Origin of the sequence: Rhodococcus sp. 06-1474-1B, assembly GCF_002258885.1 — a bacterium.
In the GTDB taxonomy this organism is placed as follows: Bacteria; Actinomycetota; Actinomycetes; order Mycobacteriales; family Mycobacteriaceae; genus Rhodococcoides; species Rhodococcoides fascians.
This window is the reverse complement of record NZ_NOYR01000014.1, coordinates 57,378-171,138: the sequence shown is the minus strand read 5'-3', so window position 1 is coordinate 171,138 and position 113,761 is coordinate 57,378. Positions and strand designations below refer to the sequence as shown.

The following is a 113,761-nucleotide window of genomic DNA, read 5'->3' as shown; positions in this document are numbered from 1 at the left end:
ACAGAGCACTGCGAGCTCGGCTACGCCGCCAGCATCCACCGCTCCCAAGGGATGACCGTCGACCAGGTCCACGTCCTCGTCGACGACACCATGAACCGGCAAGCCCTCTACGTCGCACTCACCCGCGGCCGGGACGGAAACCAGCTGTACGTGCCCATCGACCGGATCGTCGACCCGCACCTGATCCACGTGCATCCGGACAAAAAGATCGCCGACGAAGTCGTGCGGACCATCATCGGCCGCGACGGCTCGGACGTCTCGGCGACCGAACAGCAACGCGACGCCGCCGTCGCGCACCGCAAGCTCGACTACAACGTCGGCGGATACGAGTACGCGGGCGAACTCATCGATGCGCACCGCATCGAAGCTATCGTCCGCGAGAACATGGGTCCGGAGTTGGCGAACACGATGATCGCCGAAGCCCAATGGGACACCTTCGTCCACCAGTACCGCCGCGCCGAGCAGCTCGGCCTCGACGCCGCCCCCACCCTCGCCGCCGCACGCTCGGAGCGCGAACTCGCCAGCGCCGACTCCGTCTCCGCCGTCATGCACTGGCGACTCGAAAAGCACATCGAGAACGGCGCGGACGAGATGCACGCGTGGACGCAGAGCATCGAACCGACGCTGCGCACCCAGTTCGGTGAGCACGCCGAGACCATCCTCGGCGACGGCGGGGCGTGGCCCGACCTCGCCGCCCATCTACGCAATGCCGAACGCGCCGGCAAAGACCCCCACGCCGCGATCGTGGAACTGCGACGCGGTGTCACCGAACCCGACCCGAGTGCAGCGGATCTGCTCGACGACGCCGAACGACGCTGGCCCCTCGGCCGAGAGGCACGCGACCACAGTGCCCCGAGTTGGGTCCTGCCGCCGATGCAGGACCGCGAGGGAATCGACCCCGAACTCGTCGCCTGGAGCCGCCGCCGATACACCGAGATCGCCGAACGCACCCGCGAGCTCGGACAGCACGCCGTCGACGAACAACCCGCCTGGACCCGCCACCTCGGAGAGATTCCCGACTCCGGCGGTGCCCGACTGCGCTGGCAGATCACCGCCGGCCAAATCGGGGCCTACCGAGAAGAATTCGGCATCGACACCGACCGCACGCTCATCGGAGACCGCCCCGAACACGGCGAAGCGGCCCGCGCGTGGGACCAGGTCAACGCCCGCATCAAGACAGTCACCGCACCCGCTCAGCTACCCAACCATGCAGTGCCCGGACAGCAGCCGGCACCGACCCCGCAACCCGCGACGCCAGATCCGATCATCGACACGGACCGGGCGCGACGAGAGGCCGCGGAGCAACGCGCCGCCGAGCAACGCCGCCTCGCCGAGCAACGTAAAGCCGAACGTCGCGAACAACTACGCCAACAGCAAGCTCGACAACCCGGACCGACCCGCGAACCACGCATCTAAGACCTGCCACCCATACCTCTTGCCGCCAGTAGTGCCACCGCGCCGCAAGCATCACCACGACAGCAGCACCGGCCGGTGCGCCCGAACATCGCCTTCATAGGAGCACTTTCGACATAGCCCGACACCTTTCCGGCAAATTATCCCTACAGACTTAGAAACGCTACCGACATCGTCGAGATCGAAGCAGCACGACTTCCACCCCGCACCGTCGACCTGCCCGACGGGCGCACCCTGCGCCTGTTCACCACCCGAGTGCAACTGGGCCGCGAACTGTTCAATCGCCTCGACATCGATACCGAACTCGGCATCACGCCAGACGCCCCGAGCAACCGACGTTCGAGAGCTGATCCGCCAAGCTTCCATGCAGCCCCTGGGCTTACACGATGACGACCTGGCCCGATAGCCCGATCCAATGCGCACGAAGAACGAACGGCACTGTTATGACCACCACACCGCCTCGCACCACATACGAGGTAACACCCCGTGATCTCCACCGGGTCCTGATCGCGCTCGCTCTGTCCGCTCTCATCGTGTGGCTCGCGTGGGCTGTCCCGATAGCCGATTGGGTATTGGCCACGGCTAACGGTGCCTCCGCCGAGATCGGTCGCGTCGCTGCCGCGCAGGACGTCGTCACGCAGGGATGGTGGGCCGTCATCGTCATCGTCATCGTCATCACCTTCGCCATGACAGTCGGCAGCCTCACCGCTGTCGCCATGGACTACTCACACGAGCGGAACTGGAGCTTGACGACACTGAAGAAAGCCACTGGTCTCGCGGCCGTCACGATCGCCATGTGGGCGATCTGGACGGTCAGCGTCCTCGCTGCGGCCGGAGTCCCGACCATCGGTTAGAGCTGCACCGGCCGACACCGCTGTGTCGGTACCTATTGCGAGACTGACCATCACCGAATCGAAGGAGCACCGACATGGCACACATCCTCGACCGCACCAACTCACGAGGACCGGTCACCGGCTGGATCGAAGTCATCGCCAAAGCCGCTGCGCTGGACCAGATCTCCGACACCGACCCCACCGATACACACGGTTCGCAGGAACGTACAAGATGACCCACAGAGCCAACATTGTTCTCGCGTGCTGCGGCATCGCCGGTGCCGTAGTGATCGCGGCCGTGACCGTGTTCCTCGCCCGTGGTTCGGACACACCCCCACCGGCAAGCACAGACGCCGGAATCGCCATCGACCCCTCGGCCACGAACCCCGCCGGGGTCGCAACGGCGGTCATGTCCGGTGTGTACACATGGCAACCAGCAGTACAAGATTCACCGTGGGAAGCCCTGCACGCCCAGCGCGACAACCTGACCGGGTCGATGGCCACCGCCGCCGCGACACCCCCCGATCCAGCGCCGCAGCCCATCCCGGAATGGTCGGCATGGGCACGCAGCGGCGACATCGTCACCGCCCTCGCCGCACCCGACACCAGTATCTACACCAACGGCACTGCCACCGAGATAGACGGCGACAACCAGGCCACCGTCGCCATCACCATCGACCGCGTCGTCCAGCACCGCAGCGGTGCGATCACCCCGTTCACCGGGTACACCGGGGCCGTCGATCTCGAACGCACCGACGACGGCTGGAAAGTCTCGAACTACCGCCTCAGCGCCACCGACTGCTGAACGACTTCAGCACAGAACCGGGATCGAGCGGAGACGATACCGCCGGGCTGACGCTGTCGTCACACTGAACGAAAAACACTGTGCCCGTGCACCGACCGTGGTCAAAAGAGGAGGCGACAGGGGTGTCTCCCGGATAGACACGCAGCATCGATAGCCAGGATCACTGGCTCTTTGCGCCGAAAGAGCAAAACATGAACCACGATAGACGTTTTCAGAAAAACGTCAGCTGAGCCTCGTCGACACGGACACGACCGACCCGTCGTCCGCGCATCGGTGATGCCACCTGTGTGGGCAGTGACGGCGGGGGAGTGAGGCCGACCATCCCGAGGCCGGCACCTGCGCGGCGCACCAATTCTGATCGAACCCGGGACCGCTCGACGGCGCGAGCTCGCCCGGTATCTGATTCGCGGTCGCTCCATTCCGATTCCCAGACAGCCGACCCCGGTGTCGGCGCGGCCAACGCCCGGTCGGTCAACCGATCGAGAAGTTGATCGAGCCTGTCGATCAGCACCTCTGCGAGGTCGTCCAGCACACGATCGGGCACCATGGCCACGCCGACGTCCTCGTTCCCACTCACACGCGACACTGTAGAACCATGCACCGACGGGGCCGGCGCGCCGCCGTTCTCATGCCTACGACCACCGCTGTCGGGCCGACCGAACTTGCCGACCGCATCGACCGTGGCGGTGCCCGCGCAGTAGTGGCCAACGGCATCGACGCCCAACAAGTTCGTCGACGCTTCGGAGACTTCTGGCAAATCAGCGGCGACGGGACTCCCGGCTGGCCTACCGCGACACTTACTCGATCGCTGATCCCGTTCCGTTCGGGACCGTCACGACTCCATACGATCCGCTGCTGTTGTACTTCACCTCCGGCACAACAAGCCGTCCGAAACTGGTGCAGCACAACCAGGTTTCCTACCCCTCTGGCAAGTCGCATTTCTCGCGGCCAGCGCGATCGAGAAGCTCGACCCGATGATACCGAAGCTCTTCGCGCAGTACTGTCTGACAGTACTGCGCGGATGGTCCACAGTACTGATACCCGCTCACTCGGAGGTTGTTGTGCGCGTCGAACGCTTGTTGCTCACCGGAGAAGCGCGTGAGCTGATTCAGCTCACGCGGGCCATTGCCGACAAAGTGCTCGACCCGATCGCCGACAAGCACGAACGAGAAGAGACCTACCCGACGGGGTCTTCGCTACCCTCGGAGAAGCCGGGCTTCTCAGCCTCCCGTACCTGGAGGAGTGGGGCGGCGGAGCGCAGCCCTACGAGGTCTACCTGCGGCATTGTCTACCTGGCCGACATGCCGGTCGGTCTCAGCACGGGCAGTCCCGTTCAGGAGCAATCGAATCCGCGGTCACGATTCCCGCGCAACAAGACTCTCCGCGCCATGCGCTGATGCCCTCCTTGACCGCGAGGATCGCGATGGCCAGAGCCGCAACCGGGTCTGCCCACGTCCACCCGAAGAGGCTGTTCAAGAGCAACCCGACCAACAACACAGCCGAGAGGTAAGTGCACAACAAGGTCTGCCTGGAATCGGCGACGGCAGTCAAGGAACCAAGCTCCCTGCCTGCCCGTCGTTGCGCCCACGACAGCGGAGGCATAATCGCCAAACTCACTGCGGCCAAAACAATACCGACAGCCGAGTGGTCAGTCTGGCCGGTGACGAGGAGGGATCGAACCGCTTCGGCCGACACATACAGAGCTAGGGCGAAGAACGAGAACGCAATGACGCGCAAGGTCACCTTCTCGCGTGACGCGGGATCACCCGCGGCGAACTGCCAGGCCACCGCAGCAGCCGAGGACACTTCGATGATCGAATCCAACCCGAAGCCGATCAACGCCGTCGACGAGACGTGAACCCCCTCGGTGATCGCAATGACGGCTTCGACCCCGTTGTATGCGATCGTCGCAGCTACGAACCAACGAATTCGTCGAGACAGCACAGCTCGCCGGTCGATGAGAATGGCGTATGGAGCAACCGCCGGCATGCCCAGCTCGTCGGCCATCAGCAGCATCCTCCGTCTACCGACGCGGCGCAGCAGGCCGGGTCCACAGCGAGGACCACAGTTAGTAGGTCATCGAGCGCGTGCCCGATGCTGCTGTCCGCCAACTCATACCGCGTTCGTCTGCCATCGGGCACCGCGACCGCCAACCCACATCCGCGGAGGCACGCGAGATGATTGGACAGCTTTTGGCGGGTCACACCCAAATCATCGGCAAGCTCCGCCGGATACCGCGGCCCGTCCTTCAGTGCCATCAGCACCCGGGTACGGGTCTCATCCGACAGCGCATGCCCGAAACGCGACAACACCGACACATCACTCACGACGTTCACGAAATGATAGTACATCTAAATCTGAATTCACGAATAAGTGAACCGTCGCGAGCGGCTCGTGCGCCTACTCCAGAGCATGAGCAGGGCAAGAACCGCCCCGCACCCGAAAGGGCGGCGCGCGGGTGTCCACGTATTCCCGGGACGACCTGGGATGAGTCGTACCAAGTTGGAGCAAACCGCGTAGATCGTGTTCTACCCCTGAGGGGTGAGGACCATAGCGTTTCCGATCATTTTCGCGAAGGCAGTATCGGCGGTCGTGTCCGGTGCCGTCGGCGTCGTTGCCTACAACGGCACGAAGAAGCTCAGGACAAGACCCCACTTCGCAAGGCTGCTGTTTACGCCACCGAGGTCAGCCTCAGGGAGCACGAAAAGTCGAAGTCCACGCAGAATCCGCCCGTTTGGCAGTATCCGATGTCGTCGCCGAATCCCGGGATCGCCTCGGCGAAGAGGTCCCGCCGCCAGTGATATCCGAGACCGGCCACGGACACTCGCACTCTGCTTCGACGATCGCACCGACATGCCGACGCTGACAGAAGCACACCCGTACGCCCGCATCTACCTCTCCCTGCCAGGACTCGGTGTCATCCTCGGCACGCGGGTGCTCGGTGAATTCGATGATGACGCCAACCGATAGACACTGCCAAGTCAAGAATCCCGCCGGTACGTCACCCCTGACGATCGCATACGGCCAAAGACGCGCCGTCCTGGCCCGTCACGTGCGTAACCGGCTGCTCTACGACGCGGTCGACCAATTGGGCTGTCTGCGCCCTCAACCAAGGCCCCGGCGCTCGCGCGTTCTACGACCAACACCGAGCTGCCGGGGACCTTCACCGCTGAGCGCTCCGCGCACTCGGCAATCGCCTCGTCGGACTCCTGCATGGTTGCGTGCGCCACCACACCGAGTACGACGAACACACCGCCTGGGCACACCGAACATCGCAGCAACCCACCGCCGCTAGACAAGTTACGGCCCTGGGATGTCTAGCCGAATGGGCAGTTTTTCGGGCATTACGCGTTTCCCGAACGACTGCATCGAATAGCTTCGTAGTAGTGCAGACGCCCCTACGAAAGGTTGATTTAATATGCCCAGTTTTCCAGGCTTGGCCCACGTCGCGATAACGGTATCGGATCTCGAGCGGAGCGTCGAATGGTATTCGCGGTTGTTCGATTCCCGCCCGGTTCTGGACGAAGACGAAGAGTCGGGAGGCTTCCATCATTCGGTTTTCGCGCTCGCCGACGGCATGCTGTTCGGGCTACATACACACCACGGTTCGACGGCTGAAGCACCGTTCGACGAACGGCGAACAGGGCTGGATCATATCGCGTTCGGGTGCTCCCAGGAAGAACTGATCCAGTGGCGAGAAAGGTTGACCGAGCTCCAGATCGAACATTCCGGCATCAAGCACGCCCATTACGGTTCGGGTATCTCATTCCGAGACCAGGACAACGTCGCACTCGAGTTCTTCGCGCCACCCGCGTAAACGCGACTACCTCGAGCCGTGGCCCCTGCCGGATCGGCATCACGGGTTGCCTTCGTCTTCTAAGTCCTCGATCGCGACCCCCGTCTACAAGGCAAAGGCGCGGATAGCATTGCGCAGCGGAAGCAAAGTTGCAACGTCGAGCGCTTCGGGCAGGCTCCAGGACTGTGCGGCCGTAGCCACTCGGAACAGTGTCGGGCACGAAGCCGCCCGCGCGAAAGATCTGGTGTACCGCACACTTCGAGCCGTCGGCATCGAAAGTGCTGTGGTTGCCGACTTCTTATGTCCGCACGATGGCGGGTTGAGTGTACGTCGCGTTTGTCATCGACGGCCAACCTCTCTTAGGGTGCAACGCCCCGAACCACATGACAGCACCGTAGTTCTCGACGCGATCAACCGAGCGATCCGAGTTCCGCGCAGCGGAGGCGTGGCTAATCTGGCGGGCTCACTCGTCACAAAGACTGGGGAAGACAGTATCGTCAATAGCTTCGCTGGACGTCTCGACGAAATGGATTACCGATGCGTCCATCGGGACCGTCGGGGACGCCAAAGTCGACTCCCTCCCAGAGTGCGTCGGCGGCCTTTGCGAAACCGAGCTGAATAGACCACTCAGGCGGTGACGCGACGGCCCGCCAATGAAGTGCCACCGCGGACTACCTCCGCGGATCCAGCCACGACCCCCCGGCAACATGTCGCCGGTGAGGATGGAACAAATCCACTCAACGCGAGTTCTTCACCTTCAAGCAGCCGATCGATCTCACTCAATCCGAAGTCTCTGGACTCGCCGGCGCAGTTCCGTTCACCAACCGAGAACGATTGGTGCTTCAGGTTCGGGTGCGAAACTGGCGATCGCGATCGGCAAGTCGTTCTATTTCTGTGTCCGATACCACTGGTAACAGGTAGCAAAATCCGTCGATGTCCGTTGTGATAGGTATGTCGCTTTTAGGAACGATGCGAGCAGGTCTTACCACCGAGCACCAAGCTGAAATCAGCTGCTTATGTTCGCTCGCAATGTGATCGGACGCTGCAACGAGCGCCTGCCATTGCTCGATCTCCACGCCGTGATGGGATCGATCGATCAACCCGACCGCGCGAACGATATCCACGAAGGGCGTAGCACTCGGTGGTCCCAGAGTGCGGACGATACCCACGTCAACGGATGAGTCCTTCACCTGAGCCACGATTGCCGCCGCAACGTCGTCGACGCAACTGAGCGGTTCGGCGACGTCGACCACAGGATAGGAGCCGATGGCCGCACATGCCCGCAGGACGGTCCACAAGGTGTCCTCGGCATTGACGGCATCAGTTCTTCGCGAACCGATCACTCGCCCAAGCCGGATAATCGAGACCGGCAAACCAGCGAGTTCCGCTGCGCGGACGATTTCCTCCGCGATGGCCTTGCTGGCCAAATATCCCGGCAGGTTCTTGGTTTCGATGAACTCGTGAACTGGCTGGTCGGACGCGACCCCTACGGTAGATAGCTGATGAAATGTGGCCCCGCCGCTGTCACGGCACAGTGCGAGCAGTTCTGACACTGCAACAGTATTGACCGGTCGAACACTCGTATAGGGCCGTAGCGGGCTTACCACTGCAGCGCAATTAATCACGTCGGTGATGTTTTCGGCCAACGCACCCCATTGTTCGTCACTCAATGCCAAACGAGGGGCTGCGAGGTCGCCAGGAATGATGTGCACATCTTGCATCAATCGTCGAATCTCGTTCGCGGACAGCGGTTCGCACTGCCGGAGAATGCGATTGCGCTGCGAATCTCGTGGATTTTCCCCTCCTAACCCTCGGATTAGGACCGTGACTGTCACGTCCGGGTGCGCCAGTAGTTCTCGGAGTACGTGGATTCCTACGAATCCGGTCGCACCAGTCAGCAGTACGTGTCGACCAAGGCCTCTGGCGTGGAGTCGGTGCACCTTGGACCACGACTTGATGCGCGTCAAAGTTCGGAAATCGTCCATCATCGCTGTTCGCTGTCGCCTGGACGAGGTCCCCGACGGCATCAGGGTGTCGAGTTCGCGGGCAAGCCCTCGGGCGGTCGGGTTTGTGAAAATCAATTCGGGTCGAACATCGAGACCTAGCGCACCACTGAGTCGGTTGGCAGCGGCAATGGTGTGCATCGAGTGCCCGCCAAGAAGAAAGAAGTCGGAATCGGCTGTGATCTCGGCGGTGCCGGTCACCTCGGCCCACACAGCGACGATCGCGGCTTCGGTGTCGTGTGTGGCCGAAGTCGACGGGAGTTCGGTCGGTGTGCGGTCGACCATCGCCACGAGCGCTGCGCGATTCAGTTTTCCGTTCCCGGTGAGTGGCAGGCTGTCTACTATCGTAATCGAATTCGGCCTGGAGCTTGTGGGTAGAAGCCCGTTGAGCCCAATCCCGATGTCCGCGGAGTTCAGTACGCAATCCGAGGCTACAACGAAGCTGTGAATGGTCGGCATGATGCCACCGCGACGTGCGATCACGGTTGCCGAATTCGCGACGCCGGGAAGAGTGGCGATCGCCTTGTCGATTCCAGTGGGCTCGACCCTGTGACCACTGATCTTCACTTGGTCGTCGGTCCGTCCGATGAACCTCAGCAGTCCGTCGTCCGAGGCGCTGACCAAATCTCCGGTCCGGTATGCATGGACCGAGCGTTCATCGCCGGTGCCGCGGCCGAGAACCACTGTGCCGAAGTTGTTTCCGTTCTCACTGTCCGTTGCGGTGTATGCCCGTGCGACGGTAGGGCCGTACAGGCACAACTCGCCGATCCGACGAGAGCCGTCGTCCGGCGTGACGTTGTCGACGAGAAGAAATGCACCGACTGTCGAGATAGGACCCCCGATCGGGACACCGTCGTTTGGGTTGTCCTGGGGCCGAAGTTCAGCGGTCGTGGCTACTACTGTCGCCTCGCTCGGCCCATAGGTGTTGATCAATCGAACTGTCCAGTGCCGGTCAGCGGCCAATTCGTGCCACCGCGCAATATGTGTAGCAGATGCCGCCTCGCCGCCTATGATTACCATCCGAACCGATTCGGGTAGATCCAGGGCTTGTCGCTCGAGGCCGACCACGAGTTCATGCCACAGGGCAGTGGGCAGATCGAGGACAGTGATGCGTTCGTTACGTACCAGTGTTATCAGCGAGCCCAACGATCGCTTGTCGTCATTGCTGGCCACAACCAGCGTTGCACCTGCGGTCAGCGTGAGGAACACTTCCTCGACGCTGGTATCTGCATGCAACGGCGCGAACTGCAGCACTCGGTCGAGGTGGTCGATACAGTATTGTGCGGAGACTCCGGCAATGAAGGCGTTCAGATTGCGCCTCGAGACGGCAATGGCCTTTGGGGTTCCAGTCGACCCTGAGGTAAAGATTGTGTACGCATCACCGGTGGAAGCGTGCGACAGGACTCGATCTTCCGAATCCGGTTGTTCTGCGGGGTATTGCACGGGCGTTGCGTCAGCGACGGTGTTGGTGGTGGCTGCCCGTGTCGAGCTGTCGTACACAGCCGCTGGGTGGAGGTGCCTGACGGTGGCCATTCGACGAGCGAAGTCTGCAGCATTCGCGTCGAGCGCCATATAGGGCGTGCCGAGCAGAAGCGCCGCGAGCATCACCACAATGTCGCGCCCATTTCCCATCGGATAGAACACAATCAGTTTCGAGGTCGGTGCCGTAGTGCGAACTGCATCGGCGACGGTGTTGGCTGCTTGCATCAACTGACGCCTGGTGAGGTTGAAGGATGTCGATCCGGTGGTGCCTGCCAGTGCTGGCGCAGCCGGGTTTTCCATGACCAGGTCCGCGATCGACTCCATCACATCGGCAGATTCGGTGTCTGACGGCACTGGACCAACAGGTACGATTATGCGGCTCAGATCGTCCGTTCGTGAGTGTGGATCTGCGATTGCGGCGGTGATCATGGTGGTCAGGAGTTGGTGGATCCGGGCAAGGTGGACGTCGTCGTAGCGCCGGGGGTTGACGTCGATGCATACTGTCAAACCGCTCCCGGTAGAGCGGCGGTAGATGTCGATCGTGATGTCCTCGACGGGTCCTGGCGTCAGGTTGTGGGCTGTCGCACTGATGCCCGGAAGGTTCAGGTCGTAGTCGAAGGCCATTATGTTCACGACCGGACCGAATAGTCGGCGGTCGCCGCCGAGGGTCTGAGTTTCTGCTCTGAGGTCCTCGTACCGATAGCGTGCATGTTTGCGCGACTGGCGTAGTTGTTCGAAGACCGTGCGCGCGATCGCAGCTACGGAGTGGGCGGGTTCGACTCGCACGGGCACGGCGATGGCACCGAGGATCATGCACGGGGTCTCGGCTGCGCACGAACCCAGTCGATTGCTGACCGGGACCCCGAGCGAGATGTCCGCGGCGCCGGTCTCGCACGCAGTCATCGCGGCGACGACTGCCAGCAGTAGATCCGACCATACAACTCGTGCGGTGCGTGAGGCTTGGGCCAGGGCGACGAACTGCTCTTCGGGAAAATCGATGACAGAGCGGCGAAATGTGCTCGACGGCAGTCTGTTTCGATCCGACAACGTCGGTGCAGAGGAGGAGCCCGAGAGTAGTGATGTCCAGTAGACGCGGTCGGTGAGCCGCTGTGCGCTATGGACGTAGCTCTGGTCCTCGGCTATCACATCGGCCAGTGATCGGGTGGACGCGCCAGGTGCTATACGCCCAGCCGAAGCTGCACGGTACAACACCGACACGCGAGCGCCGATCAGCGCGAACGAGTATCCGTCGAGTGCGAAGTGATGCGCGCGGTGATACCAGAAGAAGCGAGCGGATCCGATGCGGAACACGATGTGCCGGCACAGTGTGTCCACCGCTGGGTTCAGGGGAGTCGAGACGTCGCCCTGCATGATTTCCAACGCGTCATGTTCCGGATCAGGACGATCGGTGAGGTCGACTACGTCCACCGGTACGTCTGCGCGGTTCCCTACTCGTTGATGTAGGCGTTCCTTGTCGGTAACTGCAGTCAGTCGCGTCGCGTCGGTTTCCGCAATCATTGTGCGCAGAGCTGCGACGAAGCGATCGACGTTCAGTGCCCCGAGAAAATCGACGTACTCGGCGATGTTGAACGCCGGGTTCTGTGGATCGAGCTGTTGAGCCTTCAGTATGCCTCGTTGTGCACCGGTCAGTTCGAGTCGCATATCACGAACTCTCGTCGGTCAAGACCCGGTACCAATGCGCCAAGTGCAGATCCTCGGCCAGCTCGGCGAATGTGACGTCTGCTCCCGCAGATCGAAAGTGCTCGATCAGCAAGTGCAGACGTATCGACTCGAGACCGAGGTCAGCGAGGTCGGTCGATGACGTCAGCTCGGTCGGGTCGACGAATAATACGTCGGCTATTGCTGCGTTCACGTCGGCTCGACATGGTGGGGTTTCCATCGATCGATTGTCGCCTCGTTCTGAGTTGCGGTTCGGGCCTGCAGCGAGAATTCGGGTTGCTCTCCAGCAGATCGGTCAATTCACTTGACGTTCGTTCTCGGTCCAGTACCGCTCCCGTAGAGAGCGCCGGAGTATTTTTCCGCTGGCATTGCGCGGAATGGACTCGATGAACTCGTACCGGGCGGGCATCTTGTACGGAGCTATCCGGCCGTTCAGATGGTTGGCTACCTCTCGGATGGACAGGCGCGATTTCGGTTCGCGCTGAACGAAAGCGAGCACCGATTCACCCCAGCGATCGTCGGGGATGCCGATCACTGCGGCATCGCGCACGTGATCGTGTTCGGTCAACGCGCGTTCGATTTCCGCTGGGTACACGTTTTCTCCGGCGACGATCACGATGTCCTTGACTCGATCACGGATGAACAGGAACCCCTCGGAATCGATGTATCCGGCGTCCCCGGTTCGAATCCATCCATCGACCAGCGTGTCGGCGGTAGCGTCTGGGCGATCGAAGTACTCGATCATCCGGGCCGGGCTGCTGACCAGGATTTCGCCGATGTCTCCCTCCGGGGCCGGCAAGCCGTCGGAATCGACGATTGCAATCTCGATGCCGGGGTAGGGGCGGCCTGCAGCCTCGATTCGGGTCATCGAGACACCGTGCTCGGCGGGTGGCAAGCACAGTGCGGTGTTGCCGGTCTCGGTGAGTCCGTAGATCTGTGCAAAGTGGCAGTCGAACATCGTCTGCGCGCGTGTGAGCAGCGCTCGCCCGATCGGTGATCCGCCGTATACGACTTTACGTAGAGAGCGGAAATCAGTTTTACTGCAACTGATTTCGGAAATGATCATATGCATCATTGCGGGTACCAGGCAGGTGGTTGTGATGTGTCTGCTGCGGATCGCGGCAAGCGCAGCTGCGGCGGAGAACGACGGAATTATCACGTTGACGACGCCGGCATTCAGTCCCTGTGTGGCCCACCAGAGTCCGCCGATGTGGAACGAAGGCAACGCTATGAGATTGATATCGTTGTGTTTCCAGTCGATCCAGTCCAGGCCGGCGGCGTCGAGAAGTTCGCGGACGGCAAAGAATGTTCGGTGTGCCAGAACGACACCCTTGGGGTGGCCTGTGGTTCCGCTGGTATAAATCTGGACGACGGGATCATCGCGTGTCCATACGGCACCGGCCGGTAGGAACGGTCGCTGCGCATCGCGCCATTGTGCAAACGGTGCCCCGCTCGTGTCGATCGAGTGCAGAACGGTGGCCGCGTGATCCGCGGTGGGCTGATCGGTGAACAGCACTCGCGCGCCGGAATCTTTCACCACGAAATTCACTTCGACTGCGGCAAGTCGACAATTCACCGGAACCAGCACGGCCCCCACGTGCGCGCACGCGTAAAGAATTTCGTAGAAGGCGATGCTGTCACGGCCGAGGTACGCAACTCGGTCGTGCGGGCCGACACCGAGCTCGTCGAGGGCGCCTGCGACTCGCAGACTTCGTCCGAGGAGTTCTTCGTAGGTGACCGATTCGTCCTCGCATGTCAGCGACACTCGATCTGGGTAGCGCTGTGCCCAAGATGTAAGTCCGACATGCAGCGTGTCGGGCGTAGAGATCCTGTTCATGCTTGGTGACCAGCCGGTGGGTCGATGATAGCCACGGAGACATCTCCTGTCGCCCGGCCGCCTTTGTCGTCACTGAACTCGATGTGCGTTTCGACGGTCACTACAGCGCGGGAACGGTGACGGAATCCGATGTCGGTAATCGTCATCTCGGCTCGATACGATCGCGGGTCGATGGGCCGCGAATAGTTAGTGCTCATGCGGTGGATGAGTATGTTGGGCAGCTGGCGGGGCCAGTAGTCCTCGAGTGTCCACCCCGAGAACTGGGGGAGGACGTTGTCCTGAATGCACGCGGCCAGCGTGTAGTAGAAGAGCTGGTTGTAAGAAATGTTGAACTCGACGGCATTGAAGTGGCCGGTGTCGTCGATGTAACAAGACTCCGCAATCGAGAATTGTCCGGACCCCACTGCGAGGCCGTCGTGCACGTCGACCGATGCTCGCTCGAGATAGATACATCCTTTACCTGCGTACGGGCGCATGGCGCGCTCGAGAAGAGCGGCGGAGTGGTTCGCTGTATCGGCCGCCGCGCCAGTTGTGGATGTCATTTCACTGCCGCCTCTCCGCGATCAACACCCGCGTGCCGGACCCGGTTGAGCGGATGCCCGTCGTGCACCGTTATTCGATGAGACTCGACCGGTTCGTTCGAGGAGGTGTGAAGTGCTCGATGTACCAGAGATCGGTTGTCCCACAGGAGAATATCCCCCGGTTCGTAGGTCTGCAGGAAGATATTTGGGTGGGTGAACGTCGAATCGAGTTGGCCTGATGTCCCGAAAAGCTCGGTGAGCAGTTCGGCGGGGAGAGCTTCTCCGTCACGGTCTTCGATCGCGTAGGTGAAAGCCTCGCTGATGTAGAGCACTGCTTCCCCGGTTACCGGGTGCTCGATCACGGTCGGCCGCATCTGCGGTGGTGTATTCGCTTCGACTTCCGCGACGATCTCGCCCAGCGGGCGATACACGTCCGACGGCCGGATCTTGACATATCTGCGTGAGCTGTGCCACGAATTAGACAGAACAACAACGTCTTTGATCCGAGGATCCAGATCCTGGAAGGCTTCTCCCATGTCGATGAAATATGTGCCGCGGTTTCGTTCGGGCAGTATTTGCGGATAGATCAGGGTGATCGCGAACGGATCCGGCATGAATTGGTAGTCGGAATGCCAGAACTTTCCGGTCTTCGGAACCCCGATTCGGCTGCCACCCGATGGGTGATTCGACGAGACAAAGATCTTCGGATGACCAGGTAGGTGATACATGGACTCGTAGTACACAGCGGGGGTTCCGAGCAACGCACCGAGAGCGACGAATTCGTCGTGGTCGAGCTCCTGCTCTTTCAGGAGCACAATTTTGTCCCGATAGATGTGCTCGAGGATCGTCGACACCTCAGACTCGGTAGCTGTGCTGGGGTGGAATCCGTGTACTTGGACCCCTCGCGTCACGTTCGGCTGTGGCGAGACGAGCATGGGGACCTCGAGCTTTCGGTGAACGGAACAAGGATTGAGCGGCCTCTGCGGCAAACGCACGACGTGGAAGAGCAGTTACCGGAGTAGTCGGGCACTTCGGCTGGTTAGTTCCGCAGAATCGGGTACGGATCGATCACAGGTGATCGAGGGACGTGTGCGCGATCGATCAGGTGTGGCGACTGCTGGGCGGCAGAGCCATCGCGACATGGGGACGTCCGGTAATCGGATGGTCGATGACGAGGGCATCGACACCGAATACCTCCAGCAACAGCGCTGGTGTGAGGGTCGCGCGTGGCTCCCCGACAGCAACGATCCTTCCGCGATCGAGGACGGCGATCGTATCTGCATGTGCAAGTGCATGGTCGAGGTCGTGCATAGCCAACAGAACAGTCGTTTCGAGGTTCTCCAGTAAGTCCAGGAGCTCGAATTGAGCTCGGACGTCGAGGTGGTTGGTGGGTTCGTCCAGGATGATGACGGGTGCTTGTTGGGCGAGCGCCCGGGCGAGTAGTACGCGCTGGCGCTCTCCTCCGGAGAGTGTGGAGAAGGGTCGCTGAGCGAATTCGCACACGTGAACGGTCGACATCGCATTGTCGATGAGGCGGCGGTCGGTGTCGTTGTCCGTCTCGAAGTATCCCTTGTGGGGCGAGCGGCCCATCGCGACGATCTCGCGGACGGTGAAGTCCGTGCCTTCACCTTGATGTTGTGTGACCACTGCGCGTTGTCTGGCGACGGCCTTCGCCGGTGTCTGCCAGATATCGCTGTCACCGATCAGTACGGTCCCCATGGTCGGCTTCGCTGCTCGGTAGACGGCGCGAAGCAGAGTCGACTTTCCAGACCCGTTCGGACCGATCAGGGCCGTCGTTCGGTTCGACTGGGCCTCGAACGAGATGGAGTCCAGGATTTTGTGCGCGTCGATATCGATATCGACGGCAGACACGATGACTCTCAAGTTCAAGCCTCCGTTTTGCTTTGTTTGAGCAACCACAGAAAGAACGGGCCACCCAACGCCGCAGTGAAGATCGTCAGTGGATACTCGTTCGGCGGATCTATGGCCCTTGCGGCAAGGTCGATGAGTACGAGGAACGCTGCACCGGAAATGGCCGCTACCGGCAGCAACCTTCGGTAGTCGGCACCAATGACGAATCGCGCAATATGCGGAATCATCAGACCCACGAAGCCGACACCACCGGCCATGCTCACCGATACTCCGGTCAACAGCGCGACAACTACGATCAAGAGCAGTCGCAACCGATCGACGTTGACTCCCAATGCGATTGCGTCGTCGTCGCCCATTGCCAACGCATTGAGGTTTCGACCCTGAAAGACGAGCCAGAGCGCAGACAGCAGGATGGCGGCGGTCGGTAGCATCAGATTTTCGAACTGGGCTCCAGCGACACTACCCATGATCCAGAACAGCATGCCGCGGATTTCGGCGGGCTCCGAATGTAGTTGCACGAGGGTGGTTCCCGCCATTGCCACTTGCCCCACTGCAACACCTGCCAGCACAATCCTGCCCCCGGTGAAACGCCCACCCCGTTGCGCGAAGAACAGGACGATGACCAGTGTCGCGATGGCCCCGATGAACGCTGCCACGGGCACGCCGAGTGAGCGCAAGGCCAATGACGTACCGGAGGACATCACGGCCACTGCGGCGAGTGATGCGCCGGACGAGACGCCGATCACGAACGGATCAGCGAGGGGATTTCGCACCAATCCTTGCAGCACCGCACCAGCAAGCGACAGTGCTGCGCCGACCAAGGCCGCGTAGGCGATTCGTGGTACTCGAAGGTTCCACACGATCATTTCGTACAACGGATCGGGCACCGGTCCGACGTGCAGAAGCTTGTATCGAACTACGGACCATACCTGGGCGGGTGGGACCGGTATGGATCCGATGCAAATTGCCGAAATGGCCGCTGACAGCAACAAGGCCACACATAGCGCCAGCACCAACGTCAGCGGCCGATTTCGTAGCGTGTGTTGCAGAGCCGACGTCACTCCTGAAACGCGTCAGGGTGGGCAACCTTGGCGATTTTTTCTATCGCATCGGCGTTGGCCGGTCCGAGGTAGATGCCGTCGGATACCTTGACGTAGGAATTGTTCTGCGCCGCTGTCCATTGTGGATATGCAGCGAAGAGCTTCGCGGCCTCTGCATCGAGATCCTCGTTGGGTTTGTAGGCACCGATAACGAGTGTGTCGACGTCGGCCGCGGCGAGTTGTTCGGCGCTCAGGCTGGAGGTCAATCCCCAGCCTCCGTCCCGGAACACCGGTTCTCCGCCGGCGGATTCGACGACCGAGTCGTAGATGTTGCCGGAGAACACCGCGGGAAGGCCGTTGGCGTTCATCATCGCCATATCCGGGAATGCGATGAGCATGTTCTTCTTCGGTTCGTCGGCCACAGCGGACCGGACTGCGTCGATGCGCTCGCGCAGTTCACTGCTGACGGTCGCGGCGCGCTCCTCGACGTCGAAGATCTGTCCGATCAGTTCGATGAATTCGAGCGAGGACTCGACGGAGCCGTTTCTATACGCTTCTTCTTCCTCGGGCGTAACGTTGTCGGGCTTCGCATAACCACAGTTGACCGGGTTGACGATGGAATTGATTCCGGCGTCGGCGAGCGTCTCGCGTGATGCGAAGCCGAACTTGCTGTCGAAACCGCCGGAGTAGGTGGAGATGATCAGGTCCGGCTTAGCCGCCAACGCTTGTTCGGCAGGAACGTCGAGCATTGCGTTCAGTTCGATGTCTCCGGTGGGAAGCGCATCGACTTTCTCGACCATTCCCGGGGTATCGGAAACGCCGTAATGCTGAGTGTTGGCCAGCACCGAATCTTCCAGACCTAGATGAATCAGTGTCTCCACCTCCCCGACGGATGCACCCTGCATCAGCAACACTCGCTTCGGAGGTTCGGTGAAAGTTTGCTCGTAACCGCAGTTGTCAATGGTCAACGGGTACGTCACCGTCCCCTCGGCTGCGGCGGGAGTGCCTGTGGCGGTCTCGGTCGCCGTGGTATTCGTTGAGCCGCAACTAATTCCGACCAGGGATACGACGGCCGCGAGTGCGGTCCATCCGAGTGAGCGATTGTATGAGCGCAAAGCAAACTTCTTTCATCGGGCGACCTGTTCTATATGCATCCAGGTAGTCGGGTCGGCCGGTCAAAAAGTTCCGTGACATGGCTCATTCTTGTGAGTGATTCTTTATGCCGGCGGACCGCCGACGATGTCGAATGTGCCTCCCTCGTGCAACGCTGCTTGTACCACTGCGTCTGCGATGTGTTCGGTTGCGTCCACTACAACAACGGAGGATTCTCCGGATTTGAGTTCCACAGTGACCGAACGGACCCCGGGGATCTCGGAAATCTCGTCGATGACAGTGTCGACACAACTTCGACAGTGCAGACCATCGACTCGAAGCGACCATGAGGGCATAGGGGAGTGTTCCAATTCTTCGGCGGAGAGGTATCGCAGCAGTGACCGACTGAACTCACACGCCCGCTGCGGCGATCGACAGATGACTTCGAGTTCGGATGTTCGGTACTCGGTTCTTCGTCACAGGTCGTTGCGAGTGACGGTCGAGTTCCCGGTGGCTGCCGACTCCTTGTCAGCTGCGCTCCCCAGCGTCTTTCTGTGCTGCCCGCGACTGCTCATACCCCGAGGTCAGACAACCATTGCTGCACACTGCGCGGACTGATGCCGAGCAGTTTCTGGGCGGACCTGTCGTGCGATATAACCTCGTCGGGCTGGGCCGCGCGGTGACGGTAGGACTCGATGACCGGGCCCGCTGCGCCTTCGCCGAAAAGCGGAGTGATCATGTCGCCGTAGTGATCGGGGGTGATGGCGTCGAAGGCCACCGGGCGGGCAAAGTATGCGGCGAACCCCTTTGCCAGATCGTCACCCACTAGACCTGGTAGCGCGCCGACCGACACGATGCCCGAGACCGAGTGATCCGACAGGAGGCGAACCGCCACATCAGCGATATCGAGATGAGAACTCCAAGACGCGGCGTAGTCGTCGCGGATCGGGTACATCAGTCGGCCGTCCTCACGCACCGGCCCCAGCGAGACCGGTAGTAGCAAGTTTTCGAGAAAGAGTCTTGGCTCGATCACGGCATACGAAACTCCGCTCTCGGCCAGCTGGTGTGCAAAGATTTCGGCTGCCGAAGACGGAGAGGCCGATTCATCGATGGTGGCCCCACTGGTAGAGAACACCACACGCTCCGGCCGAGCACGGCGCACGGCATCGGCGATCGCGTGTGCGAACGCCATTTGATCCTCGACTGGGCCGATGGGGATGTGTACGAAGATGCCGTCGGTCCCGGTGTAGGCGTTCACAAGAGAGTCGACGGAGGTGTAGTCCACTGCTACTGAGGAGCCCCCGATCGCCGACGTGTTGCGCACTGCGGCGGTGGCGTGGTGGCCGGCGGCGGCCAGGGCGGACAGTACGGGTGAGCCTTGGGCACCGGAAGCGCCATGCACTATGTAGGTCATGTTCCCATTAATGCATATGATGCATCGGTTACATCAAGTGCACCAACAGTAGAGTGGTGCACTATGCGACCTATCAAGTTCGAGGACTGCACGGCGGAAACCTGCGGTATCACCCGCTTCCTCACCCTGCTGGACGGCCCATGGGCTACGCTGGTTGTCCGCGATTTACTCACCGGCCCCAAACGTTTCGGTGAGCTCCTCACGGCGCTCGATGGCATCAGTGCGCATACACTGACCAACCGATTGCGAAAGTTCGAGACGCATGGCCTCGTGACTCGCACGGCGTACCCCGAGATTCCGCCGAAAGTGATCTACGAACTCACCCCGCTCGGTCACGAACTCAGCCCTGTCCTCGATGCCATGAACGCGTGGGCTTTGACAGTCCCCATGGGAGTATCGGACCGACCTTGAGGAGAGGGGCGCTACCCGGTGTTTTCTCCGTCTGCCCGGGCGGCTGCGACCAATTGCTCGCGTGCCCGCGCGACTCTGGATCGGACGGTGCCTATCGGGCATCCGAGAACGTGCGCAGCTTCGTCGTAAGACAGGCCGAGAACTTGCGTCAGAATCAGCGCCTCGCGCCTTTCTGTAGGAAGTCCGGCGAGCAACATACGGACCTCTACGAGATCCTCGGAATGATTGATCGACGTCGAGGACTCCGAATGGGCGGTGTCGGCTGCTGCGATCCAGTCATCGCTGCCGACAAGTCGCGGTCGTGACATCGCGGATCTCACTTGATCGACCACCACGCGTCGGGCAATCGACAAGAGCCAAGTACGCGCTGAGGACTGCGCGGCAAAGCGCGGCAACGACTTCATCGCACGCAGATACGTCTCTTGGGTGAGATCGTCCGCCGCCGCAACAGAACTCAAATGAGCGATGAATCGCCATACATCGCGCTGAGTTTCGCGGATGAACGACTCCAGAGCGCGGTGGTCCCCCCGGCCGGCAGCAAGGGCCAGCTCAGTGGTGCGTGCATCCCTGTCGGCCCTCGAGTTCACGTTCGTCAGAGTAGGGGACGGGCAGCGGGAACTTTACGGCAGCCCTGCGCGACAATGTAGATGTGGATTGCACATTGGCCAGGGAAGCACTGTCGGCGCGTATCGACGGGGAGCGAGAGCCGGTGCCCTCCGTACGTACGGACGAACACCTCGACAGCTGTGTGCAATGCCAAGCGTGGTACGCAGCGGCGTCGGAGGCCACCCGCGGTCTGCGGATCGGTGCGGCAGTCCGTACCCCGGATCTGACGTCCGAAATTCTCGCCGCGGTAGGCGTACCGATACCGCGCGGCCGCCCACAACGTGCCGTGCGGTGGGTCGTCACAGATCATCCATGGCGGGCAGTGCTGGCCGTCGTTGCCATAGCCCAGCTCGCGCTCGGTGCCACCCAAATCTTCGGCATCGGCCACGACCACAGCGGTGAGGCAATGGTCATGGGCCCAGATGCGATGGCGGGCCACCTGTTCAACGAGAGCACAGCATGGAACGTCGCTGTCGGTGTCGGGTTCCTGGTAGCAGCCTGGCGGCCGAGAACCACTGCTGGGCTGATGCCGGTACTCGCTACCTTCACCGTCTTGCTGGCCGCATTCGTGATCACCGACACGATTTCGGGAGCTGTCACCGCCGAACGGGTTGCATCGCACGCCATTATTGCTATCGGTGTCTTGGTTACCGCGATGGTTCGCCGCAGCGAAGTCGACGGTTCACCGTCGCCGCATCGCCGGGTGGAAGACACCGACGATTTCGAGCTTCCCGAGGGCACAAGGTATGGGCGTCGACGCGGTCATTTACGTGATTCGAACGATCCCGCGGCCTAGTACGCAGGGTGCAAATTTCACTTGCGCATTTTCGATACCGAGGAAAGAACCGATCGCATGTCAGTCACAACACCCCCCAGCGATGTAGTCGACGATGGACGAGTTTCGGAACCCGTTGACTCCGATACACCGCGAATCGCACTTGCCGTGTCCGGAATGACTTGTGGTGCTTGCGCCAACCGAATCGAACGCAAACTCAACAAGATCGACGGAGTTCGAGCCTCGGTCAACTACGCGACTGCGGTGGCCACCATCGAGGCACCGCCCTCGATGACGCCCCAGCAACTCTGCGACGTAGTCGACGCCGCGGGTTTTGGGGCGGAGGAATTCGTCGACCATGCCAGCACTGATACTTCGGCAGGCGACGAACATACTCGAAGCATCTTTCGACGTCTCGTGGTTGCGCTCGTGTTGTTCATTCCGTTGGCAGATCTGTCGATCATGTTTGCAGTCGTCCCCAGCACCCGTATCGCCGGTTGGCAGTTCATCCTCCTCTGTCTCGCCCTCCCGGTAGTCGGATGGGCAGCGCTCCCGTTCCATCGAGCCGCGATTGCAGGGCTACGGCACCGTACGACCACCATGGACACGTTGGTGTCATCGGGGATCACCGCAGCGACCGGATGGTCGATCTACTCGATGTTCGTCCGAGACTCGACAGCTGACGAAACACGCGGCGTATGGGCCGCCGTCGTCTCGAGCGACTCGATCTACCTGGAGGTGGCTGTCGGAGTCACTGTCTTCGTCCTAGCAGGCCGCTATTTCGAGGCCAAAGCGAAACGCCGGGCCGGCGGAGCCCTACGGGCACTGGCCCAATTGGGTGCTCGCGACGTGTCGGTTCTCTTGCGCAGCGGGGAAGAACTCAGAATCCCTGTCGCGGAGCTGAAAGAGGGCCAGAAGTTCGTCGTGCGCCCCGGCGAAGTCATCGCTGCCGACGGCCTCGTCGTCGACGGCGCGTGCAGCGTCGACACCAGCGCAATGACCGGCGAATCGCTCCCCGTCGACAAGTACGCCGGAGTCGCAGTGACCGGCGGAACCGTGGTCCTGGACGGCCGTCTGATTGTCGAAGCTGCAGCAGTCGGGTCCGATACTGCGCTCGCAGGAATGATCAGGCTCGTCGACGCTGCACAATCGGGGAAGGCCGATCTTCAGCGTCTCGCCGACCGCATCTCGGGTGTGTTCGTCCCTGTCGTATTCGCCCTGGCCATTTGCACTTTCGTTGCCTGGGCCGTCAGCAGCGAAGATGTCGATGCGGCAGTGAGCGCCGCCCTCGCCGTCCTGATCATCGCGTGTCCCTGCGCACTCGGATTGGCGACGCCGACTGCCCTGATGGTTGCCTCTGGACGTGGAGCACAACTCGGAATCTTCATCAAAGGTCACCAGGCCCTGGAAGCCACGCGGACTGTGGACACCGTTGTATTCGACAAGACCGGAACCATCACGACCGGCGCACTGACTTTCGAGTCGATCGTGGCACTGCCCGACGAAAACGAGGATGAGCTGTTGCTCCTTGCTGGAGCGGTAGAGCACGCGTCCGAACACGCCATCGCGGCGGCCATCGTCGGCGCAGCCCGCGCGCGCGCCGACGTGCTGCCAGTGGTTGATGATTTCGCCGCGATGCCAGGAATGGGTGCACGAGGTTTCGTGGCCGGGCGTTCCGTCGAAATCGGTCGGCGCCGGTTGTTCGAGAACCGCGGTTGGGTCATTGCCGACACACTGCGTCACGCGCAGAACAACAGTGAAAGAATCGGGGCCACAGCGGTATACCTCGCGGTGGACGAGACGGTGCGTGCAGTTCTGATCGTCTCCGATACGGTCAAAGCTTCCGCTGCGGACGCGATCGCGCAACTGCGAGCTCTCGGGCTGCGGACTCTGATGGTGACCGGGGACAACGCATTTGCCGCACAGGTCGTCGCCGACGCCGTCGGGATCGATGAGGTGATAGCAGAGGTTCTGCCGGCAGGAAAGGTCGAGATCGTCGTATCGCTTCAGGAAGCCGGGCGAACGGTGGCAATGGTCGGCGATGGCATCAACGACGGACCAGCCTTGGCCACCGCCGATCTCGGATTGGCAATCGGTGCAGGAACCGACGTCGCCATCGGTGCTGCAGACATCATCGTTGTGCGCGATGATCTCGGTGCGGTTGTCGACTCGTTGGGTTTGGCCAAGGCCACCCTCGCTACCATCAAGGGCAACATGGTGTGGGCTTTCGGCTACAACATCGCTGCCATTCCCATAGCTGCTGCGGGTCTGCTGAACCCACTTCTTGCCGGTGCTGCCATGGCCTTCTCCTCATTCTTCGTTGTCTCCAACAGTCTCCGCCTCCGCCGTTACCGCCGAGCGCAGTAGCAATCGACGAACAAGGCAACACGGGGTCTGCACTGAGCCGCGGATCCCCGTGTCGCATTGGGTACATTCCGCATCCAGGCTCGATCGGAGCTTTCCGAGACGAATTCTGAGAAAGTGGAATACTATTATCCGAATTCAGTTTGTTGTCCAGCGTCCCATTTCGTATGCGAAAAAAGCCGTAACCGTGATTATCCCGAGAACTCCAACCCAGTGTGGATCGCGCCAGCTGGTGGCGCGAGAGGCCAGTAGTGCTGCGGCCCCGATCAGAGTGATGAGGACGAGGAGGTAGATTGCTCGAGCCATTGCTTGCCCCTTATTTCCGGGTTCTAGCCAATTCGGCCAACATGGCGTTGTAGGCGGTGAGTTCGTCGTCGTTGTTGTTGTCGGCAGCTCGATCTTCGCGAGTCTCCGTTTTTCTGTCCTGGCGTCCCCATTGAGTGACCAGCGCGACTACAACGAGTACCAGTGGCACCTCACTCGACGCCCAGGCCAGTCCACCTCCGAAACGTTGGTCACTTGCCAAATCCTGCACCCACGGTAGGTCCAGGTAGCGATAGAAGGCTCCGCCGATCAGTCGATCCATGGTCATCACGGCTATGCCGAAGAATGCGTGAAACGGCATGACCGCGAAGAGTAGTGCCAGGCGAACGAGGTGGGGCAATCGTTTCGGGCCCGGATCGATTCCGATGATGACCCAATAATAGAGATAACCGGTGATGATGAAATGGATGTTCATCAGTTCATGACCCCAGTGATAGCGCACCAGTTCATCGAAGATCGGACTGAAATAGACCGCGTAGAGCGAGAGAACGAACAATCCGACAGCAACGCCGGGATTGGCGAGAACACGTGTGAGCGCCGAATGTACGAACAGAACGATCCATTCTCGCGGCCCAGGCATACCACCGTCATGCACTGGCGACAGAGCCCTTAGTGCGAGAGTGATCGGTCCGCCGAGGACGAGCAGCACCGGAACGAACATGTTCAACGTCATGTGCACCCCCATGTGCACGCTGAACATCGCCGATCCGTATGCGCCCACACCCGAACTGGTCGCTATCAACAGCGCTAGGCACCCTGCCATCCAGGCGACGACGCGCCCAACCGGCCACTTGTCTCCGCGTCTCTTCAAGCACATCACTGCCCACGCGTAGAGCCCCGCAAATACCAACGCCGCCCCGCCGGTGACGAAATCGAAACGCCAGAAAGAAAGGAACTGACCAACGGACGGGGGACCTTCCGGTTCGAATCCGAGAAAGATGTCATAGACCGTGGACGGAGCCGACAAAAATGCCGGGGCCGGCTGTACAGCCATCAAGACGATCACGGCCCAGGCGACGACGAGGGACACAGAGACCATGTCAGACAGCAGATAAGGTGGCCCGCTCTCTTTCGACCGGCGTCTGCGACGGCCTGAGAGAGTGACCGAGATGAATGCACCGAGGAGCAACACCGCGACGCTGATGGCAAGCCGTCCGTACGAAGACGTGAGAACTGAATCGAGTGGCAGCACAATGATCATCACCACTAAGAGAAGGCTCAGCGTAAGAATCGCAGCACTGATCGCGATCGCGCCGTATCGGGTGACGGCCACTACGGAATCGGTTGCTTGCTCGCCGACATTGCGGTGAAGCCGAGACCTCAGGCTGATCGTCGAACCAGTCCATACCGACAATGCCAGAATCGCGACAATGATTGCGCTGGTGGCGATGTCATGATTTGGGCCCTGACCAGCATTGCCAATGACCCATGCAGGGAGAACTCCGATTGCCGTTATGGCAGCAGCGATAGCCATCGGCACCCAGTTCAAAGTGAAACGGGTCACGATCGAGACGATCGCCGCAGCGATCGCCGTGACCATCCACGCCTTGGGAGCCTCGTTCGGAGGGATCAGATCGGCAATGACACCACGCTGCACAGCCTCTCCGATTCCGATTCCGGTTGCGTCGGCAGCAGACAAGGGAATCAGTGCAACAGCGGAAACCAGCCAGACCACCCCTGCGCGGCCCGCCGTCGACAGGGCCGCGTACCCATCCGGTCCGACCCGACCAGCGCGGGTGAAACGTGTGCACGTCAGGGCAAAGAACAGCGACCCCAGCGCCCACGCACCGGAGAGCGCAGCAACGAAGCGCAGCAGGACATATGCCACGGACGTGAACATTCCGGGATACGAGTCCCCGGTTGCCGTATATCTGCTCTCGCCCGATATAGCGGTAACCGATACGACCAGCGCAACGGCGACCGCTAAGACAACGCCAGTCGCCCATCTCGACCGAGTTGCGTGCTGGTGAGTGCGGAATGCAGTTGTCACAGATCCTCGTTCGACGTCGGGACGAATTCTGCCGGGCGGGCGTGTGTTGGTCTGGCGTTCACATCACACCGAACATGATGGCCATGCCGGCAGCCATCGCCACCTCGCTCGACGCCGAGACCGTCTCCAGACTTGAACCGGGTAGCGTCGTGGCTCCCGTGCGTCTTCCAGCCGGAGCCATCGCTACTTGTTGATCGACGACGAACATTCGATGCAACCATATGATTGCAGCAGCCCCGAAGGCCAAAGCCGCTGCGAGCGAGACGGCCGAAACCCAGGCAGGTTCGGGCGCAGCATTCGCATGCGCGCCCGCGCTCATTCCTGTTGTATGCGAATGGAGTTCGGTCTGCACTGAGTCCACTGTGTGATGATGGGCAACGGTGCCCGGTACCCCTCCCGCCATAACGGCAAGCATCCATACCATTGCGGCCATCATGACCGCGTGATAAATATTCGTCATCGATCCATGAGCGGATGCACCGGCAATCGAATTCTTGGTGGCACTGCGTATACCGAACGCGCTCACTGTGAACCACACAGTCGCTGCACTGAAGAACACACCCTGCGGTAGTAGTGGCACGCTATCTCCCCACGGCCATGCCATCGCAATCATTGCAGTACACATCGACAGATGTAGCCCGTGACCGATGCGAACACTCGACGCGCTGGCGGAGACGACGCGAAACAGGCACCATCCTGCGGCGAACGTGAACAGTGCAGTGCAGATCCATCGCAGCGAAGCATCGGCGATCATGCGCGCAGCCGACTTTCAAGCATGCGGTTACGCATACCGAGCACGGTGTCCACGCCCACAAAAACCGCTAGAGGCAGTCCGAACAAGGGTAGATACCACCCGATAGCGACCGCAACAACGACAAGAACGGTCGCCGCGAGCGGAGGCATTCGCCGCAGACTCCCGCGCGGCACAGGTGTCCCGAAGCGCACCCCCACTGCGCGGGCCGGGCGACGCATCCACCACATGCGGTAGCCGCGAAGAATGACGGCGATCAGCCCGATGGCAGTAAGCGCCAACGCAATCTGATTCACGACGCCGAACAGAATGCCCATATGGGCGTCGATCGTCCAATTCGTCATCTTGGCCATCAGTGGCCAGTCGGCGAAATCGACTTTGTCGGTCACATGACCCGACACGGCATCGACCGCTACCGAGTCGTAGCGTGTCGGCCAATCACGCTTTGCCTCTTGCACTTTCCATGCCTGACCAGCGACTGTCGGAGGAACGAACTCCATCGGACTGCGCAAGCCTGCAGCTCGGGCGGCGACGTCGACTCCATCGATACCGATACCGCTGTCGATGACCGAGTCGGATCCCTGCGTTGCCTCGGACGCGTGGTGCACGCTGTCACCGGCCGAGCTGTCGGGTGCAGTCGCGACAGAGGGGGTCGTCCAGGACAACGCAGCTCGCACATCCCCGATCGTCTCTCCCGCATACCGAGACCACGTCAGCCCCGTGACAGACAACAACAGCAGAGCCGCGATGATCCACACCCCTACAGTTCCGTGCCACGACAGTGCACGTGCCCGGCCCTTCTTCTTCAACTCAGGAATGAGCGCGGCCTTTGCGGCAGCTGCAGTGGAGTTCGAGCGTCGTCGCACCCTGTCCACCCAGAGCACGAGTCCCCCGAGCGCTACCACCCACAGCCAACTTGCGGCCAGTTCACTGTAGTTGCGACCGAGCTCTCCCAGATGCAGATTTCGGTGCAGTTCGTCGATCCACGCACGCACAGGCAACCACTCACCATAAGTAGTGAGCTCTCCGCGCACCTCCGCTGTGTAAGGGTCGACGAACACCGTCCGGCCGTATCCGGCGGGCACATCATCGACGGCCAACACGACGCGCGTCGTCCCCTCGGCATCGACCGGCGGCCGAATTTGTGCGATCGAGCCTTCCGGATACGCGGCGCGTGCCGCGTCGACTTGCTCCCCGAGTGGCACAGTTTTCGCCCCGACTCGATCTACTGTCAGTTCATGACGGTGCACATAGTCCGAGAGTTGAGGGGCGATGGTGTACAACAGGCCTGTAACTGCCGCGAGCAGCAAGAATGGTCCGACCAGAATTCCGGCGTAGAAGTGGAGTCTGAGTACTACCGGACGCATCTGCGACAGCACAGAAGGTTTCGGTGTCGCAGACGACTCAGTGCCGAAACCCGACGTTCGCAAGGTCTCTCCGGTAGGCATCGGGTAACTGCCCCTTCTGTGCGCATCGAGATCCGGTGTTTCGCTCAGTAGTCGGATGCGCCTGGGTGAAAGTTCCCGTCGCATGTTGGCGCACACGCGGCGTGCGACGCTGATCAGACCAGCGTGCTCCAATAGCTCCAGAATCGCTCGGCGCAGAGTAGAACGACCACGGTGAACCACAGCACGACGAAAGTCCACTTCCACCGCCTCAGAAACACCGGTTCAGTGCTGAACGAATGCGAAGCGGCAACGACCCACAACGGAACACTCACTGCCCAGACCGTCATGCAGTACGGGCACAAGGCGCCGATGCGATAAAGGCTTTGAAAGATGAGCCAATGGACGAAGACCACACCCGCAGTCATGCCGATCGCAAGGCCTTGCCAAAACCACTGGGGTAGCGGCACTTCTGCAACCAGAAGAATGCCGGCTACCAGCACCACAGTAAACGACGGTATGCCCAGTACCGGGTTCGGAAACCCGAACACGGCTGCTTGCGTCGATGTCATGACTGATCCACACGACAGGACGGGATTGAGGCTGCACGACGGAACGTAGGTTGGATCCATCAGCAACTCGAAGCGTTCGATTACCAGTATCAGCGACGCAACCAGCCCAATCGCTCCGCCCAAGACGAGAGCCATACTCGATGCGCGCCCAGCAGATCTCCGCCTTTGACGGGCGATCTCCGCAATACCCTCTCCGATACTCACGGGATGGCGCGTACCGCTGCAGACAGCGCCTCGGGAGTGGTCAAATCGAGTGCTTCGCCGTTGAGTAGGACAGTCGGTGTCGCGTTGATGTCCCGATCGAGAACTGATTGCGTCGAAGACGTCACCCAGTCTTCGTGCTGGCCATCCTCGATGCACCCACGGACCGAGTCGGGCGCACCTGCTGCTGTAGCTATGTCACCGAGAGCTTCGTCGGAGAGACCCTCCCCACCCTCGGCAGGTTGTTGCGCGTACGCCGAGGAATGAAACGTCAGCCAGGTATCGACCGATGAATCAGCCACGCAGACTGAGGCATTGGCGGCTCTCGTCGAGTAGTTGGTCGAGGACATACGATCGAGGATCGCGATCGGATGGTAGTCGATTGCCGCCACGCCCGATGTACGAAGCTCATCGAGTGTGCCTCCAAAAGCAGCTTCGAAGCTCTTGCAGACCGGGCATTGAAAGTCCTCGAAGATAGTCAGGACCCTCTTCGGCGTTTCGCTTCCTTCTGTGAGTTCGACGTCCGGCGAAACTGCGCGAATAGCGCCGCTGTCCGTGACGGATCTAGGTGCCGCGGCGTCAGCTGAGCCGTCTCGTCCCTGGATTACAAAAAACCCGACTGCAAGAGCGAAGATGACCAGGACTGCAGTGAGAATAATTCTCACCTGGACATCTCGCTTGTGCTCTGCAGCGGCCATCTGGTTCTTGTACTGTTTGTTTGCTTTCGACACGCTGTTACATCTTTCTTTCGTGGTGAGCATTCTGCGAGCGGAGCCATTTTCGAAGGAACTGAAACTGGGAATGTGCTGCTGCGCGCATCCACAGTCCGGCCAGAACGGCGGCACCGATGGTTGCGGCAATCAGGCCTGGACCCGGACCGGATAGGCCCGACGGCTCCGTGTGTGACATGTGAGAGGACACGGTCGCCGACAACAGGCACGTCGCCCCTGCGCAACCGGTAGCTGTGAGGACGGTAATTGGGAGTGCGCAGCAGTACAGGGCTGCGGCCGAACACAGCACGCAGAATACGACCGATGCGTGCACCGCCAGCGACGCTATGATATTTGGCGATTCTTCCTGCGCAGCCGACGAATTGACCAAAATGGACCACCCTCGGGTAGTCCCGACATACGGCAGAAACAGTCCGACGATGGAGACGCAGACTCCGAGCGTGAGTCCGATACGCTCGAGAGCGGTCACGCTTTCCCCGCGAAGTACGCGCCGTTCTATCGACTCGAACATCGTGTGGTAGTCACGGAGATCGTCATACACAGATGTGTCCCTCCTCCGTCGCGCCAATGCTGAGTCTGGATCCGGCCCAGCACTCACTTGTCGTTCAACGGCGCAAAAAGTTCCCAGTTACTCACCGGTTAGACGAGGAGACCTTCGATTCGGGTGGCCGGGAACTACTGTGCGGTCGAGAACGACTGTTTGGTTGCAGGTTGCGGAACAGTAGCGATGTGCATCCGCCCGATTGGCTGACCGGGCGCGAACGACTGCGGGGTCGATCCGGTCGTGCGGCTCGACCCCGCAGTCGGCGACGAACTAGATGCAAGGCCGTCATTGTCACAAAGCTGAGGTGGCATTCAGGATCAAGGGCAGCGTCGCCATCGACAGCACCGTTTGAATACTTGCGATGGACGCCATCAATCGAGTGTCTCCACCCATGAGTGCGGCCAGGACATAGGCCGACGGTGCCGTAGGAACAGCGCAGATGAGCACGACAGCGACCAGTCCAATCGGCGACACACCGACCGCAGTGGCCAGTGCACCGGCCGCGAGCGGAAGCACGATCAATTTGATGGTGGACGAGAGAGCTATGTCGACGCTGTCTCGTATCGACAATCGCAGTGTCACGGCAGCACCGGCTACCAGGGTTCCGGCGACCAAAGCGGGTTGAGCAAGCATCGTCAGCGGTCCCGCGATCGATTCCGGTAGACCCACGCCGCTGATGTTGAGCATCAAACCGAGCGCACATGCCTGGATCAGCGGGTTTCCGGCGATGTGTCGCCACAGGCGTGAGCGGGGTCGGTCGCCGGCCCTGCGTCCGTGCACCGACAGGACGGTGACAGAAATGACATTGACCAGCGGAACCATCACGGCGGCCGCGAGGGCGAAGGTGGCGACGCCCTCGGTACCGTTCAACGCCGATGCGAAAATAAGGCCGATGTAAGTGTTGATGCGGATGCTGCCTTGTACTAGCGACGTCAGCTGTGGTCCGTTCGCGCGCAGGAGTCGCCGGCTCGCGACGAGAGCGATTGATACCACGACCACAGGGATCGCAATGCTGAAAACCAGCGGCCCTGTAGAGATTTCTTCGAGCGACGTTGTTGCTATGGACACCACGAAGAGAGAGGGTGTGAATACGCGATAGCTGAGCCACTCGAGTCCACGCCACAGCCCGTCATCGGTCAGTACACGATGTCTGAGCACCGCGCCGAGCGCGAGGATGGCAATAATCGGGACAACTGCGGTGAGAACTAGATGCACTCCTGGAACTGTGGTGCAATGCCGTTGTGCAGTTCAACCATGACAACATGACCGGTGTTCAACTTGCGTCCGAGCTCGTGAATCTTCTTGCCGATGGCGACTGGAAGGCCTCCCGCGTCGAAGAGGTCTTGAACAAGCACGCGATCCGCTGGTCTGCTGTGGACGACGGAACCACTGGGGCGCTGCGGCGTTGGACGATTCGATTGCGAGCAGTGTTTGTTGCCGAGAATGCTGAGATCCGTTGCGGTGCAGTCAATTCATTGCTCGTTGACGGAGTGAACGGCGTGTACTTGACCACCCACGACGGATTGAGGCCGCATCTGCATTTCGCGCCGGACGAGAACGACATCGTAGGACGGGTGATGGCGGTGACGGCGGGAGGACTTGCACTGTTCACCGTAGAAGCGGGTGGACTACGCCTGGGGGAATGTTCGGCGCACCGGTGCAATCGAGTTTTCGTGGACACAAGCCGAAACGGTCGACGGGCCTATTGCCGCACCCGATGCGCAAACGGAGACGCAGTTGCAAGACATAGACGGCGACCGCGCATCTGAACCGACGTTCTCGCGGTTGTTCCCTTCGGGTTCCACTGAAAGGTACGGGTCAACAGACACGAGACGCCGCTGCCCTTGCTGACTCAACTCGAACAGTGGATCGCTATGCCACGGCCTCCGTGCCCGGCAACTCGATTGCCTGTCGTGGACGAGCGTACGGAACTAGTGATCACGCGGGCCGGCCATGAGCTTGTAGTGATGTCGGCACTTGGCGACGAACGTTGAAGGGGACTGATGTCCGTGCTCAAGAGTCCGGAGAAGGCATGCCGACTGCTCAATTCGATCGATCGGCTCGAGCACGGTTATCGGTGTGAACTCACACTGCTCGAATGAAGGTGGTGTGGGAAGGACGCAGTGGTGGGGCTTCCCTTTTGATCTGTTGTCACCGAACCGCTACTCACCACACGAGGTCACACTTCACGGCCGATCCGGTTCCGCTGGTCGATGACGTGACCATTCCCGCACAGATTGTGCGACCGCGTTAATAGTTGTCCGGATCGGTAGCGCGGACGGCCCGCCCCGCATCCGATCGTCGTTCCGGCCGTCGTGGTTGCACCGAGGCAGCCTGGTACGGTCGTGCCCCTGTTCGCCGAGTTCATCACTGCTAGCTGTTCGGTCGTTGACATTCGAGTATCGACCGACCGGAAGGCATGTCAGTTACGTTCGAGAGGATCGGTCATGTCGGCACCGACCAGCGGCGGATACCAACCGCAGGCTCCGAAACCAGAGTCACCGAAACCGTTGCATTCACCTAGGTTCGACGTTGCGCGGCTCAGATTCATCAGCATCATCGGTGCCACCACTGCGCTGCTGCTTTCCGCCGTGACGTACGTGTGGGCCTTTGCCAAAGGTGTCGACTTCGTGCGGTTGTTGTTCGTCGAAGGGTTGTCGTCCGATCCAGCGTTGGTCAAGTTGTTCGAGAGCATCGACTCGATTCTCATCGCAACCGTGTTGTTGATCGTGGGGTTCGGACTGTGGGAATTGTTCGTTCACGATCTCGATCTGCCACAGTCGTTGACGACGACGTCCTTCGGGCAGTTGAAGAGGCAAACTGCGGGGACGTTGTTTCTCGTGCTTGTCGTGCGATTTCTCGAAGTTTCCATCACCAGGCCACAGCCGGACGAGCTCATTGCTCAGAGCATCTCCACCGCGCTGGTCGGAGGTTTGCTGATCGTCTTCTCGACTTGGCCTCGCACGCCCTGACGCGTGCAATGCGTATGTCCATGCGCAGGTGAAGAGGCGAGCAGCCTGAGCGAATCGCACGAGTTAGGACTGTCCATCGGCACGGAATCCTCGTTATCGGCACTGCCGACCGCTGGCCTGAATCATGATGTGTTCCCGCTCGATCCGAACAGTCGTGAGCGATTTCGGAGCGGGGCCGCTGCCGGCAGAGTGATCACCACGATCAGTCCTCCGCTCGGGTTTGGTTCGAGCACAATATATCCCCGGTTCTCGCGGGCGAGCTGATCGACGATCGACAGCCCCAGTCCGGATCCGCCGGGGCGTCGGGTCCAGAAACGGTCGAGCGCACGGCGCCGGTCCTCTGCAGTAAGTCCTGGCCCTGAATCAGCGATCGTCAGGCGAACCGTCTCGCCGATCACGGCCGCGTCGACGACGATGTCGGTACCCGGCGGGGCGACGTCGACGGCGTTGGCGAGAACGTTGTCGAGAATCTGTTCGAGGTGACCGTCGGCTGCGATCAGCTGCGCGCCCGGTGCAATGCGAGAGGTCAAGGTGACGTTCTGAGACCGCGCTGCGGCGGACCAAGTGGCGAATCGAGTGTCCACGACTGCTGCGGTATCGACCTGTATCGAGTTGTCGATGGGCTTTTGCGCGCGGGCGAGGGTCAACAGGTCGTGCACCAGACGGGTCATACGTACCGTGTCCGCGATCGACCGGTCGACGGCCGCACGTGCGTGGGGGTCGCTCATCTCGTCGTGGAGATTGTCGAGACTCAGGCGCAGCGCGGTCAGGGGCGTGCGGAGTTGGTGGGAGGCGTCGGCGACGAACCGCCTCTTGACGGCGATGAGCTCGCTGATTTGTTCTGCGGCGTCGTTCATCGACTCGGCGACCCGTCGTGTCTCGGCCGGTCCGGCGTCGGTTGGGTCGGTGCGGGCGGTGAAGTCGCCCTGTGACAGGGACCGGGCCATGGAGTCGAGGAGGCGCAACGGTCGCGTCATCGATCGGGCCAGCCACCACGCTGCGGCCGCGGCGATGCCCAGCGTCGCCAGCGCCACGACCAGCTGCAGTCCGAACAACTCGCGGATCTGAGCGGTGACGGGAGCAGACGGGTAGGTCAAACGCACCGCTCCGACCGTCGTACCGTCCGGAGCCTTCGAGGGCACGGTGACCTGCAGTCCCGGCTCGCCGAGCACAGATTGCTCGGCGCGCGTGACGGCTTCCCGCCCCTGCAGCGCCGCGCTGATATCGGTTCCGAGGGGGTCGGATACCGGACGGCCCAGTGCAGGTTGCCCGTCCGCGGAGAGCAACTCCACTCGGCCGCCCGTCTGCTCCTCCAGGTTGCTGCGCAGAGTGAGCAGCGCCAGTTCCGCTCCCGCCGCAGAGTCGGGATCGGCGGCATCGGCGGTTGCGAGAAGGATCGCGACTGTGCGCGCCTCACGCAGTCCCACCTCCGCCTGGTTGTTTCGCAAGGCGCTCACTAGTCCGATGCCCTCGGGAACGGTGAACAGCGCCAACGCGAGTGCCACCAACGCGAGGTACGACGCGACGAGACGGCGGACCATCAGACCTCCAACCGGAAGCCGACGCCGCGCACCGTCGTCAGGACGAGCGCGTTACCGAACTTTTGTCGCAGGGCGGCAACGTGCACGTCCAGCGTTCTTGTGGGGCCGAACCAGTGTTCGTCCCATACCGCCTCCATCAATTGCTCACGGGTGAACACCGCGCCGGGTGACTCGGCGAGGTGAGCGAGGAGGTCGAACTCTTTCGGCGCGAGTGCGACCTCGACGCCGTGTGCACTCACCCGTCGAGCGACCCGGTCGAGCGTGATCGGGCCGAGCTGCTGCGGAGGCGGAGTCGATGCCTCCGCCCCCGTACTCGAACCCGCCCGCCGCATCACTGCTCGGATCCGGGCGATGATCTCGCGCACCCCGAACGGCTTGCTGACGTAGTCGTCCGCGCCCACCTCCAGACCGGCCACGGTGTCGATCTCGTCGTCTCGGGCTGTGATGACGACGATGGGCACCGACGAGCTCCTGCGGATTTCACGGCAGACGTCGAGCCCATCCATGTCGGGCAAGCCGAGATCGAGCAGGATCACGTCGGGCAGCGGAGCCGCGAGTGCGTCAGCCCCCGTCGTCACCAACTGCACCTCGTAGCCGTACCGCCGCAGACCCGCGGTCAGTGGGTCGGAGATCGACGGGTCGTCTTCGACCAGGAGTACTCGCACGGGTCATGGTCCCATCCCGGCGGTGTGCGCCGTGGTCGGTGGATCAGTCGGGCAGCTTCGAGGAGTGGTGGTCGACGATCACGACGTCCCCGTCGTCCTCGAGTTCGAACACGAAGGTGAAGCGTGCCGGTACATTCTGCCCGGACTCGCCCATGGTGAACGTGTACAGACCCGACAGCGATCCCGACGTGGGACTGAGCAACTGCGGCACGGACTCGTCTATCGCTCCCGTCGGCTTCTTGCTGACGAAGTCGGTGAAGTAGGCCAGACGTTCGTCCGGGCTGTCGAACACACCGGCCCACAGTGTCGGAAGAAGCACTGCGTCCTCTCGGTAGAGAGCGTTGATCGCTTGCGGGTCGCCCTGCGCGACGGTGTCGAGCCAGGTGTCGAATTGCTTCTCGATGCGGTCGAGGGTGAGTTCGCCGCCCGCGTCGACGGAGGCGTTGGCACCTGCGGCGGTGTCGGTGTCGGCTGCGACGGGGGTGGATGCCTGTCCGGTGCTGCATGCCGACAGTGCGACGGCGGCTGCGGCGACTGCAGCGACGGAGGTGGCGCGGACGACGGTCTTGGTGCGCATGGTCTTACCTCTCGATCTATTGTCACCGAACCACTTTCGGTGACAGATCAAGCATCGCGATTCGATTGCCAGTGCAGTGCCAGGGAATTGTCAACGGACGGACAACTTTTCGCTCGGAACGGTGTGGGCTGTGCACTCGATCCGATTCTGTGTGACCGTCCCCACCTCGCACGTACCGTGCCGGGTGGTCGGTACCGTCCCTGCCCTCACCCGGCACGGTGCGTGCGAGGTGGAGCGCGACGACCAATGACCGGATGGCCGGCAGGGTTAGTATTATTCGAGGTATCAGGTGTGGTGCGAAGATGAGCGCCCGCCTCGGGCGAAGCGGAGCGCGGTCGAGGAAAGGCTATCGCTGTGGCGATCATGTCGATGGATCGTGTGCGGGCTGCGGTGGACGGAGTTGTGCCGCTGGTGAACCGGACCCGCTCGCTGAACGCCCGCCCGTTCGACGCCGAGACGCCGGTGCGTCCCCTCCCTCGGGTCGCGGGCGGAGTTGGGTGCACTGCGGGGTGATGGTTCCCGACCTCCCTGATCCGCATCGCTCGTTCGGTGTGATGTCGATCGTCGGCACACCGGGCGTGACGATGTTCGCCAACGACCAGGCCATCGCGACCACACCGTGCGACACCGTGTACACCGCCTCGGCCACGGCGATGACCTCCCGGCAGTTCTTCGTCCAGTCCTCAACATCGACGACACGACCCAGGTTCTGTTGGTGAAGGTGCTCGGACCGGCCGACGTCGTCGAGGAAGCTGTTACATCCGGTCCGTCGACGGACACGGCTCGGCCCACACAGTCAGCGTCGACTTCAAGGTCACCGCACACGAACCCGAGCCGCGGCGCGCCCCCACGTGACGAATCATGCGTCTGCCTGCGACGATGACGTGAGTCTGACCGATCCTGCCACCGGCGAGCGAATCATCTCCATCGACACCGCCACCGTCACCGACCTCACCTACGGCCTCGGAGCAGGCTACGTCGGCAACCACCGCTACCGCGGCACGTTTCGTGGTGAACCCATCACCGGCAATGCCTATCTCGAGTACATCGACTGCCGAGACCACCTCACCGCCGCCGGCACCTGACGGGGTCGGCCGGGTCCGCACCATGGGGGTCGGTGTTCGCGACTCCGACTCGTAGGTGCTCGTGGAGGTAGCGGCCGGTGATGCTGGCGGGGTCGGCGGCGATGTTGTCGGGTGTGCCGGTGGCGACGATGCGTCCGCCGGCGTCACCGCCGCCGGGGCCCATGTCGATGATGTGGTCGGCGTTGGCGATCATGTCGAGGTCATGTTCGATGACGACGACGGTGGCGCCGTTGTCGTTGAGGCGGTCGATGACGGTCAGCAGTGTGCGGACGTCGAGTGGGTGCAGCCCGACGCTGGGTTCGTCGAAGACGAAGAGGGTGTCGGCTTGGTCGCGACGTAGTTCGGTCGCCAATTTGAGGCGCTGTGCCTCGCCGCCGGAGAGGGCGGGTGTGGCCTCGCCGAGGGTGAGGTAACCCAACCCGAGGTCGACGAGGGTCTGCAGGCGGGTGTGGACGCGCCGAAGATCGGTGGTGAGCTCGAGCGCCTCGGTCACCGTGCAGGAGAGCAGATCCGGAAGTGAGATGTCCGGTGGACCGGAGGCCTTCTGGACAGGTCGGCGGATCTCGTGGGCGGCCGGGGAGTAGCGCGTGCCGGAGCAGTCGGGGCAGTCGATGTCGATGTCCGGCAGGAACTGCACGTCGAGTGAGATCTGGCCTGTTCCTTCGCACCGCGGGCAGCGCAGGGACCCTGTGTTGTACGAGAAGTCGGCGGCCGTGAGACCGAACTCCGCGGCCACCGGCGTGGACGCGAAGGCGCGGCGTAGGTCGTCGAGGACCCCGCTGTACGTGGCGACGGTGGAGCGCACGTTGACTCCGATGGGGGTCGCGTCGACCACGTTGACGCGCGTGATGCCCGGTGCGTCGAACGCTGAGACGTGTGCGGGTGGGCGACCGCCGGCGCCGCGAGCGATCAGTGCGGGCACCAGGCTGTCGAGAACCATCGTGGTCTTGCCGGACCCGGAGACGCCGGTCACCGCGGTGATGCGTCCCGACGGAATGTCCACTGTAAGCGCGTGAACGGTGTGCAGGGGATGGGTGGTCAGGTGAATCTGTCCGCGGGCGAACATCTGATCGGACGGGGCGCGATCGCGCACGACGATGCCTTCTCGACCGACGAGGAAGCCGCCGAGCCGGGAGGCCGGATCGTCTCCCAGGTCGGCGGGGGTGCCGGTCGCCACCACGTGTCCGCCGTCTCTGCCCGCGCCGGGACCCATCTCGACGATCCAGTCGGCGTCGCGTAGGACCTGGACGTCGTGGTCGACACACACCACGGAGTTCCCGTCCAGTAGGAGGTCTCGCATGATGTCGAGAAGGGCGTCGACGTTGGACGGGTGGAGTCCGATGGACGGTTCGTCCAACACGTAGAGCACTCCGGTGGTTCTGTTTCGCACCGCGCGCGCAAGTTGGACGCGTTGACGTTCGCCTGTGGAGAGGGTGGCACTGCCGCGGTCGAGTGTCAGATAGCCCAGGCCGAGTCCGACGAGGCGCCGGGCCATCTCGAGCAGAGTGTCGACGAGGTTGCGCGCCATCTGCGTCATGTCCGCGGGCAGGGACGTCTCGATGGTGGTGACCCAGCCGGTGAGGTCGTCGAGCGTCTTGGCGGTGGCCTGGCCGAGATCGATGCCGCCGATGTGCGATCGGAGGGCCGAGTCGCTGAGACGGACGCCGTGGCAACTGGGGCAGGGGTGGGTGCTGATGTAACGGTCGACACGGCTCAGCCCCTTCTCGCTCGTCGCCTTGTTCATCGCTTCCTCCACCGCGCGTACGGCGTTGCGGTAGGTGAAGTCCATCTCGAACAGCTTGCCGTTCTTGGTGGGGACGGTGATGTGCCGCTTCTCCTCCGGGCCGTGCATGACGATGTCGCGCTCCTCGGCGCGCAGTTCCTCGTAGGGCACATCGGTGCGTACGCCCATCTCGGCGACGACGCGAGGCATCACCGTGAGACCGAACATCGACCAGGGAGCCACCGCACCGGCGTCGATGCTCAGGCTCGGATCGGGCACCAGCATGCGCTCGTCCACCTCGCGCACCACGCCGTTACCCGAACACCGAGGGCAGGCGCCGTCGGAGTTGAAGGCGAGCGACTCGGCGCCCGGAGGGTAAAACGTGGCTCCGCAGACCGGGCACGTCAGGTCGTGGTCGAGCGCGACCTCGACCGTGGGATCGAGTCGGTGACCGTTCGGACAACAATGAGAACCCAACCGCGAGAACATCAATCGCAGGACGTTGAGTAACTCGGTCGACGTGCCGAAGGTGCTGCGCACGCCGGGCACTCCGGGTCGCTGGCGCAGGGCCAGTGCGGCCGGCACGTGCTCGACGCTGTCGACGGCGGCGCGAGCGGACTGCGACATGCGGCGGCGCGTGTAGGTCGAGAGCGCCTCGATGTAGCGGCGTGAGCCCTCCGCGTACAGAACCCCCATCGCCAACGACGACTTTCCCGACCCCGACACCCCCGCCACTGCCACCAGCGTGTGCAGGGGTATCGATACATCGACGTCGGCGAGATTGTGGACCTTCGCGCCGCGCACCTCGATCGCCGCGGGCTGCTCGTGCGCCGCGGCGGGATCCCGCCGAGCGAGCACTCCGTCGCTCGGGCGCACGGTGGTCGTGGGGATCTCGTCGTGCGTCATCGGTTCTCCTCGATCGGGTGATGCAGTGCGGTGGCGGACCGGCTGGGGCAACCGACTCGAAACCAGATTACACATACATGGAAGTTGCTTCCATGGAATCTATATGTCACGATGGTTGCACAGCCCCACCGCGGGGCCATCCACCCCGACGACGCGAAGGTCGCCCATCATGACTGCTCCCGCCCTGAACTCCGTGGCCTGGTTCGAATTCGGCTCCGACAAGCCCGAGGAGATCCAGAGCTTCTACAGCCAGCTCTTCGACTGGAACTTCACCCCCAACCACGATCTCCCCGGCGTGAACTACCACGCCGCGATCACCCCGGGCGCTCCTCGACCCGGCGGCGGCATCTTCGAATCCGACGGCACCTTCGCCGACTACGCGATCTTCTACGTGCTCGTCGCCGACGTCGCCGATACCATCGCCTGCGCGAACGGCCTCGGTGCGGAGGTCCTGATGGAGCCGCTGACGGACGCCTCCGGCGTCACGTTCGCCCGACTGCGCGACAGCACCGGCAACCACTTCGGAATCTTCTCCGCACCCGCACCCGCACCCGCACCCGCACCGACGAACTGACCGCACGCGCACCACTCTCCCTCCGACCCACGAATGAAGGACACCCACTCATGAGCGCCACCACCGATCTCGCCCGCACCTACTTCACCGCCGTCCAGACCGGCGACATGAACACACTCGGCGAGTTGCTGGCCGAGGACATCGTCTGGCACCAGCCGGGCTCGCACCGCTTCTCCGGCGACCACACCGGCCGTGACGCCGTCTTTGCGCTCCTTGGATCGATGATGGAAACCAGCGCCGGCACCTTCGCAATCGACACAGTCCACTCGTACATGGACAACGGTGATCTGGTCGCCGCGTCGATCCACTTCTCCGGCCGCCGCGATGAGCAGAGCATGGCCATGGACGGGGTCGATTTACTGCGCGTGACCGACGGCAAGATCGTCGAGATGTGGTTGTTCTCCGCCGACGCCGCCGCCGAGGACGCATTCTGGGGGCGCTGAGTACCTCACCCGGACAGAACACAACCACCCTCCGCGCGACGACAGGATCACCGCACCATGCCCATCATGACCGAGGACCAGTGGTGCGCGTTCGTCTCGGCTGGAACGCGCACCGGGAAACTGGCCACCGTCCGAATAGACGGCAGCCCACATGTGGCACCACTGTGGTTCCTCCTCGACGGAGACGAGCTGGTGTTTCAGACCGAGATGACCTCAGTGAAGGGTCGCAACCTAACCCGCGACCCCCGGTTCGCGCTCGTCGTCGACGACGACCGACCCCCGTACTCGTTCGTCATGTTCGAGGGCACCGCCCGCATCGACCACGACCCAGCTGAAGCTCGACGCTGGGCGGGCAGGCTCGGTGCCCGGTACATGGGCGACGATCGCGCCGACGAGTACTCCGAGCGGAACGGCGGACCCGGCATCGTCACCGTGCACGGGCGAATCGACAAGGTCAGAGCGTTGGACGGCGTCGCCGACTGACCCGACCGCCGGGCGTCGCTCCGACTCCGCACATCCACCCACATCACACGGAACGGCCATGACGAACGACAACACAGCCCTCTTCGACAACATCGTCCGGTACGAGATCGACCTGTGGAACGCGATCGACAGGGCACTGCGGGCCGAGTGCGACCTGCACCTGACCTGGTTCGAAGTCCTGCGATTCCTCTCCGACCACGACGACGGTGCCCGAGTCCAGGGCATCGCCGCTGAGTTCGCCATCACAGTCGGGGGAACCAGCAAGGTCGTCGACCGCATCGAAGCGGCGGGCTACTGCGCCCGCCGCGCCAATCCCGACGACCGGCGGTCCTCACTCGTCACCCTGACACCGGCCGGTCGCGAGATCCTCGCAGCAGGAATTGTTGTCTTCGACCGCGAACTCGACCGGCGCATAGGCGCGGTTCTCGACGACGACACCATTCGCGCAGTGGGCTCCGCTCTTGGGATGCTGCGGTCGGCAGGCAGATCGGCCGACCGAAGTCGATGACCACACGTCCAACTGCAACATCCGCCGGACGCGGTTCAGAGCAGGTTCGTGCGGTAGACGTAGATGGCGAGCTGGACGCGGTCGCGCAGGTCGCGAGTTTGCCGAGCAGTTTGGACACGTGGGTCTTGACGGTGGCTTCGGTGATGAACAGGTCGCGGCTGATCTCGGTGTTGGATTTACCGTGTGCGACCTCGATGAGGACGTCGCGTTCGCGGTCGGTGAGGATGTCGTACTCCGGGCCGGGCCGATCGCGGGTGCGGTGCTGGGCGAACAGGCGGCGGGTCGCCGATGCGGAGACGACCTGGGATCCGGTGTGCACCGCGCGGATCGCTGCCAGAAGGAACTCGGTCTCGGCGTCCTTGAGGACGAACCCGTCTGCGCCGGCCTCGATGGCGGACAGGGCTGCTTCCTCGATGTCGAAGGTCGTCAGCACCAGCACCGCGGGCCCGTCCGCTCCGAGGTCGCGGCGCAGTGCGGAGGTGGCGGCGATGCCGTCGACCCGCGGCATCCGCACGTCCATCACCACCACGTCGGGGTGTGCTCATGGACCATTGACGTCACGGCGGTGCCGTCGGAGAGTTGCGCGACGACGGACATGTCGGCCTGACTGTCGACGACCATGGCGATGCCGTTGCGGAACAGGCTCTGATCGTCGACGAGCGCCACCCGGATCATGCGTCGACCTCGCCTGTGTCAATGGCTGAGTCCGAGTCGTCGTGGTGTCGGTCGAGGGGCAGGCGGGCGTCGAGTTCCCATCCGCCGGGTGCTTCTCCGACGGTGACGGTGCCGCGCACGAGTGCGACGCGTTCGGCAATGTTGACCAACCCCATTCCGGTTCCGGTGTCCCCGTTGTGGTCTGCGGTCACCGGTGGCGGCGCACCGTCGACGGTGTTGTGGACGGTCAACCGTACCGCCGCCCTGCTCCAGGTCTCGGTGACCTGCACCGGGCGGGTGAGGTCACCGTGTTGAGGGCGTTGGTGAGCGCTTCGGCGAGAACTCGGTACAGCGTCACCGACACCAGCGCAGGCATCTGCCCCGGCTCGCCTGTGAATGTGTGGTCGACGGTCATCCCGGCTGCTCGGATCTGGGTGACGAGGAAGTCGCGGCTCTCTTCGTAGCTGCGCCCGTCTGTGGGAATGTTGCGGTGCCGCAGTCGTTCGAGGAACGTGCGGACGTCGGTGAGCGAGGACCGGCCCGTCTGGGCGATGACCTCGAGGGCGCGGCGGGTGGAGTCGGGTGAGCTGTCGAAGGAGTACCTGGCACCTTCGGCCTGGGCGATGACGACGGTGAGCGAGTGCGCGACGACGTCGTGGATGTCGCGGGCGATGCTGTTGCGTTCCTCTTCCACCCCGAGCCGTTCCACGGCGCGTTTACGGTCCGCGTCGAGCTGACGCGCCCGGAACACGGCCGCGACCGCGGCGCGACGCTGAAAGCCGATGTAGCCGAACGCCCACACCGCCATCATCGGTGCGGCGAGGAACAGGATGCAGGCGAGGAGGATCTCGGTGTCGGGGCGTTGCCCCAACGCGGTGCCCTCGTCGATGGCTGCGGTCAGCGCCCACCCGGCGCCGCAGCAGAGCACTGCCAGGACCGCAGCCGACCCGAAGCGCACCCACGATCGGGGGTGGGCGGCGAAGAAGTAGATCAGTCCGATGTAGCCGACCCAGGTCATCGGGGCACCCTGGCCGAAGCCGATCTGCACCACCGTCGAGGCCACCGCGACGACGGCGGCGGCCGTGGGCAGGTGGGTGCGCAGCGCTGCGGCGAGCGCGACGAGGAGCCCGGCGGCGATGCCGGCGGCACCCGAGGTGGTGATCGACGCCGCGCCCACACACACCGCGGCGACGGCGAGATCGGTGAATCCGGTCCGCCGCGAAGCACTGGGAAGTCGGAGCGGGTCGCGAATCATGGCTCCACTGTGCACCGGGCGCGCGGGCGGTGGGTGCTCCGGCACGCAAGATCGGCCCCGCGAACGAGCCGCCCGACCGACCAGTCGTCCCCGAGGATGATGCCCCTCTCATCCGTCAGCCCGATTCCAGAGCTGTTGCGCGTCACTAGCGTCGACACACGATACGAACCATCCCTTCGCTTCGAGGAGACATCATCGTGAAGATTCGCACCATCGCCACCGCCGGAGCCCTCACCGTGGGAGTGGCCGTGATCGGCGTTCTCGGCGCGGGCACAGCATCGGCCGCCACTCCGATCGTGGACCCGGAATTCGGAGTCGCCGGGGTGCTCCTGACGAACGCCGAGACCGCAGCACTGGCGGCGAGCCCCATCCCCGACGCCCTCGCTTCCCTGGTTCCGAACAACCAGCGCATCGCCTACCTGGAGGAGGGCTCGGTCCTCCTCGGCCCGGACGGAACACTCACCGGCCCCGACAAGGTCATGGTCGGGGAGGCCGCCGCACGTGGAGGCCACGTCAACGTCTACCTGACGGACCCGAACAACCCCCGCAACGAGGGCTTCATCGTGCAGTACTTCCAGCACTGGAACTGACACCCCACCCGGCCTCGCCACCAGAAAGCGATCGATGACCGAACCTCGCCGCCGTCCACGCCTGTTCCGCCGACGCCCACCACACGGGCAGGGCGCTGTGACCCGTCGCCCGCTGCTCTACGCGGAGGAGAACAACGTGCTCGGGTCGGGGTCGTTGACGGACGGCGAGGTCCGCTCGTTCGCCGCCGCGGTGGAGCAGTTGCGTGCGGCGATCACCGAGGTGGACGGGTCACGCTGGGACGATCAGATGTACGCAGGGCAGGGATACGTGGTCACCGAGACGCTGTCGAGGACAGGGTATTTCGTCGGCTATCGAGGGGTCCGGCGAACCGTCCACGGGTACGCGGCGATCACCGCGGACGAACGGATCCAGGAGACCGGCCGAGCGACGTTTGGTCGATTCGAGGACGCGGTCAAGGCGTACCTCGCGGCGGTGGTGGAGTCGTTGCTGCTGCCCTCTCGCACGAACTGTCGATGTCCACCGCAGACGTCCTTACCGCCCTCGTCCGCCCGGCGCGTGCACCTGGTGCTCGCGGGAATGACCGACACCACCAGCGGGCCGGTGGAACTCACCGTCGCAGGCCGGGAGTGCGCCGACTCCGCCTCATACCTGGGCCGAGCTGGCTTCCGACATTGCCACCGTGCCCATGCAGCTCGGCGGCTCCCGGCATCCTCGTCGGCGGACACATGCGACAGGCCACCGGATTCATGGTGGGTGCCGTACTACGAAGCGTCCTGGGCTACGAAGTCGGCGTACGACAGAGCGACCAGATCTGGACCAGCGAAGAGACGACCACGCCGTTTCCTCTAAAAGTGACGGAAGAATCTGTCGATGCTGGGCCGGATATTGCGGTCATCGTCAACATTTCATACGACGCAGCTAGCCAGGCAACCGAATGGATCCGTCGGACCGAGCTGCCTGTCGCCACCATCGTGACGGCGACCCCGTCGACGGGAACGGGTCCAAAAGTAGTTCCAACACCGGCGGCTGCGAACAGCCTCGCCGTCGAGATCCGCAACGTCGCTCGCCGCTACGCGAGCTCCAGAGCCTTGCACGGTTTCCTCATAGGCCCACTCGGCCTCGCAGTTCTGATGGGCCACCACTGGAACCGCGTCACGACCACTCACGTATGTGAGCACCTCGGTGGGCAGGACTACGTTCACGCATTCACCGTGGACGCCTAGACGCCCTTGACCGTTGGAGGCTCGCGAAGAATGTCAGAAGTGCCTTGTAGTCGAGTTTCGATACAGACATCACAAATACAACGCCAACAAATCATGACGGTGCGGTAACTGCCGTTTCCGCGCGATGTCGTCGGCGGCATCGTGTCTGTTGTTGGCAACTCGGCAATTGTTTGCTTCCGTCAGTATCATCGCCGGATGGTTAACGCCTCGCCTGGAGCAGCATTTGTCCGACATGCCGTTGGACCAATGCGGTGGGGTTCGCCGGTGCACTTTTCGACTGATTCGAGGGCGATGTGGGTTGGCGACGAATACGTCTCGTTGTCACGAGTCCGCACAGAGGGTCGGTGCGCCAGGATGCTCTCCGTCCATCCGATACCGTGGCTGTCCGACACCGATCAGGACTGTCCGGTGTCGGAGAATCGGCGGCAGTTCGGTGTCACGAGAGTGTCACAAGTCGGTACGTTCGGGCATGGACTTGTTCGGACAGTGATGTACGAAAACTGTTGCAAATGAACAAATATTGAGTCTACTGAAGTCCGGGTGGATCCACTTCTAGGGACTTAAAATTCGCACAGTGTCGGTTCGAGTCCGACTGGGGGCACCAGAGTCCATATGGATCCAGATTTCGGGACCAGGACAGTGCTTTTCGGGTGGTAGCGTGGACTTCGGCGGCCTACCACGGATTTGAGTGGACAACTGGGACAGCGGATTTCAGATCCGCGAAGGGCGTCTGTTCCCCGTGGTTTCATCCTCGTGTTCGTGCAGGTCAGGGCTGGTTTTCGGATTGAATGGTTGTCTCTACGAGTAGCTCGTTGTCACGAGGCTGTCACAACTAGCGCGCGATCTGTGCGCTGGGACTTAGGGACTACCTGCGGCGCGCAGCAGAGACATCGTCGAGCAGGGGATTTTCGGGCGGTTCCTGTTACCAGTGTCACGCGTTGCGATTCTTCTCAGCGCCGTACTCGAGCCCCCAGGACGAACACGCTGAGACAGGCGGCAAGGAGGAAGAACGACAGTATGACGAAGACGTTGCGTTCGTCCATATCTGCTGCGAGTGCAGCGCCGACAATCAGCGGTCCTGCTATGCCGCCCAACCTTCCGATGCCGAGGCCCCAACCGACTCCCGTGGATCGTAGCTCCACGGGATACAGCACTGTGGCCAGCGCTGCGATGCTCATCTGGCCGCCGGTCACTGCCATTCCTGTGAGAAATGCAATGACGAGAAGGATCGCTGTCGTGCCGCCGGTGAGCGTGAGACCGAGCAAAGCGACGAGGCCTGTCCCTGCCACGTAGACGTAGCCCAGGGTGCGGAAGGGGTTGTATCGATCCATCAGCGGCCCGATGAACAGGGCTGCCACGACACCTCCGATAGTGGTCAGCACCGTTGACGTGATCATGACAGTGGGGGTTCCGCCGAGGGTGGAAATAATTGTGGGAAGCCAGCTTTGAATCGCGTAGAAGACGGCTAGATTGCCGACGAAGGCTACCCACAACAACAGCGTGTTCGGCAACCAGCGTCCGCGTACGACGGTGAAGACGCCGGTCGAGACGGAGGCGTTCTTTTCGGTCTCGGCGGCGGCCTCGAGTCGGGCACTCGCGCTGATTGTCGGATCCATCCGGCGCAGAATCTGCAACGCCTCGTGGTCTCTCCCTCGGGATAAGAGGTACTGCGGGGACTCCGGGAAGAACTTGACAAGCAGAAGAATCAAGGCCAGCGGCGTGATGCCTCCGATCACGAACATGTACCGCCAGCCGAGGGTCGGAATGACGAACCCGGACACCACGCCTGCCGCGACGAACCCCAGCGCAAGCCAGCAGTAGATGAACATCACCGAGGAAGAGCGTCGACGCGAAGGCGCGAACTCACTCGTCAGCGCGACAAGGCTTGGTATAGCGGCTCCCAATCCAGCGCCGGTGCAGAACCTGAGTGCGATCAGTTGGGTCGGGTTGGAAGCCAGGGCGCACGCGAGAGTCAACACACCGAATGCGAACGTGCACGCGATCACCAGGCGTCGGTGCCCGAAGCGACGTGCCAATGGTGAGAGGATCAGGTACCCGACCATCAGTCCGGCGATTGCAGCCGAAAAGATCGGTCCCAGATCAGATTTCGGAACACCCCATTCGAGCGCAAGGGCGGGCGCTACGAAGGCGATTGCCTGGGTGTCGAAGCCGTCCAAAAACATGACGGCGCCGGACATGACCAGCAGGAGTCGATGGAATCGGCCCATCGGCTGCTTCTCGATCAATTCATCGACGCGTACGACTGGCTCAGCGGGGGAGCCAACCGGAATGTGTGACGTCATGTGCAGTCCTTCGATCGTGTGAACCGAAGTCGGCATCCTCCTGGTACGGAACGACGACTGCAACGAACTGTAGAAAGCATTTCTATTACAGTCAATACCTGTAACGTAATAGAAACGGCAGGTAGTCAATCGTGATGGGCTCAGTTCGCGCTGATCGCCGGCCACAGGGTTGCTGCAACCTGCGTCGCCAGTTGTGACCGGTCGTTCTCGCCTCGGAGGAAGGCGGCGTAGTACGCGCCGAAGGACAGGGTCGCAACCGTATGGATGTCGACATCAATGCGGACCTCGCCTTTCTTCTGAAGAGCAAGTAGAAGGTTTTCCACCATGAAGACACGCGGTTCCACTGCATGCTCACGGAACATGCTGAGAAGTTCTGGCGTACGCAGTTTTTCGCCCATGAAGTTACCCACCAGAACCATGGCATCCGGATTGAAGTAGCACGGGTCCACTCGCCGGATTGCCTCGACGAACGCGTCGAAGCCGGTCAAGCTGTCGAATTCCGTGGTCGGATACATCGCGCGCTGTGCCCGAAAGCCGTAGTCCAGAGAGTCGACCACCAACCCGAACTTGTCATTCCACCGGCGGTAGATGGTGGGACGGGTGACACCCGCTTCGCGGGCAACGTCACCGATGGTCATCTTGGTGTAACCGTCGATCACCAGGCGTCGACGGGTGGCATCGATGATGGCTTGGTCGATCGCCGGATCGCGCGGACGCCCCCGGCTCTGTGCGTCATCGCCAGATCCTGGATCGGGCGCCGTGGAATCGGGCGTCTTTCGGCTCATGCGTGTCCCCTTGGGCCAATTGCAACAACTCGGTGTAACGGTAGTCGGTCGTGGAATGAGGTCGACGCCGCAGGGGCGAGGTCATTGCTCTTTACATTACAATCACTGCATGTAATGTATTGACCAATATCCCGGTCCGGCCGGGCAGCGTTCGACACCCCGAGGTGGGCTCACATGGATGCACGTCAGCAACTGATCGATCGCAGCATCCCGTTCCTGCGTGAAATCAAGGACCGGACAGCGGGAGCTGGGTTGGAAGACTGGCTGAACGAGAACTACGGGCCCGATTCCTCGTTGTATTCTGACCTCGCGATGCTCGTGACGGCGGGAGTTGCCGACGGTTGGGCCGCAGACATCGAGGTCCAAGGGCGCAACTACAGGCGAAGCCGAATCGCCGAACCTAACGAAGACCTCAGCTACTTCAGCATCACAGCAGTGTTCATGAACAGCGTCCCCCGCATGCGCGGCCAGTATCACCAACACCCCTACGGCGAACTGAACCTGGTCGTACCGCTGGACGCCGCTGCCGAGATCGTGGGACCTCGCGGTTGGCAAGGCGCGGGTTGGACGGCGCCGGGCCCCGGGAGTCACCACTATCCCGAGGTCCGGGGAGGCGCTTTGATCGCGCTGTTCTTCTTGCCGGCGGGCCGGATCTCGTACGACATCCGACCCACCGCAGACCGGTGAAGACGACCCGGACACCGACGGTGGATGACGCCGAATGCAACGGGGCATCGATGTCTGTTCGCGACGCTCTGATGACCCGCCGCAGCGTCCGGGCATTTCTCCCGGACCCGGTCTCCCCGTCTGTCGTCGAAACGCTGCTGGAACTGGCCGCCCGAGCACCGAGCAATTCGAACACACAGCCCTGGCGCGTTCACGTGGTCACCGGGTCGGCCAAAGCGGCCCTCACCTCGGCGTTGCTCGCGGCATTCGATGACCCCGACACCGTCCGGCAGCGCGACTACGACTATCAACCCAGCCCGGGAGACTGGAAGGAGCCGTTGAGAACCAGACGACGCATCTTCGGGGAGACGCTGTACTCCGACGTGCTGGGTATCGACCCGAAGGACACGCCCGCCAGAATTGCGCACCACCGCCGCAACTACGATTTTTTCGGCGCTCCGGTGGGCATGATCCTCACAGTGAACACGTGTGCCCAGGACGGTGCGTACATCGACGCAGGATTGTTTCTTCAGGCTCTGATGATGGCAGCTCGGGCTGCGGGGCTGGACACCTGCCCGCAAGCGTCGTTCATCGACTTTTCAGCGGTGATTCGAACGCAGCTCGACATCGACGACGAGCAACACATTGTATGCGGACTCGCGTTGGGCCACGCCGATCGATCGAATCGCCTCAGCCATCGTTCGACCACCAGGCAAGCTGTGTCCTCGTTCGCGCGTTTCCACAACTCGTGATCGCGTTCAGCGCTCCGCTGACACCGATCGGAACGCCATGACTCTCACCTCTGATCGCATCGCACTGTCATGGCAGCGTGCGTCGATGAGCGGACTCGACCCGGCTCTGCTACCCCGCGAGATCGACATCATCACTGTCCCCGACCGCGGCCGACTGGCGATGGCAGCCCGCCCTGTCCTTGACCGTCTGGCCGTCATTTTCGCTGATACGGACTTCTCGGTGATACTTGCGGACCGCAACGTCCGACTCGTCGACGTCACGCATGGAACACCGGGTATCGACGATGCACTGACCAACAACGGAGCGGTGCTCGGACGGCTGTTCACCGAAGAAACGGCGGGCACGAACTCGATTTCGACAGTCCGCGAACTACGAGAGCCCCTCGCAGTGAAGGGAAATCAACACTTCTTCGAGGCCATGAAGATGTTCAGCTGTTACGGGTTTCCCATCCTGCATCCGGTCACCGGTCGAATCGAGGGCGTCATCACCCTCACCTTCTATACCGAGAGCGACACCCCAGTACTGCATGGCCTGGTGATGCAGGCTGCCCAGGAAATCTCCACGCGGCTCGCCCAGGATCCGGTCCGGAGCGACCACCAGCTGCTCGACGCTTTCCACCTCGCCGCCGGGCCTCGAACAGCAATTCCCATCGTCGCTATGGCACCCGGCATCGTCATCGCCAACACCGCTGCCGCGTCACTCCTGAACGCCACCGACTACATCTCGCTCGCCGCTCGTGACCCGCAGGTGACCGAACGTGACATGCATCTGTTCGGTACGGGTGAACAGGTCGACGTCTCTGTGCACGCTCTCGCGACGGACCCGCAGTCCATGATCGTCGAGTTCGCCTCCGCCGGTTCCGAATCGAGCAGCGACGGACATGCGCTGACGCGCACTCGGTCTCGAATCGAGCGCATCAGCGAGCAGCTCGCTGAGTCTCGGCAGGCGAAAACCTCGTTCGCCGTCGCAGGCGAGACCGGCACCGGGCGCACCACGCTGTTGACCGATCTGATGGACGGACATGACCCTGTCGGCTTCGACGCACTCGACACGGTCTTGCACTCAGCCCAGCACTGGTTACACACCGTAACCGAAGCATTGGAACACGAACATCGGCCGGTGGCGGTGGAGAACGTGCATCTACTGTCCCCGCCGATCGCGCACGCCCTGTATACCGCCACGACTCGCTCGAAAGTCTGGTTCGCGGTATCCAGCGCACCGTTGATCACGTTGTCGCCCGAAGTGTTTCGGATCGTGGACGCCTGTCGAACCCGGGTCGAGCTACTGCCACTGAGGCTGCGTAAACACGAGATTCCCGCACTGGCCGAACAGTATCTGGCAGAGGCACACGCGTCGATCCGGTTCACGCCAGCGGCCATGCACGCATTGCTCACCTATGACTGGCCGGGCAACCTGACCGAACTGCGAACCGAAGTACACGCCGCGATGAGGCTGCGTACGGCCGGCGATGTCACCCCTCGCGACCTCGGCCGACTACAGGAACGCTTGGCATCTCGACCGCTGGGCGCGATCGACGGTGCTGTGCGCACTGTCATCGAAACCGAACTACGGCGACATCGAGGCAACAAGGTTGCCGTCGCGAAAGCGCTGAGCCTCAGTCGAACGACGTTGTACAAACGCATGAAAGCGTTCGGTATCGACGGGTGAGATCGCCGACCGACGGTGGCAGGGGACACAGGGACTGTCCAGAGCGTGAACAGATCGAGCTCGGCCGGGACAGCACAGTTGTGGCATGAACCAATTGACAGGAACACCGACCATCATCCCCGGTCTCCACGGCCCCATCCACCCGGACTTCGACTACATCATCGTCGGAGCAGGAACATCAGGAAGCGTTCTTGCCGCACGACTGAGCGAAGATCCGCACGCGCAGGTTCTGCTCGTCGAGGCAGGATCGTCAGAGAGTCTGCCGGAGATGGCCATACCGTTTCGGTGGCCGGAGCTGCTCGCCACATCTGCAAACTGGGGCGAAAACACCGTTGTGCAACAGTTCTCGCACACTTCCGTCCCGGTACCCCGCGGACGCGCACTCGGCGGCTCATCGAGTATCAACGGACTCAACTTCGTCCGTGGCCACCGCGCAAGCTACGACGCCTGGGTCGACCAGGGTGCCAAGGGATGGGGATTCGACGACCTACTGCCGTATTTCAAGCGGACCGAAACAACGGTAGGACGCGATGCGGAACTGCGCGGGACCGAGGGGCCACTCACCGTCGGGCCGATGTCCGATCCGAGCCCCATCGCCACTGCCGCGCTGCGTGCTGCCGCCGAAATCGGTTACGGCTGTGCACGAGACATCAGCAGTGGAGCCGATACCGGCTTCGGCCTCTCCGACGGCAACATCGTCGACGGCCACCGTCAGAGCGCATCCGACGCCTACCTCGGTCAGGACGTTCTCGATCGACCGAACCTCCACGTGGTCACCGACGCGCTCGTGTCACGCGTCATGATCGTCGACGGTGTCGCGACCGGAATAGAATACACTCGCGGAATCTACACGGTACGTGCCAGAGCAATTCGGGAAGTAATACTGACCGCCGGCGCTATCGGCACCCCACATCTGCTACTCGCATCCGGGATCGGCCCGGCCGAACATCTTCACGAGATGGGCGTCGACGTAGTGCTCGACCTCCCCGGTGTAGGCGAGAACCTGCACGACCATCCCATGTCGACCGTGCTCTACGAAGCATCGTCTCCGTTGCCGCACAACGAACACAACCTGATGGGACAGGCCCTCGGTCTGATCGAAACCGCAGGCGCGGTATCGGGGCCCGACCTCCAGATTCTGGTAGTCACCGCCCCACTGAGGGCCCAGACGTTGACAGGCCCGGACAACGGCTACGCGCTGGCATTCTCGGCGATGACGCCGTTCAGTCGCGGACGGGTTCGTCTGGCGGACAAAGCGATCACTGTCGGCCCACTCATCGATCCCAATTATCTCGGCGACGAACGAGATGTCGCGGTGATGGAAGCAGGGCTCGAGATCGCTCGCTCAATTGGCAACGCGCCGGGTCTGGCAGGGTGGCGAGGCGAGGAGATGCAGCCCGGCATGTCCGTCGGCGACAGCGCGTCGGTGCGCGACTACCTGGCGCGTAGCCTCGTCGTCTATTTCCACTACGCCGGCACATGCCGCATGGGCACCGACGAGATGGCTGTGGTCGACCTCGACCTGCGTGTGCGCGGTATCGAGGGACTGCGCGTTGCGGACGCCTCGATCATGCCGTCACCGGTCTCGGCGAACACCAATGCCACGGTCTACGCCATCGCCGAGAAAGCCGCCGATCTCATCCGCAATTAGGACTTCGGGTCCGCGCGCATGCCCTCGATGATCACTGCGCAGCTGCGGTGAGCTTGATCGGGTGCGGCGTAAACGCCGAGACACTGACCGGCACCGACCGACGCGCGGCTCAGAATCACAACGTCACGCCATGTGACTTCCTCTCGGAGACAACCGGTTTCATGCGCACGTTTCACGATCCGCTTCAACTTGGAAAGCAGACGCCCGTTGTACTCGGACTGTTCGGACGAGGGGATCGCGGCCGCTGTGGCCAAGTACTCCGCGATCCCCTGGTTGACGTCCTGCGTGTGGCTGAAGAAGGTGAAGAACGTGCAAAATCCGCGCCAGGGGTCGGTGTCGGCGAGGGCCTCGTCGGCGACCGCCTCGACCTCGCTGATGCCGTCGATGAGGATGTCTCTGATCAACGCATCCTTCGAGCCGAAACGCCGATACAGTGTCGCAACACCGACCTCGGCTCGCGCGGCGATCTCCGCCGCCGAGACTTCGATCCCTTTCTCGGCGACGAGAATTCGAGCAGCGTCTACCAGGCGAACGCGATTGCGCCGTGAGTCCGATCGCTGATCCGGCGGATGTGTTGCTGCGTTTTCCTCGATCATGAGCAAATCCTACCAATAACTGGACGAACCCATTCCGGTTGTGTACCTTTCACTCAAGCGGACGACATGATTCCGCTTTGGCAGTATCACTTCGATCCGTTCCACAGAAGGAATCCCGACATGCCTCACTACGTGCAAACCGTTCACAGCCGTTCCCTCCCTGGCCTCCATGCCGAGTACAGCGAGTGGTACCGCACCACGCACATCCCGGAGGTGCTCGCGCTCGATGGATATTCCTCGGCCGAGTTCCTGCGCAGCACAACCAGTGTCGACGACGGCGCGGCCGTGGAATTCATCTGCATCTACCAGCTCGAGACGCACGACCTTCCGGCACTGCAGGTGGCGATGGTTGCGGCGGGGTCCAGCATGACGCCGGTTGTGGCTATGGACCTGCCTGCAACTCGGATCGAGTTCTTCGAGAAAGTGCCCACATGAGCATGCCGATCAAGGTCGGCATCGTCGGGGTCAATGCCGAACGAGGCTGGGCGGCAACGGCCCACATTCCAGCTCTCCTGGCGCTTCCGGCCTACGAGATCGCGGCGCTGAGTACGACTCGACAGGCGTCCGCGGATGCCGCCGGACGGGCGTTCGGGGTCGGGCTGACTTTCGAGGGACACCAGGACCTCGTGCGAAGTCCCGAGGTCGACCTCGTGGTCGTCACGGTGAAGGTTCCTCATCATCGCGAGATCGTCACTGCCGCCGTCGACGCAGGTAAGGCGGTCTACTGCGAATGGCCACTGGGCCGGGATCTGAGCGAAGCCCGCGCGATGGCCGAACACGCCAGCGAGCAGGGTATCAGCACGCTCATCGGGTTGCAGTCGCGCCGAGCCCCGGCAATTCTGTACGTGCGCAACCTGATTGCCCACGGCTACCTCGGAACCGTACTCTCGACCACGATGGTCGGTTCTTCGGCCTTGGGCGGCGTGGTCGATCGTGGCAACGCCTACACCCTCGACAAGGACAATGCTGCGAACATGCTGACGATCGCTGCGGCTCACAGTATGGATGTGATGGGCGTCGTCCTGGGTGAGTTCGACGAACTGTCGGCTGCCGTCGACACCCGACGCCCCGACATCACGGTTCTCGAGACCGGTGAACACCGCCGAAAGACTTCTCCGGATCAGCTCGGTGTGATCGGCCGGCTGAAATCCGGTGCCACTGCCAGCATCCACTTTCGCGAGGGGCACCACGGTGGAACCGGATTCCTGTGGGAGATCAACGGCAGCGAGGGGACAGTGCAACTACGTGCGAACGGAGGGCACCCCGGCATGTTCGCGTTGACGGTCAGCGGGTCACGCGGCCGGGAGCCACTCACCGACATGCCCGTGCCGCCGGCATACTCGCATCACACGCCAGGCATCGAGCACCTCGATGCCATGGCTGCCGGTATCGCGCGCGTGTACGACTCGTACGAGCGCGATCTCCGTAGCGGATCAGCGAACTCACCGAATTTCACTAGAGCACTGTCGACACACCATTTGATCGAGACGATCGAACAGGCAGCCTCGAGCGGTCATAGAACGTCACTGGTGGAACCGCCTGGGTAGCCAGTGGCTGCTCACTCGAGATGCGCCGACGCGGCCGACACGATAGCTGCAGACACTTCGTCGAGCGCGGCGGTCCGCAGACTCCACTGCTGCCAGTACAGCGTGACCGAAACTCCTGTGCCTGGTGCGAGATCGACGAGTTCGCCTGTCGTCTCCAGCGATTCGATCTGTTGCTGGGGAAGCACGGCCCAGCCGATGCCGAGCCGGACCGCCGCCAAGAAGTCGGCGGACGACGGAACATAGTTCCGTCGTGCACCTCGAGACGATCCTCCCCACAGGTCCATGTAGCGATCCTGGAGATCGTCCGTTCGGTCGAACACGATCATCGGAGCTCGCGACAGCGCTTGCGGGGAAGGCCCGTCAGCAAACCACGTTTCGCGAAAGGCGGGAGTGCACATCGGGCGATATCTCGTGACGCCGAGCCGGGTGACCGAGCATCCCTGCACCGGTTCTGCGGCTGCAGTCACCGCTGCCATGACAATGCCTTGCCGCAGCAATTCGGCAGATTCGTCTTGGTCTTCGCGTCGGATGTCGAAATCGATTCGGTCCGACACGCCGGCCAGTGCGGGCAACACCCAGGTGTTCAACGAGTCCGCATTGACCGCCAGGGCAATGGTGACGGAATCGAAGTCGGTTGACTCGACCGTCGCTACGGCGACTAGCGAACGAATCTGCAGGGCGAGGCGCAGAAACGGAATCCCCGCCTCGGTGACACGTACCGGCTTCGAGCGCTGAAGCAGAACAGCTCCGGCTGCGATCTCGAACGCTTTGATGCGCTGACTGATCGCCGATGGTGTGACATGAAGCCGTCGGGCCGCAGCGTCGAACGAACCTTCTTCGATCACAGTGGCCAAGGCCTCCAACTGAGGGAGATCCACATTCAACATCAATCATTCTAACGCGGCATGCAAAACAATCGCTGTACCGAATCGGTTCTGCACCATAGTTTTCTACCTGTACAACCTGCTGTCGACCTGAAACCTTCTGCCTTGCATAGAAAGAAACCACCATGAAGCTCACCAAGTTTTCTTCCGCCATCACCGTTGGCTCGGCCCTCACTGTTGCTGCCCTCACCGGCTGCGCCTCACCCGATGCCGCAGCACAGGCACCGGCCGTCGACAATTCCGCCGCACCGACCATCGTCATGGTGCACGGTGCCTGGAGTGATGCCAGTCCGTTCGACGAAGTCGGCACACAGCTCCGCGAAAAAGGTTACGAAGTAATCAATTTCGCCAACCCACTTCGCGCCCTCGGGACCGACACCGCCTACCTCAACTCCTTCCTCGACACCCGAACCGAGGGACCCGTCGTCCTCGTCGGACACTCCTACGGGGGTGCCGTCATCGGCGGGGCCGCGGCGGTCGATCCCGATGTCACGGCACTGGTTTATCTGAACGCGTTCGTCCCCGAGGCGGGCGAATCCATTCTCGAACTCGCTGCCCACGGTGGACCGGTGGACTCCGACGCACTGTTCGACAAGGCCGCCTTCGGCGGTGACCAGGACGTCGACCTCTACCTCAAGCCCGGGCCCTTCGCCGGAGGTTTCGCCAACGGTCTGTCCGAGGAGCAGCAAGCTGGGTACTTTGCGACGCAGCGTCCGATCACGTACGCCGCACTGGGTGAGCCCGCCGGAGAGCAGGCGTGGACGAGCCTTCCGTCTTGGTACATCGCCGGTACCGAGGACCACAGCGTCGACATCGAGACCCAGCGGTGGATGGCCGACCGCGCAGGCTCCACTCTCACAGAGGTCGAGGCCAGCCACCTGACCATGGTCGCCGAGCCCGCCGTTGTCACCAGCGTCATCGAAACCGCGGCTGCGACCGCAGCCGAATAAGCCCGTAACCGTCATCCGTCCTTCCCGATCGATCAGAGAGAAGCCCATCATGACTACACCCACCATCGTTATCGTCCACGGAGCGTGGAGCGATGCGAGTCCGTTCGACGCGGTCGACGCCGTTTTGAGCAACGACGGTTACACCGTCACCCACTTCGCCAACCCGCTGCGTGCACTCGGATCCGACACCGACTACCTCGCCTCTTTCCTGAGAACCCGCACGTCCGGACCCGTCGTACTCGTCGGACACTCCTACGGCGGAGCCGTCATCAGCGGTATCGATGATCCGAACGTCAAGGCTCTCGTGTACCTCAACGCATTCGTCCCCGAGACCGGTGAGACCATTCTCGATCTCGCCGGACACGCCGGCCCGGTCGACGCCGCAGCACTTTTCGACAAAGCCGAGTTCCCCGGCGAACACAATGTCGACCTCTACCTCAAGCCCGAAGCATTCGCCGGAGGCTTCGTCAACGGGCTCCCCGAGGCGCTTGCATCGACCTTGTTCGCCAAGCAGCGGCCTATCACCTACGCCGCGTTGAGCGAACCCTCTCGTGCAGTCCAAGCGTGGAAGACGTTGCCCTCCTGGTACATCGCCGGCAAGCAGGACCACAGCATCGCCTACCAGACCCAGCTCTGGATGGCCGAACGCGCAGGATCGACCCTCACCACTATCGACTGTGGACACCTGTCGATGACAGCCGAGCCGAAGACGGTCGCACGCATCATCGCCGAAGCAAGCTCGTCATGACAGAGCTGGAAACCTTCCGCGACACGCGCGATATCGCTGACGATCCGACGTCGACGATCAAAGGATTCACCGATCGGTACGCGCAGGTCAACGGTATTCGGCTGCACTACGTCACAGGCGGGCAGGGGGACCCGCTGGTGCTACTGCCGGGATGGCCCCGAACCTGGTGGCAGTTTCACAAAATCATGCCTGCACTGGCTGAGAAGTACACCGTGATTGCGGTCGACCTTCGCGGGATGGGGGGATCGGACAAGCCGGACGGCGGGTACGACAAGAAGACTATGGCCCGAGACGTATACGAGCTGATCAAATCGATCGGCCACGACGAGGCCTTCATCGCCGGCGAGGACATCGGTTCGATGGTGGCGTACAGCTTTGCCGCCAATTACCCCGCCGCGACACGAAAGCTGGCTCTGTGGGAGGTGGGCCACCCTGGCGAGGCGTTCAACTCGATGCCGCTTCTTCCGCAGCCGGGCCAAGCAAGTCCCTGGTGGTTCGCATTCAACCAGGTCCAAGGGTTGCCGGAAACCCTTCTCAAGGGTCGGTTCCGGGTTCTGGTGGACTGGCTGATCGAACACCAGGCGAGCGATCCTGGAGCCATCGACGAAGCCAGCCGGCAAATTTACGCCGCCGCGTACGAGCAGTCTGGTGCTGCAAGAGCCGGCAACGATTGGTATCGGGCCTTCGCCCAAGACATCGCCGACGCTGCCGATTATCAGGAGTTGACCATGCCAGTCCTGGGCATGGGCGGCCTCTACTTTCCTTTCGTCCCTGCCTTGCTGGAGGGCAAAGCAAAGGATGCGCGTTTCGTTGAGTTCAGCGGTGCCGGACACTATCTCGCCGAGGAGCGTCCCGCAGATCTAATCCGCGAACTGACGACCTTTTTCGGCTGAACGTCGATCCGAGGTCGAAGCGACTGCGACCGTAGCCGAATAAGCCTGTAACCGTCATCCGTCCTTCCCGATCGATCAGAGAGAAGCCCATCATGACTACACCCACCATCGTTATCGTCCACGGAGCGTGGAGCGATGCGAGTCCGTTCGACGCGGTCGACGCCGTTTTGAGCAACGACGGTTACACCGTCACCCACTTCGCCAACCCGCTGCGTGCACTCGGATCCGACACCGACTACCTCGCCTCTTTCCTGAAGACCCGCACGTCCGGACCCGTCGTACTCGTCGGACACTCCTACGGCGGAGCCGTCATCAGCGGTATCGATGATCCGAACGTCAAGGCTCTCGTGTACCTCAACGCATTCGTCCCCGAGACCGGTGAGACCATTCTCGATCTCGCCGGACACGCCGGCCCGGTCGACGCCGCAGCACTTTTCGACAAAGCCGAGTTCCCCGGCGAACACAATGTCGACCTCTACCTCAAGCCCGAAGCATTCGCCGGAGGCTTCGTCAACGGGCTCCCCGAGGCGCTTGCATCGACCTTGTTCGCCAAGCAGCGGCCTATCACCTACGCCGCGTTGAGCGAACCCTCTCGTGCAGTCCAAGCGTGGAAGACGTTGCCCTCCTGGTACATCGCCGGCAAGCAGGACCACAGCATCGCCTACCAGACCCAGCTCTGGATGGCCGAACGCGCAGGATCGACCCTCACCACTATCGACTGTGGACACCTGTCGATGACAGCCGAGCCGAAGACGGTCGCACGCATCATCGCCGAAGCAAGCTCGTCATGACAGAGCTGGAAACCTTCTACGACACGCTGACAACTGCTGCGCAGCAACAGGATCTGAAGACGGTGAGCACTCTCATCGATCCACAATTCGTGATCCACTACGACAGCAGCCTTCCATTCGGAGGGACGTACCACGGGTTGACAGGGTTCCTCGACGTCGTCGCACAGTTGTCCTCAACTCTTCTCGATCTGTCCACCACGGAGTTGAACTACATGGAAGACGCCAACGGAGAGCAGTACGCACTGATCATTGCTCTGACAACGAAGGTCGGTGGACGTCGGGTGACGACTCACGTCAGTGAGCTGTGGACCGTACGCGCAGGCAAAGCTGTCGAAGCCCGTATTTGGTATTGGGGCGCGGCAGGGATGTTCGATCAGCAGGCCGACCAATCGGTCAGCCCGATCGGTCCAGGTCGCGCGCTGGACGGTGAGGCATAGAACCTGTCGTTACCGAAAAAAGATAGCGTCAGCTCGAGGCGGCCGTTCGGCGTCAATGTTGCCGCCGAACGAAATCGGGCTCCGTGATGTGCGCGGCTTTCGAGAAGACCGCCGGTGGTCCTGAAAAGTTTGGTACTCAGCGTTCTCATGGACCAATCGAAAGGTGATGTGATGCAGGAAAGAGTTGAAGATCTCGACGCGTTATTGAAGACGTTGTCACCGAAAGTGCGGGCCGGCAAATACGTTTTCGCATGTGTCGACGAATACACCGCCGCCCGACTCCGACCCATCGTCAGCGTACGTGAAGTCGAAGGCACCACGGTTGTGGTCGAGCTTAGTGAGGCTATCGAGTTGCGCCTGGTCTACGATTTCATATCGGCATGGATCACGCTCGACGTGCACTCATCCTTGGATGCGGTGGGACTGACCGCCACGGTCAGCCGCGTATTGACAGACGAAGGGATCAGCGCGAACGTCGTAGCAGGTTTTCACCACGACCACATCTTCGTTCCGCACGATCGCGCGGAGGACGCTGTCGAATGCCTTCGCAGATTGACCCACAGCGGCTGAAGTGCGCGTCACCCACCGGGCCTGGCCTACACCTTAGGAGATCAATCTCGAGCCGGCACGACGTTCCCGCTACGAGAATGGCGCAGAGCGAGGTTACGAATCCGCCTCGAGCTAGCCCTGCCCACTGCACACCAGGACGGTCCGATCCTGCCCCACGGGGAAGTCTCGGTGTCACGAGAGTGTCACAAGTCGGTACGTTCGGACATGGACTGGACCGGACGTCGATGTACGAAAAGTGCTGCGAATGAACGAATATGGAGTCCAGCATAGTTCAGGTGAATCCATTTCTAGGGACTTAAAATCCGCACAGTGTCGGTTCGAGTCCGACTGGGGGCACTGGAGTCCAACGGATTCGCGTTTCTGGACCAGGACAGTGCTTTTCGGGTGGTGGCGTGGACGTTGGTGGCCTACCACGGATTTGAGTGGACAACCGAGACAGCGGATTTCAGATCCGCGTTTTCTTGACACTTTCCATCGTTAAAAGTTCGTATTCGTGCATTTCATGCCTAGTTTCCTGGCGGACCGTCTTCTTCGCGGGTGGCTCGGTGTCACGAGGCTGTCACAACTGGACCTGGCCGACCTGTTCAACCTGCTCGACTCCCGCGGCCTTTCATCTTCACTCGTCGAAGAATTTGCGACTGGTCCCGCCACGGTAAGCACGAACCCAGCGAAGATGATCGATGATGCGCAGCCGAGGCGCGCGGCGTTCCATGCCGGTGCGCTGCACACCGATGCGATTGCGGCAGTTCGTGATTGAGTGCCGGGACGGCTGAGTCATCGAGCGGATCGGGGCCCGCTCGATGACTCAGCAGGGTCAGATGGTGCAGCGTGCACCTTCATCCGGTAGTTCGAGGTTTATCAGGTAGTCGGCGATCGCTCTATCGACACAGGCGTTGGCGGAGATGATCGTCCCGTGCTGGTTGGCCTCGACCGTGAGCAACCGCGCCCCGAGTGTGTCGGCCAGGCTGATGCCTCCTTCGTGAGGCGTCACGGGGTCTCCGGTGGCCGAGACCACGAGCACCCCGGGAAGCCCGTCGATGTCGGTGGCGTAGGGGTATCCGAGTGTGGGCTCGGCCGGCCAGAACTCGCACCCGTCCTGCGCAGGTGGAGGTGATCCGGGGTCGAGGAACGGCACTGCCTGGTTGAGATCTTGGCCAAGCTGGGTCATCTCTTCTTCGGTGAACCGTTCCTCGTCGAGGCAGTTGATGGCGAAGAGAGCTTCGAACGAATCGGTGTACTCCCCACTATTGGACCGGCCGTAGTACCCGTCGCGGATCGCGAGGAGGGCGTCGGGTCGTCCGGCTTCGAGCTCCGTCAGCCCGGCGATGATGGCGGGCCAGCTGGCTTCGGAATAGAGGCCGGAGACAATTCCTTCGCTGGCGGCGAGGAAGCCGACCTCTCGTCCGTCGGCGGCCACCAGCGGTTTTTTGTCGAGAGGCTGGAGGAGCTCCTGGGCTGCAGCGGTCGCCTGCGCCGGGTCGGTGCCGAGCGGGCACGCGGCCCGAGTCACGCAGAAGTCGGCGAAACGCTGGAACGAAGCCTGCAGTCCTTCGCTGAGCTGGATCCTGCGATCCGCGGTGTCCATGAGCGGATCCACCGCGCCGTCGAGAACGAGAGCACGGACATTCTCGGGGAACATCTCGGCGTACACCGAGCCGAGTCGAGTGCCATAGCTGACTCCCGCATAAGTCAGTTTGTCGTCGCCGAGCGCGGAGCGGAGCACATCCATGTCGCGAGCGACATCCCGTGTCCCGAGATGGGCGAGTACCGCTGTGCTTCCGGAGCCGTCGGCGCATTTGTCGACGATGGCGTGCGCGGATTCTTCGGTCCACTTCCCGAGAGCCGACAGGGGTGCGTCGGCGTCGCGCTCCTCATCGGAGTAGCAGTCGATTGCCGGCTGAGACCGACACCGCGCGGATCGAAGCCGACGATGTCGAAGCGTTCGGGGAGGGGACCTCCCGTCCACAGGGCATCGACGAGTGGGGCGAGCGTAGTCCCCGCCGCGCCGGGACCGCCCGGGTTCAGCAGGACGGAGCCGATCGGGTTGTCGCCGGTGGCGGAAATGCGCGAGACGGCGATCTCGATGGTCGTGCCGTCGAGGTTCTCGTAATCCATCGGCACGGTGAGCATCGCGCATTCCGCCTTCTTTGCCGCCTCGACCACTTCGGGAACGGGCGGCTGGGAGTCCACGATGCTGGCGTCGCACGCCCCGAACTCGAGTTTTTGTCCCATGAATTGTTCGAGGCCCACCTCGTTCGTGCTGTCGTCATTGTTGGGTGCCGCACCGGTGCATCCGGTGAGCAGGAGCACTGAGGCAGCGGCGGCCGCCATCACCGGCTTCGGCCATCGCCGTCGTTCGTCGTCCTTCGGTCGTAAATCTGTGGGAGTCGTGTGGGCCACGGTGGTGTTCCTTCGGTGGGGTTCAGCTGGCGAGTTCGTCGATCCAGCTCGATCGCATCCGTAGAGCTCGTTCAGTACTGCCGATGACAGCGGCGAATCCGATGAGCAGGTTGAGGTGGAGCGGCAGTTGGATGGGTGAGGTGAATGTTCCGATCGAGTCGGCGATGGGGGGAATGAGAGAAAGGGATGCGATGATCTGCGGCACCTCCACGCAGAGGCCGCCGATGACGAGCAGGATCGAGATGAGACCGATGACGCGACTCGGACCGGGGTGCCGATGGTGCAGCCGAGCGCGGCGTCCCTCTGCGGATGCGGGATCGGGAGACAGCTGCTGTTCGGTGCCGTCCTCACGCACGTAATGACAGCGCTTCAGCCCGAATCCGGTAGCCGCGACCTCGATGTGCCCACCGGGAACGGGGAAGCGGGTCGGCATCTTGGCGTACGACTCCAGTGCGCCGTCGACGTACAGGCGAGCGCGCACCTCACCGTCCTTCGCGTCGCCCATGTGCCGAACATCGATTGCGTAGACCGACGTTGTGCCGTCGGGTGCGGACAGCGTGATCGACCGAAGCGATCTGCCGAACAGCTGCCACCAGCGGTACCGGCGGAGTGGCTCACCCGATCCGGCGCGAATGCGGCGGTAGCGCCACTGTTTGATTCCCATTTGATCGACCCTCGATTTAACTAGTACAGCGTGATAGTCGCTGATGACGCTAGCACGCTGTGATGGACAGTTGTCACGCAATATTTGTGGGTGCTCAGCGTCGTGCCGGTCGTGGCTCTACAGAGCGCAACGCAAGTCGCCGTCGGGAGTGGCGAGATCGACGAGATAACGTTCGACGATCGCGTTGACGCAGGGGTTCGCGGCGGTGGTGGCGCCGTGCTGTTCGCCGTCGACGGTGAGGAGCCGTCCGTCGAGGTTGTCTGCCAGTGCCACACCGCCTTCGTGTGGTGTCAGTCCGTCCCCGGTGACCGATGCCACGAGTGTCTGCGGGAGGCCAGTTATGTTCTCCCCGTAGGGATAGTCGAGTACGTGTTCGTCGGGCCAGCCCTCGCATCCGTAATGTGTGTCCACGTCGAAACCTGGGTCCATGTACGGTGCCGCGGAATTGATCTCGGCGACGGTGGATGTCGTGTGCTCCGGCGTCGGCCGTATTTCGTCGAGGCAGTTGATGGCGAGAGTAGCTTCGGAAGAGTTGGTGTACGTTCCGTCGGGTCCGCGCTGCGCCGAGAGGTCTCGCAGCGCGAGCAGTACCTCACCGCGTCCGGCCCGTAGCTCGGCCAAACCGCCGATGACGCTGTCCCAGGCCTGGTTCGAGTAGAGACCGAGGGTGATGGCTTCGATCGCCGAGTAGTAGGTCAGCCGACGACCGTCAGCAGTTCGGACCGGATTGTCGACAAGTGGTCGAAGCAAATTCTGGGCCGCATCGGTCGCTCGGGCCGGTTCGCTTCCCAGGGGGCAGTTTCCTCGTTCGATGCAGTAGCGGGCGAGCTCGTCGAAGGAGCGCTGCACGCCGGAAAACGTCTGGATCTGGCGTTCGAGAACATTCTTGCGCGGGTCGACTGCGCCGTCGAGAACCATCGCGCGGACCCGGTGCGGAAACTGTTGCGCATAGATCGTGCCCAAACGTGTTCCGTAGCTGGCACCGAGGAACGTCAGCTGCTCGTCGTCGAGCGCCGCGCGCAGGACATCGAGATCTCGGGCGACGTTCTGGGTACCCATCTGTCCCAGGACATTCATACCGCCGCTGCGTCGAGCGCACTGATCGAGAACCGAGCGGGTCGATTCCGCGCTCCAGGCCAACGCACCGGCGGGAACTCCGGACACGATGGCGTCATCGTCTCGTTCCTGGTCGGTGTAGCAGTCGATGGCCGGTTGCGAGCTCCCGACTCCACGTGGATCCATCGATACGATGTCGAAGTGTTCGCGTGCGGGACCGTTCCCCCAAGAGTCTGCGACCGCGGTCACGAATCCGAGACTCGGGGCTCCCGGGCCGCCGGGGTTGACCACCACCGATCCGACGCGATCGTTCCCGGTGGCTCGAATGCGGGAAATCCCGAGCTCGATGGTGGGCCCGTCGACAGCCGCGTAATCGAGCGGTACTTCGAGCGTTGTGCATTCGACCCTCTCGTCGGCAATGCCTGTGGCAGCAGGGTCGCACTCAGAGAAGTCGAGCGTTTGTTGTTCGTAACGTGTCGGTGCAGGTGAAGGCTGCTGCTCGACCGAGGACGGTGCGCTGCACGAGGTGAGAGCCCACAATCCGGCCATCGTCACTGCGGCGGTGTCGAGCACTGCCGTCCGGCGGCCCCGATTCTTCTGGCTCCGGTGAGATCGACTGTGAAGCATCGTAATTCCTCTCTCAGAGGCTTGGCGGCGTAGGTGCGAGCGCTGTGTGGTTCTCGTCCAACGGCGCGACTAGTACGGCGTGATAGTGGGCTCAAGGTAGCACGCTGTATTAGGGTTGGGAAGGTGTCGGACAAAGTGGAGACTCGAAAAAGCGAACCCAGCACCAAGGACCGGATTCTGATCGCAGCCGCGATGATGGTGTCCGAGGATCCGGGTACCCGGATCAGCGTCCGAGCGGTCGCCGCGCGAGCAGGGGTCAGTACCGGATCACTGCGTCATTTCTTTCCCACGCAGCGAGCGTTGATAGACGAAGTCGCCGCGGGAATCACCGGACTGGTGACGAGCAAAAATGTCATCGAAGACGCCACTGTGCCTGCCGAGGAGCGACTGTTGGCGTGTATGCAGCAGGTGTTGTCGGCCACCGGGACCGGTGAGCAAGCCCGAGATACGTGGCGACGGACATTCGACACCTACCTCAGCGCGGAGCTCAACGCCGATGCCATCGACACGTATCTCGCTTTCAGCGCGGCCGGACTCCGGCACATAGAACACTGGCTGGACGTCCTCCACAAAGAAGGTGCCCTGCCGCCGGGCGATAACGCCCAGCGCGCCGCCTACCTCAACGTGGTACTGGACGGGCTCTCCGTAGCACGAGCCCTCCCGACCGACGCTGCTCGACTTCGCTCGGAAACAGACGTTCTACAGCACGCCATTTCGATGCTTTTTCACACCGCCGCACCCATGCCGAAGGGCGACTCGGACTGACTTCGACGACGAGCTCGAGTTCGATGCCCGGTGGCACATCTTGTCGAATCGCATCGACATCCACTGTGCTTTCGATCATTGCAGACTACGGCCGCCGAGGTGTTGGGCGAGAAATTTCTCGACCTCGAGGTAGTAGCGAATACTGTTCTCCGGGTTGACGAATCCGTGGCCTTCGTCGTCGAACACGAGGTAGTCGACGTCGACGCCACGTGAACGCAGACGCTCGACGACGTTGTCCGATTCTGCCTTGACGACCCGAGGATCGTTGGCACCCTGCGCAATCAGGAGCGGCGCGCGTATCGCGTCGAGCCTGGAGATGGGGGATCGTGCGAGCATGTCGGCCAGCTGATCGGGGTCGGCGGGGTCGCCGACGAAGCGGTGCCAGCTGTTGACGATTCCGGGACCGATGAAGGCCGGTTGGGTGCGCATGAAGTTCGACAGGTCCGAGATGCCGACGCAGTCGATCGCGGCGGCAAACGAGTCGGGAGTGAACGATGCGCCCACCAGCGCCGCATAGCCGCCGTAGGAACCACCCATGATGGCCACCCGCTCGCGATCGGCGTACCCCGCCTCGACTGCCCAGTTCACTGCATCGATCAGATCGTCGTGCATCGCGCCCGCGAATTCACCGACCCCGGCGTTCATATGCGCTGTGCCGTATCCGACCGACCCGCGAAAGTTGACCTGCAACACTGCATATCCGCGGTTCGCCAGCATTTGCGCGATGGGATCGAAGTTCCACGAGTCCCGATACCAGGGGCCGCCGTGCACCAACAGAACCATCGGCAGATTCTCGGGTTCCACGCCGACCGGAAGCGTCAGATACGACGGCAGAGTCAGACCGTCACGTGACTGGATGTTCACCGGCACCATCGGGGCCATGTCTCCGGGATTCAGGTGTGGGTAGGGGCGGAAGAGTCGGCGACTCGATCCGGTGGCGTGATCGTAGTAGTAAGTGACGGACGGATCGCGGTCGTGGACGAAGCTGACGATCCATTTCTGTCCGGTCTCGTCGGAGGACAGCGCTCCGATGTCACCGTCGAACAGTTGCTCGAGATTTTTCAGGATTTCTGCGAAACCCGGTTCCAGCGCATGGATTACCTGGCGTTCTCCCAGATACCGAACACCGATGAGCTCTCCGGTTGCAGTGTCGCAGATCAGCGGTGGCGAGGTCTGCTCGACGGCTCGTCGCGCACCGTCGAGTTCGAGTGTCGGGTGACTGTCGACGACGGTCTCCTCGCCGGTCTCCAGGTCGAGTCGAATCAGATGGGCCAAGTCGCGCCCTCGGTTGGAACCCAGCCACATGCCGGTACCGTCCGCAGTGATCTGCATCGGGCTGATGCCCATCGGGTAGTCGGTGCCGTCGAACGACGCCACCGTGGTTTCTGCGCCTGACTCGTCCAACCGCGTGATGTCGATGGTGCCGTCGGCGGTCATCGCGAAGACGAACACCTTGCCGTCGGCACCGAGCATCGGATACCGGCCGACGCCCGGGCTCTGCCGGATCATCGTCAATTCACCTGTGGTGATCTCGATTTCGTAGAGGTCGAACTCGGCGATGTTTCTCGCGTTGATCAGGACGGTGTACACACCTTCCCGCCCTCGCACGGGTTCGAGGGCCACCGCGCGGGAACCGGGGAACGGCGTCAGATCGACTGCTGCGGCATCGGGATCATCCAGGTCGACGCGGAATACGTGGTTGTTCTCGTCACCGCCGGTGTCCTGCAGATACAGCAGCCAGCGGGGATCGTCCGTCCACTGGAAATCGTGCACACTGCGCGTCTCGTCGGCTGTGACGCAGCGTGGTTCGCTGCCAGGGGAGAGGTTCTCGAGCCACACGTTCAGACGGTTCTTCCACGGCGCGAGGAACGCCATCGTGTTGCCGTCCGGTGACATCGTGGCACCGGAGCGAACGGGTGGGCCGAAGAAGTCCTCGACCGAGATCAGTGGGGGTGCAGTCATGATTCGTCCTTTCGTTCGGCTTTTACAGGGCGCAGCGGGCGTCGGCCGGTGGGGATTGGAGATCGACGAGGTAGTTCGCGACGATGTCGTTGACGCAGGGGCTCGTTGCGCCGAACGCCACGGTGTGTTGTTCGCCGTCGACGGGGAGTAGCGAGCCGCCCAAGGTGTTCGCCAAGTTGACGCCGCCCTCGTACGGTGTGGACGGGTCGCCGGTGATCGAGATGGTCAGAGTGTCGGGTAGTCCGTCGATGTCGGTGGCGTAGGGGATGTCGAGAGTCGGTTCCGCAGGCCAGAATTGGCAGGGGTCGCGTGCGCCGTCCGGTCCGAGGCCTGCGTCGGTGAACGGTGCTATCTCCAGGATCTGCCGCTTGAGATCGACTTCTTGTTCCGGAGTGTTGCGCTGTTCGTCCATGCAGTTGATCGCATACAGCGCTTCGGAAAAGTTCGGGACGGTGCCGTCGGCTTCGCGCCCGCCGAAGATATCGTTGATCTTGAGCAGCGTATCGGCCTGTCCTGCTTGGAGTTCGGCTATTCCCTTGGTGATGACAGGCCATGCCGAGGAGTCGTAGAGCCCAGCAATGACGGCACCGTATGCGGCGTCGAAGTCCATGACGCGCCCATCGTCGGTGACGATCGGGTTGTCGATCAAGGGTCTGACGATCTGTTGGAAGTTGTCGACAGCCTTGCTCGGCTCGGTGCCCAACGGGCAGTCAGGTGCGCTCGTGCATGCCGCCGCCATGTCATCGAAAGCCTTCTGGAAGTTGGTGTACTGGTAGATCCTGCGCTCTGCAGTGCCCTGCCCCGGATCGATTCCGCCGTCGAGGACCATCGCGCGCACGTTCTCCGGGAACATCTCGGCGTAGACCGCCCCTAGTCGGGTTCCGTAGCTCTGACCGAAGTAGCTCAGGCTGTCGTCACCGAGCACGGCGCGGAGAATGTCCATATCGCGGGCAGCGTCACGTGTTCCGACGTGTTCGAGCACGTCGTCGCCGCCGGATCGTTCGGAGCATCGGTTCACCAGCTGCCGTGCACCATCCTCGGTGAGGGTTCTCGAGCCGGTGAGGACTGTGGTGTAGGCCTGCCCTGCCTCGTACTCCTCATCGGTGAAGCAATCGACGGCCGGTGTGGACGCACCGACACCGCGGGGATCGAATCCGATCAGATCGAATCGTTCGGTGAGAGGGCTCTGCGCCCAGGTGGATGTTGCGCCTGACGCCGCCATGCTCATTCCCGGCCCACCTGGTCCGCCGGAGTTGAGCAGGAGCGAGCCCACGTTCTCGCCGCGTGCGGGTGCCTTGAGCAGTGCGATCTGCGCCGTGCGCCCGGCCGGATTTTCGTAGTCGAGTGGCACGTCCACGCGGGCGCATTCGAATCTTGGGTCACTGGCGAACAGTTGCTCGTCGGTCGTGGTGGTGCCGTAGCCTTCGCACGGCTCGAAGGTCACGTCCTGGTCGTAGAACTGCTGCAGATCGGCTGACAGCTCGGAGTCGGCGTCCGGTTCCGACGGCGACTGGCTGCAGGCACCGAGCAGCAGCATCGACGCTGACGCTGCAGCGAAGAGTTTCGCTCTCCTGTTGTCGATTAGGGTCATGATTGGTCGACTCCTGTCGAATTGCCGTGTGCTGATGTTCTATTCGGGATCGGTGGCGTTGAGTGCCGCGACCTGTCGCAGCACGTCGCGTTGGGCGGGGTTGTACAGGTCTTCCACGGCGACTGCGAGTGCGCGAGTCACCCGCCGTCTGTCGCCGTCGGTTTCTGTGTCGTCGAACAGGGCCGGGAAACGAGCCGCCAGCCGACGAACATGCGGAGCCATTCGTTCCGCCAGATCCCTGGTGGTGGCGCTGACGGCGTCGGCCGGCAGGTCGTCGAACTCTGAATCTGTGGGCAGCTGCGGAGTGGACCGCAGTAGGTCGCAGTAGGCGTCGAGGGCCGTCGGATTCAGTACAGTGCTGGCGAAGGTGATGAACTGCCGGTCTGCTGTCGTCAGATGTGCTGCAGCAGATCCGAGTTCGGGTGGCAGATCGGTCGGAAGAGAGTCGTGGAGAAGCATCGCGATCTCCAACCGTGCTCGCTGCAGGCGCTCGATCGTTGCGCCGAGTTCTGCATCCAGGGTCCGCAGTGCTTGTTCGGGATGGTCGCGCCCATCACCCTGAGCGGCGATGTCGGCCAACGAGAATCCCAGTTCGGTGAGGCGTTTGATCTGCATCAGCCGTACGAGATGCGTGACGCTGTACTGCTTGTAGCCGTTCGAGGCACGCTCGGGCTCATCGAGTAGTCCGACATCGTGGTAGTGCCGCACCGACTTCAGGGTGGTGCCGGCGAGATCGGCGATCTGTCGAGTGCTCCAGCCCATGTCGCTCTCCTCCGGTTCGATCAGGTCGGAATCAGTGTCGACTGTGACCCAACGGCATAGTCAAGTGTCAACTGCGCACGGGAGGTCCTACGCAGGGTTCGAGTGAACCAACTGCGCCGTGGAGCGGCGGAAGGCCCAGACGGTGACGAGCACTGCCAGTGCGAGCAACGGGGTGCCCATCGCGATTCGGGCGAACGCGAGCCACCCGGTGGCGTCGGTGTCGTACAACCAGTCCTGAACGACGTAGCGGGCGCCGAACAACACAGCGAATGTCGACGTCGCGATGTAGTGGGCGCGGATGACCGAGCGACTGGATCGCCAGTCGTACTCGTTGCCGTGCAGCGCATTCCACAGAAGTCCGGTCAATGGTCGTCGAGCGAGTATCGAGGCCAGCATCAGCGCAGCTCCGGCCAGGCTCAGCCAGATGCCGATGAGGAAATAGCCGCCTGCCGACCCCGTCCAGGCGGCGATACCGCCCGCAATGACGACGCCCAGTAGTCCGCCACTGGCCTGCGCGATCGGCTCGCCTCGCTTGATCCGAAGGACAGTGATCACCAATGCGATGGCGATCGCAACGCCGACGGCGACCGGAAGGGCCACCAGAGCGTTGGCTGTCACGAATGCGACGACTGGAATGGCTGTGTAGATCATTCCGCTGGTTCCGCCGAGGCTGTCGAGCAGAAGCTCTGTGGCATTGACTTTTTCAGTGGTCTTGCGACCGGGAACTGTATGCGTCTCGTTGTTGTCGGCCGATGTCGATTCCGGCGTGTTCATGGTGCCCTCCTCGTCGATGCGTCGGTTCGCTCTGTACATCCCCTACTGTCGTCTCGGCGACCGGGGCACAACAGTGCACACAAACATCGGATCTGGTGACAGCATCATCGGCGGGACATGACAGATGTCATGTCTTGGCAGTGCGACCTTTAGGTCGGTGGCCGAGAACAGCGTCGACTGCGGTACAGAGCGTGGTGGTTTCTTGCCGAACCGCCGGCGCGCTCCAGGCGACCGCTGCTCTGACGGCTCCGCAACTCCAAGCAGATCAAGCAGGCGGCCGGGTAGCGAAACCCGGCCGTACAAGGGCAGTGACGAAACCTGCCCGTTCGACGCTGAAGTGCGCTGATGCAAAGTCGTCGCTGTGGAGCCCGCAGTCGCACGGTCCTACTGACTCGAGGGCGATATGGATTCGGGACGAATGAGTCTCGTTGTCACGACTCCGCACAGAGCGTCGATCGCCAGGGCGTTCTGTGTCCACCCGATACCGTGGCAATCCGACACCGATCAGGACCGTCCGATGTCGGAGGATCGGCGGCAGTTCGGTGTCACGAGAGTGTCACAAGTCGGTACGTTCGGACCTGGACTGGGCTGGACGGTCATGCACGAAAAGCGTTGTGAATAAACAATATCGGAGGCAGCGGCTTCAAATCCGACTCCGGGCTAACTTGGCCGTGCCGGTGGTTATATTTCTGCAAGTCAGGGTGTTGCGAATCTTGGCTGAAATTCTCGGTGTCACAAGTCTGTCGGAACTCGGTACGAACTGCGCCTTGGCGAACAGGGAATGCAACGAATGTAGTTGCTAGACTGAGTAATTTGAGATCTGTTAGCCGCATTGCAATATGTCAAATGCTCCGAGCGCGCCACGCTTGGCCGCCTGGTCCGATCGGCGTTGTAATTGCTCTGATTGCGTTCCTCGAGCACGAACAGATCGATAGCTGGCCACACATCGTCGCGGCCGGCTCCGAGCTCGATCGCGAGCTGGCGAGAGCAGGCGGTCCGCGCGGTCTGAGCGTCAGTGTCGTCGGCTCCGACTGGGATTTGGTGCGCGATCACACATGCTTCGTGCCCATCGGCGAGGAAGTCGAGCATGTCGCGGGTCTGGTCGATTCCAGATGAGGTTTGCAGCGCTTTCGTGGTGTGCCAGTACGTTCCGTCGGCGATGCCCCCGATGCCCACCCCTAGCTCATCCATCGCGTCGAGTTCGACGATGACGGCGGTGAACACATAGAAGGTGTCCCGGTGTGCAGCAACACCGTCTGGGGCCTGATACGACTCATCCAGGAAGGCCACCGGGCCAGGGGTGCGTTGGTAGGCGTCGAACACGATCTGTGCAGCGGGATCGGGGCGGCGCGAAGGCATCACGACATCCTAGGGGCGGGCTCAGACACGCCAGTTGTTGTCCACGGCTAGACGCATAGCCTGTTCATAGATCCGTCCGGTCGGTGTGCCAGAGGCGCACCGACGGGACACTCAGGTCGGAGGTGCGATGCGTGCAAGCGCGAAGGCGTCTGTCGCAACAGCGGTGGCAGCAGTATTACTAGTCGTGGGCCTGGCAGGCGCATGGACAATGACTCGCGATTCGAGTACGCCAGTCTCAAGAACCGAACAGGAGACCAGCACCGTGAGCGATCCAAGTAGTCGACCAGACGGCCAGCCCATCGACGACCAAACGGACGACGACTACGACCCCGCCTTGGAAGAACCGACCATCGACGGTGACGAATCACGGGCCGCACGTGACCTCATCGAGGACTCGCGACCCGATTCCAACACTGTCGACGACGGATTCCTCGCGACCGACCCCGAAGAGGAATCAGGTCCGGGCGAAGGGTGGACCTCGTACAACCCGGGCCCATAGGCATTCCAGCTACAGTGGTGTCCGTCGGAGCTCGCTCCAACCAACTGTCCTACGGCGGCGAACGCGGGCAGGCAGCCCGGGCGCTTCAGCCTGTTCGTCGAACCAGCTCCATTGGAATCGCCGACTGGTTTCGGTGTCAGCGCATTAGCGAAACATGTTGCCGCACAGCATATGCAGACGTTTACTGGCAACCTTGCATATCGAAAGTGGTCGTATTGCTCCCAATGCCGACACAAGGAGAGCCGACGTGAGGCCCTCGACGACGGTATTGCAGGTACCAATGGAACAGGAACTCGCCCTATTGTTCGGCTGGTCACTCTACCGCTGGCAGTCCCAGCTCGGGTTCGAGAAATCTGTCGCTGACGAGATTTCGTAGCCAGCGATGGCCTCGGTCATTGTCGTAGCGGTGAGACCAGTACATGCACACCGAAAAACGGGGAACCTGTACCGGGCACGGGGCGAAGACAAGCCGTGAGTCACGTGCCAGGAGTGTCGCGATGTGTGCGGGCATGGTCGCGACCAGATCCGTCGATGACAATAGGTCGGGGATACCGAGCACCCCAGGCATGTCGACAACCACACGGCGGGACCACGATTGAGCCGCCAGGCTGCTGTCGAGCAGGTGCGACCACCCGCTCTGCCGGACGTTGACGTGCCCACAGGTTCTGTAGTGCGCAATATCGAAGCCGCCCGAGGCTGCCAGGTGGTCCTTGCGCATCAGGCACAACCAGCCTTGTTCCGACAGCACCTGCGAGCGAAATTCTCTCTGGAGTGCACGCGAGGAGACCGCGACAGTGATGTCGGTTGCGTTCTCGCGCAGGTCTTCTTCGGGACTTCCGCTCAACATCGAGACGGTCAGGTGTACCGAGGGAGCCTCGCGCATGATGCGATCGCACAAACTTGGGAGAAGACTCAAGTGCGTCCCGTCCGGGCAGTGCATCCGGAAGGTGCGCTGACTCGAACCTGCGTCGAACTCGCGTGCATTTCGGCTGAGAGTGCGCATGGCCTCGATTGCCTCGCGCGCAGTCGGTGCGACATCCTCGGCGCGAGACGTGGGATGCATGGCACCACCGCGCCGGACGAACAGCTCGTCGTTGAAGTGACGGCGCAGTTGCTTGAGCCAGGTGCTGGCTGTCGGCTGGCTGATGCCCAGGGTCTCAGCGGCTCGGCTCACGTTGCGCGTTCGGTAGAGGGCGTCGAACAACTGCAGCAGGTGTATTCCGGGGTAGCTGTCACCACTGACGGGGGATAGGGGAGTCGACATGGTGGTATGTCTTTCGCGAATAGTTCTATCGGGTTCTCTGTCTTGTCAGTAATAGTAAGCGCGATTAGCGTGACTCGGGACACAACGACGGCGCTCGCACCGCGGAGATCACCCCATGGATCACGGCGGCTGGCACAGCGTTGCGGACTACTTTCAATCCACTGCGACCGAGAAACGGTGTACCCACATGCGCAACATTGCCGAGACGGCACCCGGTGAGCCCCCTCGGTCGACATCCCGGTTCCGTGAATCCAAGGCGAAGATGGCCTCTGCTGCCAGCCTCGTCGGTAGCTCGCTCGAGTACTACGATTACATGCTCTACGCCACTGCCGCGGCGTTGATCTTCCCGCGGGTGTTCTTCCCCGAATCGGACACCTCGACCGCCCTCATGCTGTCCTTCGCCACCTACGGGGTTTCCTACCTGGCGCGGCCGGTCGGTGCGTTCGTTCTCGGATCGGTCGGTGATCGAATCGGACGAAAGATATTGCTGCAGTTCACCATCCTGCTGATGGGTGCGGCCACGCTCGGGATCGGTCTTCTGCCCGGGTACGACACGATCGGGGTCGCTGCCCCGATTCTGCTGGTGTTCTTCCGTATCCTGCAGGGATTTTCCACCGCCGCCGAGGCGTCGGCAGGATCGGCCCTGAGTCTCGAACACGCCCCTGACAACCGGCGAGCGTTCATGTCGAGTTGGACCATGTCGGGAGTGCAGGGTGGTCAGGCACTCGCCAGTCTCGCCTTCATCCCTGTTGCGATGCTGCCCGACGAAGCCCTGTACACCTGGGGATGGCGCATACCGTTCCTGCTGAGCGTAGTAATCCCCGTCGTTGCGGTGTTCGTGCGTCGAATGGTTCCCGAGACACCGGAATTCGAGCAGGCCCGAGCGCAGGGAACCATCGACAGAACTCCTATCCGCTACATGCTCAAGCATCACTGGCGCGACACCGGACGGGTACTCCTGTGCTCCTTCTACGCCGTTCCGTCCTCTTTGGCCACGGTGTTCGGACTGTCCTACGCCACAAGCGATTCTGTCGGTGTCAGCCGAGACGTCATGTTGACATCCGTACTGGCTGCAAATGTGATCGCCATCGGCTCTCAACCACTGTGGGGCATCGTCGCAGACAAATTCGGCCGCAAGCCGGTCTTCATCACCGGTCTTGTTGGTTCATTCATCGGACTGTGGGCGTTCTTCAAGGCCATCGAGACTGCGAACACAGCCGCAATCGCCGTAACAACAGTAGTCTTCCTCGGCTTCCTGTACACCGCATCCAACGGCATCATTCCGGCATTCTTCACGGAAATGTTCCCCACCCGCGTTCGGACGCTCGGCATGGCCTGCGGTATGCAGATCGGCCTGCTGCTGTTCGGATTTGCACCCTCGATCGTGCAGTGGCTCAGAGGAGATGAGACTTCACCGATGACGAGTGTGCTGCTGGTCGCGGGAGTCGCGATCGCTCTGGCCGGCGTCGGTGCGTTGACGGCACGCGAGACCCACCGCACTCCTACCGCCGAACTCGGTGCATCCACATCCAAGGCGAACAGGTGAATGCGCGATGACTCTTCAAGACCTGCGCCGTCCCGATACAATGGACGCCTCGGTTCGATTCAAGATCGTGGTCGAGGATGCCTTTTTCGTTATGTCCGACGGGACCTCGCTGCACGCCACTGTGACACGTCCCGACACCCACCTGCGGGTTCCTGTCATCGTGATTCGTACCCCGTACCTGCCGTTCACCGCAGTTCAACTCGATACGATCGCCATTGCTCGACGTGGGGCGGCGGTCGTCGTCCAGAGCACACGCGGTACCGGACAGTCGGAGGGCGAGTTCGAACCGTTCGTCCACGAGGTTCAGGATGGGGTCGATACCGCCGCGTGGTGTCGTACGCAACCGTGGTCGAACGGGCGGTTGGGGAGCCTCGGTCGCTCGTACCTTGCTCTGACCCAGCTCTACACAGTCGCAGGTGAGCCCCATGGCGTCGAAGCGATGGGGTTGGAAGTGTGCTCGGGAGACCCGTACGACTTCGTCTACCGTGGCGGGGCTCTTTTCCACGGCATGCTGGTCTACTGGGCGATGCGCCACGCCAACGCGTCGATAGAACGCCGCGCATCACAGGGGCAGGACATGACCGACGACCGCCTCGAATGGGACGCGGCCATGGACGATTTCGGGGCTACGGTCGCCACGACCCCGCTGACAGACGTGCCAACTCTCGCGAAACACTTCCCGACGTGGCAGAAGTGGCTCGAACACCCCGAACGTGACCAGTGGTGGGCGCGGGCTTCCAGGCCCGAGCCGCGTGAGACCGGAGTACCTGCCCTGTACGTGGGCGGGTGGCATGACATCTTTCTTGCAGACACAGTGCGAGAGTTCCGTGCAAATCGCCACCCGGACTCGCGATTGATCATCGGCCCGTGGGCACACACTGCCAATGGATCGGTACTGGGCCAGGCGAATTACGGATACCGGGCGTCTGCCGATGCCGCTGAGATCATCCGCGAGCAGGTCGACTTCGTGCTGTCACGTATCACCGACACTGTTCAGGACACTGCGCCGCACAGCAAAGTGCGTGTCTTCGTCATGGGCGGGGCCAACAGCTGGTCCGACGAGACGGTGTGGCCACCGCGTCGAGCGCGTGACACGGAATTCTTCCTGCACCCCGACGGGGTGCTGGTTACCGATCCAGGGGTCGCTATCGAGGGCGTCGACAGCTTCATCCACGATCCGCACGATCCGGTTCCTACCGTGGGCGGGGCGAACTTCTTCCTCGGCTCCGACAGCGGGTACTGCACCGGGCAACAAGACCAGGGTGTACTCGACGCTCGAACCGACATCCTGCGGTACACGAGCAGTCCGTTCGAGCACGACACCGACATTCTCGGTGCGGTGCACGCGACACTGTTCGTCACCTCTACTGCGCCATCTTCGGACTGGGCCGTCAAACTGATCGACATCGATCGAAACGGCCGCGCCCTCGACATCGTCGACGGCATCGTGCGGACGCCGCTGCCTCTCGACACAACCGACGCGTCGTCCGGCATGACCCGAGTGTCGGTGGACGTGGGCGACACTGCCTACCGCGTGCTAGCTGGGCACCGCATACGCGTCGACATATCCGGATCGAATTTTCCCCGCTTCGACCGCAACCCCGGCACCGATGGACTACCGGGAATGATTCCCGCCGATGAGTTTCGTACCGCCGAGCAATCCGTTTCGGTGGCAGCAGGCGCAGCATCGTTCGTCACCGTTCCGCTCTCCCGCGCGACGGAGAGGGCCTCGTGAGCACCACGCGAGAGACGATCGCTGGAACCGACAAGTATGCAAGGGATCCGATGGACTCGTTGGTGTGCGGCCTCATCGGCAGCGGGATCTCGGCGTCGATGACCCCGGCCATGCACGAGCGAGAGGGTCGACGTCAGGGGCTGACGTATGCCTATCGCATCATCGATACCGACGTCACCGGAGCAGATGCCGAGGATTTCCCGCGATTGGTCTCCGCCGCAGCTGAACTGGGATTTCGTGGACTCAACATTACCCATCCGTACAAGCAGTCCGTGGTGCCACTGCTCGATTCGCTCTCGCCCGATGCCGCGCGCCTCGGCGCGGTCAATACCGTTCTCTTTCGGGACGGCCAATCGATCGGATACAACACCGACAGTTCAGGATTCGGAGCGAGCCTCGAGCGGGGACTGCCCGACGCCGATCTGACATCCGTCGTGCAGATCGGTGCCGGCGGTGCAGGTATCGCCGTCGCGTATGCACTCATGGCGGCGGAGGTCGGCACGCTCACCATCATCGACACCGACCCGCGCCGTGCATCGCAGACAGTCGATCTTCTGAACGAGGCGTTTCCAGGACGCACCGTCACCACATCGACAGTTCTTCACGGGCCTGCTGCCATCTCGTCAGCCACAGGATTGGTCAACGCGACACCGATGGGCATGACCGCCCACCCCGGTACACCGGTGTCCGTGGACTGTCTTCGATCCGACCTGTGGGTCGCGGACATCGTATACAGACCCGCAGAAACCGAACTGATTGCCGCCGCCCGCAGTATCGGGGCTCGAGTACTCTCGGGAACCGGAATGGCCGTGCATCAAGCAGTCGACGCGTTCGAAATCTTCACCGGGCTGCCGGCAAATGCCGAAGCAATGGCCGCGCACATGCGCGCCATGCTGAAGACCGAACGAGCAGGGAAACTTAAGGCAGTTGACCGTTAGGCTCAGGCTACTTCCGCTGAGCGGGTACTGCGCCCATCGTTGTGCGGCCAGTTCCGCGTGGCAGTGGGTGACGAAGTAGCTTCGTCTTCGATCGTTGCCTGCCGCCACAGCTGGTCGCCGACCAAGTCGGACGCATCACGTTCAGGCTGGATAGCATCGCCGAAACCTGTTGCTGTGCAGCACATGCAGTAGGCTGAGCGACATTATCTGTCTTATCGGAGATCTACCTCTAGTCGGTGGAGCATTACTCGCCTCCATGGATTGATGACGGTGCGGAAACTGCTGTTTCCGCGCGATGTCGTCGGCGGCATCGTGTCTGTTGTTGGCAACTCGGCAATTGTTCGCTTCCGTCAGCATCATCGCCGGATGGCTAACGCTTCGCCTGGAGCCTCATTTGTCCAACAAGCCGTTAGACCAATGCGGCGGGGTTCGCCGTTGCGCTTTTCGACTGACTAGGGGGCGATACGGGTTCGCGACGAATGAGTCTCGTTGTCCCTAGTCCGCACAGAGCGTCGATCGCAAGGACGCTCTTCGTCCATCCGATACCGTGGCTGTACGACACCGATCAGGACTGTCCGGTGTCGGAGGATCGGCGGCAGTTCGGTGTCACGAGAGTGTCACAAGTCGGTACGTTCGGACCTGGACTGGGCTGGACGGTTATGAACGAAAAGTGTTGTGAAGTAAACAAATATCGAGTCCACTGACGTCTGGGTGGATCCACTTCCAGGGACCTTGAAATCCGTCAAGTGTCGGTTCGAGTCCGACTGGGGGCACTGGAGTCCATATAAATCCGAACTTTTCGGATATGCAACGAGATTCGGCGGGTGTCGTGGACTCTGCGTATTTGGATGTACGTGAATGGACAGGTGGCGCAGCGGATCTGAATCCGCGGACTGGCCGAAGCTTGCTCGAACAATTCTCGGCGGATATGTGCAGCTCAGGGTAGGTCTCAGCTCGGCAATATGGCACGAGCAAAGTCCGCATACACGACAGTGGCAGCGGGGCATCTGGGGCAAGAGTGACTTTGTGGTCGGGCGTCACGCCTGCGCCCCACGCATGCCTCACCGTCGGCTGTGGACCGTTGAATAGTGGAGAAATCATCGGCGCTCGCCCGGCGACTGCAGCTGGTTCTTCTCGATCATGCTGTACCTTTCGGCCGGTGTCGCGAGCATCCCCGCGGACGGCCGGTCGGTGGCTGTTGAGCCGGAGCTTCCGCCCGCCGTCGCGAAGCGGATCGCGAGCACCGTGCAATTGCCCGAGACATCACGCTTCCAATCGAGTGGGAGCGCGATGGCATCGCTTTGGACTCAGCTCCGCGTGATCGAGTGCCCCCACCGGCGACTACGAGATGTAGCCCAGTAGCAGTGAGATGACGCCGACGGCGAACGGGGAGCTCGGAATGGCTATTCCGGTCGGCAGGTTCTCACCGCTGAGCACGGCCGGATCGGTGCGGGCTATCTCGGATTCGGATCCCGTTCGAAGTCCGAGTGGAGCGGACAGAACACGGTACAGATGGTGCTCTCTACCAATCGTTCGGTGATGTCGGAACATTGCCGGACCGCACCTAGGGCGATGGCGTGAGTCATACGCGTGAGGGACCTTCCGCCCTGTCTCTTCCCCTATGTAGTTGCGGACAATGGGATCGTGATCTACTGCGACGCTGAGAGCTGACGTCGTGACCGGCCGTGGATGCGAACTCGATCCGACCGCGGGATCCATCGAAGACTCGAGGATAGAAGGTGGACGGTGCGGCAAATCCGTTCCAGTAGTGCACGATCGGTGAAACTGTCGTGAGCTGGATGGACGTCGAGCCCTTCCTGGTGGCGCTCGCCATCGGACTGCTGCTCGGGTTCGAGCGTGAACGCAGCCATATCCGCACGCTCCCGGCCGGGTCGCGTTCGTTCGCGCTGCTGTCTCTTGCCGGAGCCGTCGCCGCCGGCTTCGACATCTGGGCAGTCTCAGCCGGCATCGTCGTCGTAGGGCTGCTCATGGCGCTTGCCTATCTCCGCACCAGCGAGCAGGACGCGGGGACCACTACCGAGATAGCCGCGTTGGTGGCCTATCTGCTCGGTGCACTCGCCTATACCGACCCGTCGGTAGCCGTCGCCCTTTCCGTGATCGTGGCCGGACTGCTGATGTCGAAGTATCGCATTCATCGCTTCGCCCGTCAGATGGTCAGCGAGATCGAACTCGAAGACGCCATCAAGTTCCTCGTGGCGGCATTTGTCATCCTGCCGTTGTTACCTGATCGCGAAATCGGACCCTACGGTGTGCTCAACCCGGCCAAGGTATGGCTCCTCGTCGTTCTGCTCACCGGTATCGGATGGATCGGATACATCGGCGTCCGGACGCTCGGGCCTCAGCGCGGTCTGCTCGTCACGGGTCTTGCCGGCGGATTCGTATCCGCAAGTGCGACAACTGCGTCGATGGGCCGGCTGAGCCGGACAGCCGATGAGATGCGGGCACCGCTCGCCGGGGCGCTCGTTGCCAGCCTTGCCACCTTCATACAGTTGCTCGTCGTTATCGGTTTCGTCGAGCCAGACGTTCTTCGACGACTGTGGCCCCCTGTGGTTGCGGGTGCCATGGTGCTCGTTGTAGTCGCTGCCATCGTCTACCGCGGTGCCTCAGTGGCTCCACGAGACGCTGAGGTGATGAGCATTGGCGTCGAGCCGCATACCGCCGCGCGGCCGTTTTCGTTGCGGCCGGCACTCGTGTTGGCTGCTGTTCTCGTCTTCGCCCTCTTCGTCGGCCGATGGGGTGCTGACGTTCTGGGTTCGCGGGGAGCGGTGCTCGCCGCAGCTGCGGCGGGTCTCGCCGATGCTCACGCCGGTGCTCTCGGGGCGGCGAGCCTTGCTGCGAAAGGCACCATCACGGTCGACAGCGCGCTGCAGGCAATCGCCGCTGCGCTTGGATCGAATCTGCTGGTCAAGAGCGTGCTGACCTTCACTTCAGGTGGGCATCGCTTCGGTCTCGGGTTTCTTGCGGCCATGGCTTTGCCGACCGTCGTCTTCGCCGTCGTGATGACCATCGCGGTGACGATGGGGTGAACTGCAGCGGACCTTTCCGCTCGTCGGTTTCGAGCGCAGAGGCGTCGATGCACGTCTTGTAGCTCAGCACGTAGCTCGACTGAGCCCGCGCGCGGGCGGAGGTGAGGTGCGCTCGTACGAAAGCGACCAGGGATCGATCGTGTTCTCGTGCAGTCGCCAGCCCGCGTCCTCGATCTCTCGGCAGAGTTTGTGAAGGCACCGAGTCATGCCCGGTGCCCACTGATCCTGTGGCGGAATAGATCCCCAGATTCGGGGCACTGGGAACGTGTCGCTGAAATACACGGGTTTCTCGTCGACGACACCGACAAAACGCATGTAGGCGTTTCCCGATTGACTTGCCAGCGTTGCCAGCAAGGCCATCCACCAGTGTCGTGCTCCCACCTCCTCCACACGAACCACCAAATTCGACGACCCCTCGTCGAACTGTTCGATGGCGGCGTACGCCGTGCTGTCGGTGGTCTGAGGATGCGGAGAGCAGTCGGGCAGGGTGCCGTCGACGGTTGCCTGGACCTTCGATGTGTTCATGCCTTCTCCGTTTCGTTCCGGTTCGGTAAGCGACCCTATCGATCACGCGGTACCCGGTGCTGTCGTCGAACGTCCCCACTCGGAGGGGCCGAGGTCCTCGATCGCCGTGTTCGGCACCGATCCATGAACTTCCTCGGTCGTAGATGGCGAAAGCCTTTGTGTCGTAGTCGCGTTCTCGGTGAAGGTCAACACGTCCGCGCGTTGCTCCTCGGGCAGAGCCGGTATTTCGGCGTGCTGCCACAGGGCCGTTACTGCAATTTGCCTTTGCAGGCAGGGACGATGACGACCGGTATATCGGCTCGATGGAGTACCGCACGGCTGGTCGATCCGCCGAACAGCGGTGAGATCGCACCACGGCTCCTGGCCCCGAGCACGATGAGTTGCGCGTGGGATTGGGATGCGTACTCAAGGAGCGCATGTGACGGTCGGTCGTGTGCAGCGTGAGCCGTGACTTCGACGTCGGGATACTTCTCGGACCACGAGGCAACGAGGTGATCGATCCACCGCTGTGGAGCAGAATCGCCACGCATGCGCGGCCCCAGGTCGATGGATCGGGCGAACCCGGTTCGCGGTTGCAAGGACTCGTACGCGTGCACGGCAAGCAAGGAGGTGCCGAGTCGTGATGCCTGATCGAAGGCAACGTCGAGTACTGCATCGTCGTTGGACGAACAGTCGACGCCCACCACTGTGGGCGCGGTGTCGGACTCTGCCTCCGTTCCTGTGAAGCTTTGCGGGACAACAGCAATCGGGCATCGTGCGTGAGTGGCGACATCGGTACTGACCGAGCCCAGTACTGCCCGCGCGACGGTTCCCTTTCGACGAGAACCCAGCACGAGCATCCGAGCTGTGTCCGCGTACTCGTTCAATACCTCGTTGGGTGGGCCGGGATCCAGCACGGTCTCCACATCGGCGTCGTCGCCCAGGATCGACAGCGCGATGACGCGGGCGGCGGCCAGCGCGGACCGCGCACGAGCACGCGCACCCGACGCGGTGCCACTGTTCGCGTCCAGTGCTCCGGTGCGCGTGATGTCCAGATCGACACCGGCATAGACGAGCAACAGTGTGGTGTCTCGGCCGACTACGCCGGTGGCAGCCCAACGGACAGCGTTCCGAGCCGACACGGAGCCGTCGACGCCGACAACCGTGAGATTCTTTCGTTGGTCGATCGCAGTGGTCATGCATCGATCCTCTGGGGTCGGGTCGAGCGGGACGAGAGGCTTCGGACCTGTCGCACGGTGCCGAAGTCCTCGAATTCGGCACGACGGTCCGCACCGCTCGCCGGGTCGATCGAAGGTCCTGACAATCTGGGACGTTATACCCTGAGTTGCCCGATCCACGTGGGATGCAATGGGACTGCGTACCGATGAGTCCGCACGGAGTGGCCGAAAATCCTGTCGGACATTCGCCCATCGCAGATCGGAGTGGACACCATGGTTCTGGCCAATCGTCAGCGAGTCGTCGTCGGAGTGGACGGTTCGGAGAGCCGGCGGAGTCGCACTTCCGTATTTCGTCGACTGGCCGGCCTATGAACGTGAGGAGGCAGCACTCCTGTCCGAGAGCTTGGCCGGATGGGCCGAGAAATACCCGGACGTGCAGATCAATCGCGAACTGCGCCAGGGGAATGCTTCGCACACACTCGTGGATCTCTCCGCGCAGTCGCAGCTTGTCATCGTGGGCAGCCACGGACGCGGATCGATCGCCTCGCTGGTGCTGGGGTCGACCGGTGCCAATCTTGTTCACCACGCGCACTGTCCCGTCATGATCTGCCGCGACGGACGATGACCGGGCCCGTGACGAAACTATGAAGCCCCGTCGAGAAAGGCCCATGTCATGGAAGAACACACTTGGTCGGTCGAAATCACCATCGACGAGCACGACGACAAGACACGTGCCCTGGCGCGGTTGCATACTCGCGGCGACACGAAGCTCACCGGGGTAGGGATGGCGCGAAAGAGCCCCGAGGACCCGATGGTCCCCGAGATAGGCGACGAGCTTGCCGTCGCACGAGCACTGTCGGATCTCGCTCATCAGCTGCTCGAATGCAGTGCGCAAGACCTGGAACAGTTTGTCCACGAACCTGTCCGAGTGCGACTGTGAACGCACCACGCGATCCATCGTGGCTGTCTGCAGGTGCGCAGGAGAACGGTGCACGAGGTGCCGAAGCCGAAGCCGAGGAAGGCATAAGCGAACGACGCCGCCGCGGCATCGTCGTTCTCGGCACTGTTCAGGTGGCAATGGCTTTGGCCGCGTGGCTCGATCTTGCGCTACGTAGTAGCAGGCAGGTTACTGGCAGCAAGCGGCTGTGGGCCGCGGTCATATGCGTCAACTTCTTCGGTCCGATCGCATACTTCTTCTTCGGCCGGCGATCGGATCCGCTCCAATAGGCGTCGCCGCTGTAGCTGAGCCACGTCCGACCGATCGACTTGCTGGTGCCAGTACGGTGACGCCTGCCCCGATGACGGCGGGCAGTGCGAAGGCCGAGTGCCGAGCCTCACGGCATCAATCTGTGGGCCGGTGCCGGGCACCGCAGCGCTTCCAATGACCCGGCAACGCGAATTATCGAAGAATTGGCCTCGGAGTTGTGAGAGGAATGTACAGGTGTAAAAACCGCACGGATCGTGGTGTTTGAACCCACGCTCCAAAACCCGCATCGGGTGTGCGGGATTGAGTACCGTCGTAGACATGCAACTGACTCGCTTCAGCGATCTGGCCCTACGGGCGATGATGTTGCTGGCAGCCGCCGGCCCGGACGGTCCTCGGATGACCACTGGAGCCATTGCAGTTCGAGTCAACGCGTCCGAACACCATGTAGCGAAAGCGATTACACGCTTGGTCGGATTGGGCTGCGTCCGTGCGCAGCGCGGCCGCACCGGCGGGCTCTTCCTCACCGACACGGGTCGATCGATATCGGTGGGCCACCTGATCCGTCAGCTCGAAGGCGATCGCGAAGTCGTCGAGTGCGTAGGGGACCGGCCCTGCCCACTTCTTGCCGCCTGCCGATTGCGGCATGCCCTGGCCGTCGCCAAAGAAGCGTTCTATGGCGAACTCGACCGCTACACGATCGACGATCTAGCCGCGTCCCCGACCATTCCACTCGCAATGGTCGCTTTTCCCTCACCCTGACCTGCCATTTCGACGTCGGCGGTCCCTTGGAAGGAATACCTATGTCCACGTTCGGTCCCCTCACTGTCGATCACGAGCTTCAACCCGATCACGTCGACGTCGTCAGATCGACGTTGCCGTTGGTGGGTGCCAATATCGACGCCATCACAACAAACTTCTATGCGCGCATGTTCGCCGCACGACCGGAGCTGCTGCGAAATCTGTTCAACCGCGGGAATCAGGCACAGGGAGCACAACAACGAGCTCTGGCCGCGTCGATCGCGACGTACGCCACCCATCTGGTTGACCCGACGCTGCCGCACCCGGACGAAATGCTGTCCCGGATCGGACACAAGCACGCATCTCTCGGAATTACCGCCGACCAGTACTCGATCGTGTACGAGCACCTCTTCGCTGCGATCGTCGACGTACTCGGTGCCGAGACAGTGACGACCGAAGTCGCCGAAGCCTGGGACCGGGTGTATTGGATGATGGCCGACACTCTCGTCGATCTCGAGAACCGCCTTTACGAGAGCGCGGGAGTGGTTGCGGGACAGGTCTTTCACCGCGGAATCGTCACTACGCGCACCGAAGATCCGTCCGGGGTAGTGGTGATCGGTGTGACCGGCGACTGGCCCGAGCTTCGAAAGGAGCACCCGGGTGGGTACGTCTCGGTCGGAGTGACTCTGCCCGACGGCGCGCGACAGATCCGCCAGTACAGCCTCATCTCCGGCAGTGACACAGGCGAATTGACGTTCGCCGTCAAGCCTGTCGTCGCCAGCGGTGGCTGCCCGGCAGGTGAAGTGTCGAACTGGATCTCGAGCACGCTACGCCCGGGAGACCTCGTCGACATCAGCATCCCGTTCGGTGATCTGCCGACAGAGGACATCTCTGCAGGGCCCGCCGTATTGATCTCGGCCGGCATCGGCATCACGCCGATGAACGGGATTCTCGAACATCTCGCTCTGTCTGGTACGCAATCCGAGGTGTTGGTTGTCCACGCAGACCGTAGCCCCGCCGACCATCCGCTTCGAGCCCGTCAGGGACAACTGGTCGACGCCTTGCCGAACGCCGTCCTCGAACTCTGGTACGAGGAGCCCGGTGATGTGGCCGATGCACACCATGGGCGGTTGGATCTCACTCTTGTCGAAATTCCTCAGGGTGCGACGTTCTTCGTGTGCGGCGGTAGCGGTTTCGTGCAGGCCGCCAGATCGCAACTCGTCGACTGTGGGGTCGACAAGTCGCGTGTCCATTGCGAACTGTTCGCCCCGGACGAGTGGTTGCTCGGCGTAAGCGTCGTCCGGTAGCCGCGCCGGCGTCCCGGGCCACCTTCTGTCGTCAGATGGAAACGCCGTGGCGGCGATCTCCGAGAACGCGTTCGGCCACAAGAGCTTCCATAGCGGCCGAGAAGGGCTCATGTCTGCCCTCCCTGACGTCAACATCACCTGTGCGATCCGAGTCGTTGTTCGTAGTCGAGGTCATTGTCAGGCATCTCCATCTCGTTCGGTGTTCTTCACAGGATCGACGACAACGTGTGAATAAGCAAGAATGTTTGCTGTTTCAGCAAAGGGGGAGGGCAATGTGAGACTTCGGTGCAGTGTTGCCCGACGCGCGAAATCAGGCGGCGAGTTGCACCTTCCGTAGGGTCATGTGGTGCAGTGAGCATATTCCGCCCAATGAGGAAGGCTCGCACATGTTCTCGTCCTTCATCCCGCCGCGCCAAGTCACGATCGGGGCAGCCGCCGCCTTCGTCGGCACCACTCCGCGAGCGATTCGCCACTATCACCAGATCGGTCTGTTGCCGGAGCCCGAGCGGGGGAGCGACGACCGCCGCCGCTACGGCTACGACGAGATGATTCGGCTGATGTGGATCCGCCGAATGGCGGACGCCGGCATTGCCCTCGACGATATCCGCGACGCGTTGGCCGACGCGTCCGGCACCTCCGACAGCGACGTCGCGCGCATCCTTGATCGGCTCGAAGGGGTCATCGTCGCCAGGCAGGCCGAACTCGAGCGGCAACGGACCGCCGTGCAGCGCATGCGTGCGCGGGGGAGCAGGTTGGGCCTGCTCTCCGATGTCGTGAGTGAGCGCCTCGTCGACTTGCCCCAGGGAGCGGTGCGGCAGGACGACCTGGACACCCTGCTCGTGACCGAGCGGATCTTCGGCGAGCTCGGCGCGTCGGTCCAGGCGTCGCGTGTCATCGCCCTGGCCACCCACCTGGACTTGCGGGAGTATTCCGACCGAGTCGACGCCGCCGAAGGGGCGCTCGACGACTCGGTCTCCGTCGACGACCCCCGCGTGGCGGGGGTCGCGGCCGAACGGCACGCCTTCGAGACCGCCCTCCATGCGGTCATCGAGAGCTCCGGCCTGGCGCAGGCCGACGACGCCCGATTCGACGCCTGGGACGAGTCGCAGCCCGCTCCCGCCGACGCCGGTCCGGCGTGCGGGTCGACGAGCCTCACCGAGGCCGTCCGGATGATGCCGTACGACTTCTCTCCTGCACGCCTGCGGTGCATGGAATTGGCATTAAAACTCGACGAACCCCGTTAGCGCTTCGGGAATCAGGTGCTGGGCGCACAGGAATTCAGGTGTGTTGGGCCGCTCTACGCAAGGGCTAAGCGATACGGTCGGAAGAACTCGCGTAATTCTCGAGCGTACAGCTCGGGCTCCACGAACGGAGCGAAGTGCCCGCCGCGCGGAAGTTCTTTCACACGAACGACATTCGCGACGCGGTCTAGCCACGCGCGGGGCGGATTCGTGAAGAGGTCACCCGAAAAGAACGAGAACCCTGACGGCACCTCGACGCGGCGGGCGTGCTGCTCCGAGGGAATGGACGCGTTGGCGTTGTACATACGCATCGACGAGCCGATGGTCTCGGTGAGCCAGTAGAGGGTGACGTTCGTGAGGATCTCGTCCTTGGTGAAATTGCGCTCGATGTCACCGTCGCCGTCGGTCCACCCTCGCAGCTTCTCGACGATCCATGCGGCCAACCCGGCCGGGGAGTCGGTCAACCCGACGGCAGCGGTCTGCGGTTTCGTGCGGTGCATCGCAGCGTATGCACCCTCTGTACTGCCCCACGCGGCGGACCTGTCGAGAAAGTCCTGCTCCTGCGGTGACAGTTCGGCGCGGTCGCCGGTGAACACGGGCAGTCCCGCATCCATACGATGGACGGCCACGACAGAGTCGGGGTGATCGAGTGCGAGGTACCGGCTCACGGCGCTGCCGATGTCGCCTCCGGCAGCCCCATAACGGGTGTACCCCAGAATGTGCATCAGCTCGGCCCAAACGCCGGCTACCGCAATCGAATTCAAAGGGGTGCCTGCCGGTGTATCCGAATAGCCGTAGCCCGGCATGTCGGGCACGATGACGTCGAATGCATCGGCGGGGTCGGCACCGTGTGCGCCCGGATCGGTCAGCAGCGACACCACTTTCGAGTAGCGCCAGAACGAGTCCGGCCATCCATGGCTGAGAACCACGGGAAGAACCGGGCCCACAGGTGCCACTGCCCGCGCGTGCACGAAGTGGATGCCCAGATCGCCGACTTCGACCCGGAATCGAGGATGCTTCGACAGGGCAGACTCCTGCGCTCCCCAGTCGAATTCGTTGGACCAGTATTCGACGAGTTCACGAAGGTAACCGACGTCGACACCGAGTGACCACCCAGCATCGGCAGGACTGTCCGGCCACCGTGTTGCGCGAAGTCGTGTTCTCAGGTCATCCAGCGCCGCAGCAATAGTCGTCGAAACGAATGGTTCGGGACGCGTCATGAAGGGGAGTCTACGTCCTGATGTGGCCGCGGTCAGGTGAGTCGGTGGGGGCAAGTGGTCATGTCCGCCGCTGTGCCGGAGCCAATTTCGTCGCTACAGAGCTTCGGCCACTACCGAACGATTCGATACCGAAGGGGTCGAAGTCCTCGGCCATCCAGCTCGGCGATAGGGGCCAATCGGATGGTCGGTCAGATAAGTTGTCCCGTCGGGAACTTCGTGCCGCATTCGTCGTCGAGCAGCGCCACCGCTGTGCCGGCGGGACGCGGAACCGCAGCTGCCGAGCAATCCCGCCGTCCTCGGCGTCGACGTCGTCGTGCGAACACTCACGGCAGGCTGCGGTACGTCACGAAGCAGTCACGAGCTTCTCGGGCCTCGGTTATCTGCCCGCCAGATCGCTTTCGTCTCGCAACGCGGAGGTGTTGCGGTCGAGGGTTTTGCCCTCGAAGAATGCGGGATGGCGAAACCTCATGACGATCATCAGCACAGCACCGAGGACGAGGATGCCGAAGCCGAGGAAGAACACGAGTCCGATGCCGCCGATCGAGGCTCCGCTGGCGTTGTCGGGATTCATGCTCTCGCCGAGTGATATGACGAAAACGGCGAGCAGCATGAGGCCACCGAGAAGTGGAAACAGGAAGCGGAAGACGGTGTTACGGACGCTGTCGAACAGCCTGCCGCGGAAATACCAGATGCAGGCAAAAGCCGTGATGCCGTAATACCAGCAGATCATGATGCCCAGGGCCGCGATGGTGTCGATCAGAGTGCGCTCGGACAGGAATGTGACCACTGTGTAGAACCCTGCGGTGATGGCCCCTGCGACGACGGTTGCGTAGGAAGGCACCAGGAAGCGAGGTGACACTTCGGCGAACTTCTTGGGGAAGGCACCGTAGGAACCCATCGCCAGCATCGTTCGCGCAGCCGGAAGGAACGTGGTCTGCAAACTCGCCAGTGAGGACACCAGCACGGCCAGGAACAGCAGCAGCCCGCCCCATTTGCCGAGCACCGGGTCGGCCAGAGAGCCGAAGACGTTCTCGGCGTTGTCCGGGTTACCCAGGCCCAGGCCGTCCTCGCCTACCCCTGCGTACATCATGGCGGCCACCGCGACGAGTAGGTAGGTGAGCAGAATGGTTGCCACGCAGAGCAACCCGGCGCGGCCGGGCGTCGTCTTGGGGTTCTTGGATTCCTCGCCGAGCGTCAGGCACGTATCCCAACCCCAGAAAGCGAAGATGGATCCCGTGAGTCCGATGACGAACGCACCGACGGCCACGCCGGTGAACGGGTTGAACCAGTCCAAGTCGAAAGTGACCTCGCCCGGGGCGTCTCCTGCTCCGACATGAATCAGCGCAACGACGGCGAAGACGACGAGAAGCACCATCTGAAAGCCGACCGTGACGATCTGCAGCTTTTCGCTCGTGGTGATGCCTCTGCTGGCGATCCAGGTGGCCGCTGCGATGAACACCAGCGTCGTACCGACATTGACGAACTTGTTGCCCGGTAAATCGGCGATCGACGGTGTGTCGAACAACTTCGCTATGAACAGATAGAAGAACTGCACCGCGATGGCCGCAAGGTTGGACAACACGATGATCGTCGCAATCACCATGCCCCAACCGCACATCCATCCGACGTAAGGTCCGAATGCTTTGGTCGACCACGTGAACGACGCGCCGCAATCGGGAGACTCGGAGTTCAGCTCGCGGTAGGCATAAGCGGTGAGAAACATCGGAACGAAGCCCGCGATCAGGATTGCCGGCATTTTCAGACCTACGGCCGCGACGATCAGACCGATGCTTGCCGTCAGAGTGTAACCCGGTGCGACAGAGGAGATTCCGAGTATCGCACCCGAGAAGGTGCCGACTGTGCCTGTCGCCAGCCCCTTGGCGCTGACTTCACCGGCAGTGGGCGAGGGCCCGCTTGCGTTCTTGCCCATATTCGAGCCTTCCGTCGACGGATTCATGATTCGAACTCCTGCTTGGGGACGACCACCATGGGAACGGGCAGGACGCGAAGCATCTTCGCGGCCGTCGAACCGAGAAAGAGTCGGCGCGGTTGGGCAAGGCGGCTGGAGCCGACCATGGCGAGGTCGCCGTCCTGCCAGTCGAGCGTCCGCACCGCAGACTCGACGGACGATCCGTCCGCGATGGTCACCGATATCGGAAAGTCGTCCGGCAACGTGGATTTCGCTTCGTCCACGAGGGCACGTGCGTGCGCGACGGCACGGTCACGCGCGCTGTCGTAGCTGTCCCGGGCATCGCGAAGATCGTTGCGGGGGTCGAGCGCAACCAGGGACACGAGCCGCAGTGGAGTGTGCATTCTCTCGCAGGTGCGTACCGCCGTCCGCAGCAATACATCCGCTCCCGTCCTGGTTCCGAGTGCGCAGGTCACCTGACGAATCTCCCGAGCGGACGAGTGCCGGGTGCCGCGCGGCGCGAGTGCAAGCGGCACGTGTGCCGAATGCAGCAGTTCGGTCGAGACCGAGCCGACGGAATGCCGTCCGAGCAGGCCGTCTCCGGACGCACCCACGACGATGGCCGAGGCCCCCAGCCGAGCCACCTCGTCCAGCAGTCCCTGGGCGAACGAGTCGTTGAAACTCGCGTGCACGGCGACCTCGATGTCGGACGGCACCAACGATTTCGCCTCGTCGAGCCAGCCTTGCGCTCGTGTGACCAGGACGTCCTCGTAACCGGTTTCGGCGGGGACTCTGGACGCAACGGTGCGGTCCGGCGGTAGAACCATGCAGATGTCGAGTTGAGCACCCAGGCTGCGGGCGAGCTGCACCCCGAGGGTAAGACCGTCCTTACCGCTGGGGGTGGCGAGATATCCGACGATCAAGCGCATGGGGACGGCTCCTTCGTTTCGATCGAAACAGGTAGAGGTAGTGCGAATCATCGGCACCGAGACAGGGCGAGCGACAGCTCTGCGCTCACCACGCACACTTGCGAATTGCTCAGCCCTTCCACGCTGTGGAGTTCACCGACCATCTGGGCCAATCGTTCGACGGAATTGGTGTGCACAGACTGCCACGCTGCAACGGCGTCGGTAGCAGATTCGGTGTGTACCGCCTCGGACAGGACCTGTTCGGTCATGTTGTGCCAGTGCTCACGAATCGCATCGACCAGAATCGCGCTTGCCATGGCGTCCCAGTAGTCGGCTCCGCCGGAGGCGACAGAGGAGCGTTCCACCAACTGGTCGAGACCCACGGCGCGGCCGAATTCGAGATATGTCTGCGCCACGTGCGCTATCGGTCGGGCGAGCGACCGGGCTGTCGTCTCCAACGCGAATGCCTCGGAGAGGAGTCGAAAAGTGTTCTGATCGACGACGAGATCGCCGGTCAACTCCGGCAACGATGCTCGGAGTTCACGTACCGGCCGCGTGAAGCGTTCGATCGTCTCCAGAGGCGTCGCTTGTTCGTCGCGGTTGCGCAACAACCACGACGTGGTCCGCTCGATCAGATCCTGAACACCGAACTGCAAAACCAGCCTGGTGCTCTGCGGGATTCCAGGTAGATCGGCAACGATGTCCCACAGATGGTCGATGTCGAAAACCTGGCGCACGACGGCATACGCGACCGCGATATCGGCAGTGCTCACGCCCAGCCTCTCCTCCAGCCGGTGAATCATGCCGGGCCCGACGCGGTCGATCATGTGTCCGGTCACGACGACCGCCACGATCTCCCGCGCCAGTGGATGCCTGCGAATGTGGTGAGGAACCAGGACACGGATCGATTCTGGAAAATAGCCGGCGAGTACCCCGTCGAACACCGGGTCGTCCAATAGGGGAGAGGCGAGCAATTCGGTGGCCACCAGGTTCTTCGACTGCGCCAACAGCACCGCGATCTCGGGCCGAACCAGTCCCTGCCCCAAGCGATGTCGAGCCCGCAACTCGGCAGGCGAGGGAAGAACCGCAGCGACTCGACTGATTCCCGCGTCGCGTTCGAGGTTGTCGATCAACCGTTCGTGCCGGCCCAGCAGGAACGGCGCGTGGGCCTCGGCGAGGCTGATCGCCAGGGTCTGCGATGCAGCATCTGCAAGCACCGACTCGGCAACCTCGTCCTGAACCTGGGACAGCGCTCTGTTGCGCTCGGTGACGGACAGCTCGCCGTCCGCGACGGCCGCATCCACCGCGATTTTCAGATTCACCTCTCGATCGGAGGTTGCGACGCCCGTGGCGTTGTCGATGAAGTCGGCGTTGACGCAACCCCCGGCAAGGGCGAATTCGATTCGAGCACGCTGCGTGAGGCCGAGATTGCCGCCCTCGCCGACCACCCTGGCCTGCAGTTCGGACGCGTCGACGCGAACGGAATCGTTGGCCGGATCGGCGGAGTCGGAGTGCCCCTCGGTCGAGGCCTTGACATAGGTGCCGATCCCTCCGTTCCACAGTAGATCCACCGGGGCAGTGAGCAGCGCCTCGACGAGTGCGTTGGGGGAGAGGGTGCCGACATCGATTCCGAGTCGTGCCTGCATCTGCGGTGACAGTTCGACGGACTTGACCGAACGGGGCCACACCGCGCCGCCCGACGACAGTGCCCTGGTGTCGTAATCTGCCCAGCTGCTTCCGGCGATCGATGCCAGCCGTTCCCGTTCGCGGTACGAGACCTCGGGGTCGGGGTTCGGATCGAGAAAGATGTGTCGGTGATCGAACGCGCCGACGAGTCGGATGGCGTGGCTCAGGAGCATGCCATTGCCGAACACATCACCCGACATGTCTCCGATACCGACCACCGTGAACGCATCGGTATCGACGTCGATACCCTTCTCGGCGAAGTGGCGTCGTACCGACAGCCACCCGCCGCGTGCGGTGATTCCCATGGCCTTGTGGTCGTAGCCCGCCGAGCCTCCCGAGGCGAACGCATCCCCGAGCCAGAAGCCTCGGCGGACTGCAATGCTGTTGGCGAGGTCGGAGAATCGGGCAGTCCCCTTGTCGGCGGCGACGACGAGATACGGGTCGTCGCCGTCGCGGATCACCGTGCGCGTCGGATGCACCACCGCGCCGTCGACGACGTTGTCGGTGACATCGAGCAGTGCCTCGATGAAATCGGTGTAGGCGTTGCGGACACCTTCGGGAGTCGTCTCCGTTCGAACCACGAAAGCGCCCTTGGCACCCATCGGCACGATCGGTGAATTCTTGACGTGTTGCGTCTTCATCAGATCGAGTACTTCGGTGCGGAAATCGTCGTGCCGGTCCGAATGACGCAGGCCCCCGCGAGATATCGCACCGCTCCGAACGTGACTCCCCTCGACGATCGGCGAGTGCACGAAGATTTCGCGGTACGGGGTGACGGCCGCGGCGAGGGACAATCGTGCCGGGTCGATCTTGAACGCTGCGGGCGGGGCACCGACTGTGCGGTCGTGTCGAAACCAATTGGTACGCAACACTGCCGAGAGGAAAGAACGCAGTCCTCGTAACAAGCGATCCTCGTCGAGTGCCGAGGTGCGCTCGACAGCGGTGTCGAGAATGTCCTCGGCGGCAGCCGACGGCCTGTCGCGGTCGGTCACGTCGGGATCGAACCGTGCATGGAAGAGTGCGCAGAATCCTCGGACGAAGTCGCTGTGCCGCAGCAGTATCGAGACCACAGTGGGTTCGGACAGCTCCAGCCCTACCTGGCCGAGATAGCGGGCTGCGGCGCGAACGAGAACGGCGTCGGTGAACGGGATGGAGGCCGATGCGATGAGGCGAGTGAAGCCATCGACCTCTAGATCGCCCGATGCGGCGGCCTCGAATGCAGCCCGCAGCAGGTTCGGAGTTGCTGCGGACCAATCGATTTCATCGGTACTGAAACCGAATCTGTGAACGAGGGCGTCGCTGTCGTCGCCAGAGGGCAACAACTCGTGGTTCGCCACACGTAGCCCGAGATCGGCGAACAATGCGACCAGATCGGCGAGAAGTGGAGCGCGACGCTGCCACTCCAGGATGGCAACGGGCATCTGTTGGTCCGCAGTGTCGATGAACCGCAGCCGCACACCGCTGTCCTCCCGGACTGCACCGGCACCGCTCATTTGTTTCTCCTGACCATGCTCGACGAGGGTGAGGCGACGCTCACTGTCGGCTAAGTCTGGCTGAACGAGACGCGCGACACAGCTGACGAAATGGACAGCCGACGTCCTCGGACCGCTCCATTCCGGTCCTTGTGCTGCTTCATCACCCGTTCCGCAGCGCCTCGTCGATTCGTGCTCCCACGGCGGCGGCACCGGCCGAGGTCATGATCGTGCCGGCATGGTCGAGTTCCATCATCGGGGTGATCGAGGTCAGGTCGAGCGCATCGATGTCTGCGGGCGAGTACATCGGTGCAGAGTTCTTACCAATGCTCCACTGCGCGTGCAGGAATCGAATCGGCATCGTCAGTTCTCGAAACCGTGACTCGCCGAAGAACACATCCTCTGCGTCGGAGACGACTGCATCGGTCGACAGTCGCACCGACCCGTCGACCAGATCGTGTTCGGCGTACGTCCGCAGGAGTGGATCCGCCGGGTCGAGAAGCGGCAGCGACGTCGAGACCAAGAAGTCGACGTAGTCGTCGACGGCGTCGAAATGCTTCTGAGTTCGAGCAATTCTGTCCACGAACACAGCTCCGACGGTCTCGCGGGTGAGACCGGCGGGCGGTGCCACCGGAACGCCTCCGTCGACGAGAACGAGACTCTTCACTCGAGATGGATACCGGGCCGCGAACTCGACTGCCACGAATCCACCCATGGACATTCCGCACACGTGCGCAGCGTCGAGTCCAAGGGCATCCATGACGGCGTCCAGGTCGTCTGCGTGCCGAGCGAGCGACGACGACCCCGTGACCTCGACGCTGTCGCCCCTGCCGCGCAGATCCGGTGCGACCAGTGTCAGATGCGGCGACTCCGCCCGCAACCAGCCCCACAGCATGCGTTGGCTGGACACGCCGTGCACCACGAGGACGGGCTCACTGGTGCCGGTGTGTGTTTCGACGACGAGATCTCCGCCGGGTACAGGTACTCGATCGATGGTCATGGTGCCGACAGTATGGGAAGCCGGCTCCAGTGGGGATGGATAAGAACCCCATTGAGAACGTCGAAATGTGGATGGTTCATCTTTACCGCGGGAGCGGCGCTGAGTCGAGGGCCAATCTCAGCTCGGTCCGAAACGCTCTGTTCGAATGTTCCCAGCCGAGTGACCCCGCGCTACCAGCATGTCCGCCACCGTGTCGACGAAGCTCGTGGGCCCGCAGATGTAGCAGCGCGGCTCGAATTCCGCCGGCCATCCGTGAGCGTCTATGTCTTCCAACGTGATTCGACCGAGGGGCCGTGTGCTGCCGGCAGGAGCACGCCGCGTGTGGATCATCGTGACGTCCACTCCCGCCGGAGGGTGAGCCCACTCGTCCGCGAAGTACACCTCTGCTGGTTCGCGCACGGAGTACAACACTCGGAAAGGCACCCGCCCGCCCGTCGCAGACGCCTGCGCGCGAACCATGGCGCGGAGCGGGACGATGCCGGAACCACCACCCACCAACAGAATCGGCGGAGACGGGGTCTCCGACGGTTGGGACGGCCGCCAGACGAACCATCGACCCACCGGCCCGCGGATTTCGATGCGATCGCCGACCTCGACGGACTCGACCAAGTAGGGCGACACCTCACCGTCCGCGACGTTCTGCACGGCGATCTCGATACGCGACGTGCCGTCGGGTGCCGAGGCCAAGGAGTAGCTGCGCTGTGCGCTGTAGCCGTCCTCGGCGGTGAGCTTGACGTCCACGTGCTGCCCGGCGAGATGGCCGGGCCAACCGTCGACGTCGAGAACAAGGGTGGACGCGGTGGGTGTCTCACGCCGCACGGCCGCAGCCGTGGCAACGAGCCAGGGTTTCGCCCCAGCCGCCGAAGTCACGTCAGTCGCCCTGGTAGCGCTGCTCGCGCCACGGGTCTCCGTAGTCGTGGTACCCACCGCGCTCCCAGAAACCTTGTTCGTTCTCCAGGGTGAGCCCGATGCGTGAGATCCACTTCGCCGATTTCCAGAAGTACAGATGAGGAACGAGAAGCCGTGCCGGACCGCCGTGTTCGCGAGCCAAGGGAGCGCCGTCGAATTCGGTGACCAGCCAGGCCTTCCCGTCCCTGAGATCTTCGAGGGGGAGATTGGTGGTGTAACCGTCGAAGCCGTGCACCACGACGTACCCGGCATCGGTGTCGAGACCGTCCAGCAGAACGTCCAGGCTCACGCCCTTCCACGTGGTGTCGAGCTTCGACCACTTGGTGACGCAGTGAATGTCGACGGTCGGAGTCTCGTGCGGAAGTGCCGCGAATTCGTCCCAGGTCCAACTGCGAGTGTCGCCCCGTTCGGTGGTGACCGAGAACGACCACGTGTCGGTCGCGACCACGGGCGCAGGCCCGATCGCGAGGACGGGAAAGTCCTTGGTCAGATACTGACCGGGGGGAGTGCGCCCGTCGTCGCCGCGTCGTCGGCCCACGAAGCCCTTCGAGATCAGTGCCATGGTGAAGAATTGTGCGCTCGTTGTCGCGAGTCTGACAAGTCGGGTGACGGTGTCGGCTACCTGCGCTTCGGCGGGAGCACGTGGGATCGATGCGGAGTTCGCCGTGCTTCGTACCGGTACGGTCGAGGTGTGGACACTACTATCGTCGACGCACCATGTGGTGCGGCATGAGTATTTCCGCCGACGACCGTGCATTTCTGGCGCGTGCTGTGGATCTGGCGGCGGCCGCAGTGAGTACGGGCAACGATCCGTTCGGTTCGGTGCTGGTGTCGGGCAGCGGTGAAGTGCTTGCGGAGGACCGCAATCGCGTCGGCGATCGACACGATCCCACCCAGCACCCCGAGATCGCTCTGTCACGGTGGGCTGCGACCAATCTGAACCCCAGTGAGCGACGATCGTCGACGGTATACACCTCCGGTGAGCACTGTGCGATGTGCGCGGCGAGCCACGGAATTGTCGGGCTCGGACGTATCGTCTACGCCACCTCGACAGCCCAATTGCTTACGTGGCTGGAAGAATTCGGTGCTGCGCCGCTCGCGATCACGCCGCTCACCATCACACAGGTCGTGCCGGGAGCAGTGGTCGACGGGCCGGTCGCCGAGTTCAGCGACGCTGTCCGTGACCTGCACAGGCAACGTCACACGTCCACGGCGTAGCTAAGGGTGAGCAAAATTTTCGAAGGCCGGCGAACGAGAACGTCGACATCGGCACTCGTGATGACCGGTGGTATCGGTGTTGCACTCGCGTGGCTCCAGTGTCTTCTGATCCGTCAGCAGTTCGCGGTGGGATTGTGGGTCATCGTGGTGGCCGTCGTGGCCACCTGTCTCGTCGCGTCCGATGCCAGAAAGCATGTAGCCGTAGGAACTTCGCTCGGTGCAGTGACCGTGGTCGCTCAGGTCGCCTGGTTGGTGACGCCCTTTCACGCGCTGTGGGTCGTGAGCGCAACCGCGGGGACTGCGCTCGGGTTCTTTCTGCTCGGATCGGCGTGGGCGGGCTCCTCGGATGGCACTCGCCGGGTGGTTCTCGCCGTACCCGCCGGCCTCGCTGCCTCGATTGCGTTGGTGGTTTCCGCAGTGACGATCACTACGGCCGCCAGTCCGGCGCCGCTGGTTCGAGCGCTGCAGTCCTTGGGGCAGAGCAATTCCTTCGTTTCTGCCGCGCCGACAGCGACGTCGGTAGTGAACGGGGCAGGTCGCACCAGTGACATCGAATACGGCTCGACGCTTCCCAATTCGTTTCTCGACATCTACATCGCCGACAACGATCCGTCGGTCAGCCGTCCCACGTACGTCATGGTGCACGGCGGGGGATGGATAGCGGGGGACAAGGCCGACGGTGATTCCGAACTCGGGACGGACAACCCGTACTTCGCGTCGGGGGCGGGCCCCGTACTCGACGCCGGTTTCAACCTGGTGTCGGTGAATTATGCGTTCGCACCGGAATACCGTTTTCCCACACAGACGATCCAGCTGGGTGAGGCTCTGCAGTTCTTGGAAACGAACGCCGACCGATACGGCTTGGACATGAGCCGCGTCGTGCTCGCCGGAAGCAGCGCGGGTGGTCAGATCGTGGGTAGCTACGCCAATGTTCGGACCAACCCCGACTACGCACGTGCGCTGGGCATCGAACCCACGATGGATCGAAGCGCTTTGAAGGCCTTGGTGTTCGACAGTGCGGTACTCGATGTGGGGAGGGCCGGCTCACCGCAATCTCCGAGTCCGTCGAACGGCTTTCTGTACGACATCGGTGCACGCAGCTACCTCGACACCACCGATGCCGATTGGCTGGCGCGCGCAAACGTCACGAAGAACGCCACCTCCGACTTCCCGCCGAGCTTCATCGCCGACGGAAACACCGGCACCTTCCCCGATCAGGCGGCCGAACTGAGCGCGAAGCTGGACAGATTGGGCGTCGCCAATCGCTTGAATCTGTACAGCAAGAACGAGGGGACCCTCGAGCATGCATTCATGACCACGGGCTCGCAGTGGACCGACGAGTACAACCGGCTCAGGATCGAGTTCCTCCGCGGCATCGTCGGATAGCAGAGCAGTCGCTGACGCACTCGACTGGCCGCTACTGCACTGGCAACCGCAGCTGGTCGACGGACCCGGAAACGGCGGCCAACCGGAGTTTCGTGTCGTCATCCGATCCGGGGGCGGCTGTCATGATGACGATTTTCAGCTCCGCGTCTCCGTCGGTGAGTACGTCGCAATCGACGGTAATCGGTCCGACCGTCGGATGGTGGACCACTTTGTGATCCTCGCGATGTGAACCGACAGCACCGACCGACCACAGAGACTCGAATTCTGAACTGCCGGTGCGTAATTCTTCGATCAGGCCCCTCAGTCTCGAGTCTCGGGGAAACCGTCCAGTGGCTCGCCGAAGGTCGGACACCACGGCAGCTCGGACTGCTGCGTCGCCGCCGGACGGCGTCACCGGCCAGGCGGACATTCCGGGCGTGTCCGCGCCGACAGGGAAACAGTCACGAGCGAAGTTGCGCTTCGAGGGTGAGACGGACGACGGATCACCGACCAGCGCAGCCCAACTCCGGTTCCACCAGAGCAGTTGCCAATCGGCGGCGAAGACGGCAACCGCACCCTCGTCGAGTCGGCCGACAACCCGCCTGACCCCAGGCGGGATGTGGTCGGAGATAGTCCCGTCGACCGGCGGAATGTGGCCGGCCAAGCGGTAGAGATGGTCTCGCTCGGGAAGAGTCAGCTGGAGAGCCCGCGCCAAGGACGACACCACTTGCACCGACGGTGTCGTCGCTCGTCCCTGTTCGAGCCGCACGACGTAGTCCACGGAGATGCCCGCGAGATCGGCGAGGTCCTCGCGTCGGAGCCCCGTGGCCCGTCGAGATCGTCCGGTCGTCAGTCCGACAGCATCGGGTGAGAGTCGATCACGCCACGATCTGATCGTCGCGCCGAGTCCGTCCGTTGTCGAGTTCACGACTCCATTGTCACTCTTCGGGCGGGTGTGAGGGTGGTACCGATTGTCCTACCGTCCAGGCGTGCCTGGAACACACGCCGGTCGACCTGAACACTGGGGCCATGACCATCACATTCATCACCGGAGCAAACAAGGGCCTCGGTTACGAAACCGCGCGCCGACTGATCGAACAGGGCCACACCGTGATCCTCGGAGCACGTGACGCCGAGCGGGGTAGGAATGCTGCAGCAGCGTTGGGCGCTCGGTTCGTTCGGATCGACGTCACCGATGCCGAATCCGTCGCATCGGCAGCTGCGGACGTACAACGGCAGGAGGGGGTTGTCGACGTACTGATCAACAACGCGGGCGTTCCCGGACCGCACAGCGCCATCGAAGAACTGACCGCCGAGGATGTGCAGTCGGTACTCGATGTCAACGTCCTCGGAATCATCCGCACCACAACAGCATTCCTTCCACTACTGCGCCGCTCCACCGATCCCGTCATCGTCAATGTCAGCAGTGGAATGGGTTCGTTCGCGGCGACACACGATCCGTCTCGCGTCGAATCCAGCGTGATTGCTCCGGCCTACACCGCGTCGAAGTCGGCTGTCACGATGTTGACGACGCAGTATGCCAAGGGCCTGAGCGACATTCGCATCAATGCCGCCGATCCGGGCTACACCGCAACCGAATTCAACGGAAACAGCGGGCCGCAGACCGTCACCGAGGGGACCGACGCCATCGTGCAGCTCGCCACCGAAGGGCCCGGCCACGGATCCGGGCGGTTCATCGACCGCCACGGAACCGTCAGCTGGTGACCTGTTCCGTGGCAGTCGGAGTCAGCCGATCACGTTCTGCAGGTCCATCCCCGCCGGCTTCTTCAGCGGAGTGAACGTTCCGACGCTCTGCTCGACGGCTCGGGCCGCCGCGAGTGCGATGTGGTCGCCGTTGCGCGGAGCGATCAACTGAACGCCGGACGGGATGCCGTCCGAGTCGAGCCCGGTGGGCACGGCGACCGAGGGCAGGCCGAGGAGGTTGACCGTCACCAGTAACCGGTGATCACGCCACAGTTGCGTGGTCGCTTCGGGACCGGACAAGTCGTAGCCGACGGCAGTCATCCGCCGCGCCGAGACCGGGCCCAACACGATCGGGTACTGGGCGTGGAACCTCTCCCACGCTGCCGAAATCAGCACACGCTGACCCCACGCAGCCTTGTACTCGGCGATCGACTCGTAGACCTCGGTCTCCGAGGAGTTGTCGAGGAAATACTGCGTTGCGCCCGCGCCGAGGGGCTCGGCACCGCTGTCGGGTTGGAAATTGCCGACGAACTCGGTGACCGAGAGTCGACGCCACAGCACTGCAGCTTCCTCGATCATGGGTGCCTCGGCCTCGACGACCTCCCACCCCGCAGCGGTCAGAGCATCGGCAGCTACCGAGATTGCTTCGGCCACCTGCGGATCCACACCCCAGCCGGCGGGATCGCGCGTGACGGCGACGCGACGTACGCCGTCGTAGGTGGTCGGGTGAGGAATCGAGGACGCCATCGGATCCAGGCCGTCCGACCCGTGCATCAGCGAGAAGGCGGTGTCCAGGTCGTCGACCCGGCGAGCGATCGGTCCGTTCACTGCGAAGAACTGTTCCGTCAGGGGCCAGGCCTCGACGGGTGAGGGTGCAGGCACTCGGCCCGCCGACGGTCGCAGTGCGCAGATACCGGCAGCGTAGGCGGGCAATCGTAGAGATCCGCCGTAGTCGTTGCCGAGTCCGATGACGGACATGCCGGTGGCCACGGCGACGCTGTCTCCGCCGCTGGAGCCGCCGGCGACTCGGTCACGATCCCATGGGTTGTAGGTCCGCCCGAAGAGTTCGTTGTCGGTGTCCCAACGCAATCCGGTGTCGGGCATGTTTCCCCGGCCGATCGGGATCGCGCCTGCTTCCATCAGCCGTCGGACCATTGTCGAATCCGACGTCGGAATCGCATCCGCGAGGAAGGTCCAGCCTTGCGTCGACGCAGACCACGTCAGGTCGATGTTCTCCTTCACGGAGATCGGTACCCCGGCGAGCTCACCGACATCCTCACCGTCGGCGATTCGGCGATCGATGGTGTCGGCGAGTGCGCGTGCGCGGTCGTGGAATACGACGGTGAGAGCGCCGAGGTGACCGTTGACTTCGGAGATGCGGTCCAGGTGCGCGTCGATCACCTCGCGTGCGGTCACTGCGCGAGTACGAACGAGTCGGGCGATCTCGCGGGCACCGAGCGTCCAGAGAACGGGGTGTGCCTGAGTCATGTTGTGCCTCCTGTGGAGTGGGACGGGGAGTGATCAGGCCAGAACTTCGAAGACGTCGATCGTGGTGCCGGTTGCGTGGGATGTCGCGCGGCCCACGAACACCGAACGCGTGAGCCACTGAAGTCGTGGTGACGTCGTCCGAAATCGGGGAGTGGACTGGAAGTAGCCCATCTCTTCGCCGGACTCACCGGGGAGGTGACGGACTATCCCGAGGTTGACCACGTCGACGATGTCGTCCTGATCGGTACGAATCAGGTATCGCGCTTCGACCCGGTAGGCGTCGTCCGCGCGAGTCAGGCACCAGTCACCACCGCCGGGAATGATGGTTCCGGAAACATCGCCTTCGATGGTTCCGCCGGTGATGGGAATGAACTCGAGCAGCTCGGTGGCTCGTTGTTCGAGGGGTAGGTAGGGGCCGGTGTCGGCGACGATGCGGAATGTGAATCGCAGCTCGGGTGCCGTGGGGGCGTCCATGGCTCGTCCTGTCTCGGGTCGTATCTCTTTGGTGTTCCAGTGACTATGGTCATAGTCAAGGTGATAGTCAATAGCATTCACTAAGGAAAATCGCGTCAGAGCGAGACGGAAACACGTCCAAACGCGCTCGATGCGTCGGACGCGAAGGGATGTGCCGATGAGTTCGGACGTACGCAAGCGTCGCAAGAGGGGATCGCTGTCGCAGGAGGAAATCATCGCCGCGGCAATGCAAATTCTCGATACCGAGGGCGAGCCGTCGTTGAAATTCTCGCGACTGGGTGACGAGTTGAAGGCGTCCCCGACGGCGGTGTACCGACACTTCGCAAGTCGCCACGACCTGCTCACCGCAGTGGCCGATCATCTCGACGAGCTGTCTCTGGACGGCTACGAGCCGACCGACGACTGGCGCGCGGATCTCGAAGATCTCGCGTGGCGTGCGTGGCGAACGACGACGGCGCACCCGGCGGCGGCCGCTGCCACGTTCTTCCTGATAACCAACGGACCGAACGAACTCAGGGCCGTCGAATGGGTTCTTCGGGCGATGCACATGGCCGGTTTGCGAGGCCGTGCCGCGGTGATCCAGTATCAGGTCTTCGCGAATCTGGTTCTCGGTTCGGTCAGTGCCGAGGGCGCTCGGCTCAGTGCGTCGGACCCGCGCGAAGTGGAGGAAGGGTGGGTCCAGGTCTACGCCCCGAAGCATCCCGAGAAGTTCCCGTATGCGGAGCAAGCCAAAGCCGAACTGGCACGGATCAATTACGAAGAGGTGTTCGCCAAGCAGATCGAGATGTACCTCGACGCGCTCGAGGCTCTTGCTTCGAGGGACCGAGAGTAGGTTTTTCCCCCCGGGGTTTCATCGTTCGCTCGTTCGATTGTGGAGGTGCTCGACTCATGGTTTCGACTGCGGCCCAGATCGATAGGCCCGTAGCGGTGGTGACGGGTGCAGGCGGCCCCGACGGTATCGGGTTCGCCTGCGCACGATTATTGGCGGCAACACACTCGCTCGTCATCGCTGCGACGTCGTCGCGGATCGAGCTCCGTGTCGCGGAGTTGACTGCTACCGGTGCGCAGGTGATCGGCTTCGTCGGCGATCTCACCGACTCGTCGACCGCGAGGCGACTGGTGAACAACGCAGTCGAACAGTTCGGCCGGGTAGATGTATTGGTGAACAACGCGGGCATGACCGCAACAACGGGCAGTGAAGAACAAACTCCGGCCGAGCTCACCTCGGACGATCAGTGGCACGCGGCAATTTCACGCAACCTCGACACGAACTTCTTCGTCACCCGCGCCGCGCTCGAGCCCATGGCGGAGCAGCGGTTCGGACGAATCGTGAACCTAGGGTCTGTATCCGGCTCGGTGATGGCCTACGGAGGAGATGCCTCGTACCACGCTGCCAAGGCGGCATTGGTGGGTTTGACGCGGTCGATAGCGATCGATAACGCGCATCGCGGAATCACTGCCAATATCGTTGCGCCAGGCTGGATCGCGACGGGATCGGCAACCGAACACGAAAACGCAATGGGAGCGGCCAGCCCGCTCGGGCGTTCCGGAAGGCCCGACGAAGTCGCGGCACTCGTCGCATTCCTCGCATCCGCATCGGCGTCGTACATTACCGGCCAGGTCCTCGTTGTCGACGGCGGTAACTCCATCGCCGAAGAGCGAGGCCGCGGTACGCACGCGTGACTACTCGAACCCCAACGTCGAGTAGCGGATACTCGACGGCGACGCAGAGCTGGCACCCTCGACGAAACGAGAGAAATCGATGAGCACCAAACCTCCACTTCTGCTGCTGCACGGAGTGACGATGTCGGCTCGAGCGTGGGACACCGTCGCACCGCTTCTGGAGAAGAGCTACGACCTCGTCGTCCCGACCGCAGCGGGGCACCGCGGTGGACGTCGTCTCGATCACGCGAGCATCGGTGCTCTGACCGATGTGACAGAGCAGCTGCTCGATGATCGTGGTCTCGACACCGTGCACATCGCGGGCAATTCGATGGGAGGGTGGATGGGTATCGAGCTCGCTCGCAGAGGCCGGGCCCGTTCGGTGTGCGCGCTCTCGCCCGCCGGTTTCTGGGAGCCCGACGCCGATCCGGGTAAGAGTCGGGCGACGTTGATCCGAACCAAGAAGCTGGCCGACGCCACCAGCTCGCTGATGCCGCCGCTGATGCGGTTCGGGTTCGTTCGCCAGCTCGCCATGCGTGATATTGCGTTGCGCGGCAAGCAGATGACGCACCAGCAGGCTGCCGCATCATTCGAAGACCTCGTCGGATGCGATGCGGCTCACGACCTGTTGAACACCCGCGAGAGCGTGGCACCGTTCACCGAAATGCCATGCCCCGTCACTGTGGCGTGGTCGAGTGGAGACCGCATCTTCCCGCCCGAACATTTCGTCCCTGCGGCCCGTCAGCGGCTACCCGGGGCGCATTTCGTCACGCTGGCAAACGTCGGCCATGTGCCGATGATCGACGATGCGGCACTGGTGGCGAAGACGATCGAGGAGTCCATCGTCGGTCGTTGACCACAAGAATCAGATCGTTGGCTCCAGGGCGTCGGCGAGCATGTGCATCGCTGCGGTGGTGGAAAGCGAACGCACACTTGCCCTGTCACCGGGCAGTCGAAGTGTCCGGGTGACGGTCGGCTGATCGCGGACGGCAGTCGCGAAGCACACGGTGCCGACGGGCTTGAGTTCGGTGCCACCACCGGGGCCTGCGATGCCACTGGTCGAGACAGCGATGTCGACGCCCACCCGGTTCAGCGCGCCCTCCGCCATCAGTGCAGCCACCGGTTCGCTCACGGCTCCGAGCTGCTCGATGACCTCGGCTGGAACACCGAGAAGCTCGGTCTTCGCTTCGTTTGCGTACGACACCACTGCGCCGATCACATATGCCGACGACCCGGCACGGTCGGTGAGACGCGCGGCGATCATGCCGCCCGTGCACGATTCTGCCGTTGCGATGCGACGGCCCGCCAAGCGACTCGCCACGATGTCGTCGATAGTGGATCCGTCGGTCGAAAATACCTGTGAGCCATAGTGTTTCTCGATAAGTGCTGCGACGTCGGAGTATGCGGCCGCCGCTGATTCTGGATAGCGCGTCACCATTTCGAGTTCACCGAGACGCAGGCAGGTGGTGATCTCGAGGTCGCCGAATCCCGCTACCTCGCGCTCCGCTGTTCGTAAGGTCGCCGCGAGGTCGGCCTCCGACAGACCGTACGCACGGATGGTGTCCTGGCGAACCGCGGTACTCCTGGCCAACACTCGCGAGACCGGCGCTGTCTGGACAGCTTCGGGCCACATAGCCTGTAGTTCGCGCGGTGGGCCCGGCAGAATCAGAACCGCAGGCAGCATCCCGGAGTCACTCGCTGGTATCGCGACGCCGGGAGCAGTGCCGGTCGGCGAAATGGACAGCGCGCCTTGCGGAACCATGGCTTGCTTGCGGATGCCCGCGAGAAGGGGCTCCGAATCGGTCGAGGAACTCAGGCGACTCCGCCAACGCTGCACGATCTGCTGGATGCGCTGCTCCAGTTCGACGTCGAGCTGGAGTTCTCGACCGTAGAGCGCGGCAACGGTCGCGACCGTGAGATCGTCGGCGGTCGGCCCCAACCCGCCAGTGGTGACGATGAGGTCCATACGCTGATCGGCGAGGAAGCGAAGTTGTGCGGTGAGATCATCGGGCCTGTCCCCGCACACGGTGATGTGGGCGACGTCGACGCCCAGTTCCAAGAGACGTTGGGCGACCCATGGGCCGTTCCTGTCGGACACCCGACCCGAAAGAACCTCGGTTCCCGTGACCACAACACCTGCTCGCACTGACATTCTTCGACTTTACTGTCACCGGGTTCGAGTGGACTCGCGACGGTGGCTCGATCGACACCGAATCCGGGGCCGCGGTGAGTTTCCGTACCGACGGCAGTCGATACCGGCGACATCGTGCATCTCGAACATCGGAGAACATCATGACCACGACGACCACTCCTGCAACCACGTCACGTACCGCTGCGCGCGTCGGCTGGGTCCTCACCGGCCTGCTGGCGCTGTTTCTGATCTTCGATATCGTCGGCAAACTGCTGAATGTGCAGCAGGTGAAAGACGCGACGGTGGAATTGGGGCTGCGCGACGAGATGACGCCCGTCATCGGCGTCGTGCTACTGGTGTGCTTGGTGCTGTACGTGGTGCCGCGCACCGCATTTCTGGGTGCCGTTCTCCTGACCGGCTACCTCGGTGGTGCCGTTCTCACCAACTGGCGGGTCGACAAGCCGCTCTTCAGTACGGTCCTGTTCGCGGTCTACGTCGGAATTCTTGCATGGGGTGCGCTGTACCTACGGGATCCGAAGGTGCGTCAGGTCATGCCGATAGTGCGGTAGTGAGACGCCTCCTGCCCACACATGTGAGGGTCAGGACAACGGATTCAGACCCGACGTGACGGGACCCTCCAACACGGAGCCGTCGGCAGCGAAACGCGAACCGTGCAGCGGGCAGTCCCAGGACTTCTCGGCATCGTTCCACGCCACGATGCCGCCGAGGTGTGGGCACACCGCAGACACGCGGTGGGTGACGCCGTCGACGGTGCAGACAGCCTTCGGTGCGATGCCGGGCTCGACGTGGCCCTGACCCTCGACCAGTGGGGTTTTCGAGCCCCCGGTGATCGGCTTCGCCCATCCTTTCGTCATGTTCAGTCCCACGTTGGCATTGATACGGATCGCGTCGACGATGCCGGTGAGTTGGCGCAGCTTCCAGCTGTCGTACGCGCCGGCCCAGTCGGTTCGACCGCCGAACGCCCGCTGTGCAAGAACGAGCGCGGACGCCGCGGCGTTCGTCATTCCCCATTTGTCGTAACCCGTGGCGACCCAGATGCGATCGTCGCCGGGCAGCAGTGGTCCGGCGTACGGCAGCGCGTCGATCGACCCGTAATCCTGCGCGGACCATCTGTATCGTCGTCGGGCCCCGGGGAAGTTCTCTGCGGTCCATTCGTCGAGGTCGTTCACCTGGGCCTGCGGAGAAGACTCGCGCCCGACGACGTGATCGTTTCCACCGATGAGGAGTAGATCGCCGGCCGGGGTGGGCGCATACCGGATCGATCGGCTGGGGGAGTCGGCCGAGAGGTACATTCCGCGTGGAACGTCGCCGTCGATCTCGTACGCGGCGGCATACGACCGCATCGGTTCCATTCGAGCGAAGAATGCACCACGATCGAGAATGGGTGTGCCAGTGGCCAAGACGACCCGCGACCCGCGGAGTGGACCCTGATCCGTCTTGACGTCGACGTGACGAAGCCTTCGTCTCACACCGAGTGCTCGGGTGCCTTCGGTGATGTCCGCACCCGCGCTCGAGGCGTCCTCGGCCAAGGCAATGAGGGCGTCCATCGGATCGAATTGAGCTTGGTCCGGAACAGACACGGCACCGGCGACGTCGAAGGGAAGTTCGGTGTCGGTGCCGTAGGAAGCGTTCAGTCCGGCACCGAGAGCGACGCGCAATTCATCGCGAACGGCGGTGAGACCGGAGCTGGTCGTGGCGTACGTGTACGCCGTCTCGGGTTGGACCGCTATACCCCGCTCCGCGCAGTATTCGAGCAGCCATTGCTGCCCAGCAGTGTTGCCCTGCACGTAACGCCGCACCTGCTGGTGCGAATGTTTCGACGCTATCGACGACAGCTTCGTGCCCTGCAGAACACTGATCTTGGCTGTCGTGTTTCCCGTCGCGACGGCACCGATCGTGCGGGCTTCGAGCACCGCGACGCGTTCTCCGGCTCGTGCGAACAGCAGGGCGGTGACCAAACCTGTGAGTCCGGCCCCGATGACCACGGTGTCGTACTTCTGGGTGAAATCGATCGCGCGGTAGGGCAAGCGGTCGGGTCGGTCGAGCCAGAGCGAGTTGGGCGGCATACAACCGAGTTCCCGCCTTCGTCGTCGCGAAACCCGGAAAACCAGATCGCCGTACGCCGTCGTCAGTGAACGATATCGCCGGGCGGACGCGCAAGAGCGACGCAATTGCGGCCGTTGCGTTTCGCGCGATACAAAGCCTCGTCGGCGGCGGCGAGTGTTCGGTCGAACACGGTGCGGGTGGAGCGTGGATCCACCTGTGGCAGTGCGGCACCGACGCTGACGGTGATCGGGATGTCGTCCGCGACGTTATGGACGGCCTGCCGAAGGCGCTCGGCGAATTCGCCGAGCGTCGGTGTCGGATCCGGGACGAGGACGACGAATTCGTCGCCGCCCAGTCGTGAGACCGCCGCGTGTCGCCCGGCGCTCATGGTCAATCGCATTGCCGTCAGCCTCAATGCGACATCGCCCGCGGAGTGGCCGTGGTGGTCGTTGACGGCTTTGAAGTGGTCGATATCGATCAGCACCAAGGCCGGGCGAACGGGGTCGTTGCCGGCACCGACTGCTCTGGCTTCCAGGCCTCGCCGGTTGAGCACTCCGGTCAGTGGGTCGGTCATCGCGTCGGACAGATGAACCCGAGAGGAGTGCAGTACTGCTCGTGAGAACGCCGACAGCAGCGTGACAGCGCCGTTGATCACCGTGATGGCCACCACGACTCGTAGGACGACCGATACGGTGTCGGTAGGGGTTGTCGCCAATGCTGATGCTCCGAGTACGAGCATGTACACCGTGCTCCACACGACGTGGAACCAGATCACTTTCGGTCGAGCGAAGTGCGCGGCGTACGCACCGACCAGTGCGAGAAGCATCGCACCCTGAAGCGCTGCAAGAGGATCAGCGTAGGTTGCCGTCACCACGGTGACACCGAGTTCGCAATACACGACGAACCAGTTGTTGACGGGTGCGCGGCGAGACCACCAGTCCATCCCGAATTCGGCCTTGCTCATGATCCGGGCGACGGGAATCGTGCTGATGCACACGGCGTAGGTCAGTACGGTGCCGAGCCCTTCCGTGGGGCCGTCCTGCGTGAACGTGGTGCCGATGCCGAGCAACCCGAACAGCAGAGTCTGAACGACGACCCCCGTCCGCAGCAGCGGGTCGGGTGTCTCGTCGTTCGCCCGCATGCCGGCCGGTCGCTCGGTGGGCGCACGTCTTGCCGGTGAGTCCCGATGTCTACCCACCGAAACCGTCTCGTGTCATGTCCGATCGCCAGCGCAGACTGGCTCGGACTGCCTCCCCGACACGGTCGGCGAGGTCGGCGGCGAGTGGCTCGGAGTGGTGAAACGTAGGCGCCTGTTTCGGTTTCGGCAACCGGGCCGGTTCGAGCTTCGGTGCATGCCCGTCGATGCCCAACCGGAAGGCACTGTCCGGAGCCATCCGAGTCGAGGGTATGCGTTCGGCGTTGCGCGGAACCGCCGAACAGTCGATGGTGAGCAGCGTTCGATCCGGGCGCGCGAACGTCTGCTTGTCGGCAAGCGCGACATACAGTCCGTCGTTCGCCTCGGCGCGCGTCGCCAGTCGTGCGACGACCCGTCGAATGCGCTGCTGGCACTGTGTTCGGTCCGACGACACGACCAGCTCGGCACCCGGGACGGAAGATCGTGTGCTGCGCGCCGACTCCGTCAAGGACGTCCAGATTGCGTCGTCGTCCTCACCGAAATATGTTCGCAACAGCCAGAGTTCGGAGCTGCTCGCGCCGTCGGGCATGGTGATCCAATCCGAGAACTGTGGGGTGCACCGAACGTGCGGTCAGGCGGAGGGGACAGCCCGGAGTTGCACGGGCACAGTATCGGCGAGGAAGGTCAGCTGATCTCCGATCACCGAGGAGAACAGCGGCTCCACGTACGGGTCGAAATGACCGCCTTCGTAGGTTCGAACCGTCGCACCGCGAACTTTCGCCGCGGCGCGTTGTGCGACGGATGCCGGGGTCACTGTGTCTTCGGACGCAATCTGCACCAAAGTGGGGCAGTCGATACGTGACATCGTTCTCCCGGGGGAGTAGCGCCAGATCTTCAGAAGGATTCGTGCAGCGACGGTTTCGGGGTAGTCGCCGTCGGACAGTCCGGACTCGAGGACGAGACGGTCACGCCCCTTCATCGCGTCGGGCGAGACCATCACGGCTCGTTGGCCGGGTAGTCCGACGCTGTCGACGTAGCGCGGCGATCGGCCGAGGACAGCGCGCACAGCGTCGGACATGGCGGCCGGTGCCAGCCGCACAGCCTGTCGCAATCCGGTTGCGCGAACGGCAGCAATGCCGTCGATGTGGGGTACCTGGGCGATGACGGCTGCGAATCGAACCCCGTTGCCCGCCAACGTCAGTACGTGGCCACCGGCGAACGACGTACCCCAGCCGACGACCCGATTGTCGTCGACTCCGTCCAATGAGCGAGCGAAGTCGACGGCGTTTCGCCAGTCGATGAGCTGTTCGTTCACGTCCAACAGCTGGCGCGGTTCGCCCTCGCTGTCCCCGAAGAACCGGTAGTCGAAGACGCACACCACGTAACCGGCCGCGACGAAACGCTCCGCGTAGGCGTACAGGCGCATGGCTCGGGGACTGCCGAACCCGTGGGCCATGACAATCACCGGCAGACGGTCGGAGGCCGGGCTGCTCGGCCGGAAAACCGTAGCAGCGCAACGAACTCCGTTCGAGTGGAATGACGTCTCGGTACGGGTGAAACCGGTGTGGTCGTCGGTGATCATGCGATTGTTCCTCTGTTCAGCAAAGACTGTATGGATCGAAACTCGTTACTTGAAGGGATTGAGTGTCCGGCCGAGGTAGTACCCGATACGTGTCGGAATCGGTTTGGCTGCAACAGCAGTCGCTTTGTTGACCAACCCGGGCACGCACACCGGAGTGCCGTTCTCGACCGCGCGCCATCCCTCGCGGACGACGTCCTCGGGGTTCTGCCACAGGATAGAGGGGAGCTTGGATGTGGCCGCCTCCCTGGTTCCCATGACATCGTGGAACTCGCTGTGCGTGAAGCCCGGGCAGAGCGCGGTGACGTGAATGCCGTGGGGACGCAGCTCCATGTCGAGTGACTGCGACACGTCGAGTACGTAGGACTTGATGCCGGTGTACAGCAGACTGGCTGCGGGCGGAAGGAGGGCCGCCAGCGACGAGAGGTTGACGATGCGTCCGTATCCTCGCTCTTTCATGCCAGGAACAGTGAGGTGAGCAAGTTCGGTCACCGCCGTGATCATCACCTGGATCTCCGCGGCCAGCGACTCGAATGGAGCGTCGGCGAACTTCGAATTCCCCGACATTCCAGCATTGTTGACGAGTATGTCGATGTCGACACCCAGGGCTCGCGTGCGCTCCATGATTGCGCGGGGAGCGTCGCGATCGGCCAGGTCGGCGGCCACCACGTCGCACCGCACGCTGTGGCGCGTGGTGAGCTCGTTTGCCAGTGCAGTCAACCGATCCTCGCGACGGGCTACCAGAACGAGGTTGTGTCCCTCGGCGGCGAGGTGACGGGCGAAGGCCGCGCCGATGCCTGCGGATGCGCCGGTGATCAGGGCTGTGCGTCCGGTGTTCGGCATCTGCCACGTCTCCATCTCTTGAACGGTCATCAAGAACGGTAGCAGTGTCTTGAATGGCATTCAAGATAAACTCCGGGACATGCCCAAGAATCGCGGACTGCACGACAGGGAGAGCAAGCGCGACGACATCGTCGCCGCTGCCCGCGAGATGTTCGTATCCGACGGTTTCGAGCGCGCATCGATCAGCCGTCTGGCGAAAGCTGTCGGGATCACCCCGAACACCGTGTACTGGTACTTCGACGACAAGGACGACATCCTGGTCGCAGTGCTGACCGCTATCGCGGCCGAGGACGCGGCAGATTATGCGACCGTCGCGGATCGATCCCTGGCCGACCGTTTGGTCTGGCTCGTGGAGCAACTGCAGAGGGTGGGCCCTCTGGTATCGACGGTGCACGACCGAGTTACCAAGTCGGCAGCAATCGAGCACTGGCACAACGGTTTCCACCACTTCGCGGAATCGTTGTTCGCTTCCGATATCGAGAAGGCTGGACTGTCCGGGTCCGAAGCCGATGCGATGCTGCGCATCGGGACGTTCGTCGTGGAGGGATTGCTGACGCACGCCCCGGCTCCGGAGGTCGTCCGTTCGGTGATCGATCGATTGGTCGCGACCATACCGCCTGTTTCTCGTACCAGCTCTACCGAATGACTCTGGTGCGCTGTGGATCTCGTGGTCAGTCGGTCAGCAGGCCGATCTCGGCAACTGTCAGGTCGGTCCGCGGGTCCCGCCACACGGCCGTTCCGTCGCGCACCACCGGCAGGAGTAGTCGCTTCTCCTGGATCGGCCACTGAATGAACGGGTGATAGGCATTCGGAAGCCTGCCATTCCATCGCTTCAGGCCGGCATACGAGCGCGCTGGGGCGATACCGAATTATGTTCGGCCGCCCCGCAGACCCGCGGCCCTGAAACCCGGTGCTCCCCCTCGAAGAACAGTAGGTGAGATGAGCCGCTGACGTCCGTGGATCAGACCGTCAACAGGGATTT

Annotated in this window: 113 protein-coding genes and 4 pseudogenes (1 of these 117 running past the window's edge); 56 read left to right on the top strand and 61 right to left on the bottom strand. The window is 62.6% G+C overall.

Annotated elements, in window-relative coordinates:
• From mobF to CH266_RS04340, 4 genes are all read left to right on the top strand, one after another.
• Positions 1-1,416, top strand: the 3' portion of a protein-coding gene (mobF, locus tag CH266_RS04355; RefSeq protein WP_094714800.1) for a MobF family relaxase. It extends 2,628 nt beyond the left edge of the window; the window shows 1,416 of its 4,044 coding nt (coding positions 2,629-4,044); the start codon falls outside the window, past its left edge; the stop codon is at positions 1,414-1,416.
• A gap of 440 nt (positions 1,417-1,856) precedes the next feature.
• Entirely contained in the window at positions 1,857-2,267 is a 411-nt protein-coding gene (locus tag CH266_RS04345) for a hypothetical protein (RefSeq protein WP_094714798.1), read from the top strand.
• Positions 2,268-2,341: 74 nt separating this feature from the next.
• Positions 2,342-2,482, top strand: coding sequence for a hypothetical protein (locus tag CH266_RS25310; protein WP_176457008.1), 141 nt, complete (start codon positions 2,342-2,344; stop codon positions 2,480-2,482).
• Positions 2,479-3,051 carry a hypothetical protein gene (locus CH266_RS04340; RefSeq protein ID WP_094714797.1) on the top strand — a complete coding sequence of 191 codons (573 nt, stop codon included), beginning with the start codon at positions 2,479-2,481 and terminating at the stop codon, positions 3,049-3,051. The genes CH266_RS25310 and CH266_RS04340 overlap by 4 nt, the downstream gene beginning before the upstream one ends.
• 211 nt (positions 3,052-3,262) lie before the next feature.
• Here CH266_RS04340 and CH266_RS04335 read toward each other — a convergent pair whose 3' ends face one another.
• Positions 3,263-3,628: a hypothetical protein gene (locus CH266_RS04335; protein ID WP_141214491.1), complete on the bottom strand. Its 366-nt coding sequence runs from the start codon at positions 3,626-3,628 to the stop codon at positions 3,263-3,265.
• A gap of 42 nt (positions 3,629-3,670) precedes the next feature.
• Between CH266_RS04335 and CH266_RS26100 the strand changes: the two are divergent.
• Together CH266_RS26100 and CH266_RS25770 are read left to right on the top strand one after the other, a co-directional pair.
• Positions 3,671-3,981: pseudogene (locus tag CH266_RS26100) on the top strand (AMP-binding protein); the annotation flags it as partial.
• Between the two features lie 131 nt (positions 3,982-4,112).
• Positions 4,113-4,333 (top strand): annotated as a pseudogene (locus CH266_RS25770) (acyl-CoA dehydrogenase family protein); the annotation flags it as partial.
• 32 nt (positions 4,334-4,365) lie between these two features.
• Here the strand turns inward: CH266_RS25770 and CH266_RS04325 are convergent.
• Both CH266_RS04325 and CH266_RS04320 read right to left on the bottom strand, forming a co-directional pair.
• A complete protein-coding gene (locus CH266_RS04325) occupies positions 4,366-5,058 on the bottom strand; it encodes a cation transporter (protein ID WP_094714824.1) in 693 nt (230 codons plus the stop codon).
• The gene (locus tag CH266_RS04320) at positions 5,058-5,402 is read right to left on the bottom strand and encodes an ArsR/SmtB family transcription factor (RefSeq protein ID WP_032371907.1); all 345 of its coding nucleotides are present in this window, start codon (positions 5,400-5,402) and stop codon (positions 5,058-5,060) included. The genes CH266_RS04325 and CH266_RS04320 overlap by 1 nt, the downstream gene beginning before the upstream one ends.
• Before the next feature lie 248 nt (positions 5,403-5,650).
• Here CH266_RS04320 and CH266_RS04315 point away from each other — a divergent pair, with 248 nt between their 5' ends.
• The 3 genes and pseudogenes from CH266_RS04315 (at position 5,651) to CH266_RS04305 (ending at position 6,868) form a co-directional block, all read left to right on the top strand.
• Positions 5,651-5,917 carry a DUF1490 family protein gene (locus tag CH266_RS04315; protein ID WP_441347036.1) on the top strand — a complete coding sequence of 89 codons (267 nt, stop codon included), beginning with the start codon at positions 5,651-5,653 and terminating at the stop codon, positions 5,915-5,917.
• Positions 5,917-6,344, top strand: a pseudogene (locus CH266_RS04310) (transposase); the annotation flags it as partial. The gene CH266_RS04315 and the pseudogene CH266_RS04310, both read left to right, overlap by 1 nt.
• Before the next feature lie 125 nt (positions 6,345-6,469).
• Entirely contained in the window at positions 6,470-6,868 is a 399-nt protein-coding gene (locus tag CH266_RS04305; protein ID WP_032389140.1) for a VOC family protein, read from the top strand.
• Between the two features lie 821 nt (positions 6,869-7,689).
• Here the strand turns inward: CH266_RS04305 and CH266_RS04300 are convergent.
• The 10 genes from CH266_RS04300 to CH266_RS04255 form a co-directional block, all read right to left on the bottom strand.
• Positions 7,690-11,994 carry a condensation domain-containing protein gene (locus CH266_RS04300; protein WP_094714795.1) on the bottom strand — a complete coding sequence of 1,435 codons (4,305 nt, stop codon included), beginning with the start codon at positions 11,992-11,994 and terminating at the stop codon, positions 7,690-7,692.
• Position 11,995: 1 nt separating this feature from the next.
• Entirely contained in the window at positions 11,996-12,232 is a 237-nt protein-coding gene (locus CH266_RS04295; RefSeq protein ID WP_094714794.1) for a phosphopantetheine-binding protein, read from the bottom strand.
• A 75-nt stretch (positions 12,233-12,307) separates the two neighbouring features.
• Entirely contained in the window at positions 12,308-13,849 is a 1,542-nt protein-coding gene (locus CH266_RS04290; protein ID WP_032371911.1) for a long-chain-fatty-acid--CoA ligase, read from the bottom strand.
• Positions 13,846-14,391 (bottom strand): FcoT family thioesterase, encoded by a 546-nt coding sequence (locus CH266_RS04285; RefSeq protein WP_052066535.1) that lies wholly within the window; start codon positions 14,389-14,391, stop codon positions 13,846-13,848. Before CH266_RS04285 ends, CH266_RS04290 begins: the two co-directional genes overlap by 4 nt.
• Positions 14,388-15,305, bottom strand: a complete 918-nt coding sequence (scoE, locus tag CH266_RS04280) for a (3R)-3-[(carboxymethyl)amino]fatty acid oxygenase/decarboxylase (protein ID WP_032371913.1) — start codon at positions 15,303-15,305, stop codon at positions 14,388-14,390. Before scoE ends, CH266_RS04285 begins: the two co-directional genes overlap by 4 nt.
• Positions 15,306-15,471: 166 nt before the next feature.
• Entirely contained in the window at positions 15,472-16,254 is a 783-nt protein-coding gene (locus tag CH266_RS04275) for an ABC transporter ATP-binding protein (RefSeq protein WP_032371914.1), read from the bottom strand.
• Positions 16,255-16,256: 2 nt separating this feature from the next.
• Complete coding sequence (locus CH266_RS04270; RefSeq protein ID WP_218829405.1) at positions 16,257-17,303, bottom strand: FecCD family ABC transporter permease; 1,047 nt, start codon at positions 17,301-17,303, stop codon at positions 16,257-16,259.
• Entirely contained in the window at positions 17,300-18,250 is a 951-nt protein-coding gene (locus CH266_RS04265) for an ABC transporter substrate-binding protein (protein WP_217900712.1), read from the bottom strand. The genes CH266_RS04270 and CH266_RS04265 overlap by 4 nt, the downstream gene beginning before the upstream one ends.
• A 249-nt stretch (positions 18,251-18,499) precedes the next feature.
• The gene (locus CH266_RS26030) at positions 18,500-18,730 is read right to left on the bottom strand and encodes a heavy-metal-associated domain-containing protein (RefSeq protein WP_032371915.1); all 231 of its coding nucleotides are present in this window, start codon (positions 18,728-18,730) and stop codon (positions 18,500-18,502) included.
• Between the two features lie 215 nt (positions 18,731-18,945).
• The gene (locus CH266_RS04255; protein WP_032371916.1) at positions 18,946-19,788 is read right to left on the bottom strand and encodes an NmrA family NAD(P)-binding protein; all 843 of its coding nucleotides are present in this window, start codon (positions 19,786-19,788) and stop codon (positions 18,946-18,948) included.
• 63 nt (positions 19,789-19,851) lie between these two features.
• On the opposite strand from CH266_RS04255, the gene CH266_RS04250 reads away from it, so the two are divergent.
• A complete protein-coding gene (locus CH266_RS04250) occupies positions 19,852-20,199 on the top strand; it encodes a winged helix-turn-helix transcriptional regulator (RefSeq protein WP_052069031.1) in 348 nt (115 codons plus the stop codon).
• 11 nt (positions 20,200-20,210) lie between these two features.
• Here CH266_RS04250 and CH266_RS04245 read toward each other — a convergent pair whose 3' ends face one another.
• A complete protein-coding gene (locus CH266_RS04245) occupies positions 20,211-20,786 on the bottom strand; it encodes a sigma-70 family RNA polymerase sigma factor (RefSeq protein WP_032371917.1) in 576 nt (191 codons plus the stop codon).
• A 74-nt stretch (positions 20,787-20,860) separates the two neighbouring features.
• On the opposite strand from CH266_RS04245, the gene CH266_RS04240 reads away from it, so the two are divergent.
• Both CH266_RS04240 and CH266_RS04235 read left to right on the top strand, forming a co-directional pair.
• The gene (locus tag CH266_RS04240) at positions 20,861-21,601 is read left to right on the top strand and encodes a zf-HC2 domain-containing protein (protein ID WP_176457007.1); all 741 of its coding nucleotides are present in this window, start codon (positions 20,861-20,863) and stop codon (positions 21,599-21,601) included.
• Between the two features lie 156 nt (positions 21,602-21,757).
• Positions 21,758-23,947 carry a heavy metal translocating P-type ATPase gene (locus CH266_RS04235; protein WP_230593087.1) on the top strand — a complete coding sequence of 730 codons (2,190 nt, stop codon included), beginning with the start codon at positions 21,758-21,760 and terminating at the stop codon, positions 23,945-23,947.
• 313 nt (positions 23,948-24,260) lie between these two features.
• Here the strand turns inward: CH266_RS04235 and CH266_RS04230 are convergent, their stop codons facing one another.
• From CH266_RS04230 to CH266_RS26025, 7 genes are all read right to left on the bottom strand, one after another.
• The gene (locus tag CH266_RS04230) at positions 24,261-25,907 is read right to left on the bottom strand and encodes a cytochrome c oxidase assembly protein (protein ID WP_255175836.1); all 1,647 of its coding nucleotides are present in this window, start codon (positions 25,905-25,907) and stop codon (positions 24,261-24,263) included.
• Positions 25,908-26,316: 409 nt separating this feature from the next.
• Positions 26,317-27,012 (bottom strand): DUF5134 domain-containing protein, encoded by a 696-nt coding sequence (locus tag CH266_RS04225; RefSeq protein ID WP_052069034.1) that lies wholly within the window; start codon positions 27,010-27,012, stop codon positions 26,317-26,319.
• Entirely contained in the window at positions 27,009-28,376 is a 1,368-nt protein-coding gene (locus CH266_RS04220) for a PepSY-associated TM helix domain-containing protein (protein WP_094714823.1), read from the bottom strand. Before CH266_RS04220 ends, CH266_RS04225 begins: the two co-directional genes overlap by 4 nt.
• Positions 28,377-28,570: 194 nt before the next feature.
• Complete coding sequence (locus tag CH266_RS04215) at positions 28,571-29,101, bottom strand: vitamin K epoxide reductase family protein (protein WP_080729424.1); 531 nt, start codon at positions 29,099-29,101, stop codon at positions 28,571-28,573.
• Between the two features lie 65 nt (positions 29,102-29,166).
• Positions 29,167-29,928: a DsbA family protein gene (locus CH266_RS04210; RefSeq protein WP_080729425.1), complete on the bottom strand. Its 762-nt coding sequence runs from the start codon at positions 29,926-29,928 to the stop codon at positions 29,167-29,169.
• Positions 29,903-30,409 (bottom strand): Rv2732c family membrane protein, encoded by a 507-nt coding sequence (locus tag CH266_RS26095; RefSeq protein WP_441347012.1) that lies wholly within the window; start codon positions 30,407-30,409, stop codon positions 29,903-29,905. Before CH266_RS26095 ends, CH266_RS04210 begins: the two co-directional genes overlap by 26 nt.
• Positions 30,410-30,733: 324 nt before the next feature.
• Complete coding sequence (locus CH266_RS26025) at positions 30,734-31,657, bottom strand: AEC family transporter (protein WP_032371922.1); 924 nt, start codon at positions 31,655-31,657, stop codon at positions 30,734-30,736.
• A 26-nt stretch (positions 31,658-31,683) separates the two neighbouring features.
• Between CH266_RS26025 and CH266_RS04195 the strand changes: the two genes are divergently transcribed.
• Together CH266_RS04195 and CH266_RS04190 are read left to right on the top strand one after the other, a co-directional pair.
• Positions 31,684-32,211, top strand: coding sequence for a CGNR zinc finger domain-containing protein (locus tag CH266_RS04195; RefSeq protein ID WP_080729426.1), 528 nt, complete (start codon positions 31,684-31,686; stop codon positions 32,209-32,211).
• A gap of 678 nt (positions 32,212-32,889) precedes the next feature.
• Positions 32,890-33,414, top strand: a complete 525-nt coding sequence (locus tag CH266_RS04190; RefSeq protein WP_094714793.1) for a YqhA family protein — start codon at positions 32,890-32,892, stop codon at positions 33,412-33,414.
• 122 nt (positions 33,415-33,536) lie between these two features.
• On the opposite strand, the gene CH266_RS04185 is transcribed toward CH266_RS04190, so the two are convergent.
• From CH266_RS04185 to CH266_RS04175, 3 genes are read right to left on the bottom strand one after another with little or no spacing between them, the layout of a single operon-like run.
• Entirely contained in the window at positions 33,537-34,955 is a 1,419-nt protein-coding gene (locus CH266_RS04185; protein ID WP_094714792.1) for a HAMP domain-containing sensor histidine kinase, read from the bottom strand.
• Complete coding sequence (locus tag CH266_RS04180; RefSeq protein WP_094714791.1) at positions 34,955-35,620, bottom strand: response regulator transcription factor; 666 nt, start codon at positions 35,618-35,620, stop codon at positions 34,955-34,957. Before CH266_RS04180 ends, CH266_RS04185 begins: the two co-directional genes overlap by 1 nt.
• A 43-nt stretch (positions 35,621-35,663) precedes the next feature.
• Positions 35,664-36,197 carry a DUF4440 domain-containing protein gene (locus tag CH266_RS04175; RefSeq protein ID WP_080731770.1) on the bottom strand — a complete coding sequence of 178 codons (534 nt, stop codon included), beginning with the start codon at positions 36,195-36,197 and terminating at the stop codon, positions 35,664-35,666.
• A gap of 512 nt (positions 36,198-36,709) precedes the next feature.
• On the opposite strand from CH266_RS04175, the gene CH266_RS04170 reads away from it, so the two are divergent.
• Both CH266_RS04170 and CH266_RS04165 read left to right on the top strand, forming a co-directional pair.
• Entirely contained in the window at positions 36,710-36,916 is a 207-nt protein-coding gene (locus tag CH266_RS04170; protein WP_094714790.1) for a hypothetical protein, read from the top strand.
• Between the two features lie 165 nt (positions 36,917-37,081).
• On the top strand, positions 37,082-37,282 hold the full coding sequence (locus CH266_RS04165) for a hypothetical protein (RefSeq protein ID WP_141214490.1): 201 nt from the start codon (positions 37,082-37,084) through the stop codon (positions 37,280-37,282).
• Here the strand turns inward: CH266_RS04165 and CH266_RS04160 are convergent.
• Positions 37,263-39,911, bottom strand: coding sequence for an excinuclease ABC subunit UvrA (locus tag CH266_RS04160; RefSeq protein WP_176457005.1), 2,649 nt, complete (start codon positions 39,909-39,911; stop codon positions 37,263-37,265). The genes CH266_RS04165 and CH266_RS04160 overlap by 20 nt on opposite strands.
• Positions 39,912-40,080: 169 nt before the next feature.
• Here CH266_RS04160 and CH266_RS04155 point away from each other — a divergent pair, with 169 nt between their 5' ends.
• The 4 genes from CH266_RS04155 (at position 40,081) to CH266_RS04140 (ending at position 41,919) form a co-directional block, all read left to right on the top strand.
• The gene (locus CH266_RS04155; RefSeq protein ID WP_094714789.1) at positions 40,081-40,485 is read left to right on the top strand and encodes a VOC family protein; all 405 of its coding nucleotides are present in this window, start codon (positions 40,081-40,083) and stop codon (positions 40,483-40,485) included.
• 50 nt (positions 40,486-40,535) lie between these two features.
• Positions 40,536-40,928 (top strand): nuclear transport factor 2 family protein, encoded by a 393-nt coding sequence (locus CH266_RS04150; protein WP_032392430.1) that lies wholly within the window; start codon positions 40,536-40,538, stop codon positions 40,926-40,928.
• A gap of 66 nt (positions 40,929-40,994) precedes the next feature.
• The gene (locus tag CH266_RS04145; RefSeq protein WP_217900989.1) at positions 40,995-41,411 is read left to right on the top strand and encodes a PPOX class F420-dependent oxidoreductase; all 417 of its coding nucleotides are present in this window, start codon (positions 40,995-40,997) and stop codon (positions 41,409-41,411) included.
• Between the two features lie 58 nt (positions 41,412-41,469).
• Entirely contained in the window at positions 41,470-41,919 is a 450-nt protein-coding gene (locus CH266_RS04140; RefSeq protein WP_032392432.1) for a MarR family winged helix-turn-helix transcriptional regulator, read from the top strand.
• Positions 41,920-41,954: 35 nt separating this feature from the next.
• Here the strand turns inward: CH266_RS04140 and CH266_RS04135 are convergent.
• The 3 genes and pseudogenes from CH266_RS04135 to CH266_RS04125 form a co-directional block, all read right to left on the bottom strand.
• Positions 41,955-42,594: pseudogene (locus CH266_RS04135) on the bottom strand (response regulator).
• Positions 42,591-42,824, bottom strand: a complete 234-nt coding sequence (locus tag CH266_RS04130) for a hypothetical protein (protein ID WP_094714788.1) — start codon at positions 42,822-42,824, stop codon at positions 42,591-42,593. Before CH266_RS04130 ends, CH266_RS04135 begins: the two are co-directional and overlap by 4 nt.
• On the bottom strand, positions 42,821-43,828 hold the full coding sequence (locus CH266_RS04125; RefSeq protein WP_094714787.1) for a sensor histidine kinase: 1,008 nt from the start codon (positions 43,826-43,828) through the stop codon (positions 42,821-42,823). Before CH266_RS04125 ends, CH266_RS04130 begins: the two co-directional genes overlap by 4 nt.
• A 197-nt stretch (positions 43,829-44,025) precedes the next feature.
• Here CH266_RS04125 and CH266_RS04120 point away from each other — a divergent pair, with 197 nt between their 5' ends.
• From CH266_RS04120 to CH266_RS25130, 3 genes are read left to right on the top strand one after another with little or no spacing between them, the layout of a single operon-like run.
• Entirely contained in the window at positions 44,026-44,418 is a 393-nt protein-coding gene (locus CH266_RS04120; protein ID WP_032392434.1) for a hypothetical protein, read from the top strand.
• Positions 44,419-44,452: 34 nt separating this feature from the next.
• Positions 44,453-45,229 carry a DUF1652 domain-containing protein gene (locus CH266_RS25760; RefSeq protein ID WP_255175840.1) on the top strand — a complete coding sequence of 259 codons (777 nt, stop codon included), beginning with the start codon at positions 44,453-44,455 and terminating at the stop codon, positions 45,227-45,229.
• Positions 45,127-45,603, top strand: a complete 477-nt coding sequence (locus CH266_RS25130) for an SAVED domain-containing protein (protein ID WP_255175839.1) — start codon at positions 45,127-45,129, stop codon at positions 45,601-45,603. The genes CH266_RS25760 and CH266_RS25130 overlap by 103 nt, the downstream gene beginning before the upstream one ends.
• A gap of 950 nt (positions 45,604-46,553) precedes the next feature.
• Here the strand turns inward: CH266_RS25130 and CH266_RS04105 are convergent.
• Together CH266_RS04105 and CH266_RS04100 are read right to left on the bottom strand one after the other, a co-directional pair.
• Positions 46,554-47,906 carry an MFS transporter gene (locus tag CH266_RS04105; protein WP_052053582.1) on the bottom strand — a complete coding sequence of 451 codons (1,353 nt, stop codon included), beginning with the start codon at positions 47,904-47,906 and terminating at the stop codon, positions 46,554-46,556.
• 140 nt (positions 47,907-48,046) lie between these two features.
• Entirely contained in the window at positions 48,047-48,691 is a 645-nt protein-coding gene (locus tag CH266_RS04100) for a TetR/AcrR family transcriptional regulator (RefSeq protein WP_032392321.1), read from the bottom strand.
• Between the two features lie 174 nt (positions 48,692-48,865).
• Here CH266_RS04100 and CH266_RS04095 point away from each other — a divergent pair, with 174 nt between their 5' ends.
• The 4 genes from CH266_RS04095 (at position 48,866) to CH266_RS04080 (ending at position 53,429) form a co-directional block, all read left to right on the top strand.
• Positions 48,866-49,378, top strand: a complete 513-nt coding sequence (locus tag CH266_RS04095) for a DUF4863 family protein (protein WP_094714784.1) — start codon at positions 48,866-48,868, stop codon at positions 49,376-49,378.
• 50 nt (positions 49,379-49,428) lie between these two features.
• Positions 49,429-50,109, top strand: a complete 681-nt coding sequence (locus tag CH266_RS04090; protein ID WP_032392416.1) for a nitroreductase — start codon at positions 49,429-49,431, stop codon at positions 50,107-50,109.
• A 37-nt stretch (positions 50,110-50,146) separates the two neighbouring features.
• On the top strand, positions 50,147-51,778 hold the full coding sequence (locus tag CH266_RS04085) for a helix-turn-helix domain-containing protein (protein WP_094666073.1): 1,632 nt from the start codon (positions 50,147-50,149) through the stop codon (positions 51,776-51,778).
• A gap of 85 nt (positions 51,779-51,863) precedes the next feature.
• Entirely contained in the window at positions 51,864-53,429 is a 1,566-nt protein-coding gene (locus tag CH266_RS04080) for a GMC family oxidoreductase (RefSeq protein ID WP_094714783.1), read from the top strand.
• On the opposite strand, the gene CH266_RS04075 is transcribed toward CH266_RS04080, so the two are convergent.
• Complete coding sequence (locus CH266_RS04075; RefSeq protein WP_052053558.1) at positions 53,426-54,025, bottom strand: TetR/AcrR family transcriptional regulator; 600 nt, start codon at positions 54,023-54,025, stop codon at positions 53,426-53,428. The two genes, CH266_RS04080 and CH266_RS04075, sit on opposite strands and share 4 nt — an antisense overlap.
• A 120-nt stretch (positions 54,026-54,145) precedes the next feature.
• On the opposite strand from CH266_RS04075, the gene CH266_RS04070 reads away from it, so the two are divergent.
• Both CH266_RS04070 and CH266_RS04065 read left to right on the top strand, forming a co-directional pair.
• On the top strand, positions 54,146-54,460 hold the full coding sequence (locus CH266_RS04070) for a DUF4286 family protein (protein WP_094666071.1): 315 nt from the start codon (positions 54,146-54,148) through the stop codon (positions 54,458-54,460).
• Positions 54,457-55,572, top strand: a complete 1,116-nt coding sequence (locus CH266_RS04065; protein WP_217900988.1) for a Gfo/Idh/MocA family protein — start codon at positions 54,457-54,459, stop codon at positions 55,570-55,572. Before CH266_RS04070 ends, CH266_RS04065 begins: the two co-directional genes overlap by 4 nt.
• Before the next feature lie 11 nt (positions 55,573-55,583).
• On the opposite strand, the gene CH266_RS04060 is transcribed toward CH266_RS04065, so the two are convergent.
• Positions 55,584-56,459, bottom strand: a complete 876-nt coding sequence (locus CH266_RS04060; RefSeq protein WP_094714782.1) for a LysR family transcriptional regulator ArgP — start codon at positions 56,457-56,459, stop codon at positions 55,584-55,586.
• A gap of 122 nt (positions 56,460-56,581) precedes the next feature.
• On the opposite strand from CH266_RS04060, the gene CH266_RS04055 reads away from it, so the two are divergent.
• The 7 genes from CH266_RS04055 (at position 56,582) to CH266_RS25125 (ending at position 61,602) form a co-directional block, all read left to right on the top strand.
• On the top strand, positions 56,582-57,406 hold the full coding sequence (locus tag CH266_RS04055) for an alpha/beta fold hydrolase (protein ID WP_094714781.1): 825 nt from the start codon (positions 56,582-56,584) through the stop codon (positions 57,404-57,406).
• Positions 57,407-57,455: 49 nt separating this feature from the next.
• Complete coding sequence (locus CH266_RS04050; protein WP_094714780.1) at positions 57,456-58,154, top strand: alpha/beta hydrolase; 699 nt, start codon at positions 57,456-57,458, stop codon at positions 58,152-58,154.
• Positions 58,151-59,047 carry an alpha/beta fold hydrolase gene (locus tag CH266_RS04045; RefSeq protein WP_052053467.1) on the top strand — a complete coding sequence of 299 codons (897 nt, stop codon included), beginning with the start codon at positions 58,151-58,153 and terminating at the stop codon, positions 59,045-59,047. The genes CH266_RS04050 and CH266_RS04045 overlap by 4 nt, the downstream gene beginning before the upstream one ends.
• A gap of 92 nt (positions 59,048-59,139) precedes the next feature.
• Positions 59,140-59,838 carry an alpha/beta hydrolase gene (locus CH266_RS04040; protein ID WP_094714779.1) on the top strand — a complete coding sequence of 233 codons (699 nt, stop codon included), beginning with the start codon at positions 59,140-59,142 and terminating at the stop codon, positions 59,836-59,838.
• On the top strand, positions 59,835-60,275 hold the full coding sequence (locus CH266_RS04035) for a nuclear transport factor 2 family protein (RefSeq protein WP_094714778.1): 441 nt from the start codon (positions 59,835-59,837) through the stop codon (positions 60,273-60,275). The genes CH266_RS04040 and CH266_RS04035 overlap by 4 nt, the downstream gene beginning before the upstream one ends.
• A 147-nt stretch (positions 60,276-60,422) precedes the next feature.
• Complete coding sequence (locus CH266_RS04030) at positions 60,423-60,845, top strand: ACT domain-containing protein (RefSeq protein WP_094714820.1); 423 nt, start codon at positions 60,423-60,425, stop codon at positions 60,843-60,845.
• 493 nt (positions 60,846-61,338) lie between these two features.
• Positions 61,339-61,602, top strand: a complete 264-nt coding sequence (locus CH266_RS25125; RefSeq protein WP_141214487.1) for a hypothetical protein — start codon at positions 61,339-61,341, stop codon at positions 61,600-61,602.
• Between the two features lie 57 nt (positions 61,603-61,659).
• Here the strand turns inward: CH266_RS25125 and CH266_RS04025 are convergent, their stop codons facing one another.
• The 4 genes from CH266_RS04025 to CH266_RS04015 form a co-directional block, all read right to left on the bottom strand.
• The gene (locus tag CH266_RS04025) at positions 61,660-62,574 is read right to left on the bottom strand and encodes an alpha/beta hydrolase (protein ID WP_052054670.1); all 915 of its coding nucleotides are present in this window, start codon (positions 62,572-62,574) and stop codon (positions 61,660-61,662) included.
• The gene (locus tag CH266_RS26020) at positions 62,535-63,245 is read right to left on the bottom strand and encodes a hypothetical protein (protein WP_369597409.1); all 711 of its coding nucleotides are present in this window, start codon (positions 63,243-63,245) and stop codon (positions 62,535-62,537) included. The genes CH266_RS04025 and CH266_RS26020 overlap by 40 nt, the downstream gene beginning before the upstream one ends.
• Positions 63,246-63,267: 22 nt before the next feature.
• Positions 63,268-63,909: a hypothetical protein gene (locus CH266_RS04020; protein ID WP_094666065.1), complete on the bottom strand. Its 642-nt coding sequence runs from the start codon at positions 63,907-63,909 to the stop codon at positions 63,268-63,270.
• Positions 63,910-64,026: 117 nt separating this feature from the next.
• Entirely contained in the window at positions 64,027-65,592 is a 1,566-nt protein-coding gene (locus CH266_RS04015; protein WP_094714776.1) for an alpha/beta fold hydrolase, read from the bottom strand.
• Positions 65,593-65,715: 123 nt separating this feature from the next.
• On the opposite strand from CH266_RS04015, the gene CH266_RS04010 reads away from it, so the two are divergent.
• Complete coding sequence (locus CH266_RS04010; RefSeq protein WP_217900987.1) at positions 65,716-66,357, top strand: TetR/AcrR family transcriptional regulator; 642 nt, start codon at positions 65,716-65,718, stop codon at positions 66,355-66,357.
• A gap of 75 nt (positions 66,358-66,432) precedes the next feature.
• Here CH266_RS04010 and CH266_RS04005 read toward each other — a convergent pair whose 3' ends face one another.
• The 5 genes from CH266_RS04005 to CH266_RS03980 all read right to left on the bottom strand — a co-directional run bounded on the left by CH266_RS04005 (position 66,433) and on the right by CH266_RS03980 (position 72,805).
• Positions 66,433-68,319: a S9 family peptidase gene (locus tag CH266_RS04005; protein WP_094714775.1), complete on the bottom strand. Its 1,887-nt coding sequence runs from the start codon at positions 68,317-68,319 to the stop codon at positions 66,433-66,435.
• Between the two features lie 22 nt (positions 68,320-68,341).
• Positions 68,342-69,910, bottom strand: coding sequence for an alpha/beta fold hydrolase (locus CH266_RS04000; RefSeq protein WP_217900986.1), 1,569 nt, complete (start codon positions 69,908-69,910; stop codon positions 68,342-68,344).
• 39 nt (positions 69,911-69,949) lie between these two features.
• Positions 69,950-70,672, bottom strand: coding sequence for a MerR family transcriptional regulator (locus CH266_RS03995; RefSeq protein ID WP_094714774.1), 723 nt, complete (start codon positions 70,670-70,672; stop codon positions 69,950-69,952).
• Between the two features lie 87 nt (positions 70,673-70,759).
• Positions 70,760-71,446: a DUF3159 domain-containing protein gene (locus tag CH266_RS03990; protein ID WP_230592859.1), complete on the bottom strand. Its 687-nt coding sequence runs from the start codon at positions 71,444-71,446 to the stop codon at positions 70,760-70,762.
• A 732-nt stretch (positions 71,447-72,178) separates the two neighbouring features.
• Positions 72,179-72,805, bottom strand: coding sequence for a hypothetical protein (locus CH266_RS03980; protein WP_141214486.1), 627 nt, complete (start codon positions 72,803-72,805; stop codon positions 72,179-72,181).
• A gap of 262 nt (positions 72,806-73,067) precedes the next feature.
• Between CH266_RS03980 and CH266_RS03975 the strand changes: the two genes are divergently transcribed.
• Complete coding sequence (locus CH266_RS03975; protein ID WP_032368829.1) at positions 73,068-73,304, top strand: hypothetical protein; 237 nt, start codon at positions 73,068-73,070, stop codon at positions 73,302-73,304.
• A 313-nt stretch (positions 73,305-73,617) separates the two neighbouring features.
• On the opposite strand, the gene CH266_RS03970 is transcribed toward CH266_RS03975, so the two are convergent.
• Entirely contained in the window at positions 73,618-74,568 is a 951-nt protein-coding gene (locus tag CH266_RS03970; protein ID WP_094714772.1) for a LysR family transcriptional regulator, read from the bottom strand.
• A gap of 187 nt (positions 74,569-74,755) precedes the next feature.
• Between CH266_RS03970 and CH266_RS03965 the strand changes: the two genes are divergently transcribed.
• From CH266_RS03965 to CH266_RS03955, 3 genes are read left to right on the top strand one after another with little or no spacing between them, the layout of a single operon-like run.
• Positions 74,756-76,114, top strand: coding sequence for an MFS transporter (locus CH266_RS03965; RefSeq protein ID WP_176457002.1), 1,359 nt, complete (start codon positions 74,756-74,758; stop codon positions 76,112-76,114).
• 7 nt (positions 76,115-76,121) lie between these two features.
• The gene (locus tag CH266_RS03960; protein WP_094714770.1) at positions 76,122-77,849 is read left to right on the top strand and encodes a CocE/NonD family hydrolase; all 1,728 of its coding nucleotides are present in this window, start codon (positions 76,122-76,124) and stop codon (positions 77,847-77,849) included.
• A gap of 50 nt (positions 77,850-77,899) precedes the next feature.
• Positions 77,900-78,787, top strand: a complete 888-nt coding sequence (locus CH266_RS03955; protein WP_032368871.1) for a shikimate dehydrogenase — start codon at positions 77,900-77,902, stop codon at positions 78,785-78,787.
• Positions 78,788-80,128: 1,341 nt separating this feature from the next.
• On the opposite strand, the gene CH266_RS25305 is transcribed toward CH266_RS03955, so the two are convergent.
• A complete protein-coding gene (locus CH266_RS25305) occupies positions 80,129-80,338 on the bottom strand; it encodes a hypothetical protein (RefSeq protein WP_094666056.1) in 210 nt (69 codons plus the stop codon).
• 248 nt (positions 80,339-80,586) lie between these two features.
• Here CH266_RS25305 and CH266_RS03945 point away from each other — a divergent pair, with 248 nt between their 5' ends.
• Positions 80,587-81,834 (top strand): MgtC/SapB family protein, encoded by a 1,248-nt coding sequence (locus tag CH266_RS03945; RefSeq protein ID WP_094714769.1) that lies wholly within the window; start codon positions 80,587-80,589, stop codon positions 81,832-81,834.
• Between the two features lie 63 nt (positions 81,835-81,897).
• Here CH266_RS03945 and CH266_RS03940 read toward each other — a convergent pair whose 3' ends face one another.
• Together CH266_RS03940 and CH266_RS03935 are read right to left on the bottom strand one after the other, a co-directional pair.
• Positions 81,898-82,359: a hypothetical protein gene (locus CH266_RS03940; RefSeq protein WP_255175834.1), complete on the bottom strand. Its 462-nt coding sequence runs from the start codon at positions 82,357-82,359 to the stop codon at positions 81,898-81,900.
• A gap of 248 nt (positions 82,360-82,607) precedes the next feature.
• Positions 82,608-83,537 (bottom strand): universal stress protein, encoded by a 930-nt coding sequence (locus tag CH266_RS03935; protein WP_094714768.1) that lies wholly within the window; start codon positions 83,535-83,537, stop codon positions 82,608-82,610.
• A gap of 169 nt (positions 83,538-83,706) precedes the next feature.
• Here CH266_RS03935 and CH266_RS25755 point away from each other — a divergent pair, with 169 nt between their 5' ends.
• The 6 genes from CH266_RS25755 to CH266_RS03905 all read left to right on the top strand — a co-directional run bounded on the left by CH266_RS25755 (position 83,707) and on the right by CH266_RS03905 (position 88,012).
• Positions 83,707-84,141 (top strand): universal stress protein, encoded by a 435-nt coding sequence (locus CH266_RS25755; RefSeq protein WP_094714767.1) that lies wholly within the window; start codon positions 83,707-83,709, stop codon positions 84,139-84,141.
• Between the two features lie 48 nt (positions 84,142-84,189).
• On the top strand, positions 84,190-84,456 hold the full coding sequence (locus CH266_RS03925; protein ID WP_094714766.1) for a DUF1876 domain-containing protein: 267 nt from the start codon (positions 84,190-84,192) through the stop codon (positions 84,454-84,456).
• Entirely contained in the window at positions 84,453-84,743 is a 291-nt protein-coding gene (locus tag CH266_RS25750; protein ID WP_369597408.1) for a PLD nuclease N-terminal domain-containing protein, read from the top strand. Before CH266_RS03925 ends, CH266_RS25750 begins: the two co-directional genes overlap by 4 nt.
• A 298-nt stretch (positions 84,744-85,041) precedes the next feature.
• Complete coding sequence (locus CH266_RS03915) at positions 85,042-85,482, top strand: RrF2 family transcriptional regulator (protein WP_027496129.1); 441 nt, start codon at positions 85,042-85,044, stop codon at positions 85,480-85,482.
• Positions 85,483-85,523: 41 nt separating this feature from the next.
• The gene (locus tag CH266_RS03910; protein WP_094714764.1) at positions 85,524-86,768 is read left to right on the top strand and encodes a globin domain-containing protein; all 1,245 of its coding nucleotides are present in this window, start codon (positions 85,524-85,526) and stop codon (positions 86,766-86,768) included.
• A 386-nt stretch (positions 86,769-87,154) separates the two neighbouring features.
• Positions 87,155-88,012, top strand: coding sequence for a MerR family transcriptional regulator (locus CH266_RS03905; RefSeq protein ID WP_094714763.1), 858 nt, complete (start codon positions 87,155-87,157; stop codon positions 88,010-88,012).
• Positions 88,013-88,065: 53 nt separating this feature from the next.
• On the opposite strand, the gene CH266_RS03900 is transcribed toward CH266_RS03905, so the two are convergent.
• The 7 genes from CH266_RS03900 to CH266_RS03870 all read right to left on the bottom strand — a co-directional run bounded on the left by CH266_RS03900 (position 88,066) and on the right by CH266_RS03870 (position 97,675).
• Positions 88,066-89,229 carry an epoxide hydrolase family protein gene (locus CH266_RS03900; protein ID WP_094714762.1) on the bottom strand — a complete coding sequence of 388 codons (1,164 nt, stop codon included), beginning with the start codon at positions 89,227-89,229 and terminating at the stop codon, positions 88,066-88,068.
• A 376-nt stretch (positions 89,230-89,605) separates the two neighbouring features.
• Entirely contained in the window at positions 89,606-91,159 is a 1,554-nt protein-coding gene (locus tag CH266_RS03895; RefSeq protein WP_032383980.1) for an APC family permease, read from the bottom strand.
• 23 nt (positions 91,160-91,182) lie between these two features.
• Entirely contained in the window at positions 91,183-92,067 is an 885-nt protein-coding gene (locus CH266_RS03890) for a universal stress protein (protein WP_094714761.1), read from the bottom strand.
• Positions 92,068-92,114: 47 nt separating this feature from the next.
• Positions 92,115-95,225: an NAD-glutamate dehydrogenase domain-containing protein gene (locus CH266_RS03885; protein ID WP_094714760.1), complete on the bottom strand. Its 3,111-nt coding sequence runs from the start codon at positions 95,223-95,225 to the stop codon at positions 92,115-92,117.
• A gap of 142 nt (positions 95,226-95,367) precedes the next feature.
• On the bottom strand, positions 95,368-96,204 hold the full coding sequence (locus tag CH266_RS03880) for an alpha/beta hydrolase (RefSeq protein ID WP_094714759.1): 837 nt from the start codon (positions 96,202-96,204) through the stop codon (positions 95,368-95,370).
• 117 nt (positions 96,205-96,321) lie between these two features.
• On the bottom strand, positions 96,322-97,074 hold the full coding sequence (locus CH266_RS03875) for a ferredoxin reductase (RefSeq protein WP_057473845.1): 753 nt from the start codon (positions 97,072-97,074) through the stop codon (positions 96,322-96,324).
• Between the two features lies 1 nt (position 97,075).
• A complete protein-coding gene (locus CH266_RS03870; protein ID WP_094714758.1) occupies positions 97,076-97,675 on the bottom strand; it encodes a sulfite oxidase-like oxidoreductase in 600 nt (199 codons plus the stop codon).
• Positions 97,676-97,842: 167 nt separating this feature from the next.
• On the opposite strand from CH266_RS03870, the gene CH266_RS03865 reads away from it, so the two are divergent.
• Both CH266_RS03865 and CH266_RS03860 read left to right on the top strand, forming a co-directional pair.
• The gene (locus tag CH266_RS03865; protein WP_032388824.1) at positions 97,843-98,331 is read left to right on the top strand and encodes a nucleoside deaminase; all 489 of its coding nucleotides are present in this window, start codon (positions 97,843-97,845) and stop codon (positions 98,329-98,331) included.
• A gap of 60 nt (positions 98,332-98,391) precedes the next feature.
• Positions 98,392-99,717 (top strand): alpha/beta hydrolase, encoded by a 1,326-nt coding sequence (locus CH266_RS03860; protein ID WP_094735567.1) that lies wholly within the window; start codon positions 98,392-98,394, stop codon positions 99,715-99,717.
• A 31-nt stretch (positions 99,718-99,748) separates the two neighbouring features.
• Here the strand turns inward: CH266_RS03860 and CH266_RS03855 are convergent, their stop codons facing one another.
• Positions 99,749-100,624 carry a helix-turn-helix transcriptional regulator gene (locus CH266_RS03855; protein ID WP_094714756.1) on the bottom strand — a complete coding sequence of 292 codons (876 nt, stop codon included), beginning with the start codon at positions 100,622-100,624 and terminating at the stop codon, positions 99,749-99,751.
• Positions 100,625-100,725: 101 nt separating this feature from the next.
• Between CH266_RS03855 and CH266_RS03850 the strand changes: the two genes are divergently transcribed.
• A complete protein-coding gene (locus CH266_RS03850; protein ID WP_094714755.1) occupies positions 100,726-101,421 on the top strand; it encodes an SDR family NAD(P)-dependent oxidoreductase in 696 nt (231 codons plus the stop codon).
• Between the two features lie 21 nt (positions 101,422-101,442).
• On the opposite strand, the gene CH266_RS03845 is transcribed toward CH266_RS03850, so the two are convergent.
• Together CH266_RS03845 and CH266_RS03840 are read right to left on the bottom strand one after the other, a co-directional pair.
• Positions 101,443-102,888 (bottom strand): amidase, encoded by a 1,446-nt coding sequence (locus CH266_RS03845; protein WP_094644568.1) that lies wholly within the window; start codon positions 102,886-102,888, stop codon positions 101,443-101,445.
• Positions 102,889-102,921: 33 nt separating this feature from the next.
• Positions 102,922-103,362 (bottom strand): DUF3237 family protein, encoded by a 441-nt coding sequence (locus CH266_RS03840; protein WP_176457000.1) that lies wholly within the window; start codon positions 103,360-103,362, stop codon positions 102,922-102,924.
• Between the two features lie 157 nt (positions 103,363-103,519).
• On the opposite strand from CH266_RS03840, the gene CH266_RS03835 reads away from it, so the two are divergent.
• The 3 genes from CH266_RS03835 to CH266_RS03825 all read left to right on the top strand — a co-directional run bounded on the left by CH266_RS03835 (position 103,520) and on the right by CH266_RS03825 (position 105,880).
• Complete coding sequence (locus CH266_RS03835) at positions 103,520-104,194, top strand: TetR/AcrR family transcriptional regulator (RefSeq protein ID WP_217900985.1); 675 nt, start codon at positions 103,520-103,522, stop codon at positions 104,192-104,194.
• Positions 104,195-104,250: 56 nt separating this feature from the next.
• Positions 104,251-105,045 carry an SDR family NAD(P)-dependent oxidoreductase gene (locus CH266_RS03830; RefSeq protein WP_094714753.1) on the top strand — a complete coding sequence of 265 codons (795 nt, stop codon included), beginning with the start codon at positions 104,251-104,253 and terminating at the stop codon, positions 105,043-105,045.
• Between the two features lie 79 nt (positions 105,046-105,124).
• Complete coding sequence (locus CH266_RS03825; RefSeq protein WP_094714752.1) at positions 105,125-105,880, top strand: alpha/beta fold hydrolase; 756 nt, start codon at positions 105,125-105,127, stop codon at positions 105,878-105,880.
• A 9-nt stretch (positions 105,881-105,889) separates the two neighbouring features.
• Here the strand turns inward: CH266_RS03825 and CH266_RS03820 are convergent, their stop codons facing one another.
• Positions 105,890-107,176, bottom strand: a complete 1,287-nt coding sequence (locus CH266_RS03820) for a competence/damage-inducible protein A (protein ID WP_094714751.1) — start codon at positions 107,174-107,176, stop codon at positions 105,890-105,892.
• 140 nt (positions 107,177-107,316) lie between these two features.
• Here CH266_RS03820 and CH266_RS03815 point away from each other — a divergent pair, with 140 nt between their 5' ends.
• The gene (locus tag CH266_RS03815; RefSeq protein ID WP_032364793.1) at positions 107,317-107,724 is read left to right on the top strand and encodes a DoxX family protein; all 408 of its coding nucleotides are present in this window, start codon (positions 107,317-107,319) and stop codon (positions 107,722-107,724) included.
• Between the two features lie 30 nt (positions 107,725-107,754).
• Here CH266_RS03815 and CH266_RS03810 read toward each other — a convergent pair whose 3' ends face one another.
• From CH266_RS03810 to CH266_RS03790, 5 genes are all read right to left on the bottom strand, one after another.
• Positions 107,755-109,242, bottom strand: coding sequence for an FAD-dependent oxidoreductase (locus CH266_RS03810; RefSeq protein WP_094714750.1), 1,488 nt, complete (start codon positions 109,240-109,242; stop codon positions 107,755-107,757).
• Positions 109,243-109,304: 62 nt separating this feature from the next.
• Positions 109,305-110,363: a GGDEF domain-containing protein gene (locus CH266_RS03805; RefSeq protein ID WP_052053756.1), complete on the bottom strand. Its 1,059-nt coding sequence runs from the start codon at positions 110,361-110,363 to the stop codon at positions 109,305-109,307.
• A gap of 49 nt (positions 110,364-110,412) precedes the next feature.
• Entirely contained in the window at positions 110,413-110,946 is a 534-nt protein-coding gene (locus CH266_RS03800) for a DUF6924 domain-containing protein (protein ID WP_027496150.1), read from the bottom strand.
• Positions 110,947-110,988: 42 nt separating this feature from the next.
• Positions 110,989-111,939, bottom strand: a complete 951-nt coding sequence (locus tag CH266_RS03795) for an alpha/beta hydrolase (RefSeq protein ID WP_094714749.1) — start codon at positions 111,937-111,939, stop codon at positions 110,989-110,991.
• 45 nt (positions 111,940-111,984) lie between these two features.
• Positions 111,985-112,779, bottom strand: coding sequence for an SDR family NAD(P)-dependent oxidoreductase (locus CH266_RS03790; protein ID WP_094714815.1), 795 nt, complete (start codon positions 112,777-112,779; stop codon positions 111,985-111,987).
• Between the two features lie 79 nt (positions 112,780-112,858).
• Here CH266_RS03790 and CH266_RS03785 point away from each other — a divergent pair, with 79 nt between their 5' ends.
• On the top strand, positions 112,859-113,425 hold the full coding sequence (locus CH266_RS03785; protein ID WP_032368845.1) for a TetR/AcrR family transcriptional regulator: 567 nt from the start codon (positions 112,859-112,861) through the stop codon (positions 113,423-113,425).
• Positions 113,426-113,761 lie beyond the last annotated feature (336 nt).

Coding starts and splice junctions, on each gene's coding strand:
- CH266_RS03830 (WP_094714753.1), top strand. CDS start 104,251: ATGGTTTCGACTGCGGCCCAGATCGATAGGCCCGTAGCGGTGGTGACG.
- CH266_RS03990 (WP_230592859.1), bottom strand. CDS start 71,446: ATGAACACGCCGGAATCGACATCGGCCGACAACAACGAGACGCATACA.
- CH266_RS04295 (WP_094714794.1), bottom strand. CDS start 12,232: ATGGAAACCCCACCATGTCGAGCCGACGTGAACGCAGCAATAGCCGAC.
- CH266_RS03825 (WP_094714752.1), top strand. CDS start 105,125: ATGAGCACCAAACCTCCACTTCTGCTGCTGCACGGAGTGACGATGTCG.
- CH266_RS04080 (WP_094714783.1), top strand. CDS start 51,864: ATGAACCAATTGACAGGAACACCGACCATCATCCCCGGTCTCCACGGC.
- CH266_RS04050 (WP_094714780.1), top strand. CDS start 57,456: ATGACTACACCCACCATCGTTATCGTCCACGGAGCGTGGAGCGATGCG.
- CH266_RS03935 (WP_094714768.1), bottom strand. CDS start 83,537: ATGACCACTGCGATCGACCAACGAAAGAATCTCACGGTTGTCGGCGTC.
- CH266_RS04250 (WP_052069031.1), top strand. CDS start 19,852: ATGCGACCTATCAAGTTCGAGGACTGCACGGCGGAAACCTGCGGTATC.
- CH266_RS03955 (WP_032368871.1), top strand. CDS start 77,900: ATGGACTCGTTGGTGTGCGGCCTCATCGGCAGCGGGATCTCGGCGTCG.
- CH266_RS04175 (WP_080731770.1), bottom strand. CDS start 36,197: ATGCGCACCAAGACCGTCGTCCGCGCCACCTCCGTCGCTGCAGTCGCC.
- CH266_RS03795 (WP_094714749.1), bottom strand. CDS start 111,939: ATGATCACCGACGACCACACCGGTTTCACCCGTACCGAGACGTCATTC.
- CH266_RS25305 (WP_094666056.1), bottom strand. CDS start 80,338: ATGTTCCGACATCACCGAACGATTGGTAGAGAGCACCATCTGTACCGT.
- CH266_RS04345 (WP_094714798.1), top strand. CDS start 1,857: ATGACCACCACACCGCCTCGCACCACATACGAGGTAACACCCCGTGAT.
- CH266_RS04255 (WP_032371916.1), bottom strand. CDS start 19,788: ATGACCTACATAGTGCATGGCGCTTCCGGTGCCCAAGGCTCACCCGTA.
- CH266_RS03880 (WP_094714759.1), bottom strand. CDS start 96,204: ATGACCATCGATCGAGTACCTGTACCCGGCGGAGATCTCGTCGTCGAA.
- CH266_RS03910 (WP_094714764.1), top strand. CDS start 85,524: ATGTCCACGTTCGGTCCCCTCACTGTCGATCACGAGCTTCAACCCGAT.
- CH266_RS03995 (WP_094714774.1), bottom strand. CDS start 70,672: ATGGGCTGGAGCACTCGACAGATCGCCGATCTCGCCGGCACCACCCTG.
- CH266_RS04100 (WP_032392321.1), bottom strand. CDS start 48,691: ATGAGCCGAAAGACGCCCGATTCCACGGCGCCCGATCCAGGATCTGGC.
- CH266_RS03860 (WP_094735567.1), top strand. CDS start 98,392: ATGACCGGTGGTATCGGTGTTGCACTCGCGTGGCTCCAGTGTCTTCTG.
- CH266_RS25130 (WP_255175839.1), top strand. CDS start 45,127: ATGGTGGGTGCCGTACTACGAAGCGTCCTGGGCTACGAAGTCGGCGTA.
- CH266_RS03870 (WP_094714758.1), bottom strand. CDS start 97,675: ATGGCACTGATCTCGAAGGGCTTCGTGGGCCGACGACGCGGCGACGAC.
- CH266_RS26030 (WP_032371915.1), bottom strand. CDS start 18,730: ATGCCCTCATGGTCGCTTCGAGTCGATGGTCTGCACTGTCGAAGTTGT.
- CH266_RS04090 (WP_032392416.1), top strand. CDS start 49,429: ATGTCTGTTCGCGACGCTCTGATGACCCGCCGCAGCGTCCGGGCATTT.
- CH266_RS04155 (WP_094714789.1), top strand. CDS start 40,081: ATGACTGCTCCCGCCCTGAACTCCGTGGCCTGGTTCGAATTCGGCTCC.
- CH266_RS04000 (WP_217900986.1), bottom strand. CDS start 69,910: ATGACCCTAATCGACAACAGGAGAGCGAAACTCTTCGCTGCAGCGTCA.
- CH266_RS04045 (WP_052053467.1), top strand. CDS start 58,151: ATGACAGAGCTGGAAACCTTCCGCGACACGCGCGATATCGCTGACGAT.
- CH266_RS03815 (WP_032364793.1), top strand. CDS start 107,317: ATGACCACGACGACCACTCCTGCAACCACGTCACGTACCGCTGCGCGC.
- CH266_RS25760 (WP_255175840.1), top strand. CDS start 44,453: ATGACCGAACCTCGCCGCCGTCCACGCCTGTTCCGCCGACGCCCACCA.
- CH266_RS03850 (WP_094714755.1), top strand. CDS start 100,726: ATGACCATCACATTCATCACCGGAGCAAACAAGGGCCTCGGTTACGAA.
- CH266_RS25310 (WP_176457008.1), top strand. CDS start 2,342: ATGGCACACATCCTCGACCGCACCAACTCACGAGGACCGGTCACCGGC.
- CH266_RS04065 (WP_217900988.1), top strand. CDS start 54,457: ATGAGCATGCCGATCAAGGTCGGCATCGTCGGGGTCAATGCCGAACGA.
- CH266_RS04040 (WP_094714779.1), top strand. CDS start 59,140: ATGACTACACCCACCATCGTTATCGTCCACGGAGCGTGGAGCGATGCG.
- CH266_RS04320 (WP_032371907.1), bottom strand. CDS start 5,402: ATGTACTATCATTTCGTGAACGTCGTGAGTGATGTGTCGGTGTTGTCG.
- CH266_RS04290 (WP_032371911.1), bottom strand. CDS start 13,849: ATGAACAGGATCTCTACGCCCGACACGCTGCATGTCGGACTTACATCT.
- CH266_RS03885 (WP_094714760.1), bottom strand. CDS start 95,225: ATGAGCGGTGCCGGTGCAGTCCGGGAGGACAGCGGTGTGCGGCTGCGG.
- CH266_RS04235 (WP_230593087.1), top strand. CDS start 21,758: ATGACTTGTGGTGCTTGCGCCAACCGAATCGAACGCAAACTCAACAAG.
- CH266_RS03785 (WP_032368845.1), top strand. CDS start 112,859: ATGCCCAAGAATCGCGGACTGCACGACAGGGAGAGCAAGCGCGACGAC.
- CH266_RS04225 (WP_052069034.1), bottom strand. CDS start 27,012: ATGATCGCCGATGCTTCGCTGCGATGGATCTGCACTGCACTGTTCACG.
- CH266_RS04170 (WP_094714790.1), top strand. CDS start 36,710: ATGGTTCCCGACCTCCCTGATCCGCATCGCTCGTTCGGTGTGATGTCG.
- CH266_RS04160 (WP_176457005.1), bottom strand. CDS start 39,911: ATGACGCACGACGAGATCCCCACGACCACCGTGCGCCCGAGCGACGGA.
- CH266_RS03790 (WP_094714815.1), bottom strand. CDS start 112,779: ATGCCGAACACCGGACGCACAGCCCTGATCACCGGCGCATCCGCAGGC.
- CH266_RS04055 (WP_094714781.1), top strand. CDS start 56,582: ATGAAGCTCACCAAGTTTTCTTCCGCCATCACCGTTGGCTCGGCCCTC.
- CH266_RS04220 (WP_094714823.1), bottom strand. CDS start 28,376: ATGCGTCCGGTAGTACTCAGACTCCACTTCTACGCCGGAATTCTGGTC.
- CH266_RS25755 (WP_094714767.1), top strand. CDS start 83,707: ATGGGACTGCGTACCGATGAGTCCGCACGGAGTGGCCGAAAATCCTGT.
- CH266_RS04210 (WP_080729425.1), bottom strand. CDS start 29,928: ATGCTCACCACGAAAGAAAGATGTAACAGCGTGTCGAAAGCAAACAAA.
- CH266_RS03945 (WP_094714769.1), top strand. CDS start 80,587: ATGGACGTCGAGCCCTTCCTGGTGGCGCTCGCCATCGGACTGCTGCTC.
- CH266_RS04340 (WP_094714797.1), top strand. CDS start 2,479: ATGACCCACAGAGCCAACATTGTTCTCGCGTGCTGCGGCATCGCCGGT.
- CH266_RS26095 (WP_441347012.1), bottom strand. CDS start 30,409: ATGTTCGAGTCGATAGAACGGCGCGTACTTCGCGGGGAAAGCGTGACC.
- CH266_RS04095 (WP_094714784.1), top strand. CDS start 48,866: ATGGATGCACGTCAGCAACTGATCGATCGCAGCATCCCGTTCCTGCGT.
- CH266_RS03810 (WP_094714750.1), bottom strand. CDS start 109,242: ATGCCGCCCAACTCGCTCTGGCTCGACCGACCCGACCGCTTGCCCTAC.
- CH266_RS04035 (WP_094714778.1), top strand. CDS start 59,835: ATGACAGAGCTGGAAACCTTCTACGACACGCTGACAACTGCTGCGCAG.
- CH266_RS04190 (WP_094714793.1), top strand. CDS start 32,890: ATGTCGGCACCGACCAGCGGCGGATACCAACCGCAGGCTCCGAAACCA.
- CH266_RS04075 (WP_052053558.1), bottom strand. CDS start 54,025: ATGATCGAGGAAAACGCAGCAACACATCCGCCGGATCAGCGATCGGAC.
- CH266_RS04185 (WP_094714792.1), bottom strand. CDS start 34,955: ATGGTCCGCCGTCTCGTCGCGTCGTACCTCGCGTTGGTGGCACTCGCG.
- CH266_RS03890 (WP_094714761.1), bottom strand. CDS start 92,067: ATGCGCTTGATCGTCGGATATCTCGCCACCCCCAGCGGTAAGGACGGT.
- CH266_RS03845 (WP_094644568.1), bottom strand. CDS start 102,888: ATGACTCAGGCACACCCCGTTCTCTGGACGCTCGGTGCCCGCGAGATC.
- CH266_RS03835 (WP_217900985.1), top strand. CDS start 103,520: ATGAGTTCGGACGTACGCAAGCGTCGCAAGAGGGGATCGCTGTCGCAG.
- CH266_RS04300 (WP_094714795.1), bottom strand. CDS start 11,994: ATGCGACTCGAACTGACCGGTGCACAACGAGGCATACTGAAGGCTCAA.
- CH266_RS04020 (WP_094666065.1), bottom strand. CDS start 63,909: ATGGGAATCAAACAGTGGCGCTACCGCCGCATTCGCGCCGGATCGGGT.
- CH266_RS03940 (WP_255175834.1), bottom strand. CDS start 82,359: ATGAACACATCGAAGGTCCAGGCAACCGTCGACGGCACCCTGCCCGAC.
- CH266_RS04030 (WP_094714820.1), top strand. CDS start 60,423: ATGGACCAATCGAAAGGTGATGTGATGCAGGAAAGAGTTGAAGATCTC.
- CH266_RS03915 (WP_027496129.1), top strand. CDS start 85,042: ATGCAACTGACTCGCTTCAGCGATCTGGCCCTACGGGCGATGATGTTG.
- CH266_RS04005 (WP_094714775.1), bottom strand. CDS start 68,319: ATGACTGCACCCCCACTGATCTCGGTCGAGGACTTCTTCGGCCCACCC.
- CH266_RS04325 (WP_094714824.1), bottom strand. CDS start 5,058: ATGGCCGACGAGCTGGGCATGCCGGCGGTTGCTCCATACGCCATTCTC.
- CH266_RS04145 (WP_217900989.1), top strand. CDS start 40,995: ATGACCGAGGACCAGTGGTGCGCGTTCGTCTCGGCTGGAACGCGCACC.
- CH266_RS03895 (WP_032383980.1), bottom strand. CDS start 91,159: ATGGGCAAGAACGCAAGCGGGCCCTCGCCCACTGCCGGTGAAGTCAGC.
- CH266_RS03960 (WP_094714770.1), top strand. CDS start 76,122: ATGACTCTTCAAGACCTGCGCCGTCCCGATACAATGGACGCCTCGGTT.
- CH266_RS04015 (WP_094714776.1), bottom strand. CDS start 65,592: ATGCTTCACAGTCGATCTCACCGGAGCCAGAAGAATCGGGGCCGCCGG.
- CH266_RS03925 (WP_094714766.1), top strand. CDS start 84,190: ATGGAAGAACACACTTGGTCGGTCGAAATCACCATCGACGAGCACGAC.
- CH266_RS04150 (WP_032392430.1), top strand. CDS start 40,536: ATGAGCGCCACCACCGATCTCGCCCGCACCTACTTCACCGCCGTCCAG.
- CH266_RS03805 (WP_052053756.1), bottom strand. CDS start 110,363: ATGCGGGCGAACGACGAGACACCCGACCCGCTGCTGCGGACGGGGGTC.
- CH266_RS03800 (WP_027496150.1), bottom strand. CDS start 110,946: ATGCCCGACGGCGCGAGCAGCTCCGAACTCTGGCTGTTGCGAACATAT.
- CH266_RS03905 (WP_094714763.1), top strand. CDS start 87,155: ATGTTCTCGTCCTTCATCCCGCCGCGCCAAGTCACGATCGGGGCAGCC.
- CH266_RS04140 (WP_032392432.1), top strand. CDS start 41,470: ATGACGAACGACAACACAGCCCTCTTCGACAACATCGTCCGGTACGAG.
- CH266_RS04105 (WP_052053582.1), bottom strand. CDS start 47,906: ATGACGTCACACATTCCGGTTGGCTCCCCCGCTGAGCCAGTCGTACGC.
- CH266_RS03840 (WP_176457000.1), bottom strand. CDS start 103,362: ATGGACGCCCCCACGGCACCCGAGCTGCGATTCACATTCCGCATCGTC.
- CH266_RS04085 (WP_094666073.1), top strand. CDS start 50,147: ATGACTCTCACCTCTGATCGCATCGCACTGTCATGGCAGCGTGCGTCG.
- CH266_RS03865 (WP_032388824.1), top strand. CDS start 97,843: ATGAGTATTTCCGCCGACGACCGTGCATTTCTGGCGCGTGCTGTGGAT.
- CH266_RS04025 (WP_052054670.1), bottom strand. CDS start 62,574: ATGGATGTGCTCCGCTCCGCGCTCGGCGACGACAAACTGACTTATGCG.
- CH266_RS03900 (WP_094714762.1), bottom strand. CDS start 89,229: ATGACGCGTCCCGAACCATTCGTTTCGACGACTATTGCTGCGGCGCTG.
- CH266_RS04060 (WP_094714782.1), bottom strand. CDS start 56,459: ATGTTGAATGTGGATCTCCCTCAGTTGGAGGCCTTGGCCACTGTGATC.
- CH266_RS03820 (WP_094714751.1), bottom strand. CDS start 107,176: ATGTCAGTGCGAGCAGGTGTTGTGGTCACGGGAACCGAGGTTCTTTCG.
- CH266_RS04215 (WP_080729424.1), bottom strand. CDS start 29,101: ATGGCTCTCGTCTTGGGCGGAGCGATTGGGCTGGTTGCGTCGCTGATA.
- CH266_RS04070 (WP_094666071.1), top strand. CDS start 54,146: ATGCCTCACTACGTGCAAACCGTTCACAGCCGTTCCCTCCCTGGCCTC.
- CH266_RS03965 (WP_176457002.1), top strand. CDS start 74,756: ATGCGCAACATTGCCGAGACGGCACCCGGTGAGCCCCCTCGGTCGACA.
- CH266_RS03980 (WP_141214486.1), bottom strand. CDS start 72,805: ATGCCTTCGCGCCGCCCCGATCCCGCTGCACAGATCGTGTTCGACGCC.
- CH266_RS04305 (WP_032389140.1), top strand. CDS start 6,470: ATGCCCAGTTTTCCAGGCTTGGCCCACGTCGCGATAACGGTATCGGAT.
- scoE (WP_032371913.1), bottom strand. CDS start 15,305: ATGCTCGTCTCGCCACAGCCGAACGTGACGCGAGGGGTCCAAGTACAC.
- CH266_RS03970 (WP_094714772.1), bottom strand. CDS start 74,568: ATGTCGACTCCCCTATCCCCCGTCAGTGGTGACAGCTACCCCGGAATA.
- CH266_RS04285 (WP_052066535.1), bottom strand. CDS start 14,391: ATGACATCCACAACTGGCGCGGCGGCCGATACAGCGAACCACTCCGCC.
- CH266_RS04125 (WP_094714787.1), bottom strand. CDS start 43,828: ATGATTCGCGACCCGCTCCGACTTCCCAGTGCTTCGCGGCGGACCGGA.